Genomic DNA, 115,343 nt, shown 5'->3' with positions numbered 1-115,343 from the left:
AGCGAGGATATCACTATCTTCGGCACCCTCGACTGCCTCTAACATCGCTTGTTGTCCACCCGCTATAAGACCGATAACATCGTCCTTTTTAGTATTAAAGGTAGGTACGCATTCAGCCGCGTCTAAAACACCAAGTCTGCCACTCGTACCTGCCCCCATATAGATTAATCTGCCACCTTTTTTCATTAACTGAGTAATGAGGTCTATAATGTGTGCTAGTCGAGGAATAACTTTTTCAATTTCCTTAGGTACAAGTTGATCTTCTTCATTCATAGTGCGCAGTGCTTCTTCAGTAGTCATTTCATCAAGTTGCATCGTTCTCGGGTTACGTGCTTCGGTTGTCATCCGATTCATTATTTCATCTCCCTATGTCTCGACTGCAAAGTCAAAAGTATCATTACTACTTAAACAGTTCAGCACCTCTAAGTCTTTTTCGCTTACCATACCAACACAATTGACATGTGGATGTGAAGGAAGAGGATCTTTAATTATTTGTAGCTCACCTTCATAACGACCATTAAGACAATTGTCGATTGTTATGGAACCGACTTCACGCTTATAACAATAGGCAGGTGTAACAGTATCGTTTAAAATAGATCGTGCTTCTTGTGAACGTATAACTGATTCAGGCCCATCGTAGCGGACGGTATGCACTGCATTTATAAGCTGACGGTTCGCATTTGAATCTTGAGTAAGCGTGATAGTTAGAGTGAAATGCCGTTGATGAATAGCTTTATATAAACGTTTCGCTTCTAGTAGTTGTAATTGAATGTCTCCTACAATAACATGATTGATTTCAGTGTCAATTAAGTGCTGAGCACTAAATATCGGATGAGATTTACGATTTGCTTCGAGCGTTGGAAGTCCCTTGAATAGAGGGCCTCGTTTCTCAGTACCACTGATAAAGCCATAGATAGTAGCTTGAGGATTAAATTCTCTAATGAGTTGATTTTGTTGTTTAACAAATACGTCATTTAATCCAGTGTCTGGACGAGGATAGTAATTATGACAGTAGACTATATTCTTAAAGTTATCGATTGGTGATAGTTGATTAAGCAAATCTCTTGAAATGGTACTCGCATTCAAACAACAGTAGAAGCCTTTAGCGGTAAATTCTTTAATTAAATCTAGAGAAGTAAATTGATCTAATCTAATAACATAATTCCCATGTGGATATTCAGAAAGTAACTGGTAAAACGAATGATTCAGTTTAGAAGGGTTAACATCGATGATAAAGGTTAGTTGGTCATGTTGAAAGTGATATAATAAATCACTTAACTGTTGATAACAGGTAGTTGTGTCTTCTTCAGGAATTTGTAGAGAAGTGAAGACAGTCTTATATCCGATATCAATCATAGATTGTATATATTTATAATCAGTTTTCTCTCCTAAATAAACTGAAAAACCGGACATAATATTATCCTCCTAAACTGTAATCGATTTCATTCTACACCACCTCTCGTAACTTTACAATTTCATTTCTATAAATTTTCAATTAATATTGCTAATCATGTAAAATTTTATCGATTTGATTGTATAAAGAAATAATTTTGTTTTGAGTGTCTATAATATAAGCCGTTCTCTTACCAGCCGTTAACTCTTCTAAAGGGTAGCGTTCTAATTGAGTGAGTTGATCGCAATACTTATGATGAAATAGTGTAAAGGACGTATGGTCTGCAGCGTTTATCCTTTCTAATTCTTCTTTCACATAGCTGATAATACGCTCTTGGTATAATTGTTTTTGCTTCTCATTTTCATAGATTGCAAAGTGATACAGTTCTATATGGTGAAGTAGAGTATAAACATGTTGCTGTAGAGTGAAAAGTTCTTGAAAGTCTATCATGGTAAGAATCCTTTCTTAAAATTGTTAGCATTCCGTTTATCATGTTATAAAGAGTGAATGCTTTATGAGTCGTGGAGGGTTCGATGTGAGGTGACAAGGGGATGCGAAAATGTATAGCCTTAAAGATATAGTTTGGAGAGATTATCTTAGTCTCCCAATATTTATTGTCGCTATGACAGGAATTTTGATTTCGACATAAAGGGTTGACTACTGGGGCGGGGGGATGAGTTGAAAGAAGCTCTTATATCGGTTGTAATAGTGGCTTATGTGATTGCTAAAAAGCGTTATGATGTTTTGTTGAAATTAAAGCGTTTGATCACTTTGCTAAGAAAGACATCTATATAATTAGGATCGTGGCTGTTAATCAGCGTTATATTTTTCGTGTTTATGTTCTACTTTAAGCGCATGAAACTATAGTCAACTTGCTACTTAAGAGATATCAACATTCTTGAACTTAAAGATAACCAAGAGATTGATCATCTGTTGACAGTCAAATCATTTTCATCCTTTATCTTCATCGTAATGGTTAGACAGCACCTATTGTTGAAGAAACTTCTTTAGACATTTGAAAAGAGGATAGTGAGGTAAAAAATATAACTTTATTAGTGTGAGTATCATTTCAGCGCGTTCTTGAAACTTTCACGCTAATTGAATATGGGAAATTATCTTATTGAAGCTAGTGTGCTTGTAGTTGTGTATTTAAAAAACTGGCAGATATCTAATCATTTTTTATAGTAATACATATATTAACTAACTTTTATTATCGCTTTGTGCGATTAACTTGCATAGATGAGAATGGGGACAGGAGTAGCTGAGCTACAAATACTACCACCTTTGTTAAATATAGCGTCTGTGTTAATTACTCAGGGACGGACAGAATTTCTAAAGATGTTAGCGTATCGCTTTTTTGAATTCGAGTTAGCTTAGGGATAATAATGAAATTTATTAGAAAATCGGTATTGTCTAAAGTTCATGTTTCTTTGAGATGAGTTTGGTAATTATTAAGTGTAATGTCATGCGTTTGAATCTTCTTCTCAAAGGAATAGGAAATATCTTCAATATCTATGACAGAGATGAGGTTAGTCTTACCTGTCCCAATTTCAAATATTACAGCATTCCACACGCCTTGCTTACAAACCATTCCTATAAAGATCACGTTCTCTGTTTGTGAAGTATCTTTACGCGTTCTATACTCTATAGACATTACATTTCTCTCCATACTGTAAATTAGAATATCAGTATAAAATTGGGGCAGTAATGTTTCTGAGTAATCCTCGAATTTAATGTATTTATCTAACTTTTTTAAAGTGCTACGAAGTTTAGTATATGGTAAATTTAAACATTGCTGGATGATGGGTTTAATATCATCTTTGAATGGTAGCGACGAGTACGATTGGCTTTCGTTTAACACTAGAAATAATGCAATAAGTTGGTCTTCCGTTAAGTGAAGTGCGTAGTTATGAGGTGCTTCAGCAATTTGGTATCCACCGTGCACACCATATCTAGCGATGATTCTCACACCTTGTTTCTCAAGATCGTCTATATCACGTAGGATAGTCCTCTTAGAGACGCCGAGTTGATTTGCTAGAGTTGAGGCAGACATTTGATTATTAGATTGAATCTTTTCGATAATTTGATTTTGGCGCTCTTTTTTACTCATAATTAAACACCTCTTTTGACATTACTATTTACACTTATTATAGCATAAATCGCACAGTGGCGACATTTCAGGAGTTTAAAAAGAAAAGTCGAAAAAAATTTTAAGAAAACGCTTACATTTTTAAATTAAGTATGCTAATATAGTAATTAGTAACAAGGGGATAACGAATGAGAACACTTAGGGGTAGACTATTTATTAATAGTTAGATGTTTCTTATTCGTATGCGTTACTATTCAAACATCTTCAAAATATTTATTACTTACTTTCCTTTCTATTTTCCGGCTAGAACAATCTAGTCGGTTTTTTTATGATTATAATTAATGAAAGAGCTAAACTTAAAAAATGTTTATGATAAAATATAGCTAAATTAATAAGTCAAAAGATAATTAAAACGTCAGAGGTGAGATGATGGATGACAAATCACTTCAAGTGATAGATGAGAGAGTTCAAACATGGTTGAGAACGTTAGATGAGATGATACCTAACTTAGTTAAAGATATGCAGTTATCAACAAAACAAAACCGCTATGACTTAGTGACCAATGTCGATCGAACTATACAAAATGATTTTGAATCGTTTCTACACGAACACTGCCCTCAACATCAGTTACTAGCTGAAGAAAAATCTAATGAAGACATCAATCCTAAACGAGGACACACGTGGGTTATGGACCCTATTGATGGCACGATGAATTTGGTTAAACAGCAAGAAGATTATTGTATTATTCTAGCTTACTTTATTGATGGGCAGCCAATGCTCTCATACATATATGACTACCCGCGACAACAGCTTTATCATGCTAAACGAGGGAGTGGTGCTTATGTTAATGGCAAGAAACTACCCACACCACCCCATATCCCTCTACAAGAAGGAATTTTATCATTCGGCGCACAGTTCGTTAATGCTGAAACGTTAAATGATTTGTTTGAAGCCGCTTTTAGTTATCGTTCTATTGGCGCATGCGGATTGGACTCTATTCGAGTAATTAAGGGTCAATTTGCGGCCCATTTTAATACTAATCCAAAGCCGTGGGATATAGCAGCACAGTTCTTATTTGCTGAGGAATTAGGGTTGCGTATGACCACGTTAGACGGTGAAGAGATAGACTTCACGAAAGCAGGACCATTTATAATTAGTAACTCAGGGTGTCATCAAGAGGTGTTAGATATTCTAAATAGCAAAGGAGGTTATATTTAATAATAAAGGCGAAGAAAAGCGTTTAGAATCTGAGCAGAACTGCACGATGAGCACAAGTGTCTTCCAAAGCATAAACGCGAGTAGCAATGTTTTGATCGCGCGTTTATGAATACAGCAATTAACACAAAGAGAATCGCGAACCGTAGGAATTATAGGGATAGCTTGGTCAATAAGATCAACCGCTGTGAGAAAAAAAACTTACAAGTACGCTTTATTCCCAAGAAGATCCTACTTCAAGCGTTAAGCATCGTTAGGTTTGGCTAAGCGGTGAGTAGTTGACGTATAGAATTAAATTGAAGGTTGTTTATTAAATAGCAAAACTTAATAGTAATTAAAAAAATAAAGAGATAGGAAGTGATGTGAGTGAAACGCTCAGATTACTATGAACAGAAACCTAAGCACGGAGTACTTAGAATTGTTATGTGGGTCCTCGGCATCTTAGTAATATTTGCCGTAATCTTTATGCTTTACGTCGGGTACAAAATATTTGCAGTTGGAGGGACTATACATAGCCCTCTAGATCGTGAGAAATCATCACTTAGAAGTCATTCAGTAGACTTGGATAAAGGCGACCCATTCACGATTGCTTTATTTGGTGTCGATTCAGATGCTCAGCGTGCTGAAAAAGGCGGGGGTCAACGCTCAGATACTATCATGGTGTTATCTATTAACCCTAATAAGAGAACAACAGAAATTCTTAGCATCCCCCGAGATACGAAAGCGGAGATCGCAGGCCGTAATTCAACTGAAAAAATCAATCACGCCTATGCTTATGGTGGGCCAAATATGGCAGTAAAATCGTTAGAAAAGCTATTAGATGTACCTATAGATCACTATGCTACAATAGACATGGATGGTATGAAAGAAATGATCGATACTGTCGGAGGGATAGATGTCACGAGTAATGCGACGTTTTCATATGACGGTCAATCCTTTTCTAAAGGTGAGCAAGTACATTTAAATGGTGCTCAAGCGATGGCTTTCATGAGAAGCCGCAAAGAAGAAGGTGCCGGTGGTGACTTCGGGAGACAAGAACGTCAGCAAATTGTTATTCAAGGATTAGCGAATAAATTAACAAGTGCACGCTCACTCACACACTTCAATGCATTGATGAATCAAATTAAAAATAATGTTAAGACAGATTTATCCTTAGGAGAATTGAGCAAGGTGCGCAGTCATTATAAAGAAGCTAATGATGAAGTTAATCGACACCAATTAGAAGGTTCTGGTGGTATACAAGAGGATGGATTATACTATTTCGTTCCTAGTGATAGTTCACTCCAAGAGAACAAACAAATTATAAACTCAAATTTAGATCTATAGAACTATAAGCGAGAGTCGCTGTTTTGAGGTAGTAAGAAAATGATGAGGAGAATTTTCTTACTACCTTTTTATTTTTATGGTCGTAGAGACGTATAGCTGAGTATCATCTTGAGTGCTAAATCTGTAGATAGTAACATCATCCCTCTAGCATTGGTAGCGCTAAAAGTAATACCAGTAGTTAGCATTGAGATTGCTATTGAGTAGAGATAGGAAGGATCACATTTGAGTAGTTTGTCATGTCTAAGTTCCAAACTTTCAGCGGACTACTTCTTATATCCTCCCCTTATAGTTCAGATATAGAGGTCGGGATAAAAGCGTTTATAATTTGAGCAGAACCGGGACACGGGAGCGGTATGAAACTATTTAATAACGAGTGAATGGATTAAGAGGAAAAAGTGTACAAATACTTAACAATTATAATTTTTGAGTATAGAATAGCTTTAAGACATTCTGTTTTTGTGTGGGGCATTTAAAGCAGATGTTATGCAACGTAAGATGAGGCAAGGGCATTAATTTAGATGAGGGGTGATATCATGCAAGAACATTTAATTGTCACATTAGATGGCAAAGATTATCTTGTAGAACCTGGAACTAACTTATTAGAATTTATTAAATCTCAGAACACGTTTGTACCATCGATTTGTTATAACGAGTCTTTAGGTGCCATCCAAACATGTGATACGTGTACTGTTGAAATAGATGGGAAGATCGAGAGAGCGTGTAGTACTATAGTCGATCGACCTATGGTAGTCAATACTCAAAGCGATCGAGTTCAGTCGAGTCAAAAAGAAGCGCTCGATAGAATTTTAGAAAAGCACCAGCTCTACTGTACTGTTTGTGACTATAATAATGGCGATTGTGAAATTCACAACACGATGGATCAATGGGGGCTTGAACACCAAACATACGAATATAAAGCAAAACCTTACGAGAAGGATTATGGTCCATTTTATCGTTATGATCCGAATCAATGTATACTCTGTGGGCGCTGTGTAGAAGTATGTCAAGATGTTCAAGTTAATGAAACTTTGACTATTGATTGGGAGCGTAAAGAGCCACGAGTTATTTGGGATAATGACGTATCTATCAATGATTCTTCCTGTGTAGGTTGTGGTCAATGTGCAACCGTTTGTCCATGTAACGCTATGATGGAAGTCAATATGGAAGGTAATGCGGGTTATATGACTGACCTTGAACCAGGGTCATTAGCTGCCATGATTGATTTAACTAAGAAAGCAGAGCCGGGATATGGTCCATTATTTGCTATTTCAGATTCCGAGGCAGCTATGCGTGAGGAACGTATTAAGAAGACGAAGACGGTATGTACATATTGTGGGGTAGGTTGTTCGTTTGATGTTTGGACGAAAGGAAGAGAAGTGCTCAAAGTTCAACCGCAACATGAATCTCCTGCGAACCAAGTGTCCTCTTGTGTCAAAGGGAAGTTTGGATGGGATTACACTGATTCAGAAGAGCGTCTGACTAAACCATTGGTCCGTAAAGGTGATGAATTTGTCGAGGTAGAATGGGATGAAGCACTTAAAGTGATCAGTGAGAACTTCAAGAAGATCAAAGATGAGAAAGGACCGAGTCATTTGTCCTTTATTTCCTCTTCTAAAGCTACGAATGAAGAATCTTACCTTATGCAGAAGTTAGCGCGCCAAGCGATTGGTACGAATAACATTGACAATTGTTCACGCTATTGCCAAGCCCCTGCAACTAAGGGCTTATTCCGAACTGTGGGACACGGTGGCGACTCTGGCTCAATCTCAGATTTAGTAAAGGCGAGCATGGTGGTGCTAATTGGAACGAATACTGCTGAAGCGCATCCTGTGATAGCTTCTAAGATTAAACGTGGACAAAAATTATATAATCATACATTGAATGTATTTGATATCCGTAAACATGAAATGGCACAACGTGCTGACAACTTCTATCAACCTAAGCCAGGTACTGATTTAGCTTGGTTGTCTGCTGTAACTAAATACATCATCGACAACGATAAACATGACCAGGCGTTTATTGATGAATGGGTAGAAAACTTCGATGAGTATTACAAATCTCTAGAAACATTCACCATGGAATTTGCTGAAGAAACAACAGGCATTCCTAAAGAAGATTTAATTGATTTCGCTGAACAAGTTGTTGCTGCTGAGTCAGTTTCTATCTGCTGGGCTATGGGAGTTACGCAACAAGATATCGGTAGTGACACATCTACAGCTATTTCTAATTTATTGTTAGCAACTGGTAATTATAGACGTCCTGGTACTGGCGCATATCCTTTACGTGGACATAACAATGTTCAAGGTTGCAGTGATATGGGAAGTATGCCTGATAAATTCCCAGGTTACCAAGGTGTTGGAGATGACATCGTACGAGCTAAATTTGAACGTGAATATGGAGTTGAAATACCATCTGAGCCAGGTAGAGATAATCATCAAATGATGGAAGGTATTCATAATGACGAAATTCATGCCCTATACTTATATGGGGAAGATACAGGTATCGTAGACTCAAATATCAACTTTGTTCAAGCAGCTTTAGAAAAAGTAGATTTCTTAGTTGTCCAAGATGCGTTCTTCACATTTACAGCTACTTTTGCTAACGTGGTCTTACCAGCTAGTCCAGCACTTGAAAAAGATGGGACGTTTACGAATACAGAACGTCGTATTCAACGCCTATATAAAGGTTTAGAACCTAAGGGTGATTCGTTACCAGATTGGCAGATCATACAACGTATTGCTAAAGAACTAGGATATGATTGGGGTTACACGCACCCATCGGAAATTATGGATGAAATTGCTCGCTTAACGCCGTTATACTCTGGTGTTTCTTATAAGCGTTTGGAAGGTTACAATAGCTTGCAATGGCCAGTTGCAGAAGATGGTACGGATGAACCGATATTATATTTAAATGGCTTTAACTTTGAGAATAAAAAAGCAAAATTCTTCCCATTAACATTTGATAATTTCTTTAAACAGAGCGAAGAGTATGATTTACATGTGAATAACGGGCGTTTACTTGAGCATTTCCACGAAGGTAATATGACTTACCGCGTCAAAGGTTTAGAATACAAGATGCCGCATACATTCGTAGAGATTTCACCAGAACTTGCTGAAGATCGTGGCATACACGAAGGTGCAGAAGTTAAACTTATCTCTGATACTGGTGAAGCAACGATGATGGTTCATGTTACCGATCGTGTTAAAGGCAAGGAAATCTATATCCCACTTAATAACAACGCTATGGTACATGGTGACAATAGTGCGATAAATATGCTGACGAATAGCGACGTCGATAAAGATACGGATACTCCATCTTACAAGCGAACAAGTTGTCGCATGGAAGTTAAGACGAGAAGAGGAAAGTCTCCTTTAAACCCTACGAATTTCCGTGTTAATAAAGAGCGTCAACCTCAGTACAGTGTTCAAGTTCAGAATAAGTGGAAGCGAGAAGATTACGTCTTCCCAGGAAGTCAGGTGGATAAATAATGGCTGAGAGAATAACTAAGATCAGACGTGTAGAAAAATCAGAAGAGCAAATTAAACAAGATAACTTAGAAGAAGTTACTACTGCTATTGCTAATAACAAAGAGAGCATCCTCAAAGCAATCAACCTCGTGAGCGCGTTAGATGAAGCAAAAGTCTTAGACGCAATGAGCGGTATGATGCGAGGTAGAGGTGTTATTGCAAATAAGTTTGCTACTGAATTGAACAAAGAACAGTATAGTGGACTAATTTCTAATATGGCTTCACTCGTCTTCATGCTAGGTGAATTGAATGTTGATGACTTAAGTCGTATATTAAATAAAGTGAATAGCGGTTTACGTGTTGCAAATGCTGCTAATCCTAATCAAAAGACATCGATTACAGGTTTGGTGAAAATCTTAAGAGATGATGAGATCAATCGCGGCTTAACTTATATGCTGAACTTACTTAAAGGTATGTCTAGAGAATAAAGGATGCTGCTATTTAAATAAGAGATAATCTGAAACGAAATTAAATGATAATAAATGAGATGAGGTCAATTTAGTTTGATGAAGTCTCTGACTGGATTTAAATCTACAACGCCGGCAGTTTAGCCATGTTTGCCTAGGGATAGTGCTTCATATCATGATTCAAAGTTATATTGCAATGATGGATAGTCGATGACGGCTTCGTATAACTAAGATAGTGAAGCATCTACATTCGATATACTATTCCCCAGGAATGCATGCTGTGCCGGCGTGTATTTGTTCCCGCGCAATTCTTCACTTTTTATTGTCGTACATATAAGATGATGAAAATTATATTTCATATCTCCTTGAGAATATTACAGGGGATTAATGAAGATGTTAGAGTTATATTAGAAATGATTTACATATTTGTTATGAAAGGTTGAGATATAAAGGTTCTGTGCTCTGGGGAGGGAGCGAGACAGACATCTCATTTGAATAAAAAGATTTCTGTCCCGCTCCCAAGTAGGCGTGGCGATAGAAAGAAGCAGCTAGACAGTACGGATTAATGTCTTTACCCGTCGTTTATTGAGGAGTCTTATGGTACAATTTTAACGAATTCAAGAAATTTTAGTAGGAGTGAAAGGTAATTAGACAACAACAATTAAAAATATTGGCTATTGTCTCCAATGTTTTTTTAGTCATTGGAATTATACTACTCATTATGTTAAAGCTAGTGATGGCTATCACCATGTTTGTAGTATCTTTAGCAATCAGTTTAGTTATGTTTAATGTTTTTTTCAGAGAACGTACGGGAATGAAGTGGGCAATTAATATCTCTTTTATCTTAGTACTTGTAGCCGTGATGATTGCTTATTTCGTACTTAAGTAGGTTAAAGGGGAACAATATTCATGTTAGATTTTATAAAAAAACGGTTTGTCCTCATTGTTACCATAGTCTTATTGCTTATCTTAGGAACTCTCTTCCTTATATTTGATACATCGCTATTCGACAATCAGAAGACCCATACTTTCGGTGAAGCGTTAGAGAAACAAACTGCTAAAGGGATGCTAAATACGAAAGAAAAGGACGGACGATTCATTCATGCCTCTAAGAGAGACGTAGAAAGCAGCATGGCAGTAGATGATCGCCACCATAACCTTAAACATATGGATATTTCGGAAAAAGTTGCTTTGTCTAAAAAGGAAATAAACCATTTGTTAAAGGGTAAGGGAATACTTGAGGGCGAAGGACAGGCCTTCCTTGATGCGCAAGATAAATATGAAGTTAACGCTTTATACCTCGTTAGTCATGCACAACTTGAAACGGGGAATGGTGAATCACAATTAGCGTATGGGTTAAAAGATGGCAACAAGCGATATTATAATTTTTTCGGTATTGGCGCCTTTGATGAGAATGCGTTACATCACGGTAATAGTTATGCAAAGAAACATAATTGGACTTCTCCACGTAAAGCAATAATGGGTGGAGCTGAATTTGTACGTCATCATTATTTTGAGAATCAACAGCTCTCACTTTATGAGATGCGTTGGAATCCCCGACAACCTGGCACTCATCAATATGCCAGTGATATTAACTGGGATGACAATATAGCACGTTATATGGATAGATATTATCAAAAGCTAGGTATCAAAAAAGATCATATCGATAAAGACTACTATAAAAAATAAAGCTGTTAGTCTAAATGCCAATGAGGATGAGCTAGCTGGCTATGATAGAATATAAACGAGCGTTAAGAATTGAGGTGGTGTTAATATGAAAATAGCTGTAGTAGGTGCTGGTATCGGGGGCTTAACAGCAGCGGCACTATTAAGCGAAGAAGGACATGAAGTCAAAGTCTTTGAGAAAGAGCCGGAGATTAAAGAGCTCGGTTCCGGCATTGGAATAGGAGATAACGTACTTAGCAAATTAGGTAATCATGATTTAGCCAAAGGACTTAAAAATGCAGGCCAAGTGGTTAATCGAATGCAAATTTTAAGTGATCAAGCACAGCCACTTTCAACCGTAGAGCTTAAAAAGAATAGTGTTAATCTCACGTTAAAGCGCCAATCTTTAATTGACGTTATAGCCTCCTATGTTCCAGATTCAGATATTTATACTGGTCACAAAGTGGTTAAAATAGATAATAGCGATATGAAAGTGACAGTTCATTTTCAAGGTCAAGAATCTGAGACATTTGATTTATGTCTAGGAGCAGATGGCATCCACTCTGTGATCCGAGAGAATGTAGCCCCTAAGTGTAAAGTTAACTATCAAGGCTATACCGTCTTTAGAGGGATGGTCGAAGATGTTCAATTAGAAGAGGCACATGTGGCACGTGAATACTGGGGTGCGAAGGGCCGTGTCGGCATCGTACCTTTACTTAATAACCAAGCCTATTGGTTCATATCAATTAATGCTAAAGAAAAAGATGAGGCTTTGAGCGAATATGGGAAACCCCATTTACAAGCTCGGTTTAATCATTATCCAGATGACGTTCGTCAAATATTAGACAAACAAGGTGAAACGGGCATACTGCATCATGATATGTATGATTTAAAGCCGCTTGATTCATTTGTCTATGGACGCACAATCCTTATAGGGGACGCTGCACACGCTACTACTCCTAACATGGGCCAAGGGGCAGGACAAGCCATGGAAGATGCGATTGTTCTAGTCAATTGTTTAAGACATTATGATTTCAATGAGAGCTTGAAGCGGTTCAACCAAATAAGAGTGAAGCACACAGCTAAAGTAATCAAGCGTTCACGTAAGATTGGAAAGATTGCTCAACACACTAATCCACTAGTCATTAGAATACGTAATATGATCGCTAAGGCCTTGCCTAATTCTTACGGTACACGACAAACTAAATTTTTATATAAGAGTAAAGCCAAATAGGTTCATTTAACAATAGAGCATAATGAGCAAGGGCGAGATGACACAGGGATATAAATCCCGAAAAAATAGGGAGCGGGGCAGAAATCTAATTTGAATAAAAAGATTTCGTAGTCCCGCCCCGGCAAGGATGACTAGAAATGAAAAAAGCTTGATACAAGCGCGTTTTCAAATCAGTCCTATTTGCCAAAGAGCCAAAAAATAGCACTCAGATGATTTAATTCCTTTCATCTGAGTGCTTCTTCTATACAATAGCTTTATGCTTCGGACTGCTTAATCTCATCTCTGCGTGCGCTTAAAATATTGCAGTGTGTTATACAACAAGCTTTTCACACTATAACGAGTATCAATAAGTACTAGAAATTATGAAGTCATACACATTAGTTGTTAACTATAAATTTAGGTGTCTCACCATTCATTTTACTAATCGCATCATTTGCAACTATACGCGCCATCATGTCTCGCGCTTCATAAGTAGCATTACCAATGTGAGGTGTGATAACTACATTATCTAATGATTTCAATTCATCATTAATCTCAGGTTCAAATTCAAATACATCGAGTGCAGCGCCTTCAATTTCTTTAGCTTTCAACGCATCGACAAGTGCTTGTTCATTGACTATTGGACCGCGTGAGGCATTAATTAAATAGCTTGTAGATTTCATTTGTTGGAATTGTTCTGTATCGAAACGATGATGTAATTCAGGTTTATAAGCTGCGTTAACTGTAATGAAGTCAGAGTTTTGAACGAGCGTATCAAAGTCTACAAATTTAGCACCTATCTCTCTTTCTTTCTCCGGCTTCTGGTGGGGACCTGTGTAAAGAATATTCATATCAAAAGCTTTAGCACGTTTTGCTACCGCACCACCGATTTCACCTAGACCAACGATGCCAATTGTCTTACCTGAGACTTCTCTACCGCGGAAGAAGAGCGGAGCCCAACCGTCAAATCCCTTAGTGCGACACAGTTCATCTCCTTCAACGATTCGACGCGCTACAGCTAGGACAAGACCAAATGTTAGCTCAGCAGTTGCTGAGGTGGAAGCTTTTGGAGTATTGGTAACATCGATCCCTTTCTCACGTGCGTAATCGATATCAATATTGTTAAAGCCAGCGCCATAATTAGTTATAATTTTTAAATTGTTAGCTGAATCGATAACTTCTTTGTCTACGTTTGTAGATAATAAACTGATTAAGACGTCAGCATCTTTAACGCCTTCTTTTAAAGTGTCTTTGTCGATAATACCTTCACCATCATAAATGTCTACATTATAATTTTGTTCTTTTAACAGTTTTAAACCTTCTTCTGGAATAGCTCCTGCAATATATACTTTTACCATAAACTCACATCCTTTAGTGTTAAGTATACCGAATACAGTCGTGTGTCACAAACTATGAGCTATGAACTCGAATCTGAGTAAGAATAAAAGTTAAAGTAACTAGATGAGGATAATAATCGATATCTTCTTATAGTTGAACAAAACCAGCAGTTTGCAATTTCCTCACGTTAGCGCGATGACTGAGGAGATACAACAACGCTATCTGCTGTACAGATGAGGCCTATCTGTCGCGACGATTGAGTTGTAAAAAAGGTCTTAGGCTAGCACGATTAAAAGTGCAGGCAAATCCTTTGGACGTAGAGCAGCTTGTAAGTCTTCTATGAGTGTATACATCATGCCCTAGTCTCAGACAATATTTCTATCTTTATAATTCTTTACCCGAGGACTTTTAATCCTATTACTGAAATGAGTATTAAAATGATAAAAAATATGCGCTTGAAACTTTTAGATTCATTGTAGACGAGCATGCCAATGAGGGCTCCACCACTTGTGCCAATAGCTGTCCAGATAGCATAAGCAGTTCCCATCGGTATATCATACATTGCTAACTTTAAGATAGTGAAGCTACAAATGAAGGCTATGCCTAAAATGATAATCAAAGATTTCTTTCCGGTGCGATTGATTTCGTTTAGGATGATGACACCAATAATTTCAAATAGACCGGCGATAAAAAGATATAGCCAAGCCATTATGATTCCTCCTCTGAAGTGGTCATTTGAAGGCCGAGGATGCCAACGATCAGGATGATTAACAGGGCTATTTTAACTAAGCTTAGGCTCGCTCCATTAAATATGACATCAACTATAATTGTACCTATAGCGCCCATGCCCACAAAGATAGTGTACGTCGTTCCTACTGGAAGGTGTTTGCTCGCTGAGATGACTAGAAAGAAGCTTAGAGCGATGAGTATTAGGGTAACTATCCAAGTTGGGATGTTATGTGCGTGGTTCATACTTGTCACCCATAACACTTCGACAAGCCCAGCGACTATTACTTTCAACCACTGCATGAGATTCCTCCTTTTTATCAACTTATACATTCTCTCAAATTTAGTTGAAGTCTTCAATTGCCGCAGCTCATAAAAATAGGGGAGCGGGACAGAAATCTTTTTGTTCAAATTAGATTTCTGTCCCGCTCCCTCCCTTGTTTGGAGGTCGAGACAAAAGTGTTTCAGTCGACAATCCTGCTTTTGGAACACCGTTAGAGCTCAAAAATCTATGTCTCAACCTCATTTATGGGTCACTAAAAATTTAAAGCTTTAATATTACACGAGCTCAAATCCAGATAGCTACTCTTCATGAATTTTACATCCTGCACATATCAAAACGAGTGACTTCCTCATTAAATCGTATCGTAGATCAAGGATTTATAAGTGAATGTAGTTATAAGACTTTGCTTGACCTGCTGGTATAGTACGAGATGATTGAACAAAAGGGCCACCATTGTAATTCATTTCTGAAATATGAACTGAACCATTGCTGGTTACACTTTCAACATACGCGACGTGGCCAAATGGACCAGCAGAGGTCTGTAAGATCGAACCTGCAGTAGGTTTATGATTAACTTTATAACCTGCTTGAGAAGCGGCAGTCGCCCAGTTATTAGCGTTACCCCACGTGCCACTAATATGGCCGCCAACTCTATTGTATACATACCATGTACATTGCCCGGCGGTATATGGGTTGCTCGCTGCCTGAGTATTTTGAGTTTGTGCAGCATGCGCTTCATGGCCCTGATCTACACCTAATGCTGCTGCCCCTATTCCCAATGCAAGAGTAGTTGTAGTTAAAGCCTTCTTAAACATATAAATATCCTCCTGTAATCTATTTAATATATGTAGCGATATGTATCTCTCATCAAACCAGGTCACACAATATCAGAAAGTTAGCCAGTTGTGTGGATTATTACAACTTTGTTATCGAATTAAAAAGTTTTTGTAGCTCGTTGTAATACCATATATTAAAAAGACAGGAGGGATAAATACTTTCTATGCGTGTCTATGTAGATTGTTTGAGAACTTAGAAATAATGAAGGAAGTATTAAATTGTCACAGCCGTTGTAATATATCTAAAAATTTATTATTCAGTTTCTCTAGAGTGAACAGTGAAATTTGAGGCGTAGTTCTATGGGATAACAGGTAAAGTTAAGTAACATGAATAGCCTATCCTTGTATTATCTAAAGAGCTCGAAGCGATGACGAATGATCATTAATGGATGAGTATAGTATTTTCAGAGGGAGCGATTTTATTACTATAACTATATCGAAATTCAATCAAGTAATGTATAAATTATTGCAAAGATGAACTAACTACTTGCTCTTACGTTCAGTGAGGTTAGTTGTTAAAATACCCCTTGTATCACTTAATTCGAATTCATAGAAGAGCTTGTTTCTCTCTTAGAAAAATTTCAAATAACACCTCTGTCGTGTGCTCTAGCTCGTTACTAGTCAATAGACACCTCTATTAAAACGCCTGCGATACTACTTATCAATGATGTCATAGATACGCCATAATAGGAGGGTGTTAAAAATATTGTGGCGTTTAACTCATTGTTATTAAGGTATATAACTATAGTGTTACGCTCTTAAAGCTAAAGTTAAGAAAGAAGGGATATATATGAATATTGCAATAATAGGCTCCGGTAATGGGGCAGTAACTGCAGCATTAGACATGTATACGAAAGGTCATCAAGTAAGATTGTATTGCCGAAATCAATCAATACATAAATTTGACAAGGCTCTTAAAGATGGAGGGTTCACTTTCAATAATGAAGGTAATGAAAGCTTTGTCGAATTTACAGATATTAGTGACGATATGGAATACGTACTCGATGGGGCTGAAGTAATTCAAGTTATCATCCCTTCATCCTTTATAGAAACGTACGCCTATACGATGGCGCCGTTTATTAAAGACGAGCAACTCATATTCTTTAATATGGCGGCAGCTATGGGTTCTATTCGCTTTATGAATGTATTAGAAGATATGCATATACAAACAGAACCACGCTTTGCTGAAGCAAATACCTTAACATATGGAACCCGAGTTAACTTTGAACAAGCACGCGTAGATCTTTCACTAAATGTTCGCAAGGTTCACTTTTCAACATACGAAAAAGAATATCTCAGTGAAAGCTTCGATATTATAGAATCGCTATATCCATACATCGTTAAAGAAGAGAGTTTAATGAAGACGAATTTAGAGAATGGTAACCCAGAAGTTCATCCGGGGCCTACTTTATTGAATGTAGGTCGTATCGATTATGCTGATGAGTTCTCACTTTATGCTGAAGGGATAACTAAGCACACCGTTAGATTACTGCATGAGGTAGAATTAGAACGTTTATCTTTAGGTCGTAAGTTAGGGTTTGAACTTTCTACAGCTAAAGAGGCGCGAATTGAAAGAGGTTACCTTGAACGCCAATATGAAGATGAACCTTTGAATCGACTCTTTAACAATAGTCCAGTATTCTCTCAAATACCTGGGCCTAATAAAGTTAAAAATCGTTATTTGACTGAAGATATTGCCTACGGTTTGGTGCTTTGGTCAAGTTTAGGTCGAGAAATAGGGGTGGCTACACCGAACATTGATGCCATCATTGTGATAGCGTCGACAATACTTGAAAGGGACTTCTTTGAAGAAGGATTAACTGTAGAAGAACTTGGATTAGATAAACTTGGGTTGGATTAAATTATAAGTTAGGGGGATGCGTATGACGAGACAACCAACACTATTCGAGGCTTTATCTACTATTATAGTCATGGTCATCATAGTTATTGTAGGTTTTGTAGGATTTGGAATACCTATACAAGCTTTGCTCATCTTGTCTTCTGCGTATGCAGTATTTATAGCTAAACGCGTGGGGTTAAAGTGGCAAGATTTAGAAGAAGGGATAACGAAGAGGCTCGCTACTGCTATGCCTGCGATATTCATCATTCTATCAGTAGGTATTATAGTTGGAAGCTGGATGTTCTCAGGTACTGTACCTGCGTTAATATATTATGGACTTGAATTTCTTAATCCTAATTATTTCTTAGTTTCTGCCTTTATTATCTGCGCTATTACTTCAGTGGCGACTGGTACAGCGTGGGGATCAGCATCAACGGGCGGTATAGCTCTTATGGCAATAGCACATCAGCTAGGGATCAATGAAGGGATGACTGCAGGTGCAATTATAGCAGGAGCGGTGTTTGGAGATAAGATGTCTCCCTTATCTGATACAACTAATCTTGCGGCATTAGTAACCAAAGTGAACATATTTGCACATATCAGAGCGATGGTATGGACAACTGTGCCCGCTTCAATCATCGGTCTCATCGTATGGTTTATTGCTGGCCGCCAATTTGGTGGTAAGGCTAAAACTGGAGAAGTCAATCATATGTTAGATCAACTATCAAATATTTATAACATTAACTTCTTTACGTGGATACCAGCCATTGTCATTATCGTATGCCTGTTATGTAAATTTAATACCGTGCCGGCTATGCTTATTTCAAGTTTAAGTGCAATTATTACTGGATGGGCAAACAATGGGTTTAATGTCGTTGACGGTTTTAAAGCTACCTTTGATGGCTTTAAACAAGGTATGGTTCAAGGTAGCGGTCACGTTTCAAGTAAGGTTGCAACCCTAATTGAACAGGGCGGAATGATGAGTATGACCGAAATTATTGTAACTATATTTTGTGGTTATGCTTTTGCTGGTATAGTTGAACGTTCTGGTTGTTTAGAGGTCATATTAAACAAGATTTCTAGTAATATTAACTCAGTGGGGCAGCTCATCTTAGCCACAGTTATCGGTGGTTTGATGATGGTGCTAGCAGCCGGTGTAGCATCTGTAGTGATCATTATGGTCGGCGTGCTAATGATGGATATGTATAATAAGATGAATTTAGACCGCACGAATTTATCTCGTACTTTAGAAGATTCAGGTACAATGATTATTCCACTCATCCCGTGGGGAACTTCTGGTATTTACTATGCTAAGCAACTCGGCGTGTCATTTGACCAATTCTTCATCTGGACCGTTCCTTGTTACTTATGTGTTGTCTTTGCACTTATCTATGGATTTACTGGTATAGGTATTAAAAAAGCCAAAGATAATGAAGAGGCATCAGCCAATAATGATATTTAATTGATTTATAACAGACAGATAGCAAGTTCTAACTCATTGAATCTAATTTAGAAAGGCACATCAATGAGTTAGCGGGGGCGAAACAACATAGTCTCTATTTTATTTATGAGGTCTCTGTTTCGCTCCTCGTGAGTTGTGAGAGCTCGGACGAGTAAATAATACTGGCCATAAAATAAAATTTAATTTGTTACTGAATTGCACTAGGGGAAGTATCATAGTTTAGTCTACCTTTCTCTCGTTAGTTTAAAATACTAAAATTAATTCAAGGTCAATATTTGGGATTATATAGTTGCTCTAACAAATTAAATGGTGAAAAAATCTAAAATTTAAACCAGTAATTTTGTTTAAAGTTATAATAAGAGGATAATATAAGAGTAGACGAGATGATCGATATACATAGTAATATTTGTAGCGGTATTACTATATGCGGAGAGGAGATTATCTTTCGTCAGAATAGATAATTTTATTAAAATATCCTTCTATTATCTATGATTACAGTTTTGTATTGTTTTTTTGTAGCGATTGAACAATGCAAAGCTGTTTTTTTTATGAGATGAAAGATCAAAGGCATATGTTTAAGCGGAATGAAAATGAAATAGGGAAGAACATAGAAAAGAGGGAAGAGACAGAAATCTCAATAATTTCGATATCTCCTCCCTGAAGGGATATTTAAGATGCTGTGATAGACTTACATCTTACTTTTAAGCTACCAATGATGATTAATGAATGTAATTGTAGCTTGCTGCTTGGCTAGCTGAAATCGTACGTGAAGTAACGACACCAGCTCCGTGTCCGTAGTTCATTTCAGATACTCGGATAGAACCATTGCTATTTACGCTTTCAACATAAGCTACGTGGCCATATGCTCCAGCAGATGATTGTAAGATAGCTCCAGCTGCTGGTCTGTTATTAACTGTGTATCCTGATGCAGCGGCAGCATTAGCCCAGTTATTTGCATTACCCCAAGTAGAACCGATCTTACCTCCGACACGATCGAATACATAATACGTACATTGACCTGATGTGTAGAGGTTACGTGAAGAACCTGAAGTACGTGCTATAGAATTTGCAGAGTATGATGGAGCTGGAGTTGATGTTACGTGTACGTTGTGGCTAGAAGTAGAAGCTGTTGGTGCTGCGCCACGTCCACCTGTTGTATTGTAATTCACATAGTGCGGTTGAGCATTGTAATTATTATAACGAGATGTATTGTAGTAATTATAACGAGCTGGAGTGTAATTATTATAGTTTGAATAATTTACGTTTTGATATTGATTAGCTCGGTCTGGACTCCAGTTTCCTTTCCAAGTGTAGTGGTAATTACCTTGTGCATCAATCCAATATGTGTACTCATAAGAAGTTGGATCGTTAGGATTATATCCACTGTGATTTTCTTCGGCAGCATGTGCATCGTTATGTGCAAATGCGAAAGTAGCAATACCTGCAGTAGCGATTGTAGCTGTAGCGATTTTTTTCATTTTAAAATATCCTCCTAATATTCCAATAAGTATTGTTTATGTGAAATTAAATTGATGGCAAAGTTTCACCTACTGACTGGTGACCTTGCTAATCAATTCCGTAAATCGTAGTCCTAAATTGTTTATTTTGACGCGTTTAACTTTACCAGAAAAAATGTGTTTAGTGTGCATTGTTACAAATTTGTAATTTACCTCTAATAAAGTTGTGCATTCGTGTAATAGTAGGTGGTGTTCAAAAAAGCCCAGAGAACACTTATAGTTACTGTGGTAGGAGGCGCGTAACCCTATTCTTTTGTTACACACTTGTAACAAAAATAGTTAAACTTTATTACGCTCCATCGTTTATTTAGTATGTGATGACTATTGTTAGCAATAAATTGTTTCTAGGTAGGAAGGTATAGGGTTATTTAACTTTAAAACAGCAAACGTATTGATCGCGAGAGGTTGAGACATAAAGTTGTTGTGCTCACGAAAACCGAATAACGGCGTCCCAATAGCAGGATTGTCGACAGAAACTTCTTAGTATGATTGAGGTATTAAGCTTTGTACTGCTCAAAGTGTCATTATATTGAGGTTGCAACGAGTAGGGTAATTGTGTCTCAAACTTGGTTAGGAATTAAGAGGCACTCAAATGAAAGTCTTGTTTTCAGTCGTAGTTAGGGTCATACACCAATAAGAGATGTCCAGCATCTAAAAATATGAAATATTATTAAAATGCTAGAAAAACGGGTATAATTAACTATAGCTAGTATTTTGAAGATAATTATTAAGGAGCGTATGTAAGATGATTTTACGTTATATTACTAACTTGAAACTCGCTAAAGAGCTATTTAATGCATCTCAACCTAAGCTTAAAGGTAAGCAAGAAATGAAAGATTCATTTGAAAATGAATTCGGTCTTCCTGCTAAACTAGTGCCCGTGGTTGGCGCCGCTGAAGCATTGAGTTCAGTATTGTTTGCGGTAAGCTTTGCTAGCAAAACACTTTCACGCATCGCATCTCTTATCACTGTAGGAGTGCTCAGTGGAGCAATATTGAAGCATTTTCAAGCTGGGCATGGAAAAGAAGGGGCGAAACATGCAATGGATTTAAGTGGCTTAGCGATATTAAGCTTCTTAGATACTCTCAATTGTAAAAAGGATAAGTAAGTAGTAGCTAAATGAGTTAAATAATGTGCAATGAAGCGGGACCTAGGTTGAAGTACTCAACCTCGCTTTCATTCAACACCTTTCAAATATATATCTACACTATTTTAGTCAGCACTTATTGTTACGGTCGCTAGAGAACTTTGCTTTCTAGGCGTCAGGCTAAGTGCTGGCTTTTTTTGAACTGAGTAGAGAAAAGTATAGTATTGTCTGTATGACAGCACGCATTCATTGAGTAAAACGAAAAACTATGAAGTTATGTTAATAAATAGTAGAAATTAAATAAGAAGGTCAAATTTCTGATAAGAATAAATTTTGCGAAATTAATGAAAATATTGTTGAATTATTTGTATAAGTGTTTATAATTAACTTAAAACAACCAGACTGGACTATCAGGAGGATAACTATGATTAAAGAGGACACGTTTAAAGTTGAAGATATGATCTTACTCGCTCCGAAGCTAAAGGATTTTTATCGAGAGCTTAAAAAATCATATCAGCTGTCATATGAAGAATTAACTATTCTATACCACGTATATAAATTAAAAGAAAATACTATACCTGTGAGGAAACTAGCAGAACGTTCATCTCTGAAGCCTTATTTTTTAAGTAAAGCTATTCAAAAGCTCAAAGATAAAGGTTATTTAGATAAGAAACGAAGTTTGATCGATCAACGACAAATTTATGTAGAAATTACAGACGAGCAACGTGAGCATGTTCGTAAACTACTTCAGGATTTAAAAAAGATTATTAATTAATACTGATATATTTTTTTTAAGGATGGGTCACTAGAGTAATTGTATCAATACAGAAGAACTGACTGAACTGTAAGACTAAGGCGCTATGTCGCCGCAACCACAGTTCAGTCAGTCTTTTTTAGTGAGGTAATAAAGTTTATATTCACTTCATTATGCCATATATCTGTTGTTACTGATTTGTACTTAAATGACGTGTTGTCTTATATTCGAATTTGTGAAAAATGTATTCGATAATGATAGCGAGTAACCAATAAAAAATAGCAGCTACAGTATAAACTGGAACAAAGCGATAGCCTTCGTTAGCGATCACATGACTAACTGACATTATTTCTGTTACTTGAACCGCGAATGCTAAGGAGGTACCTTTAATCAACATTATAAATTGGTTCTCAATGTTAGGTAGGGCGTAGCCAAAAGCTTGTGGTATGATGATCCTTCTATATGTGTCCAAAGTTGATAATCCTACAGTAGTTGCTGCCTCAACCTGCGAACGATCAACCGACTGTAACCCTCCTTTCATGCTCTCTGACAGATAAGCAATAGCATGCAGCGAGAAGCCAATACAAGCAATGAAGAGCGGCGGAAACATATCAGGGTTGAAATGAGTATGGAAATGGTCATTGCTAAACATTAAACAAGTTGGTAGCCCGTAGTACAATACGAATAATTGCACGATTAAAGGCGTGCTTCGTATAAAGGAATTGTAGACGATAATCAACTGTGACAAGATGGGAATGTTGGCGAGCCGAATGATAGCGAAAAGTGTACCAACAATTAACCCGACTGCCATAGCAATGAATGAAATCAAGATGGTATTAGGTATACCTTTTAGAACTTCAACAATCGTTTTTAGTATAAAATCCATAAACTTTCCTCCTTAGACACGATAAGGCTTGTCCGCGCGTCGCTCAATGAGTGTTAATAGGCCTTGTATAGTTAACGCTATCATCCAATAGATGAGTGAGATAACCACATACACTTGTAACATACCTAGGCCATAGTTGTTGCCTATAATAAGTTGAACTTGTCCCATCATATCGATTAAGCCGATAGTAAAAGCTAACGATGTATCTTTAACTAGTTCGATAATTTGTGTCGTTAAGTTAGGCAAACTGTTTTTAAGTGCTTGTGGTAAGACGATATCTTTAAGTATCCGTGGATATGATAAACCTACAGATATGCCGGCTTCAATTTGAGAATAATCCACAGATAGATATCCCGCGCGCATAACTTCAGATAAATATCCTCCAGTATGTAATGTAAAAGCAAGGATTACGAAGAACAGACGGCTAAGATGATTGATATCTATTCCCACGAATAATAGTGCTTGCGGTAAAGCGAAATACACTAGGAAGAGTTGTAAGATTAAAGGTGTACTGCGAATAAATGAGAGGTAGATGCGTACGAACCTAGCTAATACAGGGATTTGTCTAATGCGAATTATAGCTAGAACTAACCCTAGTAATAATGCCAGTACGAGTGCCGTAATAATCATAAACAACGTTATTGGCAAGCGTGTTACGACTTGGTTAAATAATTCAACCCAGTTTGTAGTTCCCATCTATCGCACCTCCAATCTCGATTTGTCTTTATTTAAACTGTTCACGTCTTTAAATACATTAAGATCGAAATATTTTTGTGATAGTTGTTGTAATTTGCCTTCTTTTTTTAATTCTTTAGTAGCTTGGTCAATATCGTCGTGCAACTGTTGATTTGACTTATTATATACAATGTGTAAGGGTTCTCGTTTAACTATACCGCCGATCTTCGTATTAGTATGAATTTGTTCTTGGATCGCTTTATAGGTGTTCCAATTAATCAGCATAGCATCACGGCGGTTTTGACCCACCATTTTTAAATTATCTCCATTAGAAGGTTCTTGTATCTTATCTATTTGCACTTGAGGATGGTGCGTTTTATTATACTCAGATAATATTGAGAATAGGCCTCCACTTGGTGCCATGGGCGTAAGCTTTTTGCCGGGCAAGTCCTTTAAGGCGCGTATGTCGTTATTATTTTTATTCACGGCTAACATAGGAAGTGCATAGCTATATGGTTCATCTTGATATAAGAATTTTTTCTCGCGTTCGGGTGTTTTGAAAAACCAATTAATACCCATATCGAATTTGCCAGCACCTATACCTACGAGATTTGATTCTTCTTCTCCGAGCTCATATTTAAACTTATACTGTGGTAATTTCTGCTGTAATAGCTTTAAATAATCCATATCTAAACCGACAAAGCGATTGTTTTTATCTGTGTATAAATAAGGTGGGTTAACTTCAGCAGATAAAGCAACCTTTATTTCTCGGGGATGTGCTTTAGTTGCTTTGCTTTCTTCATTATGACGACTACATCCTGTTAATAAGCTAATAATGACGATAAAGGACAGGCACAAAGTTATAGACCGTTTCATCATCAATGATCAACCTCCGCATTCACGTTATTTAAGAAGCGGTTGAGACGAGGTGAGTTTGTTGTCTCGAAGATCTCCTGGGGTGTTCCTCTCAAAAGTATTTCGCCTTTATCCATGAAGAGAATTTGATCCGCTATTGCCTTAGCAAATTCAATTTCATGTGTCACAAGTACCATGGTCATTCCCTCTTCAGCAATTTGTTTAATCACTTGTAGAATGCTACCGATCGATTCCGGATCTAAAGCAGAAGTTGGCTCGTCTAGGAGCAGTACGTGAGGGTTAAGTGCAAGAGCTCTGACTATACCGACGCGCTGACTCTGACCGCCTGATAGTTGAGAAGGGTATTTGTCTTTGTGATCTATCATGTCCACTTTCTTTAAATAGTGTTGAGCAATTTCTTGCGCTTGGCTTTTTGATTTCTTTTGACCGTAAATTAAGCCTTCTGTAATGTTTTCAAGTATTGTCTTATTTTTAAAAAGATTATAGTTCTGAAATATCATGGCTGAATTGCTACGCAGCTCTTTTATATCTCTCTTAGTGTGTCGGGCTGCATCAAATGTAAAATGATTAATTGTGATCTGTCCTGATTTGGGTAGCGTTAATGCATTTAAAGTGCGCAACAGCGTTGTCTTACCGGAACCACTAGGCCCGATTATCGCTGTGACTGAACCTTTATCTTGTTCATAAGAGACATCTTTTAGCACATGATGTTGATTATAATAATGATTAAGATTTTCAACTGAGATCATAGGGCGCCTCCTCTTCTAATTAAAATAAATTTATCACAAGAATTCCTATCGGTAAAGTAGGTTTTAAAAATAGTCTCTTTTATTCAATAAAGTAGAGTGTTAAACTAGGATATAAGTTATACTATGATGAGGTGAACGACGTGCTTAATTCTGCATTAATCAATTCAGAGATACAAAAGAAATGGTTACAGAAACTCGAGGGTGTGAAAGATGAATTTCAGTCTCATGCTGATGAGAATGATCGACGCTCTCGTTTCCCTTATGAGAATGTTGAGTGGCTAATCAATGAAGGCTATACGCTACTAACTTTACCTAAAGCTTATGGGGGAGAAGGAGCTACAGTTGAAGATATGGTAGTTCTCCAAACTTATTTAGGAAGTATTGATGGAGCTACTGCACTCTCTATTGGGTGGCATCTAAGCGTGGTAGGTCAGTTATTTGAACAAGAAATGTGGGAGCAAGACATGCTTAACCGTTTTGCTCAAGCTGTCAGAGAAGGTGCGCTCATCAATCGAGCAGTAAGTGAGGCGGAGACTGGTAGTCCTACCCGTGGAGGTCGACCTGCGACTCACGTTACCGAAACAGATGATGGCTATATTATAAATGGGGTTAAAACCTTTACTTCAATGAGTAAAGGATTAACGCATTTCGTCGTGAGCGCTTATGTCGAATCGTTAGAGCAAGTAGGTTTCTTCCTCGTGAAACATGATATGCCAGGGGTTGAAATTGCAGATAATTGGAATATGATAGGGATGCGTGCGACAGAAAGTCATGATTTAGTATTAAACGACGTACATATACCTAAGGAAAATTTTGTAGAAATCAGAGGGGCGAAAGGCAAGAAGCCAAATGGGTGGATATTGCACATTCCAAGTGTATATTTAGGTATAGCTCAAGCTGCTAGAGATTACGCGGTTGATTTCGCTAAGACCTATAGCCCAAACAGCATTCAAGGAACGATAGGTGAAATTTCAACTGTTCAACAAAATATCGGTAAGATGGAATCACTACTCTTATCTGCCCGCCATTTCTTATGGAGTACAGCGCGTATGTATCATGACAGTGGAGAGCAAATACAAGTTTGGAATGAGACTTCTGCGAGTAAAGTCTTAGTGCTGAACCAAGGACTTGAAGTGGTAGATTTAGCCATGCGTATCGTAGGTGCTAAGAGTCTAGAAATGGAGCGGCCACTACAACGTTATTATCGCGATATGCGAGCAGGATTGCACAACCCTCCTATGGAAGATATGGCTTATACGAATATAGCAAAATCTGTTCTCGGTTTACTATAACGAAAACGGTTATTGATATCATTTTATTTTAGTTATCGAAATCATTTTATAGTTCATGTTTCTTATTCATGTGAAAGTAAGTGCAAGTATCAACGGCTGCTGTTACACTTGAAGCACTTGTAGAAGAGGTTGAGACTAAAGCGTTTAGGAGTTGAGAGGAACCGAACGAAGAGCCAAATGGTTGTCCAAATTTTTGTAAATCGTGCAAGTGTCTGTCGAAAATCCTGATTTTAGGACGTCGTTAAGTGGTTTCCCAGAGCAACGAAACTTTATGTCTCAACCTCTGTTCACTTTCGCAACTCCCTCAATTTAATATATAGATAAGCCAGCACTTAGTCTGATGTCTAGAGAAGAATCTCTTAGGTAAGTATGACTCAAGCGTGCTGGCTTTTACTATAGGATAAAATTTCTAAAAATTGGTATTGCTTAATTGTGTAGAACAAAATATAATTAACAATAATGATAATCATTTTCAATACAAGGAGATTACAGATGAAGAAATTACTCATACCTATTATTGTTCTGTTACTTGTCTTATCAGCATGTGGTAATAAATCTGATGAAAGCTCAAGTAAAGCAGCAACTAAATCATATAAATTAGATAGTGGTAAGAAGATAGATATTCCTAAAGATCCTAAGCGTATTGCCGTTGTAGCACCTACGTATGCAGCTGGTTTAAAATATTTAGGTGCTAATATCGTAGCTGTCAACAATTACGTTGATCAAAGTAAGGTACTTAAAGATAAATTTAAAGGGGTCACTAAAGTAGGAGAAAACGATGTTGAAAAAGTCACAAAGTCTAAACCGGATTTAATCATCGTCTATTCAACAGATAAAAATATCAAAAAGTATGAAAAAATCGCTCCAACTATTGTGATCGACTATGAAAAGCATAAGTATTTAGATCAGCAACGTGAATTAGCTAAGATAGTCGGTAAAGAAGACGAAGAGAAAAAATGGGAAAAAGAATGGACAGAGAAAACTGCTAAAGATAGTAAAGAAATAAAAGATAAAATCGGAGCAGATAAAACGGTCTCGCTCTTCGACGAATTTGATAAAAAACTTTACACGTACGGGGATAACTACGGACGTGGTAGTGAAGTGTTATACCAAGCTTTCGACTTGAACATGCCTGAGAAACAAAAAGAACTTGTGAAAAAAACGGGTTGGTCTGAAGTTAAACAAGAAAAGATCAGTGAGGTTGCTGGTGACTACATCGTGTCAACAAGTGAAGGTAAACCAGTACCAGGCTATGAAAAGACACAAATTTGGAAAAATCTTCCAGCAGTTCAAAATGATCACGTGATTAAAGTAAATGCTGAAACTTACTGGTTCAACGATCCTTATACTCTAGAACATATTAGAAAAGACTTAAAAGAAAAATTATTAAAATAATTTAATATATGGAAAATGATTCATCATAATTAAGCTGAAATGTAAGGATGAGGTTTTTGAGATGAAGAGCTAGTGTTATATTCATCATGCTCTCTTAGATAGTAGTGTATGATATCTAGAGACCTCTGAACATTTCAGCTTTTTAACGACATTAATGTAAACATTACTATATGTTATAGTTTACATTGATGCTATAATTTAAATATTAATTGCGGGAGGATAGACATATGTCGACTAAATTTTTAGTATATACAGCGTTAATGACTGCTATCATCGCTGTGCTAGGTTTCGTACCACCGATACCGCTAACATTCATTCCAGTACCGATTGTATTGCAGAACCTCGGTATCTTTTTAGCAGGTATTCTATTAGGCCGTAAGTATGGTACGTTAAGTGTAGTAGTTTTCTTGTTATTAGTAGCAGCTGGTTTACCTCTGTTATCAGGCGGTCGTGGTGGAATTGGTGTATTTGCCGGACCCTCGGTAGGATTCTTGTTAATGTATCCTGTAGTGGCTTTCTTAATTGGTGTGATAAGAGATTTATATTTGAAAAAGATCAGTTTCCTTTTCTTATTCATTACTATTCTACTTATCGGTGTGATTTTACTTGATGTAGTAGGCGCTATCGTCATGGGACTCATCATTCATATGCCTTTAAGTAAAGCGCTGTACTTATCGCTTACATTTATGCCAGGAGACATCTTAAAAGCCTTGCTTGCTGCGCTGATTGGAAGCATCTTACTTAACCATAGTCGATTCCAGCAACTACTGAGAACAAGATAAAATATTTTTAAGTAGGTAGTTATCATGGCTTCTATTACTTTAGCAGACATTTACAATGATGGAATAACGGATTATCGTGACACTTTTAAGACGGTATATTTAACTCCAGGTTCTCCTAACACCTATTATAAAAACATGTGGGTTTATCACCAAATGCCTACTGTTGCAGAGTGGGAACGAGATCAGCAATTACAACGAAGACAGCACTTATCGCAAGGTTCCGATCATCTATGTTTTTATTTTCCAGAGAATGCTATACTTGATGATCACTGGCAAGCGGTTATACGAAATAAAAAGTATCAGCTTGGCACATTAGAATTATATGCAGTTGAACCTGACCAGTTTCTAAGTGAGAATAGGTGCGACACATCTATAGAAATTACAACTGTCAACACACATAATCTCAATGATTATTTAGAGGTTTTTCGACAGTTTTCACTACCTTATGGGAAAGAGTTTACTGAAGAGAGTATTTCTGAGATAAGGGAGACATATTTGCTAGATGAGAAAGAGCGTTTAGTTGCCTACTCCAACGGCACACCTATCGGAATTTTAGACTTGATCTTTCGTGATAACACCGTAGAAATCGATGGATTTGGTGTCATTGAATCGATGCGGCGTAGAGGTATAGGTACAGCTATGCAACGCTATGTGGCTAAAGTTGCGAGAGGTAGAACTATGATATTGGTAGCTGATGGGGATGACACAGCGAAGGATATGTACTTGAAGCAAGGATATATCTACATTAGCTTTTGTTATCAAATACTTAAAGAACATATCTAATTCGCACAATATATAGAAGGGCTAGATCGAATGCATTTAATCGTCATTCGTTCCAGCCCATTTTTATTTATACTTCTCTAATTGTACGCGGTGCGGGTGGCTGTATACATTAAAGTTACCATCGCGTATAAAACCTATAGCAGTAATATTAAGATCTTTAGCTAATTGCACAGCTAAAGTAGTAGGTGCCGATTTGGACAGGATGACACCTACTCCTATCTTAGCAGCTTTAATAAGTATTTCAGAAGAGATGCGTCCGCTAAAGATTAATACTTTATCGCGCACTGAAATGTGTTGTTGAATACAATAGCCATAGAGCTTATCTAGAGCGTTATGGCGGCCAATATCTTGTCGATGTTCAAAGAACTCATTTCCATCACTAATAGCCCCGTTATGAAGCCCTCCCGTTTGTTTAAATGTCTTACTTGCACTCTGTAGATTCGCCATCATTTCAAGCACTTGATCTGGTCTTATCGTGATCTTTGACATAGAAGTCTTAGCCATAGCAGCATCATTATGAAAGTAAAATTCACGGCTTTTACCACAACACGATGCAATCATTCGTTTAGTTGAATATTCGAAGCGATCAGTTAAAGGTTGAGTTAATTCAACATGAGCGAATCCTTTACTATCATCGATATCAAGTGATTTAATCTCAGATTCCTTCATAATTGCACCTTCAGAAGCTAGAAAGCCTATGGTAAGTTCTTTGAGATGATTGGGGCTACAAATAACAGTCGCAAACTCTTCACCATTCACTATGATAGTAAGAGGGAATTCTGAGGCATAACTATCGCGCGTTTGAAAGAGCTTTCCATCCTGATAGCGAACGATTTGTTGGTCGTAAAGCACATCACGTTCCATTATATCTCTCCTCACATTACTTAGTAGTACTATATATCGTTGTTACCTGAACGTTGTCAATAGTGCAGCATTCAACGTGTATATTTACGACATTCAAGATGATAATATTATTTAAGATGGTAACACATAATTGAAAAAATTATAATTGGCGTCTTTATCACGATAAAACCGTTTGAAGTCTTTCTTTTGAAACAATGGTGCAGGTAAAGACGATCATGGGTATTAGTCAATTTCAGTTGGTAACATCAAATTAAATGACTATAGTGGGTGATGATAGAAATAGGAACTTAATCGCCTATACAAGAAATATTGTTTACACCACATAGCGCGATAAATAATTACTTAGAATTGCGGTGGAAGTTATCATTGATAGTGTTACTAGAGCATGTGATATCCATAAGGCAACTCGTTCATTTAATTTATTGGTATTGATTGATACAACGGTATAAAAGCGTCTTGTTGCTAAAAATTTAAAAGTAAAACGACAAGTTATTACGAAGTATGACATTTAGATAAAATACTCAGACGTGGTGAATAAAATTCATCTTAGCACTACTAATTTGGAATTTGTGTTCCAAAATATTTCTATGGGTAAAAGAAAGAGCAGAATAAGTAGGAAAGTTATATAGTTAGAAACATTAAATGTTACCGATAAACCAAAGCGATTGATATGAGCGGGAGCGGGACAGAAATCTAATTTGAATAAAAAGATTTCGTAGTCCCGCCCCGGCAAGGATGACTAGAATTGAAAAAAGCTTGATACAAGCGCGTTTTCAAATCAGTCATCTACTGCCGAGATGTTGAAAGAGGGAGCGGGACAGAAATCTAATTTGAATAAAAAGATTTCGTAGTCCCGCCCCGGCAAGGATGACTAGAATTGAAAAAAGCTTGATATAAGCGCATTTTCAAATCAGTCATCTACTGCCGAGATGCTGAAAGAGACTGAGACATTACATTATGTACCAGCCTCTTTCTCTCTAGTCAAAGAGCATTATGTCCCAGCCTCTTACCATGAGAAATCATCAATGTTATTTCGCAACTCTACCATATTAAATTAAAAGTGACTAAGCACTAGGGTTTGAATGTCAAAGTTGCTAAAAGAATTCTTCTTCAAGTAAACTATAGATGAAGCGAAACTATAACTTAAGTAAAGCTAAATTAAGGTGTGACGATTATGATAAATAAGCTAGAACAACAATTTGTAGAGCGCTTTAATCAATCTTCATCAGTTAAAGCATTTGCACCTGGTCGTATTAACTTAATTGGTGAGCATACAGATTATAATGGTGGATACGTGTTTCCAGCAGCAATCGAATTAGGAACTTATGGCGTGGCAAGCCTTCGACAGGATCGCGAATTACATTTTTACTCTAATAATTTTAAAGAAGATGGCGAAATTATCACGACGCTAGATTCACTTGATTATAACGGCGCGCACCAGTGGGCGAATTATGCCAAAGGTATGATCAAGTATCTGCGAGAGCAGTTTGATGATATTGATTGTGGATTTAACATTTTAATAGAAGGAAATATACCGAATGGAGCGAGTTTATCTTCATCAGCTTCTCTCGAACTACTCATCGGATGGTTGATTAAAGCATTATTTAAGCTGAACATTAACCGTTTAGAGTTAATCCACTTAGGTCAAAGAGTAGAAAATCAATATATTGGTGTTAATTCAGGTATAATGGATCAGTTTATAGTAGGTATGGGTAAAAAAGATCATGCGATATTGCTTGATACAGCTAATTTACACTATCATTACGTGCCTGCTCAATTCGGAGACTACGTCATTTCGATAATGAATACAAATAAACGTCGCTCTTTAACAGAGTCAAAATATAACGAGAGACGTTCTGAATGTGAAACTGCGCTTAAAGATTTACAAAAGGAAGCGGACATCCTGTCTTTAGGGGAACTCAGCGTAGAGCAGTTTGACAGTTTGAAGCATCACATCAAAGCGTCTCTACCAATGCGACGAGCTAGACATGCAGTAACTGAAAATCAACGAACAAAAGAGGCCTATCAAGCACTACAACAGCGGGATTTTAAATTGTTCGGTCAACTATTAAATGACTCACATCATTCTTTAAAAAATGATTATGCCGTCACTGGTGTCGAACTAGATACTCTAGCCGAGACTGCACAACAAGTTGACGGCGTACTTGGAGCACGTATGACGGGCGCAGGATTTGCTGGCTGCGCAATTGCACTTGTACATAAAGCTGCGCTTAAACAACTTGAATATGAAGTTACTAGCGTTTATAAAGCTACAATAGGGTATGAGCCTTCTTTCTATCACGTCACTGTTGGTGATGGCGTTAAAACGTTAGGGTAAGATAATTATCATTTTAGATCTATTGAGAAAGGAAGTAATACGATGTCAGTGTTAGTCTTAGGAGGCGCGGGATATATTGGCAGTCATGCTGTCGATCAACTGCTGGCTGAAGACTATGAGGTAGTAGTAGTTGATAATTTAGTTAATGGTCATCGAAGTGCTGTAGCAGATGCTGCAACATTTTATGAAGGTGATATTAGAGATAGAGCATTTTTAACGGATGTATTCAATAAAGAAGATATCGAAGGAGTCTTCCACTTTTGTGCATTCTCAATCGTAGGAGAATCAGTAGAAAAGCCTTTGCAATACTTTAATAATAATGTCTACGGTTTACAAGTACTGTTGGAGGTCATGAAAGATAATAATGTGGAGCACATCGTTTTCTCATCCACAGCTGCTGTTTATGGAGAGCCTGACGTTATACCTATTACAGAAGAGGCGCGGCAGTTGCCAACCAATCCCTATGGCGAAAGTAAACTTATAATGGAGAGAATGATTCGGTGGTGTCATCAAGCTTATAATGTTAATTATGCTGCTTTGCGGTATTTTAACGTTGCAGGAGCTAAACCAAATGGTTCTATAGGTGAAGATCATCATCCAGAAACACACCTCATTCCAATTGTCCTAGAAGTAGCTTTAGGGCAGCGAGAACAATTAACAGTATTTGGAGATGATTATGACACTAAAGATGGCTCATGTATCCGTGATTATTTACACGTTTCAGATTTAATAGATGCACATATTTTGGCTTATCAATATTTAAAAAACGGAGGCAAGTCTGGTGCGTTTAATTTAGGAAGCAGTCAAGGTTATTCTGTGTTCGAGATTCTTGAAGCGGCAAGAGAAGTAACGCAACAACCTATTCCTGCTAGTGTTGGCCCCAGACGCGAGGGGGATCCAAGTAAACTAGTGGCCTCCAGCGATAAAGCGAGAAAACTATTAGGATGGCAACCTAAACAAGATGATATTCATGAAATTATTCGAAGTGCGTGGGAATGGCATCGTGGGCATCCTGAAGGGTATTTAGATTAGTTGGAGCGTGAAATTATGTTACTTAATCAAAGCATGGTTAGTCAATTTATAAATTTAGTAGTACATTATGGAGACTATGAAGATCTAGATCGACTCTACATCCAGAATCAACTCATTCGTATATTAAGTGCGCAGGGTGTAGAAACTTCAGAGATTTCGTTAGAAATTACTGAATGGTCGCCTGTAGACTTTTCAGAGTACTGGATTAATCAGATGATTCAACATGGGTTAATTGAGAACGTTTTATATGAAAGAGAAATCATTGAAGCACAATTGTTAGATTTGATAACTCCTAGGCCTTCAACAATTAATCACCAATTTCATCATTTGCTAAGTGATAGTCCTCAAAGAGCTACTAATTACTTCTATGCACTTTCAAAGAGAAATAACTATGTGAAGGAAAAAGCGATTGCTAAAAATATTGAGTTTGAAGTGCCGACTGAGTATGGAGATATTGAGTTAACGATTAATTTATCTAAACCGGAAAAGAGCGCTAAAGATATAGCTCTAGCTAAAGAAGCTGAAAGTGTAGAATATCCAAAATGCGCTTTGTGTATAGAGAATGAAGGGTATCAAGGATCAGTCTCTCAAGCTGCACGTTCAAACCATCGTGTCATTAGATTAGATTTGGATGGTGAAACATGGGGCTTTCAATATTCACCCTATGCTTATTTTCAAGAGCATAGTATAGTGCTATCTAGAGAACATACACCGATGGATATCGGTCGTCAAACTTTTATCAATTTATTTGCTTTTATAGATCAGATTCCTCATTATTTCATAGGATCTAATGCTGATATACCGCTTGTAGGAGGTTCTATCTTATCTCATAATCATTACCAAACAGGACGTCACACATTTCCTATGGATCGAGCTAAAGAAATTAACGCATTCGAGGTGGAGGGGTATGAGGGTGTGAGTTGTTATACCTTGTACTGGCCTATGAGTGTGATTCGACTTAAATCAGATGATAAAGCTAGAATTGTCGATCTTGCGTCATACATTTTGAAGCAATGGATGAATTACAGTGATGCAGAAGTTGGTGTGAGAGCGTATAGTGACTCAGGAGAGCGCCATCATACCGTTACGCCTATAGCACGGCTGCGCGACAAGCAATACGAATTAGATCTCGTCTTGCGTGATAATCAAACTTCTGAAGCGTATCCCGATGGCATTTTCCATCCCCATCCAGATGTTCAACATATTAAAAAAGAAAATATCGGACTTATAGAAGTAATGGGAACCGCGATATTACCTGCACGCTTGAAGGAAGAAATACATATGATACAGAAGTATTTGTTAGGTGAGAAAGAACTTGAAACCAAACTTGGCGTGCACTTCGATTGGGTTAAAGAGATGGAAAGTAAATATGATTTTAATGAAGCAAATATTGACAGTATTTTACGAGAAGAGATAGGTCACAAGTTCAAACGCGTACTTGAGGATGCAGGTGTGTTTAAAAATGATCACCAAGGCCAGATGGCATTTATGCGCTTTATTAAGAGTTTATGAATGAAGACGTTCACAAGTGAGAAGAGTAATACAAGAATTAACGCTGAAGCATAACTGCTTAACATGACAGGCATATTGAAAAGGCCCTTTTTGAATGGTATAGCTTTCTCGACAATGGGTGTATACTAAAATTATCTCCGACTCAGATTTAAAATAGATCGGTATAATATATTTTTTGAAAAATATTTTCACTTAAAATTAATTTAAAGCTATAATTATTGCTTTTAATTAAGATTAAAGGGATATATAATGTGTCTTAAGGAGGGAGAATAATGAAACTTAAACACTTTATAGTTTCACTACTTGTTCTGTGTTTAGTCCTAGCAGGTTGTTCAGGGACTGGAGATAATTCAAAAGACAAATCATCTGAAGATAACAACCCAGAGTTGAAAATTTCAGCAGCGGCTAGCTTAACAGATGTAACAAAAGAGCTAGAGAAAGAATTTAAGAAAGAACATAAAGATGCGAGGATTACATTTAACTACGGTGGCTCAGGTGCTTTGAGATCTCAAATTGAGAAGGGTGCACCGAGTGATGTCTTAATGTCTGCTAACACGAGAGATGTTGATGCGTTAGCGAAAAAAGGTAAAGCGCATCATACATACAATTACGCTAAGAATAAGTTAGTGTTAATAGGAGACAAAGATAGTGACATTAAATCAGTCAAAGATTTAAAGAAGAATGACAAATTAGCGATAGGTGAAGCGAAATCTGTACCAGCTGGTAAGTACGCTGAAGAATATCTTAAGGATAAAGATCTTTATAACAAAGTTAAGCCACACTTAGTTTATGCTAAAGATGTAAGGCAAGTATTGAATTATGTGAATAAAGGCAATTCAAAACTAGGCTATGTTTATAAGACAGATTTAGCTCAAGATCAGAAAAGCGGTAACAGTAACGTTAAACAAATTAATGAAGCACAACTGAAGAAACCTATTACTTATAAGGCAGGAACGACTTCTGATAAGAAACTTGCTAAAGAATGGGTAGACTTTTTAAAAACAGATCAAGCTAAGAAAATTATGAAAAAATATAAATTCGAAGTTTAGGAGGTTTTAGCGATGCCTGACTTCACTCCATTTTGGATTTCTATAGAAGTAGCTTCAATGAGCACAGTTATAGTGACTGTGTTAGGTATTCTCGTATCAAAATGGTTATATGAGAGAAAAGGCATCTTAGCTAGAATTCTCGAAAGTATTATTGTGCTCCCTATAGTATTACCACCTACTGTTATGGGGTTTATATTACTTATCATATTTTCTCCCAAAAGTTTCGTAGGTCGTTTCTTTTCAGAGATTTTACATTTTCCGGTAGTATTCACAATGGCAGGTGCAGTAATTGCATCTGTCATTGTTAGTTTTCCGCTAATGTATCAGCACACTGTACAGGGCTTTCGAGGAGTAGATAGTAAGATGTTAAACACAGCTCGAACGATGGGCGCGAGTGAAAGGAAGATATTTTATAAGATAGTTATTCCACTATCTAAACGGTCTATATTATCTGGTGTCATGATGAGCTTTGCAAGAGCGATCGGGGAATTCGGAGCTACCTTAATGGTTGCAGGTTATATTCCTAACAAAACGAATACATTGCCATTAGAAATCTATTTCCTCGTAGAACAAGGTAAAGAAAATCAAGCTTGGTTATGGGTGCTTGTGCTAGTAGCGTTCGCTGTAGTAGTCATTAGTACGATTAATATTTTGAATAAAGATCGGTATCGGGAGGCATAGTAAATGTTAAATATCTCAATAAAGCACATAGTAAACCAAACCGATATTAAAATTGATATATACACTAAGCTGCCAAAGATTTATGCTATTAAAGGCCCTTCAGGAATAGGCAAGACGACAGTACTCAACATCATAGCGGGTTTACGTGAAGCAGATGAAGCCTATATTGAATTAGGTGAACGCGTTCTTACAGATACGAACATCAATAGACAAATTAAAATTCAAAATAGACACGTAGGCTATCTATTTCAAGACTATCAATTATTTCCGAATATGACCGTCTATCAAAATTTAACATTTATGTCTGCTATGAATGATCATATTCGCAAGTTAATGACGAAGTTGAAGATTGAACATCTTCAATCGCACTATCCCGCTACCTTATCTGGGGGAGAGGCCCAGCGTGTGGCTTTAGCACGTGCATTGACTACTAAACCCGATCTCTTATTACTGGATGAACCATTTTCAAGTTTGGATGATCAGACGAAAGAAGAAGGGATAGCGCTGTTAAGACGCGTATTTAATGAGTGGCAAATACCTATTATATTCGTGACGCATTCTAACTATGAGGCGAATGAGTTAGCGGATGATATTATTAGTTTAGGTTAATGGAGAATGGTTAGAAATTAAGACAAGTCGCAACCATACATCAATGAGGTTTAACAGTAATAAAATGATATATTTTTACATCATTTATTTGGAGCGGGAGAATGACTCTTGTAGAGCAGCTTGAATCTCTCCCGCAGCAATTGTTAGTAATTAATTATTATCAGGTATAGGGAAATAATCATAAATTTCCCCTGAAGTTAAAGCATTACTGAGAGAGCTTAACCACTTATAATAAGATTTAGAGTGTTCGATTTGATTGTAAATAATTTGCGCTTCTTCTTTGGTCTGAGCATCTACATCTGTGGCGTTAAGGATAGCTTCAATTTCATCTTCAGAACGTCGAATAGCTTCCATATTTAACTTGATCTCTCTATTCCATTTCATTGAGAAATAATTACCAAAGAAAGTGAAGAAATCTTTTTCTGCTACGAAATGTTGCTTACGACTACCACGTATAAATTGTTGTTTAACAGCATCGAATTCTTGTAACTTCTTCACTCCAGCACTCATGCTCGGTTTACTCATCTGTAGTTCATTTCTCATTTCATCTAAGGTCATTGACTGTTGACCAAACACCATAGTGCCGTACAAGTTACCCACGCTGCGATTCATACCGTAGAGATCCATCGTTTCTCCAATCGAATTAATCACATGGTCTTTAGCGTGTTCGAGCATGTGTTGATAATTTTTAGAACGTGGCATATCTACACCTCCAAATACAATTAATTATATTATAGCATGAACCACCTTCAATATATATTGCTTTTGTAAAATTGATTAAATTTGAATTAAACAAATCTAATCTTTATCTTAGATAGTTCAAGATCAAGTCAAATCGTTGTGACCGTCATACTATCAAATTATAATAGGGAGAGTAAGCTTTTAATATAGAAAGGAATTATGCTTCATGAATGAGCGTTTTTCGAGACAAGTGCTTTTTAAAGATATTGGTGAGAAAGGGCAACATTTATTATCGACTTCTCACGTGTTAATCATTGGTATGGGCGCTCTAGGCACACATGTTGCTGAAGGACTAACACGCTCAGGAGTAGGGGAATTAACGATCGTTGATAGAGATTACATTGAATTGAGTAATCTTCAACGCCAAACACTATTTACAGAAGAGGATGCGGAGGCTGTACTACCTAAGGCGGTCGCTGCTCAAAAACACTTACATGCAATAAACCAGTCAGTTCAACTTCATAGTCATATCGCTCATGTTGACCGTTACTTTTTAGAACAATGTCGTCCCTCAATCGATCTCATTATAGATGCCACGGATAACTTTGAAACACGTCTACTCATCAATGATTACGCTTATTCTAAGGGACTGCCATGGATATACGGGGGAGTTGTACAGAGTACTTACGTTGAAGCTCCTTTTCTACCTGGACAAACGCCTTGCTTTAATTGTATGATGCGCAATTTACAAGCTATTACTATGACTTGTGACACAGTGGGAGTCATTCAACCCGCTGTGACTATGACTGCTAGTTTGCAAGTAAGTGATGCTTTAAAAGTTCTCACTCAACAACCAATGTCGACCAACATGATATATGGGGATATTTGGAGTGGCTCACATCAACGTATCGGTTTTAGTAAGATGTCTCGTCATCAATGCCCTACATGTGGGAGCGCACCTACTTATCCATATCTCAATCGAAATGAGCGTCAATACGCAACCTTATGTGGCAGAGATACCGTGCAATACAATAATAATAGTATTTCCCAGGAAATGCTGGAAACCTTTCTGCAATCGAAACAGATTAATTATAAAAAGAATGATTTCATTATTCGCTTTCAATTTAAAGGCCATCGCATTGTTAGTTTCAATACTGGACGGCTGCTCATTCACAATATGTCACAGACTGAAGACGCCATATCCTTAATCAATCAGTTATTTGGGTAAATTAAATACAGAAGTTGCAATGAGGAGGTTCATAGGATGAGTCATGCACATGAGAAGTTGAACAGAACGATTGAATGTGCTGTCTTAACTGTTTCAGATACTCGCGATTACGAAACAGATAAAGGCGGGAAGCACATACTAGATTTATTAGCTACGAGCGATGTTAGAGTTAGAAAGAAGCACTATCAAATAGTTAAAGATGATGAAGTAGCTATCAGAACACAAGTTCAACAATGGGAAGATACAGATATAGATGTAATTATTACTACTGGCGGCACCGGCATAGCTAAAAAAGACGTTACAATTGAAGCAATAAAACCCTTGTTGTTCAAAGAAATAGAAGGTTTTGGTGAATTATTTAGATATTTGAGTTATGAAGAAGATATTGGCTCGAAGGCTATGCTTTCAAGAGCGGTAGCAGGCACGATAGGAAAAAGTGGTCAACAGATTGTATTTTGCTTGCCAGGTTCTACCGGGGCAGTGAGACTTGCTATGGAGAAGTTAATCAAACCAGAATTAAATCATTTAATCTCAGAAGTGGTAAAAGATAATAAGTAGTATATAACAATAGCCCAGCACGTAAATTATCTTACATGATCTGGGCTCCTTTTATAAACATCAATGAGATGAGCGATGATATTCGCCAGATTTCCCACCTGTCTTCGATTCTAGGTAAGTCTCGCCAATAATCATACCTTTATCGATGGCTTTGGTCATATCATAAATAGTTAAGGCGGTAGCTGATGCAGCAGTGAGAGCTTCCATTTCAACTCCAGTCTTCCCAGTGGTAGAAACGGTTGCTGTGATGTGAAGTATATAATGATAATGAGATGGTTTAGAAGTTGTCGTCTCCCATTCAAAATGAATGTCAATGCCAGTAAGCGGTAACGGATGGCACATAGGGATAATATTTGAGGTGTTTTTAGCTGCCATAATACCAGCTACTTGAGCGGTGTTTAATACGTTTCCCTTCGCATTAGTATGGTGAACGATCTGGTCGTATATCGCTTGGTTTACGGTGATACTTGAATGTGCTTTAGCTGTCCTTTTTGTAATGTCTTTGCTTGAGACATCGACCATTTTAGCATTGCCTTGATCATTAATATGAGTAAAGTCAGTCATTATAACCCTCCTAGATAAATATAGTATAGCATGTATAAATAAAGTTAAAGGAGCTGATGTTCATGCCAGTTGAAAAGAGAACGCCTATACCTGTGCGTGAAGCGGTAAACCGTGTAATAAAGCAAGATATTCTGTTAGGTACCACTGAAGTTGATTTAGATCAATCAACAGGATACATTTTAGCAGAGGATATCGTAGCTACTTATGAAATACCTCGTTTTGACAAGTCTCCATATGATGGTTATGCTCTACGCTCCAAAGATACACTAGAAGCAAGTGGAGAGCGTCGAATTGAATTTAAGGTTATCGACCATATTGGTGCAGGTTCTGTGTCTTCAAAGGTGGTAGGAGAGTTTGAAGCGGTTAGAATCATGACTGGTGCTCAAATACCTGAGGGTGCTGATGCCGTCGTAATGCTTGAACAAACAGTAGAAGATCAAGATACATTTACTATACGTAAGCCTTTTAAACCAGGGGATAATATAGCTAAAAAAGGTGAGGAAACTCAAACTGGCGATGTTGTACTAGAGAAAGGTCAAGTCGTCAATCCAGGTGCTATAGCTGTATTAGCCACTTATGGTTATACTAAAGTCCCCGTTTATATTAAGCCTAGCATCGGTATTATCGCTACTGGTAGTGAATTATTAGAGGTGGGAGATGACCTAGAAGAAGGTAAGATTCGTAATTCAAACGGTCCGATGTTAGCGTCATTATGTCAGAAAATGGGCATTGAGGTAGAAAGTTACCACATACAGCAAGATGATTTAGAAAGCAGTATTGAAGCGGTGAACAAGGCATTAGAAACACATCATATCGTCATAACTACTGGAGGTGTATCAGTAGGTGATTATGACTATTTGCCGGAGATATATAAAGCCATCAACGCTACTATATTATTTAATAAGATAGCTATGAGACCTGGTAGTGTCACGACGGTAGCTGTAGCTAATGGTCAGTATTTATTTGGATTGTCGGGCAATCCGTCAGCATGCTTTACTGGGTTTGAATTATATGTCAAACCTGCTGTGTATAAGATGATGGGAGCGAAGAAATACTATCCACAAATCGTTCAAGCTACTTTAATGGAGGACTTTATGAAACCGAATCCTTTCACTCGTTTCATTAGAGGAATAGCTACGTTCGACGGTCAGCAGATGACTGTCTCTCCTGCTGGATTTAATAAATCTGGCGCAGTCGTTTCGATTGCGCATAGCAATGCGATGATCATCCTTCCTAAGGGCACACGAGGTTACAAGAAAGGTTATCAAGTTAACGTTATACTTACTGAATCGCAAGCATTTGAAGAGGAATTTAATATATGATTATGCAAGTTGTTGGATATAAGGACTCTGGGAAAACGACGTTAGTTGAGTACATTGTTAAGCAAGCGAAAAAGAGAGGGCTCACTGTAGTGACGATTAAACATCATGGTCATCAGGGTGAAGATATCACTTTACAAGATCATCAGGTCGACCATATGAAACATTTTAGAGCCGGCGCAGATCAGAGTATCGTTCAAGGAACTGCTTACCAACAAACCGTTACACGTACGCGTAAACAGAATCTTTCAGATATTATCGATGAGTCTGTTACAATAGATAATCAACTCATAGTAGTAGAAGGATTTAAACAAGCAAATTATCCTAAGATTATTGTTTATAGCACGCAAGAAGAACTGAGACAGTTAAGTCAGCTTAATCAAATTATTTTTAGATTAAATAGCAATGATGCTAATCATTTAGAGGAATTTAATAAATGGCTTGATAGAGAACTAGAGGGATTAATATAGATGAAACAATTTGAAATTGTAAATGAACCGATTGACACGGAGCAATACCGTGACTTTGTAGTTACGCCTTATCAAGGGGCTGTAGTTGTTTTTACCGGACATGTGCGTGAGTGGACAAAGGGCGTCAAGACAGAGCATTTAGAGTATGAAGCATATATACCTATGGCTGAGAAGAAATTACAGCAAATCGGAGAGGAAATCAGTCGTAAATGGCCTGGTACGATTGTTTCAATAGTCCATCGTATAGGCGCTCTGCAAATTTCCGATATCGCTGTTTTAATTAGCGTGTCGTCACCTCATCGTCAAGATGCCTATCGGGCTAATGAATATGCTATCGATCGAATCAAAGAAATCGTGCCTATTTGGAAGAAAGAAATTTGGGAAGATGGTGCTGAATGGCAAGGGCACCAAAGAGGATATCATAGCGATGCTACAAGGGGTGATAAAGATTGAGAATTCTTTACTTTGCAGAACTCAAAGAGACGCTGCAGTTAGAACAGGAAGACATCGATTTAAGTTATGATTTAACAGTAGAAGATTTTAAAAGTGATCTTTTTCAACGTCATCCAGCGATCAAAGATAAAGCCTTTCAAGTGGCAGTAAACGAAGAGTTCGTTACTAATGATGACGTGATTCAACAGGGTGATACCGTAGCGCTTATCCCACCTGTGAGCGGTGGTTAAACCATGATTGCAATCATACTTGCAGGCGGACACTCTGAGCGTTTCGGGCGCCCAAAAGCTTTTGCAGAAATCCAAGGGAAGCCCTTTTATCTGAAACTCATTGAAACTCTAAATGAAACGGCTCTCTTTGACGAGATCGTTATCAGTACGAATGAGGATCTCTACGATCAATTCAATTATAAACATGTCGTGGTTGATGTAGATGACTGTAAAGACAAAGGGCCTTTAGCTGGCATTTATTCCGTCATGTGCACTTATCAAACTGATTTGTATTTTGTAGTTTCTGTCGACACGCCTATGGTGACTACAGGAGCCATTGCCTATTTATTTGAACAATATAAGGATTACCAAATTGCTACATCGGCTGATATGGTAGGATATCAGGAGCAGCAACACTGTATTCCTACATTAGCTTTTTATTCAGACTCGGTTAAAACTCAACTGCAACACGTGCTTGAGTCTAATGATTTAAGCATGCGGCATCTATACAATCAAGTTCGTAGTTATTGGGTTGACGTTTCAAATGTTCCGGTACCGTCATATTGGTATATGAATATCAACTATCCAAAAGATCTAGAGCGTTTAAATGAAATTTTGAATGTTTAATAGGGGGGCAACATTATGGTTGACCAAATCACTGATAAATTAGGGAGACCGATTCGGGATTTGAGATTATCAGTTACTGATCGCTGTAATTTCCGCTGTGATTATTGTATGCCTAAAGAAATATTTGGTGATGATTACGTCTTCCTCCCTAAGGATGAGTTGCTCACATTTGAAGAGATGGAACGTATTACTAGAGTTTATACTCTTTTAGGTGTTAAAAAAGTGCGAATTACAGGTGGGGAGCCATTGCTACGTAGAAACCTCTATCAACTCATAGCGAGATTGAATGAGATTGATGGTATAGAAGATATTGGGCTAACTACAAACGGTCTATTACTAAAAAAACACGGTCAAAAACTATATGATGCAGGACTGAGAAGAATTAATGTCAGCTTAGATGCTATTGACGATGAAGTATTCCAAGCAATTAATAACCGAGATATTAAAGCCTCGACCATTTTACAACAAATTGATTATGCTTGCTCAATAGGATTCAAAGTCAAAGTCAATGTAGTGATTCAAAAAGGGGTTAATGATGATCAAATCATACCTATGGTTCGGTATTTTAAAGAGAAAAATATCACGGTAAGATTTATCGAATTTATGGATGTAGGAAATGATAATGGTTGGGATTTCAGCAAAGTCGTTTCTAAAGACGAAATGTTAGAAGTGATTGAACAAGAATTTAATATCATGCCGGTGCGACCGAAGTATTATGGTGAAGTTGCTAAATATTATCGCCATAAAGATAATGGGGCTCTGTTCGGTCTCATCACTAGTGTTTCAGAATCATTCTGCTCTACTTGTACTAGAGCTCGTCTCTCTTCTGATGGAAAGTTCTACGGGTGTCTCTTCAGTGAAGTTGATGGTTTCGATGTGAAAGCCTTATTGAGGAATGGCGCGACTGATGAAGAATTAGAACGTCAATTTAGAGCACTGTGGCGTGTTAGAAATAATCGATATTCAGATGAACGTACCGAACAAACAGTAGTGAATCGAAAGCGGAAGAAGATAAATATGAATTATATCGGCGGTTAAGAACGACAGACTGTTGCTGACAATAATTCAATGTATTAAACGCACTTAAATCGAATAAGGGAGCGGCACAGAAATCTAATTTGAATAAAAGGATTTCGTAGTCCCGCCCCGGCAATGATGACTAGAATTGAAAAAGCTTGGTACAAGCGCATTTTTCAAATCAGTCATCTACTGCCGAGATGTTGAAGAGGCTGAGACATTATATGATGTCCCAGCCTCTTTCCCTCTATTCAAAGACCTTTATGTCCCAGCCTCTAAAAGTTTAAACCTCTTTAATAAGATTCTTTAACTTTCCGACCATGAAAGAGGTAGTAAAGCACCATTGTGATGAGGGCGACGATGGCCATCAGTCCATAAAGTGAAGCATAGGATAACGAGTTAATTAGGAAGCCGAGTAGATAGGGTCCTAAACCAATACCTAAATCGAGTCCGATGAAATAGGTGGACGTGGCTACCCCGTATTTAGCTGGTGGAGAGACTTTGATTGCTACTGCTTGCATGATTGATGATATTGTACCGTAACCAGCACCGAGGCATAGGCCTGCTACTACCATTAACCAGCTACTAGAAGTGAAGTAGAGACAAACAAATGTGAGTATTAAAAATATAAATGAAGGATAAGCAACGACGTTCTCATTACGATTATCCATTAAGCGACCTGCTAGTGGTCGGGTAAATAATGAAGAGAGCGCATAGAAGATAAAGAAATAACTAGACACTGTTACTAAATTGATTTCCTCTGCATAATCTTTGATAAACGATAAGATGGAAGAGTAAGTAAGCCCTGATAACACCATAAGTATAGCTACTGGTACAGCTTCTTTAGCCAAGTAGTTACTTAAATCAAAGCCTTTACTTTTTTCTAGGGATGAATGTTGTTCTTTAGAAGTTGTTTCAAATTGAACTTTTATAAAGAGGGAAGTGATAAGGCTAATGATGCCACAGGCCAAACAAAGTCCAAATAGGACTTCAATAGGATATATGTTTGATAAAAATAGACCGAAAAATGGACCGATTGCAGTACCAATGACTAAGCTCAATGAGAACATGCTAATACCTTCACTCTTGCGTTCAGGCGGGGTGACATAAGCTGCGATAGTACCGGTTGCGGTAGTGATGATGCCTGTTGCAATCCCGTTGATCAGTCGTGTAAACATTAAGAAGAGAAGTGACCCTTCGATAAAGTAACAAAGTTGAGTAATAATGAGAAAAATCAAACCGCAGATAAGTATTTTCTTTGGTCCAAGTTGGTTAACATATTTACCAGTAGTAAAGCGGCCGATCAAAGAGCCGATGATGAATAACCCAGTTACCAAGCCAGCTATACTTGCTGATGCGTTATAAGTAGTTGTAGTATAACTAGCAATAAGTACGATGAGTAAATACATACTTAAGTATACTAGAAAGTTAGTCAGAAAATTAATGTTAAAGCTTTTAGTCCATATGGGCGTTTTAGTTGTCTCTGTATGTCCCACGGATTATTCCTCCTCTGTTTGTACTATTTGTTCATAGATTGTCGTTAACGTGTTTAAAGTGATGTCTATTTCCTCCTGCGAAAGATTAGTAGTATCAATCAAGTGATTCTGAACCTTTGTAACTTCATCGTAAATTTGATTAAATAATTGTTTCCCTTGGTGGGATAAAGTAAGCCACTTTTGCCGGCGATCTGTACCTTGAGATATTTCTAGCAATTGTTTATCTGAAAGCACTTTAAGAATCTTTCTGGTAGTGGGTTTCTCAATTGCTCGACGAGTTGATATTTGAACGAGCGTTGTCGGTTGATGAAAGGCGATGTCTTTAAGAACTAGCCATTGTCCATTGTATAGATCGTGTGCTTCAAAGATGGGTCTACAGAGTTTAACGTACGGTCTGTATATAGCAGTTATACTGTTAAATAAACGATTTGTTTCCATATTCTCTATCCTCACATATTTAAAAATAGTTAGCTTCGCTAACTTTAATCAGCGATTTCTATTGTAAGTCTTTCTACTACTTTTTTCAATAGCTATATTTAAAAAACAGAATGATTGAGTTTGAAGAAATGAAGGTGATAATTTGTTATGATGGTATTTAACGGAAGTGAGAAGAAGTGAGGAAAAATTATGTCTCTAAAATTAGATCATATCATTCATTACGTTAAAAATATTGAACACTTTAATTTCCCTGGCGATATATTAAAGATTCATCCAGGAGGAAAACATGAAAAACTGGGTACGCATAACCGTTTAGTTTACTTAAAGAATGCTTACGTAGAATTGTTAGATATTTATAAAATAGAGCAATTGCAGAAAATAGTTAAATCCGAAGAGGGCAGAGTCTCCTTTCCATCTAAAATAGTTCAAGATGGCTTCAGTCAAGGATTTAAAACAATAGCGTTTGAAACGAATGACATCGAAAATGAAAAAGCGCGCTTGGAACAATTAGGAGTTAATGTCATAGGTCCAATATCTATGGAAAGAGAGAATAAAAAAGGTAAACGCAAAACGTGGAAATTATTATACATTGCAGAGTTTGATTATTGTGTTAAACCGCCATTTTTTATTCAATGGGATGAACCTCAACGAGAAAGGGAAGAGGCATTGAGCCCTCTTAGACAAAATCATTTCACTCTCGGCTCAATAAATATTGAAAGTAAGAATCGGCATAAAACAGTAGAGAACTGGCAAAAATGGTACAATATGGCTATTTGTCGAGATAATGAGGAGTTTACAGAACTTAAACTAGATGATGAAGTGGTTTACCGTATCTTCGATGGTGATCAATCATCGTACAAATCGATCGTTATCGAAGATGATGAGACAACTTCATCTTACTCCTTTAATATACGTGGGGCAGAATACCGCTTTATTTAGTTTAGGTACATATAAATGTAAGTGCTGTGCACAAGTATTGCTATGTGGACTAGAACCACTAGACAAGTGAGAATGCTTAAAGTAGTATTCCATCGAGACTTTGGTAATAACATAAATAGAACAGAAATAATTAGAGAAAATGCAACGAGGATTACTTTAAGACTGAAGTTATTAACTGTTAGCGTATAAGATAAAGCGTAAATAATGAAAAATAAATTAGTAATTAATATAATCATGAGTAAGATATTGCGCATAAAAACCACACTTTCAACTAGATAGTTCAATGATAACAAAACGTTTCCTCGAAGGTGAAAGGTAATACTTTTGTAAGTACAATAAGAGAACTGGTATAAAAAGGAGAATTTCAAATAAATGGAAAGAATGAATATCACAGATCAAGAACATGATGATTTCGTTAAATCTCATCCGAATGGCGATTTGCTCCAACTTACGAAATGGGGTGAAACTAAAAAGCTCACGGGTTGGTATTCGAAGCGTATAGCGGTTGGTGAAGATGGGAAAATCAAAGGCGTAGGTCAACTGTTATTTAAAAAGGTTCCTAAACTACCTTATACTTTATGTTACATTTCTCGAGGGTTTGTCACAGACTATACAAATCAAGCAGCTTTGAAAGCGCTTCGTGATGAAGCAATTCAAGTTGCTAAAGGAGAAAAATCTTATGCTATAAAGATAGACCCGGATGTAGAAGTAAGCAACGGGACTGAAGCGTTACGTCATTTAAAAACATTAGGGTTCAAACACAAAGGTTTTAAAGAAGGCTTATCTAAAGATTACATACAACCGCGAATGACGATGATTACTCCTATCGATCAATCAGATAAAGAGTTAATCCAAAGCTTTGAACGTCGCAATCGTTCTAAAGTTCGTACTTCTTTGAAGCGGGGGACTAAAGTAGAACGGTCTGGTAGAGAGGGGTTAAAGACCTTTGCTCATCTGATGAAGATCACAGGCGAAAGAGATGGTTTTCTCACTCGCGATGTGAGTTACTTTGAGAATATTTATGATGCGCTTCACCCGGATGGCGATGCTGAGTTGTTCTTAGTCAAACTTGAGCCTAAATTCGTTTCTCAAGAGTTAGCAATGTCATTAGACAAACTACATGCTGAACGTGCTAAGTTAAAAGATAAGAAGCAAGATAAGAAAACGTTAAATAAGCTTAATGATAACGAGAACAAGACAGCTAAGACAGAAGCATTGTACAATGACATGAAAGAGTTAGAGAGTACTCATCCTGAGGGTATCTATTTATCTGGAGCATTGCTTATGTTCTGTGGTAAAAAATCATATTATTTATACGGTGCTTCTTCTAACGATTATCGTGATTTCTTACCCAACCATCACATGCAATTTGCCATGATGCAGTATGCTAGAGAGCACGGCGCAACGACGTATGACTTCGGTGGGACAGATAATAATCCAGATAAACATTCCGACCACTATGGATTGTGGGCTTTCAAGAAGTCTTGGGGCACTTATTTAAGCGAGAAGATAGGTGAGTTTGACTATGTATTAAATAAGCCTTTATATCTCGCTATCGAAAATCTTAAACCGAAGTTGACAAATGCTAAGATTAAGATTTCACGTAAATTAAGAAAAAATAAGTCATAACTATGTATATATAAAGGGAGCGGGACAGAGATCGTTTTATTCAAATTAGATTTCTGTCCCGCTCCTGAATCGTGAGTGATTCTGTCGATACTCCTACTATTGGGACGCTGTTAATCGTTTACCATAGCACAGATACTTTATGTCCGACCTCATGCTCTTATATAGGAATTTACAAAGACAACTCTTAATTTTCATTTTACCTACTAGAAACATACCGACAGTAATTATAGTGTTCGATTGAAATCAACGGTGATCAACATGTTGTTTGCTCATTATCATAGCACGTATCACCAACTATCTCAGGTCGAATGTCGCTCAAAGTATGTTGGATCAAATTATGAAAAGGCGTGCGTACTTTGTTAGCGTTAAACATTGAAGACTACAGTAAGACAAATCAAGATGAGTATTTACCGCTATATGTCAGTTATGTCCAATTTTCAATCGATCCTTCTCCTCATTGATCTCTATCATTAGTATCACAATACTTCTTACTGACTCACCTTTTTTAATGTTTAAATCATTTCGCAAACAATGCATCCAGTGTTAATTAAAGAAACCCTTTTCTAATACTTATATGTTAAACAATCTTAATAAGATATATTTAATTCCGATTTCACTTATCAAATTTTTACGATTTATTTAAATCTTTTATAGTTAAGCTATTCTATAGTTTGTAAAGATATGGTAAATTTTAATTAACAATATTTAATGGAGGTTATCATAAGAATGATAAAAAAGCTTTTACAATTTTCACTCGGGAATAAATTCGCAATATTCCTGATGGTATTGCTCGTCATTCTTGGTGGGATTTACTCTGCCTCAAAGATGAAACTCGAACTTATCCCAGATATTGAAGAGCCTACGATCACAGTTCAAACTGTAGAGCAAGGGGCCACTCCTGAGACAGTTAAATCCGACATTAGTGATAAGATTGATGAGCAAGTAAGATCCATGGCTAAAGTTTCAAATGTCAGTTCACAATCGATGGCGAACGCCTCAATGGTTACTGTAAAGTACAATAGAGGTACGGACATGGATAAAGCTGAAAATGATCTTAAAAAAGAAATTGACAAGATTAAATTTAAAAAAGCCGTAGAAGAGCCCGATCTAGTTAGAAATAACGTTAATACTTTCCCTGTGGTTGCCTATTCTTTTACAGATAAAGATAATAATCTAAATAATGTAACTAAAAAGGTAAAAAATAATCTCATACCTAAATTGCAGACTGTGAGCGGTGTGCAAAATGCTCAAACTAACGGTCAAACATCTAAAGAAATAGGTATTAAATTTAATAAAAAAGCGCTACAAGAAAAAGGGCTAGATCAACAGAGTGTTCAAGATTACATAAAAGATTCGTCTGACCAATCACCACTCGGTTTGTTCCAATTTAAAGATAAAGAAAAGTCCATCGTGTTAGATGGCCATTTCCGTTCTCTAAGCGCATTAAAGAATCTCGAAATTCCACTCTCAGTAAGTAAGAATTCCGATAGTGAGGGAAGTCAAAAGCAACGTACTAAAAAGGGTGAACCTACTGTTAGGTTAACCGACATAGCTGATGTGACTGAAGGTAATGTCAGAGAGTCAATTTCGAAGACAAATGGTAAAGACGCTGTTAATGTGCAAGTGACTAAAGCTCAAGATGCAAATGCAGTGCAAGTCGCATCTAATGTACGTAAGGAAATAAACCAATTCACTAAGAAGAACCCAGGGCTAAAGGCTACTAAAGTGATGGATACAGCTAAACCTATTGAAGATTCAATTTATACAATGGTAGAAAAAGCAGCACTTGGTACAATTGTGGCTATTATTATCATCCTGTTGTTCTTAAGAAATATTCGAACTACCGCAATATCTATCGTCTCTATACCGATGTCGATTCTAATCGCTTTAATTGCTATGAAACTATGCGACATCTCGTTAAACATTTTGACGCTTGGTGCGTTAACGGTAGCTATCGGTCGTGTTATTGATGACTCAATCGTAGTCATAGAGAACATTTACCGGAGATTATCCAATTCAGCAGAAAAAGAGGCTGGAGAGTCACTGATAGTATCAGCTACGAAAGAAGTCTTTAAACCTATTATGTCGTCAACGATAGTGACGATAGTCGTATTCTTACCACTAGCATTTATCCAAGGATCAGTAGGTGAGATGTTCAGACCGTTCGCTTTAGCAATTACATTTAGTTTATTAGCATCACTACTCGTCTCTATAACGATTGTGCCTGCTTTAGGTTCGACATTGTTTAAAAGAGGTATTCGAAAGAGAAGTGTCAACAATTCATTAGGGACTTTAAGCACGAGCTATCGCAAAATATTACATTGGTCACTGAATCATAAATGGATAGTTATTATCATCAGTACCGTCATTTTATTCTTTACCATAGTCATAGGTGGAACACGTATCGGAACTAGTTTCATATCTACTGGTGAAGATAAGTATCTTGCATTAACTTATAAGCCTGAGCCAGGTGAAACCGAAAAGAGTGTGCTCGACCATGCTGAACAAGTGCAAAAATACCTTAATGGCAAAAGCAAAGTTAAAACTGTACAGTATTCAGTAGGTGGTGCTTCGCCTCAAGATCCGACTGGAAACACAAACAATTTAGCGTTAATGGTTGAATATGATAAAAACACACCTAACTTTGATGAAGAACCAGACAAAGTACTACATCATGTGGATAAATTTAAACACCCCGGTAGCTGGAATAATCAAGATTTAGGTACTGGCGGTGACAATAATACGATTAAAGTAAAGGTCCAAGGGGAAACGTTAGGTGAAATTAATGATACTGCTAAAAAAGTAGAGCATCTCATGAAGAAGAATAGTGCTTTAACTAACGTGAAATCTGATTTGACCCAAACGTACCAAGAATACCAAATCCACGTAGATCATAATAAGGCAGCAAATAAAGGTATCAAAGCGAAGCAATTAGCTTTAGCTTTAAATGAGAATGCGCCTGAGGAAACAATTACGAGCGTGAAAGAAAACGGCCATTCGATCAATGTTAAAGTAAGAAAAGATAAAGAGCGTCATTGGTCAAAAGAAAAATTAGAACAAGTTAAAATACCATCTCCAACCGGTCAAGAAGTTCAACTAAGTGATATTGCTACATTAGAAAAAGGCGAGACGCCTAATAAATTAGAAACAGAATCAGGTAACTATCAAACAACAGTGACAGGTAAAGCAATAAATAAAGATGTTGGTGGAGTTTCTAGCGACGTCTTGTCGCAAGTGAAGAAAATAGATAAGCCACGTAGCGTAAGTATAGATGTAGGAGGGGCATCTGAAGATATTGATGAAGCGATATCTCAATTGACTTTTGCTATGATAGCTGCTGTAATCATCGTTTATCTCGTTCTAGTATTGACATTCAAAGGTGCTCTAGCGCCATTCACAATCTTATTCTCTCTACCTTATACCGCTATCGGCGTGATTATAGCACTGCTGATAACTGGCGAAACGTTCTCTGTATCGACATTGATAGGTATGCTCATGTTGATAGGAATAGTCGTTACCAATGCGATTGTATTAGTTGATAGGGTAATAAATAATCAACAAGAAGGCATGGCAATGAAAGAGGCGTTAATAGAAGCAGGAGGTACCCGTATTCGTCCTATCTTGATGACAGCCTTAGCAACGATAGGCGCACTTATACCTCTCTTATTTGGTCAAGATAGCTCAATTTTAATTTCGAAAGGGTTAGCTGCAGCCGTAGTAGGCGGTCTTATTTCATCTACACTACTCACTCTTATCGTAGTGCCAGTCATTTATGAGATACTCTTTACGTTAAAAGATAAAATAGTTCGCAGAAATAAGACGAAATAGAAGTTTGAGATATAAAACCAATCACACGCAGTAGAAAATAAGAAAAGGGAGCGGGACAGAAATCTAATTAGATTTTTGTCCCGCTCCCCTCTTTTTTATAGGGTTTACGTCCTAACTCGAAACGGTAACTAGAAATTTCAAGAGGCATAAATTTGTAAATTGAGAATTCAAGAGGTTGAGCCATAAAGTTTATGTGCTCTAGACAACTGAAGAACGGCGTCTTAAAAGCAGGATTGTCGACAAAGTTTGGACCACAGTTTTGCATACCGTTCGTCTCTGCTTAAATTCTCAACGCTTATGTACCGACCTCTAGTTGAGTAGCGTTTAGCCATTATTTTTGAGCCGGTTTAATCACATTACAATACGAGGCCTCACATCATTTTAATAAATAACTAATACTAAAATGATGTATATTACGAAAATAATTAAACTTATTAAATTAAGAATATTGACCCCTTTTTTATCCTGTTTATTAAATTTAAAGTTAGTTACTTCTACATTAGCGATTAACAACACAAGTACTGCAAAGACCCACCAGTAACTAGCAGGGAAGGAAACAGTAGTTAAAGCCACTACAAATAAGAGGAGTAATCCCATTATAACTCTTAAAACTGTAGTGAAAATCGTATTCATTTTAAAGATACTAATATAACTTACGATAAGGTAAAGTATCGGTAATAGAATCAAATAAAGTTGCATTTCAGGCCATCCTTTCCATCTAGGAAGACAGTTCATTAGAATGAACGGTTCCTCGTTGTGAGAGTTGAAAATATGAACAAGAGGAGGAGACGTAATGCTTCTGTGCTACGGGAAACCGATTAACGGCCTCCAAAAAAAGTAGGATTGTCGACAGAAACGCTCACGATTCGGGAGCGGGACAGAAATCTAATTTGAATAAAAAGATTTCGTCGTCCCGCCCCGGCAAGGATGACTAGAATTGAAAAAAGCTTGATACAAGCGCATTTTCAAATCAGTCATCTACTGCCGAGATGTTGAAGAGGGAGCGGGACAGAAATCTAATTTAAATAAAAAGATTTCGTCGTCCCGCCCCGGCAAGGATGGCTAGAATTGAAAAAAGCTTGATACAAGCGCGTTTTCAAATCAGCCATCTACTGCCGAGATGCTGAAAGAGGTTGAGACATTACATTATGTCCCAGCTTCTCTCTCTTTAGTCAAAGACCTTTATGTCCCAGTTTCTCTTTGTTGGGGCCCCACCCCAACTCGCTGAGCTTGTAGAAACTGAATTACCAGTTTCTCTGTGTTGGGGCCCCTGCTCACATCCTCAACGTTTATGCCCCGACCTCCTCAATTTAACAACCTCTTTAATAAATATAAAGTATGTATATGGAAAGAAGATGATGGTGAATGACGAAGGAGAATATAACGATTATAGCTAGTAAATAGAAGTTAATCGTCATCTCAAATTAATGATCTTCGCTTCACCATCATATTCTTATTTACTGAATTAATTTATTATTCACTTTGCGCACGCATTTTAGCACGCACATTAGAAATCTTTTGTTCAATTTCGTCTAATTGTTTTATTAAAGGATCAGTTTCGAGGCCTACAGATTCGCGCTTATCTAGATCGTTTTGTAGTCGAACATAATCATATTTCAAATCTTCTAATTGAGAATTTAAATCCATAGCTGTATGCTCCTTTACTCATCATAGTATACCCACACATTTTGTTAAATTATAACATGAAATAATCTACTTCTAAAACGAGTTGAATATGTGTTAAAGTGTTCCAGTAATCTTTTAATTTTGGAAAGAAGGTATAATGTGACATTGCAATTCATAATTATTATCATTTTAATAGCTTTAGGTTATATCTTGAAACGCCTGAATTATTTTAAAGCGAATGATAGTCAGGTATTTGCTACGCTTGTGCTTAATGTCACATTACCTTCACTGGTCATTGTGAACTTGAATCATGCTAACTTGGATTTTTCGCTATCTATACTTCCAATAATGATGATTGTATATGGGGTTGTTGCTAAAGTTATAGTAGTATGGTTGTTTAGAAAGCACAATAGACATATTCGTGGGTCATTAGGTATGATGACGGCTGCATTAAATATTGGTGTCTTTGCATATCCTCTGGTTGAAGCCATCTGGCCTAACACTGGTCTCATTTATTTTGGTATGGCTGATATAGGTGGCGCTATCGTTATGTTTGGCATTTCGTACTTCGTTGGTAGTCACTTCAGTAATCATGGGCAACCTTTTAGCTTTAAATTTTTAGGTAAGAGCTTATTAAAATCAGTTCCTCTCGTCACTTACATCGTTATGTTTACTTTAAATATATGTAATTTGCACCTTCCTCACCCAATCATACAATTTTTCGATGTGTTATCTAAAGCCAACTTGCCATTATCTATGATTTTACTAGGCTTGATGCTCAACTTTAATATCGAAAAGCACTTCTTACCCTTAGCATTGAAATACATCTTATGCCACTACTCTATAGGCGCAGTTGCGGGATTACTCATTCATTTCTTTTTACCAGTGAACGACCCGATGATTAAGTCCACATTACAGGTGGCATGGTTACTTCCTGTAGGTGTAGCAATTGTACCTTATGCAATACAATTTCGTTATAAAACGTTGCCCCTCATCGGCATGGCTACTAATAGCACTATACTGATCAGTATTGTTATTTTATATATTTATCAAGCTGTGGTAGTGAATTAAACGAGGCGTATTAAGGGAGCGGGACAGAAATCTAGTTTGAATAAGAAGATTTCGTAGTCCTGCCCCGGCAAGGATGACTAGAATTGAAAAAGCCTTGATACAAGCGCAATTTCAAATCAGTCATCTACTGCCAAGATGTTGAAGGGAGCGGGACAGAAATCTAATTTGAACAAAAAAGATTTCGTAGTCCCGCCCCGGCAAGGATGACTAGAATTGAAAAAAGCTTGATACAAGCGCATTTTCAAATCAGTCATCTACTGCCAAGATGTTGAAGAGGCTGGGATTTATGTCCCAGCCTCTTTCTCTCTAATCAAAGATCTTTATGTCCCAGACCCTTTAAATGATGTTTGTATATAGCCAAGAGTTCTAGCGTTTATGTGCTTATGTGTGTAAATCTTACTTCGAAACTAATGGGGCCATACAATTGTGTAGTGAGTTATTTCTCAAGGTGAGGAACTACGAATACGAATCATATTAGCTTCCTTTTTAGATTATGTATGTTTGGCGACATACTTAAACTTTTTATATTCGTTATTCACATGGAAACCGAGCTCATTAAACCTTTGTACTAAGCGACTATTTTTACTTCTTATTTTAAAATAAATCTTTTTCAACTCATAATGGTCAAAAGCAAAGTTAAGGACGAACTTTAACAAGTCAAAAGCAATGCCCTTAAAGCGGTAATCTGAATGACTGGTGAAATATTTAATTTCTGCAATTCCACGTCTTGGATGTGTCTGGATATAGATATAGCCTTTTAACAGACCTTCAGAAACAAATATAAATAAACGGTTATTTTCATCTAGAGAGTCGACAATTTGTGAAGCACTCATCTCATTACGTTTAAATGCTTTTTCATGTAACTTTTTAAAAGCTCTAAAATAGGCTTTATGATACTCAGTAATAGTTTGATATGAGGTAGGTTCGATCGATCTAATTTCCGGATAAGCTTCTAAATAATAATCAGTAAAATGGTATGAGGCTTTTAAGTGTTTCATTTCCTTAGCAAATACTTGAGATGTAGCATCATATGAGAAATTAAAGTTAGCATCGTCAGGTTGAGCATGAAACATAGCATTGAGTAAATCATCTTGTTCTTCAATCGTTAAATGATAGCCATGACTAATTATTGGGCCGATAACTTTAAATTTATTTTCTTCATAAGTAAATGCTAGGACTAAAGCTTTAATATTATTGTCATCAATGATAGCAAACACGCCTGGAGAATGAATGGCTCGCTCAATCATCTGTTGGATATGATGATGCTCTTGTGGAAGCTTATAAAGATAAGAAGTTTTAGTGTAGTCTGCGTTTTCGATAAATTTGAGTATTTCTGTGCAATCGGTAAGTTTATGGATTGTCATAACAGTGACCCCCGTGAGTTAGTGATCGTTAGTAGCTTACTTTTCCTCTATCTTAATCTTATTATATGTAGAAACCAGTAGAGTATCAAATTGTCATGTTACAATAGATTTACTAGTTAAGAAAGGGATAAATATATGAAATCATTGATATTAGCTGAAAAACCCTCAGTAGGAAGGGATATAGCAGAAGCATTAAATATAAGAGGAAAGAAAAAAGGATACTTTGAAAATGACAAGTATATCGTAACATGGGCGCTCGGTCATTTAGTAACTAATGCTACCCCTGAACAATACGATAAGGCATGGAGAGAATGGAAACTAGAGGATTTACCGATCCTCCCTAAACATATGAAAAGCGTCGTTATTCCTAAGACAAAACATCAATTTAATACTGTTAAAACTTTAATAAAGCAGTCCAATGTCAAAGAAATTATCATTGCTACTGACGCGGGTCGAGAAGGAGAGCTGGTTGCTCGTTTGATTCTCGACAAAGTTAACAATAAAAAACCGATTAAACGTTTATGGGTGAGTTCTGTTACGAAAAAAGCTATACAGCAAGGGTTTAAAAGGTTAAAAGATGGTCGACAATTTAACTCCTTATATCAAGCTGCTCTAGCCCGAAGTGAAGCAGACTGGATAGTAGGTATTAACGCAACGCGCGCATTAACTACTAAATACGATGCGCAGCTTTCACTAGGGCGTGTTCAGACACCTACGATTCAGTTGGTTCAAGCGCGACAGAACGAGATTAACCAGTTTAAACCTCGAGCATTTTATACTTTAAAAGCCGAAATAGAAGGCCATCGGTTTGATTGCATGACCCCTAAATCGGTTGACCGTAGAGAAACATTGGAGGAACTACAGCAACAACTAAAAGGTAAAAAGGGCAAAGTCATAACTGTAAAAAGTAAAAACAAGAAATCTTACCCATTACCATTATTTAGCTTAACAGACTTGCAACAAGCAGCTTACCAACGCTATCGCTTTAGTGCGAAAGAAACACTTAATACCTTACAAAATTTATATGAGCGACATAAAGTGGTGACCTATCCGAGGTCTGATTCCAATTACTTAACGACGGATATGATTGACACCTTTCAAGAGCGTTTGAAAGCTGTCATGACTACAGAGTTAAAACCGCATGCCAAATCTTTGTTGTCTCAAAATTTTGGTAAGCAACACAAAACTGTTAATGATAGCAAGGTTTCAGATCACCATGCGATTATCCCAACTGAAGTCAGAGTCAATTTAAATCAACTATCTGAACGAGAACGAAAATTATATATGATGGTGGCTGAACGTTTTGTAGAGAACTTACTTCCGCCCGAGCAATTTAAGCAAGTTCAAGTCACTGTTGAAATTGATTCAAAGCAATTTACCTATCAAGATAAGGTGGTTCAAGAGAAGGGTTATAAACGCGTTAGAGAGGAAGAAGTAAGTACAACTAAAGATAGCTTTCGCTTTATAGAGGGACAACCCGTTCAACCTACAATCTTTGATATTAAAGAGCACTTCACTTCAGCGCCTGAATACTTCAATGAGGGGACATTATTGAAAGCAATGGAAAATCCTCAGAAGTATATTCAAGTTAAAGATAAGAAACATGCAGACACTCTCAAGAAGTCAGGAGGTATAGGTACAGTTGCTACACGTGCAGACATCATCGATAAGCTCTTTAATATGAACGCTATTACTGCTAACGATGGTAAAATAAAAGTGACGAACAAAGGGAAACAAATATTACAACTAGCGCCTAGCCAATTGACTTCACCTATTATGACTGCTGAATGGGAAGACAAGCTAACTAGAATTGAGCGCGGTGAGTATCAAGCTGGTCATTTTATGAAAGAAATGCGGAGCTTTACGAAAGCAGTTGTGTCTGAAATTAAATCGAGCGAACAAAAGTATAAGCACGATAATTTAACTTCAACAGAGTGTCCAACATGTGGAAAGTTTATGATTAAAGTTAAAACGAAAAATGGCCAAATGCTCATGTGTTCAGATCCCAGTTGCAAGACCAAGAAGAATGTTCAGAAGAAAACGAACGCTCGGTGTCCTAACTGTAAGAAAAGAATGACTTTATTCGGTCGCGGTAAATCAGCTGTGTATCGTTGCGTCTGTGGTCATAGTGAAACGCAGGCTCAAATGGATCAACGTCTTAAACACAAAAAATCTGATCGCGTATCAAAACGAGAAATGAAAAAATATATGAATAACGATGAGGAGTTAAAGAACAATCCATTCGCAGATGCTCTTAAAAATTTAAAACTTTAAGTGGTAAAACAAACGTAAGCTGAGAGGGTAATTATAAACTTACTAGTTATAAATAGGGAGTCAGAGGTAAGGACAAAAGCGTTTAGGATTTGAGCAGGGGGCCTAACAAAGAGAAACTGGTATATAAAGGTCTTTGCCTAGAGAGAAAACATACTAAGATTAGCTATGAAGAAATCTATGACGATAGATTTTTTCATAGCTATTTTTTATAGTTAAAGAGAGAAGTAGATCGTGCGGTCTCTTGGATTTTAAATCCGTAGTCAAAACCGATCAGCTTTACTCTCGCCTTTTGAAATTCGATTGGAGTATGTTGGGTTCTTGAAACCGTGTATAGGAAAGTGAAATGAGAAAGGTTAAGTAAAGTTCTTGCTTCTCAAAAACGATATAGGAGGTTTGACTTATCAATTATTTAGGCATTGATATAAGTAAGAAAAACAGTGTCATCGCTCATTATAACCATGACAAGCTCCAAAAGGAATTTACTATTCAAAATAATAAAAATGGTTATAATTATTTACTCAAGTATTTAAATAAAATGGACAATCCAACACTCATTTTTGAATCCACAGGGATTTATTCAAGGGGTATGGTTCGATTTTGCCGAGTCAATCAAATAAATTATATTAAATTAAATCCATTGGAGGCAAAATTCAAAACAAGTTCTTTAAGGTCATGGAAAACAGATCAATCTGATGCCCATAAATTAGCCCAATTAGCTCCTAACCTTCAATCCATTAAGCACCAACAAAGCTATTCTGGTATTTTCTTTGATTTACTTGAACGTGCACGATTTCATTTAGAAATGGAAAATGAACAAAATCGCTTGAAAGTAGAAATTGAGGAATCATTACATCAAACTTTCCCTCAATTAGAAAAATTATTTAAAAACCGTTACTCTCTCATAGCACTTAATATCGCTCAACAATTCCCTCATCCTGACCTCGTCTATCAACAAGATTTAGAAACGCTTATTACGAGCATACTCAACTCTACAGACAAAGGTTTATCTATTAAGAAAGCAGAAAACTATGCGAAAGAATTAGTTAAACTTGCACGTGAAAGTTATCCTCATGTAGCTAAACATTCTTTTCTAGTTCAAAAAACGAAATTACGCATTCAACAATTAAAAACTTCTATACAACAAATGAGCCAATTAGATAAAGAAATGATCCAATTGGCTAAACAACTTGATGCTTTTCAAGCGATTTATTCTATTCCAGGTATTGGAGAACTAACAGCAGCGATGATACTTGGAGAACTAGGAGATGTGACTCAATTCAAATCGAATAAACAATTAAATGCTTATGTAGGTATTGATATCAAACGATATCAATCTGGAGGAACTCAATCCAGAGATACAATTAATAAAAGAGGTAATAAAAAAGCGAGAAGATTATTATTTTGGGTCGTAATGAATATCATTCGGGGGCAGCGACACTATAACAACCATATTATAGATTATTACTATAAATTGAAAAAGCAGCCTAATGAGAAATCTCATAAGACTGCAGTAGTCGCCTGTATCAACCGACTATTAAAAACAATTCATTACCTGATAGTCAATCATAAATTATACGATTATCAAATGGCCCCTCATTAGCTAACCGTACAATCAAATATAGTTTAACACCTTATTTATAAAAATAAAATTTAAACGGTTGAGTTAAGTATGCTTATTTTATTGTAGAAGCGCTTGACTAATCGTAGGAAAGAGGCTGGGACATAATGTAATGTCTCAGCTTCTTTCAACATCTTGGCAGTAGATGACTGATTTGAAAATGCGCTTGTATCAAGCTTTTTTCAATTCTAGTCATCTTTGCCGGGGCGGGACTACGAAATCTTTTATTCAAATTAGATTTCTGTCCCGCTCCCTTCAACATCTCGGCAGTAGTTGACTGATTTGAAAACGCGCTTGTATCAAGCTTTTTTCAATTCTAATCATCTTTGTCGGGGCGGGACTACGAAATCTTTTTTATTCAAATTAGATTTTTGTCCCGCTCCCGAATCGTCAGTGTTTCTGTCGACAATCCTGTTTTTTTGGGACGCCGTTCATCGGTCCTCACATTACAGAAATTTATGTCTTAACCTCAGTCAGTAGCGAATGAGAGTTGAGCGCTCTTCCACTGTCGTGAGCTTGGTAAGACGATGAGAGTGAAGATCCTAGCTTACTGCTTCTCGACCTCAGTTATAAATGTAAATTTTGGACTATTTTATGTGAAATTCGTGTGTGCTTGTTAAACGCTATTAGAGATGCTATAAGCGCGCACGATCTTTTTGTTAGGGTGAAGTTAAAATCGAATCAGAGGTGTATTCTACATCATATTGTTTTGAATTTAAGTTCGAAAATGCGAAGAATATTAAAGCATCTCTCAGAAAGTTCGGATTTCATACGAAAAAACGGAAAATTCTTATTGTAAAATTTGTCTTTAGGTATTAGAATATTAAGGTATTTCATATTAAAAGGAGACCTTATATTGAAAAAGTACTTCGATTTCGAGAAACATAATACCAATATGAAAAAAGAGATTCTCGGTGGTTTAACGACATTTCTTAGCATGGCTTATATCTTAGCAGTTAACCCTCACATCTTAAGTCTTGAAGGTGTGAAAGGCGTAAGTGACAGCATGAGAATGGATCAAGGAGCTATATTTGTAGCTACAGCTCTAGCAGCCTTTGTGGGCTCCCTCTTTATGGGTTTAATCGCTAAATATCCTATCGCTTTGGCTCCTGGAATGGGTCTCAATGCTTTCTTTGCCTTCACAGTAGTGCTTACAATGGGGATACCTTGGCAAGTTGGATTAACTGGCGTGTTATGTTCTGGTATCTTCTTCGCAATATTAACAGTAACCGGGCTACGTGAAATAATTATTAACGCCATACCGTACCAGATGAAAATGGCTGTCTCGGCCGGTATAGGATTATTCATCACCTTTGTCGGCTTGCAAAGTTCAGGCATTATTATTAAAAATGATTCAACATTAGTAACTCTAGGTCATTTAACTGATGGCCCCGTCTTGCTAGCAATATTCGGGATTATCATTACGGTCATCCTATATGCATTAAAAGTTCCAGGGGCGATATTCATCGGAATGGTAATCACTTCTATAGTAGGTATGATAACTGGGCAAATACATACTCCTTCGAGCGTAGTAGGCTCTATTCCTAGTATTGAACCTACATTTGGAGCAGCTTTTGAAGCATTTAAAGATCCAGGTCAATTATTCTCTGTTCAATTTTTAATAGTGATATTAACGTTCCTCTTTATAGATTTCTTTGATACAGCAGGTACGTTAGTTGCGGTTGCTACTCAGGCAGGGATTATGAAAGATAATAAATTGCCTCGTGCTGGCCGCGCACTCTTCTCAGATTCTTTAGCGACGATCGTAGGTGCTATATTTGGTACGACAACAACAACATCATACATTGAATCTAGCTCAGGTGTGGCAGTAGGGGCCCGTACAGGTCTTGCAAGTATAGTTACCGGTTGTTGTTTCTTGCTTGCCATCTTCTTTAGCCCTTTAATGGCAGTAGTAACGAGCGCGGTAACTACGCCAGCCTTAGTTGTCGTAGGTGTGCTCATGGCTGCTAACTTTGCTGAAATTAACTGGAAGCAATTTGAAGTCGCCGTACCAGCATTTGTGACGATTATAATGATGCCTTTATCTTATTCTATCGCTACAGGTATAGCTTGTGGGTTTATATTTTATCCTATCACGATGCTGATTTCTAAAAAGCACAAACAAATCCATCCGATTATGTATGTGCTGATGATTTTATTCATATTATACTTTGTGTTTGTGCATGGAAATCAATAGAAGATTCGATACATGCAACATACATCTTAGTAATTAAAAGCTCTGATATTTATGTGAGAATTGAAGAAATCTCGTAGTTTTGGTTCTCTGGCCAATCAGACTAGGACATACATTCAATAGAATGGGAGCGGGACAGAAATCTAATTTGAATAAAAAGATTTCGTAGTCCCGCCCCGGCAAGGATGAATAGAATTGAAAAAGCTTGATACAAGCGCATTTTCAAATCAGTCATCTACTGCCAAGATGCTGAAAGAGACTGAGACGGCACCCTAGGAAAGCGAGCCAATAATACGGAGTATGGAATAAGAAGAAGCACTCAGATGAAATGAATTAAATCATCTGAGTGCTATTTTTTCTGGGATTTATGTCCCAGCCTCAATTATTGCTTTTTTCTGAGATTGTTATCTAAATATGATTAATATATACATAATTTTTGTTTATATATTAATCACGTTTAGATAAGCATTCGATTTTTTAATACTCCTTAAAGTGGGGGATTGTAAAAACCCCTTAAAATTGAAAATAAATATACTTAAAGATGTAGTTATTTTGAGGTGTTTTTTTAAGATTAAAGTTTGTAATTTTGAGAAGTATTTAACAAAAAATTTGAGTTGTTTTATCCTTATTGAGCACTTTCGTGCAAAAAGGGGGTGTGCATATGGCGTTCACGATATTATCACTTGTTGTAACATTTATCTAATCTATTAACGCCGGAGTAGTTGCAAACTACATCTTTGATAACTTTAAAAGATAAATGAAAAAACCCCCATTTTGCTTTGGACAGCAATGGGGGTTTAGCATATGGCGTACCATATTTCACTTGTTATTTTTAGTATATTATCTTTGGTGTGCTTTGTAAAATTCGGTATTACTGTACTTCAAAATAGCATATTATTTATTTTGTTCTGTCCTTTTGCAAGAATACGCATTTATGCCGAGAAAATTTATTGATGTTGAGAAGAACCCTTAACTAAACTTGTAGACGAATGTCGGCATATTAAGCCGACTATTCGGCAAGTTTTGGGATTGCTAAGGGTTCCGAGGCTCAACGTCAATAAAGCAATTGGAATAAATCATTAATGATGTTGGTTATTTTTAGGAATAACAAAGAACAATATTACGATTATAACTATTGCTAATATAGAGTATATGATATTGGCGGTATTAGGGATATTTACTAAATTTAATAATATTCCGCCGATCAAAAGAATTAGAACTATTAATCCTGCTAACAAAGAGGATTTTTTCATTTCTTTAACCTCCGTTATAAAAAATAATTCATTGTGGGTTTTTGAAACGAGTTGATTTTTTCAGGGATTTATGGCCCGACCTCGTTTTTAATATAGCTATAATACTCGCTTTAGAATAAGTTTGAAAGGCAGCACTTTGTTCGAAGCCTTGAGCGATAAGCTTAGGTGTGTACCACTGAAAAGTGCTGTCTAATGTTTCGAAGAGACATGTTAGTACGTGTTCCAAATGAATCTAAAGTACTAATCTTGGTCACTTTGTGCTGCATGAAGTTCAAGATTAACTTCTTAACTATAATATTAAGAACTGTTAGTGAATATATAATAAAATGCAGCAAACCTTTTCCATTTTAAGACAATTTATATCTAAATCGAAGTCCTAAATTTTGAATAGAGAAGACTCTTAACGTGCCCCTTCATTTTAGGTCTAAAACTTTTTACTTTTATCATTGTAAACCGCTTTAGCATGACGGTTTGGAACATAAACTGGAGCAGTAAATACTATAAATAAAAAGAAAATCATTAAAAAGAATAGAATCCAGTGCGTTATCAAGCCGATAAATGGAATGAAGGCGATGAATGAACCTACTACGCCGATAAGCGGAACGAGTAACATGGGCTTGATTGCATTCTGCCGATCAACAGCAAGGATCAATACTACTACAGCATAAAGAAAGGCGTTGAATATTAGAGGTTGCCATCCAGCACTAAAAATTATCGCACCACCTATAAATGGAATACCACAAACAAACTCACTAATTAGTAAGATCAGTCCTAATATAATTAAAGTTATTCTAACCCCATTAGTCATATTATTACCACCTTAAATGTTGTTCTTACTATTAATATACCACACCCCATTATTAATATTGAGCAAAGCGCACCCGCCAGAAGATTCAAGGTAAAAAAATTAGTATAAGGTGTTGAAGTAACTAGTAATTTAAAGTACAATGATGAGGTATGTGTTAGACGAAAGTTGAATAATAGATATCTGAGAGATTGATTAAATAACGTTTTTCTAGTATGATATCTAATGTTGGACTTTTAGAGGAAAGCGATGAAGCGAAAGGTTACTGACACACCCGGCCGCTTTGCCATGGCGTTGTGTGAGAGAGTTTTCGTGGAGAAGTCTATCACTTAAATGTAGACGAATAAGGAGGGTAAATTATGGCAAAACAAAAAATCAGAATCAGATTAAAAGCTTATGATCACCGTGTGATCGATCAATCTGCAGAAAAAATTGTTGAAACGGCTAAGCGCTCTGGTGCAGATGTGTCTGGACCAATCCCGTTACCAACAGAAAGATCAGTTTACACTATCATCCGTGCGGTGCATAAGTACAAAGATTCTCGTGAACAATTCGAACAACGTACTCACAAACGTTTGATCGATATTGTAAATCCTACACCAAAAACAGTAGATGCTTTGATGGGATTAAACTTACCATCAGGTGTAGACATCGAAATTAAATTATAATAGATAACAATTAGGAGGTGGACTTTCGATGACCAAAGGAATCTTAGGAAGAAAGATTGGGATGACACAAGTATTCGGAGAAAATGGTGATCTTATCCCAGTTACAGTAGTAGAAGCAGGACAAAACGTTGTACTTCAAAAGAAAACTGAAGAAGTAGATGGTTACAATGCTATCCAAGTAGGTTTTGAAGACAAACAAGGTTATAAAAAAGGAAGTAAATCAAATAAATACGCTAATAAACCAGCTGAAGGTCACGCTAAAAAAGCTGACACAGCACCTAAGCGCTTCATTCGTGAATTCAGAAACGTAAATGTTGATGAATACGAAGTAGGTCAAGAAGTCTCAGTAGATACATTTGAAACTGGCGATATCATTGACGTGACAGGCGTATCTAAAGGTAAAGGTTTCCAAGGTGCAATCAAACGACACAACCAAGGACGTGGACCTAGTTCACACGGTTCACACTTCCACAGATCACCTGGTTCAGTAGGTATGGCGTCTGACGCATCTAAAGTATTTAAAGGCCAAAAAATGCCAGGACGTATGGGTGGTAACACAGTTACAGTACAAAACTTAGAAGTAGTTCAAGTTGATACTGAAAACAGCGTTATCTTAGTAAAAGGTAATGTGCCTGGTCCGAAAAAAGGATTTGTAGAAATTACAACTTCAATTAAAAAAGGTAATAAATAATAAAAAACGAAAGGAGGAAATGCATAATGGCTAATTATGATGTAGTAAAAGTCGACGGATCTAAATCAGGTTCAGTTGAATTAAATGATGCAGTATTTGCAATAGAACCAAACAACGATGTGCTTTTCGAAGCAATTACTTTACAACGCGCTTCATTACGCCAAGGTACGCACTCTGTAAAGAATCGTTCTGAAGTAAGAGGCGGTGGCCGTAAACCATGGAGACAAAAAGGTACAGGACGTGCGCGTCAAGGTACAATTAGAGCTCCTCAATGGCGCGGTGGTGGTATTGTATTTGGACCAACACCTAGAAGCTATAGCTATAAAATGCCTAAGAAAATGCGTCGTTTAGCATTACGTTCAGCATTATCTTACAAAGTTCAAGAAAATGGTTTCACTATTGTGGATGCATTTAACTTTGATGCTCCTAAGACAAAAGAATTTAAAAATGTATTAACTACATTAGAGCAACCTAAAAAAGTACTTGTAGTAGTTGAAGGCGAAGATGTAAACGTTGAATTATCAGCTCGCAATATTCCTGGTGTTCAAGTGACAACTGCTCAAGGTTTAAATGTATTAGATATTTCTAGCGCTGACAGTATCATCATCACTGAAGCAGCTGCGAAAAAAGTTGAGGAGGTGCTCGGATAATGGAAGCAAGAGATGTTATTAAGCGCCCCGTAATCACAGAGAAATCATCTGCTGCTATGGCAGAGGATAAGTACACATTCGATGTAGCGACAACAGCTAACAAGACTCAAGTGAAAATAGCTGTAGAAGAAATCTTCGACGTAAAAGTTGATAAAGTAAACATCATCAACTACAAACCGAAGAAAAAACGCATGGGTCGTTATCAAGGTTATACTAATAAACGACGCGTAGCGATCGTTAAATTATCAGAAGGCTCAATCGATCTATTTAACTAAAACTAATTTTACCAATAAGGAGGTAAGCGACAATGGCTCTTAAAAAATATAAGCCAATAACTAATGGTCGTCGTAATATGACTACTTTAGACTTCGCTGAAATTACGAAGACTAAACCAGAAAAGTCATTATTACAGCCGCTACCGAAAAGAGCGGGACGTAACAACCAAGGTAAAATGACAGTGCGCCATCAAGGTGGCGGGCATAAACGTCAATACCGTGTTATCGATTTTAAACGTAATAAAGATGGAATCACTGCAAAGGTTGATTCAATTCAATATGATCCAAATCGCTCAGCAAATATTGCACTTTTAGTTTACGCTGACGGTGAAAAACGCTACATCTTGGCTCCTAGAAACTTACAAGTAGGACAAGAAGTAGAGAGTGGAGAAAACGCTGATATCAAGGTAGGTAACGCGTTACCACTACAATTTATCCCAGTAGGTACAGTTATCCACAACATCGAGCTTAAACCAGGTAAAGGTGGACAAATTGCTCGTTCAGCAGGAGCAAACGCTCAAGTACTTGGTAAAGAAGGTAAATACGTATTGATCAGATTAAAATCTGGTGAAGTTCGTATGATCCTTTCAACTTGCCGTGCTACTATAGGTCAAGTTGGTAACCTTCAACATGAACTTGTTAACGTAGGTAAAGCTGGTCGTTCTAGATGGAAAGGTATCCGTCCAACTGTACGTGGTTCTGTAATGAACCCTAACGATCACCCTCACGGTGGTGGTGAAGGCCGTGCTCCAATCGGTATGCCATCTCCAATGTCACCATGGGGTAAACCAACGCTTGGTAAGAAAACACGCCGCGGTAAGAAAGCATCTGATAAATTTATCGTGCGTAGACGTAAGAAGAAGAAAAAATAAATCTAACAACTTATTAGTGTGTGCGGCTTAATTGCTGCACGCCATAATAAGAAGGGAGGCGCCAAAATGGCTCGTAGTATTAAAAAAGGACCTTTTGTCGATGAACACTTAATGAAAAAAGTTGAAGCGCAAAGTGGTAATGATAAAAAACAAGTTATCAAGACTTGGTCACGTCGTTCAACAATCTTCCCGAACTTCATCGGTTACACATTTGCAGTATACGATGGTCGTAAACACGTACCAGTATACGTAGTTGAAGACATGGTAGGACATAAATTAGGTGAATTTGCACCTACACGTACATTCAAAGGTCACGCTGCAGACGATAAAAAAACAAGAAGATAATATCTAACAAGTAGAGGAGGACAATCCAATGGAAGCAAAAGCGGTTGCAAGAACTATTAGAATCGCACCTCGTAAAGTTAGACTTGTATTAGATCTAATCAGAGGGAAAAACGCTGGTGAAGCCATTGCGACTTTAAAATTAACAAATAAAGCAGCAGCACCAGTAGTTGAAAAATTATTGAATTCCGCTTTAGCAAATGCTGAGCATAACTACGATATGAACACAGACGAATTAGTAGTTAAAGAAGCATACGCTAATGAAGGACCAACGCTTAAACGTTTCCGTCCACGTGCACAAGGCCGTGCAAGTGCGATTAACAAACGTACAAGCCACATAACTGTCGTTGTAAGTGATGGTAAAGAAGAAGCGAAAGAAGCTTAATAAAATTTAAGGAGGGAACACTGTGGGTCAAAAAATTAATCCAATCGGACTTCGTGTCGGTGTTATCCGTGACTGGGAAGCAAAATGGTATGCTGAAAAAGACTTTGCTTCACTATTACATGAAGACTTAAAAATCCGTAAATTTATTGATAAAGCATTAAAAGAGGCTTCAGTATCTCACGTAGATATTGAACGTGCTGCAAACCGCATTAATATCGCTATCCATACTGGTAAGCCTGGAATGGTCATTGGTAAAGGCGGTTCTGAAATTGAGAAATTACGTAATCAAATCAATTCATTAACTAGCAAAAAAGTACACATCAACGTAGTAGAAATTAAGAAAATCGATTTAGATGCCAAATTGGTTGCAGAGAATATTGCACGTCAACTTGAAAACCGTGCTTCATTCCGTCGTGTACAAAAACAAGCGATTTCTAGAGCGTTAAAACAAGGCGCTAAAGGTATCAAGACACAAGTATCAGGTCGTTTAGGCGGCGCTGACATTGCTCGTGCAGAACAATATTCTGAAGGAACTGTTCCACTTCATACTCTACGTGCTGACATCGGTTACGCACACGCTGAAGCTGACACAACTTACGGTAAACTAGGTGTCAAAGTATGGATCTACCGTGGAGAAGTTCTTCCTACTAAGAACACTAGTGAAGGAGGAAAATAATCATGTTACTACCAAAACGTGTAAAATATCGTCGTCAACATCGTCCTAAAACGACTGGACGCTCTAAAGGCGGTAACTATGTAACATTTGGTGAGTATGGTATTCAAGCGACTACAACATCTTGGATCACTTCTCGTCAAATCGAATCTGCTCGTATTGCTATGACACGTTACATGAAACGTGGCGGGAAAGTTTGGATCAAAATCTTCCCTCATACACCTTACACTAAAAAACCATTAGAAGTACGTATGGGTGCTGGTAAAGGTTCTGTAGAAGGCTGGGTTGCAGTAGCTAAACCTGGTAGAATCTTATTCGAAGTAGCAGGCGTTAGTGAAGAGGTAGCACGTGAAGCATTACGTTTAGCTAGTCACAAACTTCCAGTTAAAACTAAGTTTGTAAAACGTGAAGAATTGGGTGGTGAAACAAATGAAAGCTAAGGAAATTAGAGACTTAACCACTTCAGAAATCGAAGAGCAAATCAAATCTTCAAAAGAAGAGCTTTTTAACCTACGCTTTCAGTTAGCTACAGGTCAATTAGAGGAAACTGCACGTATCCGCACAGTTAGAAAAACGATTGCGCGTTTAAAAACTGTTGCTCGTGAGAGAGAAATTGAACAGAATAAGGCTAATCAATAATTAAATGAAAGAGGAGGTTACAAAAGTGAGCGAAAGAAATGATCGTAAAGTTTACGTTGGTAGAGTCGTTTCTGACAAAATGGACAAAACTATCACAGTGTTAGTTGAGACTTACAAAACACACAAATTATACGGTAAACGTGTTAAATACTCTAAAAAATATAAAACACATGATGAGAATAATTCAGCTAAATTAGGGGACATCGTTAAGATACAAGAGACACGTCCTTTATCAGCTACAAAACGTTTCCGCTTAGTAGAAATTATTGAAGAATCAGTAATTATTTAATAAATAATGAGATAAGGGAGGTTAAACTATGATCCAGCAAGAGAGTCGCTTAAAGGTTGCAGACAACTCTGGTGCTCGTGAAGTATTAACTATCAAAGTTTTAGGTGGATCTGGTCGTAAGACAGCTAATATTGGCGATATTATCGTTGCAACTGTTAAAAATGCTACACCAGGTGGCGTTGTCAAAAAAGGTGACGTAGTTAAAGCTGTTATCGTACGTACTAAATCAGGTGTACGTCGTAAAGATGGTTCTTATATTAAATTTGATGAAAATGCATGTGTCATCATTCGTGACGACAAAGGCCCACGTGGTACACGTATCTTCGGACCTGTTGCTCGTGAATTACGTGAAGGCAGCTTCATGAAGATCGTTTCACTAGCTCCAGAAGTTCTTTAATTTAAATTAATAATAAACATTTACCAAGGAGGTGCCCACATGCATATCAAAAAAGGTGACAACGTAAAAGTTATCGCAGGTAAAGATAAAGGCAAAGAGGGTAAAGTCATTGAGACTCAACCTAAAAATGACCGTGTAGTTGTTGAAGGTGTCAACGTCATCAAAAAGCACCAAAAACCAACTCAATTCAATCCAGAAGGCGGAATCTTAGAAACAGAGGCAGCAATCCATGTTTCTAACGTTCAAATATTAGACCCTAAAACAAATGAACCAACTCGTGTAGGTTACAAATTTGTTGATGGAAAAAAAGTAAGAGTCGCTAAAAAATCAGGCGAAGAAATTAAATCTAATAATGAATAATGAGTGAAAGGAGGATTCACTTTGAACCGTTTAAAAGAAAAATATAACTCAGAAGTTACTGAGAATTTAGTGGAAAAGTTCGACTATAGCTCAGTAATGCAAGTACCAAAAATCGATAAAATTGTTGTGAATATGGGTGTTGGTGATGCAGTTCAAAACTCTAAAGTGTTAGATAACGCAGTAGAAGAGTTAGAAGCAATCACTGGTCAAAAACCATTAGTAACAAAAGCTAAAAAATCTGTAGCAACATTCCGTTTACGTGAAGGTATGCCGATCGGTGCTAAAGTAACACTTCGCGGTGAAAGAATGTATGAATTCTTAGATAAACTAATCGCAGTGTCATTACCACGTGTACGTGACTTCCATGGTGTTTCTAAAAAATCATTTGATGGTCGTGGTAACTACACTTTAGGTGTTAAAGAACAACTTATTTTCCCTGAGATCGACTACGATAGAGTAAGCAAAGTACGTGGAATGGATATCGTTATCGTTACTACTGCTAACACTGACGAAGAAGCTCGTGAATTATTAACTGAATTCGGTATGCCATTTCAAAAATAACTCTAAAGGAGGCTCATTAAATGGCTAAAAGTTCAATGGTAGCTAAACAAAAGAAGAAACAAAAGTTCCAAGTACGTGAATATACACGTTGTGAACGCTGTGGACGCCCACATTCTGTATATCGTAAATTCAAACTATGCCGTATATGTTTCCGTGAATTAGCTTACAAAGGTCAAATCCCTGGCGTTCGTAAAGCAAGCTGGTAATACAAACAAGTCTGAAAGGAGGCAACAATCAATGACAATGCAAGACCCAATTGCAGATATGCTCACTCGCGTGCGTAACGCTAATATGGTACGTCACGATAAATTAGAGTTACCTGCTTCAAATATTAAAAAAGAAATCGCTGAAATCTTAAAGAATGAAGGTTTCATTAAAAATGTTGAATATGTAGAAGATGATAAACAAGGTGTTATTCGTTTATTCTTAAAATATGGTCAAAATAACGAACGTGTTATCACTGGACTTAAACGTATTTCTAAACCAGGTTTACGCGTTTATGCTAAAGCAGATGAAGTACCTAAAGTTTTAAATGGTTTAGGTATTGCGTTAGTATCAACATCTGAAGGTGTTATCACAGATAAAGAAGCAAGAAAACGTAATATCGGCGGAGAAATTATCGCTTACGTTTGGTAATAATTAACAAGGAGGTGCGATAACATGAGTCGTGTTGGTAAAAAAGTAATTGAAATCCCTAACGACGTTACAGTGAGTGTTGATGGTCATACAGTTACTGTTAAAGGTCCAAAAGGTGAATTATCAAAAACATTAAACGAAAGAATGACTTATAAACAAGAAGATAATAGCTTAGAAGTAATTCGTCCTACTGATTCTAAAGAAGATAGAACAGTACACGGTACAACGCGTGCCCTAATCAACAACATGGTTATTGGGGTATCACAAGGATTTAATAAATCTTTAGAGCTTGTTGGTGTCGGTTACCGTGCGCAAATGCAAGGTGAGAATTTAGTACTTAACGTTGGTTATTCTCATCCAGTTGAAATTAAAGCTGAAGATGGCATCAGCTTCTCAGTTGAAAAGAACACAAACGTTACCGTTTCAGGTATATCTAAAGAGTTAGTGGGTGCTACTGCTTCAAACATCCGTGCAGTACGTCCTCCAGAGCCGTATAAAGGTAAAGGTATTCGTTATAAAGATGAATACGTACGCCGTAAAGAAGGTAAGACTGGTAAATAATAAATAGACTCTATAGAAAGGAGTATTGACATGATCAGCAAAATTGACAAAAATAAAGTGCGTTTAAAAAGACATGCTCGTGTTCGTACTAAATTATCTGGTACAGCTGAGAAGCCACGTTTAAACGTATATCGTTCTAACAAACACATCTACGCACAAGTGATTGATGATGTTAAAGGTGAAACTTTAGTGCAAGCGTCAACTAAAGATAAAGAACTAGCTAACGAAACTGGTTCTAAAGTCGAATTAGCTTCTAAAGTTGGCGAAACTGTTGCTAAAAGAGCTAAAGATAAAGGAATCTCAACGATTGTCTTTGACCGTGGAGGTTACTTATATCATGGACGTGTTCAAGCTTTAGCAGAAGCTGCACGTGAAAATGGATTAGAATTTTAATTTAAAGGAGGGACACTTAAATGGCTCGTAGAGATGAAGAAACTAAAGAATTTGAAGAACGCGTTGTTACGATCAATCGTGTTGCTAAAGTTGTTAAAGGTGGACGTAATTTCCGTTTCACAGCATTAGTTGTTGTTGGTGATAGAAATGGTCGCGTAGGTTTTGGTACTGGTAAATCAAAAGAGGTACCAGAAGCGATTAAGAAAGCTGTAGAGGCTGCTAAGAAAGAATTAATCGAGGTTCCTCGTGTTGAAGGTACTACTCCTCACACTATTACTGGCCGTTACGGTTCAGGTAATGTATTTATGAAACCAGCTGCTCCTGGTACAGGGGTTATCGCAGGTGGACCAGTTCGTGCCGTACTTGAACTTGCAGGTATTACAGATATCTTGAGTAAATCATTAGGTTCTAACACACCAATCAACATGGTTCGCGCTACAATTAACGGATTACAAAATCTTAAGAATGCTGAAGATGTTGCAAAATTACGTGGCAAATCAGTAGAAGAACTATACAATTAAGGAGGGAATATAAGTTATGGCTAAATTACAAATTACCCTCACTCGTAGTGTAATCGGTCGTCCTGAAACTCAACGTAAGACGGTTGAGGCTTTAGGTTTAAAGAAGACTAACTCTATAGTAGTTGTTGAAGATAATCCAGCTATCCGTGGTCAAATTGACAAAGTAAGTCATTTATTAACAGTAGAAGAAAAATAATTAAGGAGGTGCCGTAATGAAATTACATGAGTTAAAACCAGCAAAAGGTTCTCGTAAAGAACGTAACCGTGTAGGCCGTGGTGCTGCTACAGGTAATGGTAAGACTAGTGGTCGTGGACAAAAAGGACAAAAAGCACGTTCAGGCGGTAACATCAAACCAGGCTTCGAAGGTGGTCAATTACCTCTATTCCGTCGTCTACCTAAACGTGGTTTCACTAACATCAACCGCAAAGAATATGCTATTGTTAACTTAGACCAACTTAATAAATTTGAAGATGGTACTGAAGTAACTCCAGCTTTATTAGTAGAATCTGGTGTAGTGAAAAATGAGAAATCTGGTATTAAAATCTTAGGAAATGGTTCACTTGAGAAAAAATTAACAGTAAAAGCTCATAAATTCTCTGCATCTGCAGCAGAAGCTATTGATGCTAAAGGCGGAGTACACGAGGTGATTTAATGTTTCAAACACTCGTGAACTTCTTCAAAACGAAAGAAGTTCGTAGTAAAATATTTTTTACTCTCGCAATGTTAGTTATTTTCAAGATTGGTACTTACATTCCAGCACCTGGTGTAAACCCTAATGCCTTCGATCAACAACAAGGCTCTCAAGGTGTCACTGATCTCCTGAATACTTTTGGAGGCGGCGCCTTGAAGAACTTTTCAATTTTTGCGATGGGGATCATGCCTTATATCACTGCTTCCATCGTTATGCAGTTACTGCAAATGGATATTGTTCCGAAGTTTTCAGAGTGGGCAAAACAAGGTGAAGTAGGTAGGAAGAAATTAACGAATGTAACTCGTTATTTCGCTATTATACTTGCTTTCGTTCAATCTATTGGTATGGCGTTTCAGTTTAATAACTATTTAAAAGGTGCGCTGCTCATGGATCAAAGCGTTATGAGTTACCTTTTGATAGCTGTAGTTTTAACTACTGGAACTGCTTTCTTAATGTGGTTGGGTGAACAAATCACTCAATTTGGTGTTGGTAATGGTATCTCAATTATAATCTTCGCAGGTATCTTGTCTACGTTACCTTCTTCAATCAACCAATTCTATCAGCAAGCTTTTGTGGGTGCAGATGATGTTTCTATGGCTTGGTTAAAAGTAATTGGATTGATCGTTGGATTAATAGTATTAACTGTTGGTGCGATTTACGTATTACAAGCATTACGTAAAGTGCCAATTCAGTATGCGAAGAAACAATCAGCACAAAGAATAGGTTCACAAGCAACGTATTTACCTTTAAAAGTCAACTCTGCAGGGGTAATACCGGTAATCTTTGCAATGGCGTTCTTCTTATTACCAAGAACGTTAACATTGTTCTTCCCGGATGCGGATTGGGCTCAAAAGGTTTCTAATGTAGCTAATCCTTCTAATAACTACGGAATGATAGTATACATCATTCTGATAATAGCGTTTGCATATTTCTATGCATTCGTTCAAGTTAACCCTGAAAAAATGGCAGATAACCTAAAAAAACAAGGTAGTTATGTTCCAGGTATTCGTCCTGGTGAACAAACGAAAAAATATATTACGAGAGTTCTCTATCGTTTAACTTTTGTAGGTTCTATTTTCCTAGCAGTTATTGCTATTCTACCTATACTGGCTACTAAGTTTATGGGCTTACCGCAATCTATTCAGGTTGGAGGTACGAGTCTACTCATCGTCATCGGTGTTGCAATTGAAACGATGAAGAGTTTAGAAGCACAAGTTAGTCAGAAAGAATATAGAGGCTTTGGTCGTAGATAATTAGTAGGAGGGCACTTATGAATATCATATTAATGGGTTTACCTGGTGCAGGTAAGGGAACTCAAGCGAGCGAAATCGTTAAGAAATACCCAATCCCTCATATCTCTACTGGTGATATGTTCCGCAAAGCTATTCGTGAAGAAACAGATTTAGGTAAAGAAGCTAAATCTTACATGGATCGCGGTGAACTTGTCCCAGATGAGGTAACGGTCGGTATCGTTAAGGAAAGACTTTCTGAAGACGATGCTAAGAAAGGCTTCTTACTAGACGGTTTTCCTCGTACAATCGATCAAGCAGAAGCGCTAAATCAGATTATGGATGATTTAGGCAGAGAAATAGAAGCTGTCATTAATATTGAAGTTCCTGAAGAAGAATTAATGAATCGCCTAACTGGTCGCAGAATTTGTGAGAAATGTGGTACAACATACCACCTAGTGTTTAATCCTCCAAAAGTTGAAGGTGTGTGTGATCTTGATGGCGGTAAATTATATCAACGTGAAGATGACAATCCCGAAACAGTTTCAAATCGCTTGGAAGTCAATATAAAGCAATCTAAGCCAATCTTAGAATACTACGAAGATAAAAACGTGCTTAGAAATATTGATGGAGCGAAAGATATCAACGATGTAACGACTGATGTTATTAATATCTTAGATCAACTGAAGTAATACGGTGTCAAGTTTACTTCATTACGATTCAATTCAATTTCAGAGTGACGATAAACGTAAATCGGTTTATAAACTTTGTATATATTTGAATAACTCGTCTTAAGATTAACATAACCATCAAAGATCATTGACTATCATAAAGGGGGAAGAAACCTATGGCTAAACAAGATGTAATTGAACTTGAAGGTACGGTATTAGATACTTTACCAAATGCAATGTTTAAAGTAGAATTAGAAAATGGTCATGAAATTTTAGCACATGTGAGTGGTAAAATTAGAATGAATTTCATTCGTATTCTACCAGGCGATAAAGTCACTGTAGAAATGTCTCCATATGACTTATCTAAAGGTAGAATTACTTACCGTTATAAATAATCGTCACTCCATAATATAGGGAGGTATAAAAATGAAAGTAAGACCATCAGTTAAACCAATTTGCGAAAAATGCAAAGTCATTAAACGTAAAGGTAAAGTAATGGTTATTTGTAGTAACCCTAAACACAAACAAAAACAAGGATAATAAAAAGAGAGGTGTAATCGAATATGGCACGTATTGCAGGAATCGATATTCCACGTGAAAAACGAGTAGTTATTTCATTAACATACGTATACGGTATTGGTACTTCAACAGCAAACAAAATTGTAGAAGAAGCAAATGTTTCACCTGATACTCGCGTAAAAGATTTAACAGATGATGAATTAGGTCGCATCCGTGAAGTAGTTGACGGTTATAAAGTTGAAGGTGACTTACGTCGTGAGAAGAACTTAAACATCAAACGTTTAATGGAAATCTCTTCTTATCGTGGTATCCGTCATCGTCGCGGTCTACCAGTTCGTGGTCAAAAAACAAAGAACAATGCCCGTACGCGTAAAGGCCCAGTAAAAACTGTAGCTAATAAGAAAAAATAATAGGTAAAGGAGGCAGAATATAAATGGCACGTAAACAAGTATCTCGTAAACGTAAAGTCAAAAAGAATATTGAAAACGGTGTGGCACACATCCGTTCAACATTCAACAATACAATCGTAACAATTACTGATGAATTCGGTAATGCATTATCATGGTCATCAGCAGGTGCACTTGGTTTCAAAGGTTCTAAAAAATCTACTCCATTCGCAGCTCAAATGGCTTCAGAAACAGCTTCAAAATCAGCAATGGAACACGGTCTTAAAACTGTAGAAGTTACTGTTAAAGGTCCTGGACCAGGTCGTGAATCAGCTATCCGAGCATTACAATCAGCTGGATTAGAAGTTACTGCAATTCGTGACGTAACTCCAGTTCCGCATAACGGTTGTCGTCCACCAAAACGTCGTCGCGTATAATTATTATTGTTAAAGTCGCAAGGCACTGAGAGAAACAGTATTAATAAGTCGACGTAACCGAGGAGGATATTATTAAATGATAGAAATCGAAAAACCTAGAATTGAAACAATTGAAATTAGTGAAGATGCTAAATTCGGTAAGTTCGTTGTTGAACCACTTGAACGTGGCTACGGTACTACACTAGGAAACTCCTTACGTCGTATCCTACTATCTTCATTACCAGGTGCAGCCGTTAAATATATCGAGATTGAAGGCGTATTGCACGAGTTTTCAGCTATTGATAATGTTGTTGAAGATGTTTCTACTATCATTATGAATATTAAGAAACTCGCGTTAAAGATTTACTCTGAAGAAGATAAGACGCTTGAAATCGACGTGAAAGATGAAGGCGAAGTAACTGCAAGTGACATTACACATGATAGTGATGTAGAAATATTAAATCCTGATCTAAAAATTGCAACTGTATCTGAAGGTGGTCATTTAAAAATCCGCTTGGTTGCAAATAAGGGTAGAGGTTACGCACTAGCAGAACAAAACAACACTAGTGATTTACCAATTGGAGTTATACCTGTTGACTCACTTTATTCTCCTGTTGAACGTGTTAATTATACAGTTGAAAATACACGTGTGGGACAAAGCAGTGATTTCGACAAACTCACACTAGATGTTTGGACTAATGGTTCTATTACACCACAAGAGTCAGTATCATTAGCTGCTAAAATAATGACTGAACACTTGAACATCTTTGTAGGATTAACTGATGAAGCTCAAAATGCTGAAATCATGATTGAAAAAGAAGAAGATCAAAAAGAAAAAGTACTTGAAATGTCTATTGAAGAATTAGATTTATCTGTACGTTCTTATAACTGCTTGAAACGTGCAGGGATCAATACTGTTCAAGAGCTTGCTGACAAATCTGAAGCTGACATGATGAAAGTTCGTAATTTAGGTCGTAAATCACTTGAAGAAGTTAAATATAAACTCGAAGATTTAGGACTTGGATTAAGAAAAGAAGATTAATATAGAATAAAGGAGGTTAACTCATGGCTTATAGAAAATTAGGACGTAAATCAGACCAACGTAAAGCGATGCTTCGTGACTTAGCTACATCACTTATCGTAAGTGAACGTATTGAAACAACTGAAGCACGTGCTAAAGAATTACGTAAAATCGTGGAAAGATTAATCACTCTAGGTAAAAAAGGTGATTTAGCATCTCGCCGTCACGCTGCTAAAACATTACGCAACGTACAAGTACTAAATGAAGATGAAACAACTCAAACTGCACTACAAAAATTATTTGGTGAAATTGCTGAACGTTACGAAGAACGTCAAGGCGGTTACACTCGTATTCTCAAAGTAGGCCCTCGTCGTGGCGATGGTGCAGAATCTGTTATCATCGAATTAGTTTAATTTATTTCGAAAGCATATAATTTAAATACACTTACTACTATATATAAAGCAAATGAGTGCAACGATAATGTTTGCCACATACAAATATTGTCTAGCTCAGAGTGCCCCATCAAATTGAATATGACTAAAGCGTGAACTCTTGATGGGGTGCGCGCTTTTTTATATTGTACCGATGTTATAAACATACTAAAGCGCGTCAAGATAGGTGGGAGAGGGACAGAAATCTAGTTTGAATAAGAAGATTTCATAGTCCCGCCCCGGCAAGGATGACTAGAATTGAAAAAGCTTGATACAAGCGCATGTTCAAATCAGTCATCTACTGCCGAGATGTTGAAGGGAGCGGGACAGAAATCTAAATTGAATAAAAAGAATTCGTAGTCCTGCCCCGGCAAGGATGACTAGAATTGAAAAAGCTTGATACAAGCGCATGTTCAAATCAGTCATCTACTGCCAAGATGCTGAAGGGAGCGGGACAGAAATCTAATTTGACTAAAAAAGATTTCGTAGTCCCGCCCCGGCAAGGATGACTAGAATTGAAAAAAGCTTGATGCAAGCGCATTTTCAAATCAGTCATCTACTGCCAAGATGCTGAAAGAGGCTAAGACATTACATTATATCCCAGCCTCTTTCTCTCTAGTCAAAGACCTTTATCTCCCAGCCTCTTGGGAAATTAAAAGGGCTCGTCTTAACCTTAAGAGCTGTCTAACTCTAATAATTAAGAATTAGCAAGGAGTGTTAAGGTGTAAGCAGTGCACTCCTTATACATAAATTAATAAATAAAATAAGCACCACTTAAAGTAGCTAAAGTAAAATACATATACACGTTTAATCTAATCATGTACAATAATAAGCGAATGCTAACTACGGGGGTTCGCGTAATGACTTCAGACAATCATATCATTGCTTTAGAAAATGTATCATATCGATATAAAGAAGAAGGACCATTAGTTCTAGATAATGTAAGCTTTTCTATACCCAAAGGTAAATGGACTTCCATAGTTGGTCATAACGGTTCTGGTAAATCCACTTTGACTAAGTTGTTAGTCGGGATTGAAACTCAAAGTGAAGGAACGATTTACTTTAATGATACGCAAATCAACACGAGAAATCTTAATTTGTTACGTAAAAACATAGGTATCGTGTTTCAAAATCCGGAAAATCAGTTTGTCGGATCTACGGTTGAATATGATGTAGCGTTTGGGCTTGAGAATTATGCGGTTGAATATCAGACAATGCAACATATTGTTCCCGAAGTATTAAGAGATGTAGGAATGCTTGAATATCGAAATGCCGAGCCGGCTTCTCTTTCGGGTGGACAGAAACAAAGGGTAGCCATCGCAGGAGTCCTAGCTATAAATACTGAAGTCATTATCCTTGATGAAGCTATATCGATGCTAGATCCCGAGGGGCGTAAAGAAGTATTAGAGCTTATCCGCAAAATACAAAGAGAAAGACAAATTACAGTCATTTCTATTACACACGATTTAAATGAAGTAGTAGATGCCGATCACTTGATAGTGGTGGACCGAGGCAAAGTCTATGAAGAAGGTCGTCCGGAAGATGTATTAACTTACGGCAAGCCCTTAGATAGCATCGGTCTAGAATATCCCTTTGCTATGCGAATGTATAATATGGTCGGTCATGATTTAAAGTATCTAACTTATGAAGAGTTGGTGGATCAGTTATGAGTATTCAATTTAAGCAGGTCAGTTATATCTACCAACCTAAATCTCCATATGAACACAGGGCTTTAGAGAATGTTAATACCGTTTTTAAAGACGGGCAATACTACGCTATCGTTGGTCGCACAGGGTCTGGCAAATCAACGTTAATGCAACACATCAATGCATTGCTTAAACCAAGTAGCGGGGAAGTTATAGTTAATGATCAACACGTAGGTAATAAGACGAAAGACAAATATCTGCACACTGTTAGGAAATCGGTCGGTTTAGTCTTCCAATTTCCTGAAGCGCAGTTATTTGAAGACACTATTGAAAGAGAGCTTTTATTTGGCCCGCGCAACTTTAATATGGCGGAGGAGCAAGTACTCACTCGTGCCCATCAATTGTTAAGAGATTTTGGCTTTGGAGAAAATGTCATGCAACTCTCTCCTTTTCAACTCTCGGGAGGTCAAATGAGAAAGATAGCTATCATCTCAATTCTAGCTATGGATCCAGATATTATCATGCTGGATGAACCTACTGCTGGGCTTGATCCAGAGAGTAAGAAACAAGTCATGGCCATAATCAAACGTCTACAAGTTGAAGAAGGTAAGACGATTATTCTTATCACTCATGATATGAATGATGTAGCTCAATATGCAGATGAAGTTAAAGTGATGAAAAATGGAACCGTAGTGGAAACCTTGTCACCACGTCAACTGTTTAGCGATATTCAGTTGGTTAACGAATTGCATTTAGAATTACCTCATATCGTTCAATTACAGAATGATTTGGAAGCGAAATATCAAACTCGCTTTAACTATCAAGCTATGACTGAAGAAGAGTTCGCAGATCTATATCAAAGGTGGCGTTCAGATGAAAGATAAATTTATACTAGGACGTTATCTACCTATTGATAGTTTTTTTCACAGTTTAGACCCTAGGGCAAAGTTCATATTTGTATTTTTCTTTATCATTCTTATCTTTTTTGCGCATTCAGTAGGTACTTATCTCTGGATCTTTAGTCTCATTCTCTTAGCGATAAGACTAGCTCGTATCCATATCATTTATATAATAAAGGGCTTAACGCCTCTTTGGATCTTTTTAATTCTGACGTTTCTCATGCACATGTTCTTAACTAAAGGTGGAAAAGAGCTCATCCACATCGGATTTTTAACTGTCGATACGCATGGTATAGAGGAAGGTATTTATATTGCATTAAGGTTGTTATTTATCATGTGTGCTTCTACTATTCTAACGTTGGCTACTAGCCCATTAGACCTCACGCACGCTTTTGAAAGATTACTGGCGCCATTCCGGTATGTTAAAGTGCCAGTCCAACAACTTAGTTTAATGATGGCTATCGCTTTGCGCTTTATCCCTACTCTTATGGAAGAAATGGACAAGATTATTCTCGCTCAGAAATCTAGAGGGTCTGAAATGAGTTCAGGCAATCTATGGCAGCGACTAAAAGCCTTTGTTCCTATACTTATTCCTATATTTATCTCCGCCTTTCAACGAGCTGAGGACCTGGCAATCGCTATGGAAGTAAGAGGCTATGAAGTCGGTGTGGAGCGCACGAACTACCGTCATCTAAACTGGAAATTGAAAGATACGCTATTTCTGCTTTCGATTATCCCCATTAGTTTAGTATTATTATTACTAAAATATTTAGGAGTGTAGACATGCGAGTCTTAGTAGAAATCTCATACATGGGTCGAGACTATTTAGGATTTCAAATTCAGCGGAATGGAAGAACTATTCAACAACAATTTGAGAAGATACTCAAGCGTATGCACAAGCGACACGTTCGCATTCATCCTACGAGCAGAACGGATAGAGGTGTCCATGCCTACATGCAATACTTTCATTTTGATACTGAGTTGAATATCGAACCTGCTCAATGGAAATATGCTATGAATAGTGCGCTTCCTCATGACATTTACGTGAAAGAAGTTCAAGTTGTAAATGATGACTTTCATTGCCGATATGACTGCGTCGGGAAATCTTACCGTTATAAAGTTTATCAAGGTCAACACCGTGATCCCTTCCAGAGTGGATTAGCTACTTATATCCCTTATGACTTAGACATAGCAGCGATGCAACGTGCCGCTCAAGCGTTCGTGGGAACATATGATTTTACGGGGTTTTGTTCGCAAAAAACGGATGTTGAGAGTAAAGTTAGAACGTTATATGAGAGTAAGATCGTTGAAACTGCTCAAGGCTTTGATTATATCGTAACTGGTTCAGGATTTTTATATAATATGGTACGCGTACTTGTCGCTTTCTTACTTCAAGTCGGACAAGGGAAGAAGGCCCCAGAAGATGTGAGAACTTTATTAGAAGCTAAAGATCGTAACCTCATTCCTTTTACGGCACCAGCGGAGGGGCTCTATCTCGAACATGTGTATTTAACCCCTGATGCTTTAATTGAAATATTTGGCAAAGATATTAAAATTCATCGAAAAAAATCATTGCAAAATGAATGAATGACATTGACAAAATAGGTTAGAAATTATACGATTATTAACGGTATTGTTTTATATCACCCCACGATAAGCCCCGGAAACTTATTGTGTTACAAGATATAGAAGCAGGTAGAACTAACAGTAATAAATAAATGAAATCTAAGCTTTAAATCGTAACCACTATTTAATGAATGAACCATTTATTTACTAGGAGGACAATATTATGCGTCAAACATTTATGGCTAACGAATCAAATATTGAGCGCAAATGGTATGTTATTGATGCGGCAGGACAAACACTTGGTCGTCTATCTTCTGAAGTAGCAGCTATTTTACGCGGTAAAAATAAAGTGACTTACACACCACACGTTGACACAGGTGATTATGTCATCATCATCAACGCTTCACAAATTCAATTTACAGGTAGAAAAGAACAAGATAAAGTTTATTACCGTCACTCTAATCATCCAGGTGGTCTTAAATCTGTAACAGCTGGTGAATTAAGAGCCAATAACCCAGAACGTTTATTAGAAACATCTATTAAAGGTATGTTACCAAGCTCACGCTTAGGTGAAAAACAAGGTAAAAAATTATTTGTTTATGGTGGCGCTGAACATCCACACGCTGCACAACAACCAGAAAACTACGAGTTACGTGGTTAATTAGAAGGAGGAAATTACATTGGCACAAGTTGAATATAAAGGCACAGGCCGTCGTAAAAACTCAGTAGCACGTGTACGTTTAGTACCTGGCGAAGGTAACATTAAAGTGAATGACCGCGACGTACGCGATTACTTACCATTCGAATCATTAATATTAGACTTAAACCAACCATTCGATGTTACAGAAACTAAAGGCAACTACGATGTACTCGTAAATGTACATGGTGGTGGTTTCACTGGACAAGCACAAGCAATCCGTCACGGAATTGCACGTGCATTATTGGAAGCTGACCCAGAATACAGAAGTTCTTTAAAACGTGCAGGTTTATTAACTCGTGACCCACGTATGAAAGAACGTAAGAAACCAGGTCTTAAAAAAGCACGTCGTTCACCACAATTCTCAAAACGTTAATATGCTATTATATCAACACTTCCCACATTACAATGGGAAGTGTTTTTTTGGGGCCCCAACACAGAGAAACTGGTAAAACAGTTTCGACGGATAATGCGAGTTGGGGCGGCCCCAACACAGAGAAACTGAATAAACAGTTTCAACAAGCACTGCGCCCTGTGGCGGAACAATTTCTTTCAAAAAGGAGGGAGCGGGACAGAAATCTTTTTATTCAAATTAGATTTCTGTCCCGCTTCCTTTTTTACTGAGATCTATGTTCGAAATGCTAGTTTATAAATTAACGTATCTAACTTAAAGATTTGGTATAACAGATAAGTGAAATATATTTAGTGCGCTTCATCTGAGGTACTGTTCTCATCTTCATTTCGTAATGCACTCACAACTTTTAACATGTCATCGCGAAGGACAATTTCAGCGTTTTGATCGTAAGCTGTAGTATCACGATTAACAATGATGAAGTGGTCTCCATTGAAATGCGAAACTAAACCAGCAGCGGGTTGAACGATTAAAGAAGAGCCTAGAACGACGAGCGTATCTGCTCTTGATAATTTATTCAGCGCACGCGTTATCGTATCTTGATTGAGCACTTCTCCATATAGCACGATATCAGGGCGTATGCGACCTTCACAATCGTCACATGTCATCAAATGCTTCTCCATAACATATCGTTTAGAATATTGTGCTCCGCAATCAACACAATAAAAGCGATTTAGAGTACCGTGTAATTCATCAACATCAATACTTCCAGCATCAGTATGTAAACCATCAATATTCTGAGTAATGACGCCTAATGAGCGACCTTCGCTTTCTAGTTTACTTATCCACTCATGCACAAGGTTAGGTGCTTTATCTGACATAATTAATCTTCGGTGAACAAATTTCATAAATCCTTGTGGGTCATCACGAAAATATTCTGTACTAAGTAAATATTCAGGTGAGTAACCTTCCCTCGCTATTAAATCGTTTAAGCCTCCCTTAGAACGAAAATCAGGGATGCCACTAGCTACAGAGATGCCTGCTCCTGTGAAAAATAAAATATTTTTTGAGTTGTTAATAATCTCTTTCATTTTATCGATATGATGAGTCATATGATTCACCTCAGAAATCTTTTAATAGTGATTGAAATAATATATCTTAATTTCATTCCAATATTTAAAACCACGAAGTCATAGGAATCTTATATATATAACAGATAATACTGTTTAATGTATTTTGAGTTGCGACCTACTGTCAGTAGTAATACAGAGTCTGATATGTGCATTTGCGACGCCGTTAATCGGTTTTCCACTGTACAGAAGCTTTATGCCTCAACCTCTCCTCACCCATTATACAATATCTACTTCTACTACTAAAATGGATCACATTAATGAAGTGAATTTAACGAGGAAAGTGAGTAGTTCACGTAAGTTATCATAATTATGCTATAGTATGAGTAATGAGAAAGTTTTTTAATAAAAAATAACTTAAGGAAAGGAGGGACGCTGTTGAATAAATATCAAAGACTAGAAGAAATTACCCAGCTGATTAATCGAAAAGGATCAGTGACAACTAATGAAATAGTAGACAAATTGAAAGTTTCTGATATGACAGTACGTAGAGATCTGATGGAATTAGAAGAGCAAGGTGTTCTGACTAAAATTTACGGTGGAGCTAGGAGTGCAGGTATTAAACGTTTCATAGAACGATCTCATTTAGAGAAGCACACAGAAAATGTAGAAGATAAGAAATACATTGCGCATAAAGGGATAGCTCTCATTGAGGAAGGAGATAATATTTTTCTCGGCCCTGGTACTACAATGGAAATATTAGCCGAGATGATTAACAGTCCAAATTTAACAATCACTACGAATTGCCTTCCAGTCTTTAACATTTTAAATCAAAAGAACGATCCGACTATCAAAGCCTATTTGCTTGGTGGAGAGATGAGAAACATAACTAAATCATTTGTAGGCGAATTGACCAATGTCGTGTTAAATAGATTTAAATTCAACAAGATGTTTTTTAGTAGCAATGGAGTCAAAGATGGATTTGCTATGACTTCTTCTATAGCAGAAGCCTACACTCAAGAAATCGCTTTAAGGAATTCTTTAAATACATATTTATTAATTGATAGTTCTAAGATTTATAAAGAAGATTTCACTGTATTTTGCGATTTAAGAGAAATTACGCAAATCATTACCAACAGTGAAGATGAAGAAGCTTTACAAGAATTGAAAAGGTATACTAAAGTTCTAAATTAATAAATAAAATTTTTGTAGGCAAAAGAGATGTTAAGAGCGAAATGGTTTGATATTAAGTATTAAGTAAGAAGAAGCACTTCGATGAATTGAATTTAATTATCTGAATGTTATCTCTCTGGGATTTAGATCCCAGTTTTTTTATGTTAAACCTTCTCTAGTATATGTTTATTTGTGTTGATTATATGTTCGTTTATGTTTATAATATAGTTAATCAATTAAAGCGCTTACATTATTGGTTAATACGAGAAAGGTAACATATAGAAATGAAAGTATTCATTGGTTCTGATAGAGAGGGTTTAAAGTTAAAGAGTACGATTAGAGATTTCTTAGTTAACGACGGCTATGACGTATGTGATGTGACTGAGAATGAGCAGTTAGATTTTGTAGACAGTACTTTAAAGTTAGCCAAGAGATTAAAGGATGATAGCAACGCATTAGGTATCATGATTGATGCTTATGGCGCTGGAAGCTTTATGGTAGCTACTAAGGTGAAAGGACTTATATCTGCAGAAGTTTCCGATGAACGCTCAGCTTACATGACGCGAGCACATAACAATGCTCAGCTTATTACAATCGGAGCGAATCTAGTGGGAGAGGTTCTAGCGATAGAAATAGTAAAAGCATTTTTAAATGGGAGTTATGATGGCGGACGTCATCAAATTAGAGTAGATATGCTTAATAAAATGTGTTAGAGGAGATATCAGATGAAGATAGCACTAGGATGTGACCATATCGTAACAGATACTAAGATGAACGTAAGTAAGTATCTTAAAGAGCAGGGGCATGAGGTTATAGATGTAGGGACCTACGATTTTACGCGCACGCATTATCCTATCTATGGTAAAAAGGTTGGAGAAGAAATAGTAAATGGTAATGCAGATATAGGAATTTGTATTTGTGGGACCGGAGTTGGGATTACCAATGCAGCCAATAAAGTACCTGGTATTCGAGCTGCCCTCGTAAAGGACATAGTAACTGTAAAATATGCTAGAGAGCAACTGAATGCCAACGTTTTAGGTTTAGGCGGTAGAATAGTAGGCGAGTTGCTTATATACGATTTGATCGATGCGTTTATAAATACTAAATACAAACCCTTAGAACAAAATGAACAATTGATCAAGAAAATAAGCCAACTTGAAAATGAAAAGCATACGAATAATAATCACTTATTCGATGAATTGTTAGAAAAGTGGGAAAACGGATTTTATCAATCACATTAATAGAGGTGTCATCATATGAATAAACAAGAAGTACAATTACTCGGTTTCGAAATCGTAGCTTATGCCGGAGAAGCACGTTCGAAGTTTCTTGAAGCATTAAATGCTGCTAAGAACAAAGATTTTACGCTTGCAGAAACGCTGATTGAAGAAGGTAACAATTCAATTGTTAAAGCACATAATGCACAGACTGACTTGTTAGCGCAAGAAGCACAAGGAAATGACATACCTTATAGTATAACGATGATGCATGGTCAAGATCATTTAATGACAACCGTATTATTAAAAGATTTACTATCTCATATTCTAGAGTTATATCGACAAGAAGGATGATCATCATGAATAAATTAATTGCACAAATTGAAAAAGGGAAACCTTTTTTCGAAAAATTATCTAGAAATATTTATCTTAGAGCGATACGAGATGGTTTCATATCAGCCATGCCCGTTATTCTATTCTCAAGCTTATTCTTACTAATTGCTTTCGTACCAAATATCTTTGGATTTACGTGGTCTAAACAGATGGAAGGCATACTGATGAAACCTTACATCTATACCATGGGTCTTGTTGCTTTTCTAGTTGCGGGCACGACAGCTAAATCACTCACCGATTCATATAATAGAAAGTTAGACACTACGCAACAAATTAATTTCCTATCTACTATGCTTGCTTCTATGTGTGGTTTCTTATTACTAGCTGCAGAGCAAGTTAAAGATGGCGGTTATATGAATGCATTCATGGGTACTAAAGGTCTGCTCACGGCTTTCTTATCTGCATTTGTTACAGTTATTATTTATCATTTTTGTACTAAGAAGAATATAACTATTAAAATGCCGAAGGAAGTGCCGCCGAACATATCACAAGTGTTCAAAGATATCATACCGTTTTCACTCGTGATTCTTGTTCTGTATGGTCTTGACTTACTTATCCACTTAACGGTTCACACTACAGTAGCCGAAGCTATACTAAAAATATTTGAGCCGCTATTCACCGCTGCAGATGGATGGGTCGGCATCACTATTATCTTCGGTGCTTTCGCATTCTTCTGGTTTGTAGGTATCCATGGTCCTTCTATAGTTGAGCCTGCTATTGCGGCGATTACATACGCCAATATCGAAACGAACTTTAAGCTAGTTCATGCAGGTGAGCATGCTGATAAAATACTAACTTCTGGAACTCAAATGTTCATCGTTACGATGGGAGGAACTGGAGCAACGCTCGTCGTACCTTTCATGTTTATGTGGTTAGCGAAGTCTAAACGTAATAAAGCAATTGGGAGAGCATCCGTAGTACCTACTTTCTTCGGTGTCAATGAGCCTATTCTATTCGGTGCACCACTCGTATTGAATCCTATATTCTTCATTCCGTTTGTCTTTGCGCCTATAGCAAACGTTTGGATATTTAAATTTTTTGTTGATGTGTTAGGTATGAATAGTTTCAGTGTGAACTTACCTTGGACTACGCCGGGTCCACTAGGCATAGTTATGGGTACCGGCTTTGGTATATGGGCATTCATATTAGCTATAGTGCTGATATTAGTCGACATCGTGATTTATTATCCATTCTTAAAAGTCTATGATAATGAAATTCTGAAAGAAGAATTAGATAAATCTAATGATAAGAAATCAGAACAATTACAAGATAAAGTAAGACAAAACTTTGATACTGCGAAAGCTGATAAAATATTAACTCAAGATGAACCTGTTACGCGTCAGACAGAAACACCTGACACGAGTGTAGCTTCTGAAGAGCCAATCAATGTCCTTGTCTTATGTGCAGGAGGAGGCACGAGTGGATTATTAGCAAATGCTTTAAATAAATTTGCCTCTGAGTATGGTGAGAATATCACCGCTGCTGCTGGTAGCTACGGTGCTCATATGGATATCATGAAAGATTATCAGCTTGTCATATTAGCTCCTCAGGTGGCTTCTAACTATGAGGATATCAAATTTGATACAGATAGATTAGGTATCAAACTAGCTAAAACTCAAGGAGCAGAATATATAGAGTTAACACGAGATGGTGAGAAAGCACTACATTTTGTAAAAGCGCAATTTCAATAGGTAATACGGAGTGATATAAATGGTAAAAGAATTTCCACAAGGTTTCATCTTTGGTGGTGCTACAGCTGCCTACCAAGCTGAAGGTGTAACTCAATCAGAAGGAAAAGGTAGAGTAGCTTGGGACACTTACTTAGAAGAGAATTATTGGTATACAGCAGAGCCAGCGAGTGATTTCTACCACCAATATCCCATTGATTTAAAATTATGTGAAGAATTTGGGATTAACGGGATTAGAATTTCTATAGCTTGGTCGCGTATTTTCCCTGACGGCTACGGTAAAGTAAATAAAGCTGGCGTAGAGTTCTATCATCGTCTATTTAAGGAATGCCACAAGCGTCATGTAGAACCCTTCGTTACACTTCATCACTTTGATACACCAGAAGTTTTGCATAAGAATGGTGATTTTCTCAATCGTGAGAACATAGATTACTTTGTGGATTATGCTACATTTTGTTTCAAGGAATTTGAGGAAGTTAATTATTGGACTACTTTTAATGAAATCGGTCCTATTGGCGATGGTCAATATTTAGTGGGGAAATTTCCTCCTGGTATCAAATATGATTTTGAAAAGTTATTTCAATCTCATCACAATATGATGGTAGCTCACGCTAAAGCAGTAGCAGTCTTTAGAAAGCTAGGTATTTCAGGTGAGATAGGTATAGTGCATGCGCTTCCTACTAAATATCCTTTAAATAAAGATAGCGCAGCGGATGTTCGAGCTAGTGAACTCGAAGATATTATTCACAATAAATTTATACTCGATGCGACATATTTAGGTGAGTATTCAACTAAGACGTTGAATGGGGTTAATGAGATACTATCGATTAATGGTGGTAAGTTATCGATTACCGACGAAGATCTTGAAATATTACGATTTGCTAAGGATCAGAATGACTTCCTAGGTATAAACTATTATATGAGCGATTGGATGACCTCCCACGATGGAGAGAATCACATCACGCATAATAGTAAAGGTGAGAAAGGGGCTTCGTTGTATCAGTTAAAAGGAATCGGGCAAAGAGAATATAATGTTGATATACCGCGTACAGAATGGGATTGGATTATCTATCCTCAAGGTTTAGTAGATCAAATCAAACGTATACAAGTCGATTATCCAAATTATAACAAGATCTATATCACTGAAAATGGATTAGGTTTCAAGGATCATTTCGATGAGAAGAATAAGACTGTTGACGATAAAGAACGGATCGATTATATTAAAGCTCACCTAGAAGCTGTATTAGAAGCTATAGATCAAGGGGCAAATGTACAAGGTTATTTCCTATGGTCCCTAATGGATGTATTTTCATGGTCAAATGGTTATGAAAAAAGGTATGGACTATTTTATGTTGATTTTGCAACTCAGCTAAGATACCCGAAGAGCAGTGCATATTGGTTTAAAAAAGTTATCGAACAGAATCGTTTAGATTAATATCTATATATTAGTTTAATTATTATTCATTCTCGTTAAGAACTACTTCCCAATACCTAGGTTAGTGCAGTTCGCAATTAGCAACATCTTTGCCCAGTGTTCACGAAATATCACGGGTAACACTCTGACTTTAGAGGTAATTTAACAATAAAAAATATGATCGTTTTAGTGGGAGCGGGACAGAAATCTAATTTGAACAAAAAGATTTCGTAATCCCGCCCCGGCAAGGATGACTAGAATTAAAAAAAGCTTGATACAAGCGCATTTTCAAATCAGTCATCTACTGCCAAGATGCTGAAAGGGCCTGGGACATTACATTATGTTTCAGCCTCTTTCTCTCTAGTCAAAGAGTATTATGTCCCAGCCTCTTTCTCTCTAGTCAAAGAGCATTATGTCCCAGCCTTGCTTATATCATCTAGAGTACATGCTTTAAAGGATAGAAATATCTTTTCATAGCAGGATAACTTATTATATGAGGAGCGTATTAATGAAGAAATATCTATTGATACTATTAATTACAGCTTTAGTAATCACTTTAGTATCATGTAATAGTCGAGATCTTTTAAAGAAGAAACAATCCTATACTAAAGAGCAAATCGTTCCGACCTTTTACCTGCATGGTTATAAAGGGACAGTGAATTCAACTCAATTTCTCACTCATGCTGCTAACAAAGCGCACAACCATCCTATTGTTTACGCTGATGTAGATGCTAAAGGACGTGTTCATTTAAAAGGGCGTATTGACAAATATAACCCGTCTCCAATAGTAGTTATTAAACTTGAGGATAACCAAAATGGAGATTTAGATACTAATGCATTGTGGGTTAAGCACGCTATAGAAAAAGTATACGACGAGCAGAAATTTGATAAATTCAACATGGTTATGCACTCTATGGGGAACTTGTCATTTAGCTATTACATGTTAAATTACGGAAATGATAAACACCTACCACAGCTTAATAAGCAAGTTAATATTGCCGGAACCTTCAACGGTATATTAAATATAAATGATAAAGTAAATGCGAATAGTATAGATAAAAATGGTAAACCTAAGCATATGACGCGTGAATTTAAGCACATAGTACCTATGAGAGATAATTATAAGAATAAAGGTATAAAAATATTAAATATTTACGGTGATTTAGATGATGGGACAAACTCAGATGGCCGGGTTAGCAATGTATCTTCACTATCTCTTAAATATATTTTAGGCTCGGTAGTGTCTCAGTATGAAACATATAAGGTTTCCGGCGAAGAGGGAGACCATAGCGCCCTTCATGATAGTGACAAGGTAGCCAGCAAAATTAATGCGTTTTTGTGGGACGAATAACATATTAATTATTGCGACAATATTTAAATTAAATTAATTAATCCAGGGGACACTTTTCTAAAATAAGTATAACGGGTATTAAATTATTAAAAGGAGGAATACTATGCAAACTGAACAATTAATACTCGCAAATAGACCTAAAGGTATGCCTGATGAGCAGACTTTCAAATTAGAAAAAGTAGAGGTTGCTTCACTAACTGAAGGTGAAGTTAAGCTGAAATCACTATACATTTCTGTCGATCCCTATATGAGAGGACGTATGAGCGATAGTGACTCATATGTTCAACCATATGAGTTGAATAAACCGATTCAAGGTCATATTGTAGCCGAAGTGCTTGAATCTAAAGGAGACAATATTCAAAAAGGTGATATAGTCACTGGTATCTTACCATGGAAGAAAGAAATGGTGGTGCCTCAAGATGCAGTGCAAGTGGTTCCTAAGTTAGATGTACCATCTTATTTATACTTAAGCGTGCTCGGAATGCCAGGGCAAACTGCATATCATGGCTTATTAAAAATTGGACAACCTCAACCCGATGAAACTGTTGTAGTTTCTGCAGCTTCTGGAGCTGTAGGTTCAGTTGTAGGACAAATCGCAAAGATTAAAGGAGCTAAAGTCGTTGGCATAGCAGGTGGTAAGGAGAAGACTGCCTATTTAGTTAACGAGTTAGGATTTGATGCAGCGGTAGATTACAAAGCAGGCGATTTCTCTGAGCAATTAAAGAAAGCTGTCCCAAATGGTATTGATGTTTATTATGAGAATGTAGGTGGCGATATAGCTGACGAGGTCTTCAAACATCTTAATACTTTCGCACGAATTCCAGTTTGTGGTTCAATTTCAAACTATAATAATACAGAAGTAGATATAGGCCCGCGGATTCAACCCATGCTGATCAAAAATCAAGCTTTAATGAAAGGGTTTGTAGTGCATAATTATTTAGAGGATTTCCCTCGAGCAGCTAAGGAACTTGCGAGCTGGGTTCAATCAGGTCAAATTAAAACGAAGACGTCTATTGAAGAGGGATTTGAGAATTTACCAAAAGCATTTAGAAAGCTATTTACAGGGGACAACTTTGGTAAACAAGTTGTCAAAGTTGGGAGCGGAACAGAAATCTAATTTGAATAAAAAGATTTCGTAGTCCCGCCCCGGCAAGGATGACTAGAATTGAAAAAAGCTTGATACAAGCGCATTTTCAAATCAGTCATCTACTGCCAAGATGTTGAAAAGGCTGAGACATTACATTATGTCCCAGCCCCAAAGTTGCTGATAAGAGTGAATAGGAGGTCTAGTCAATGAAAGCAATAGGTGCTGATGGAGCTTTTAAACTTGAGGACGGAAATTATTTTTATGAATTTGATAAAGAAAAGCCTACACCAAAAAATAGAGAATTGCTCGTAAAGATTAAAGCGATTAGTGTCAATCCCGTCGATACTAAGATTCGCCAAACTGAGCCATCAGAAGCACCTAGAGTCTTAGGTTTCGACGCAGTTGGAATAGTGGAAGCGATGGGTGACGAGGTAGAACTTTTCAACTTAGGCGATGAAGTTTATTATTCCGGATCTCCCGAATATCCAGGGTCCAATGAGACTTTCCAACTGGTTGATGAACGCGTAGTAGCGCGTAAACCATCAAACTTAAGTTACAATGAAGCGGCGAGTCTTCCGTTAACGGCTTTAACAGCCTCTGAAACCTTATTTGATGTGTTTAAGATTTCTGATAAACCTGAAGAGAACAAGACGAAGACCTTGCTCATCATTAACGGCTCAGGCGGAGTTGGAAGTATTGCAACGCAAATTGCTAAAGGTTACGGTCTCAACGTAATTACTACTGCCTCTCGAGAAGAGACTAAAGAATGGTCTTACCAAATGGGGGCTGACCTTGTGCTGGACCATAATAATGACCTAGCTGAAGAGTTCCGTCAACATGAGTTAAATGAAGTAGATTATACTTTTTGTACTTTTAACAGTGATATGTACTATGAGACGATGATTGAATTAACTAAAGTACGAGGAACGATTGCAACGATCGTTGCCTTCAACGATAAGCAAGATTTAAATTTACTCAAATCTAAAAGTATCACATTGACTCACGAGTACATGTATTCTCGCTTAATACATCAGGCTGAGGATATCATACAACATCATCGTTATCTCACCGATGTAACTGAAAAAGTAGAGCGAGGACTTTACCAACCAACTGTCAATGAAGTGCTTGACGGTTTGTCAGCTGAAAATTTATATACAGCACATCAAAAACTAGAATCTAATCAAATGATTGGAAAACTGGTTATCAATCTAGAAAGTGAAGAAGACTAAATTGTATCATGCACAGAGCGAGTCATTAATCTCTTAGTTGCTATATTAGTAAGAGCCTACAGTAATCCCAGGAGCCATGTTGAAATGCACGCCTGGGATTATTTGTGTTGAGAAGACATTATGTAGGTAATGTATTAAGTATTAAACGTTAAATATAGTGAGTAGTAATAATTTAAAAAGCATATTAACCGTCCTAAATACGATTAGGCCGCTTGTAAGAGGGTATGAGAGTTACATCGAACCTAAGGAGTGTTATTAAATTATGAAGAGGAACAAATTGACTATTGTCTTTTGGGTTGCTTTAGCTATATGTTCAGCCTTCGTTGTTTACGGAGCTATATTACCCAAGCGACTTGAAACAACAACTCAAAAGATTACTAACTTTATAGCGGTTAACTTTGGATGGTATTACCTATTACTTGTACTCGCTATACTCGTTATCTGTGTCTATCTACTATTCTCAAGATTCTCATCTATCACGCTAGGGGAAGAAGGAGAAGACCCTGAATTCTCGCTCAAATCGTGGTTTGCTATGCTGTTTAGTGCGGGCATGGGTATCGGTTTAGTCTTTTGGACTACTGCTGAACCGATAAGTCACGCATTTAAGATGACGCCTATCCACAAGGCTGGCACACAAAGTGCGATTAACGACGCGATGCAATTCGCCTTTTTCCATTGGGGTGTACACGCTTGGGCTGTATATGGAATAGTTGCGCTGGTCTTCGCTTACTTTAACTTTCACAAAGGTTATCCAGGCTTAGTTAGTGCTACCTTAGTACCCGTATTTGGTCAACGTCTGATGAAAGGCCCTTTTGGAGGTGCTGTTGATGTCTTAGCTATTATTGCTACAGTTACTGGTGTTGCAGCAACTTTAGGTTTTGGAGCCTTACAGATTAACGAAGGCTTACATTTTCTATTCAAATTGCCATCTAACTTCGGCATGCAAGTAGTCATCATAGTTATTGCTACCGTACTCTTTACATGGTCTGCTTGGTCTGGAATTGATAAAGGGATTAAGAACTTAAGTAATATTAATATGATACTTGCTTTCGCTGTGTTAGTAGTTCTTTTTATAGTAGGACCGACACTCACTATTCTCAATACGTTTACAAATTCATTAGGTGACTATATTGCAAACTTCTTTAATATGAGTTTACGTATTCCGCAAAGCGGTGGAGAGAAATTCAAATGGATGCAAAACTGGACTATTTTCTACTGGGCATGGTGGATTTCTTGGGCGCCATTCGTCGGAATATTTATTGCCCGCGTATCTAGAGGACGTACGATCAAGGAGTTTATACTCGGCGTGCTTTTCGTGCCTGCGCTAGTTTGTTTCTTATTCTTCGCTGTATTTGGAGCGACTGCTATCTATTTACAAGAAAATCATATTGCTAATATCGCAAAGCAAGCTACAGAAACAGCTACGTTTGCAACACTTGAGCATTTCCCACTCGGTTTTGTTTTAAGTATAGTCACACTCGTCGTCATTATGATATTCTTTGTAACTTCTGCGGACTCTGCTACGTATGTCTTAGGAATGTTGAGTTCAAAAGGCGATATCAATCCAAGCTCGTTCGTAAAGGTAAGTTGGGGTGTCATTCTAGCGCTATTCGCTATAATAATGATCTACACAGGCGGTACGCAATCGATACAAAATTTATTGATCATTGCCGCGTTACCATTCTCACTCGTCATTATCTTTATGATATGGGGATTATTTAAAGCTTTAGCTGATGAAAAACCACGAACACATCAGAAGATACTCGGGGAAGATTATAAAGTCTTACACTATCGCAAATCCCAATTAGAAGACGAAGTTAGAACATCACAAGAAGAAAAGTAATAAAGATATTGTAGAAATATATTTTTACAAAAAATTTAATCTTACGTAAGGATTTCACTAAAAAAATTAATAAGAATGTTTTTAATGTTAAAATTAGGGTATTTAGACCATATCAAGAGAACATTTAAACTATCATATAGGAGGTGTCATACGAGGTGAAACGACTTAAAAATTTTATATTAGGCCTATTGATAGTAGTAATCGTCGGGTTCTTGCTCTTTATGTATATTAAGGATTCTCGAATTACTCAATATCAAGATTACTTCTACCAGTTTAATTGGTTTGAACCTTTACTTATCGGTTTATCAGCCTTTTTAATACTTATCGGTCTAATTCTTGTGTTTAGCTTGTTTAAACCTACGTATCGCAAACCTGGATTGTATAAAGATTATGAAGACGGTCATATTTACGTATCACGTCGAGCAGTTGAAAAAACAGCTTACGATACAGTTGTAAAATATGATCAAGTTAGACAGCCTAATGTAGTAGCTAAATTGTTTAACAAGAAGAACAACTCTTACATCACACTTAAGGCAGATTTCTTTGTGCCTGGTGATGTACAAGTAAAACAATTAACTGAACAAATTAGAAACGATATCAAAGAAAACGTCGAGCATTTTGCTGAAATTCCAGTTAAAAAACTAGAGGTAAATGTTAGAGATCAAAAAGCCTCAGGTCAACGCGTGTTGTAAGGGAGGGTTAATATGGCTAATAACAATAATAATCAACATGATCAAGATTCACTTCAACAAGTTATTGATTTCGTAAAAGCTTATCAGTGGCGTGTAGTTGGATTTCTCGCATTTTTAATCATAGCGATATTATTCTTAACACTCGGTTTCTGGAAGACTATTTTAATTGTATTATTATGTTTGATCGGAATAGGAATCGGGTATATAAAAGACCGTAAGCAAGACTTTATGAATTTTTTAAATCGATGGAGCTAGAGATAAAAGAAATTATTCGATAAAAATTTAAATTACTTTAAAACGAAAAGGAGAATGTGTTATGGCAGTAGATAACAACAAAGCGAAACAAGCTTATAACAATCAATCTGGAGTAAATGAAAAAGAAAGAGAACAACGCCAAGAACGTAATGAAGAACAACAAGAGCAACAATTTAACAACAAACTTACTTTCTCTGATGAAGTGGTAGAGAAAATTGCTGGTATTGCAGCTCGCGAAGTTAAAGGTATCTTAGAAATGAAAGGCGGCTTCGTAGACAATATTTCCAACTCATTCGGTAGCGGAAACAACGTTACTCAAGGCGTGAGTGTTGAAGTTGGCGAAAAACAAGCTGCGGTAGATTTACGTGTTATCTTAGAATACGGTGAATCTGCACCAAAAATCTTCAAAAAAGTTACAGATATCGTTAAAGAACAAATTAACTACATCACTGGCTTAGAAGTGGTAGAAGTTAACATGCAAGTTGATGACGTTATGACTAAAAAAGAATGGGCACAAAAAAATGAAAAAAACCAACGCAACAACAATGAAGAAAAAGGATTACAATAATTCTTAATGCATTACTTTGAGGCTGGGACATAATGTAATGTCTCAGCCTCTTCAACATCTCGGAATGACTGATTTGAAAACGCGCTTGTATCAAGCTTTTTTCAATTCTAGTCATCTTTGCCGGGGCGGGACTACGAAATCATTTTATTCAAATTAGATTTCTGTCCCGCTCCCTTTGTTTTAATGATATGTGAATTAGCACAACGTTACGTATTCCTTATTTATTGATGCTATGAAGAATTTTCCGCTAACTATATTAATTGAGCATATCCTAAATTATGCGTAAGTTGTCTCGATAATGTAGTTTATTGGTATTGATTAGAAGAGACGAAAGAGGCTGGAACATAAAGGTCTTTGACTAGAGAGAAAGAGGCTGGGACATAATGTAATGTCTCAGCCTTTTTCAGTATCTTGGCAGTAGATGACTGATTTGAAAATGCGCTTGTATCAAGCTTTTTTCAATTCTAGTCATCCTTGCCGGGGCGGGACTACGAAATCTTTTTATTCAAATTAGATTTCTGTCCCGCTCCCAACAGAGAGAAACCGATGAACGGCGTCCCAAATACAAAGTTGTCGGCAGAAACGCTCACGATGCGACAAAATTTGTAAAACAATTTTTGCTCATCATTCGGTTCTGATCAAAGCATACAAGCTTTCGTCCGACCACTAGTTTTCCGGTAGGCGATATGACAGTTGATTAGATTGCTCTCTTTGACTCATGAATCACTCAGCGGGTTCTCTACTTTTCGATAAATGTAATCATCTGCTTCGTCTATTAAACGCATGGCAGTGACACATTTATAGTCGATAGTATGTGCAAAAATAATAGATTTGATATCCTCTATGCGCTGTTGTTGTTCAGGCATAGTAGAACCAATGCGTGTTATTTGTTCGTCTATTAGTATACGTATAGTTGACCACAAGTGGTGTTCCAGGGTGGGATCTTCATCATATTTGCTTAAAGTTAATACAAGTTCACCTAAATGGTTCTGTATCGTCGAATAAAACATTTTATTAAATACGGTAGTAGGGTCTGAACAGAGTATAAGTGACTTATCATGAAAATGGTCTGTAGAATGCCCCATTACATCGAGTTGTTGAGAATCAATGCGTAATCCTTCAAAATCTCGAATAATAATTTTTTTAATTTCTCCATCCTTGTTAAATACAGCGATCGTATTTTGTAAATGAGCTTCCATTGAAATACCGTACTTAACATATAGAGATAAAGTTACCGAAAGCAGAAGACGGGCATACTTTTCAAACCATGTAATGATTGTGCTACGTTCTATTTCACTATTCTGAGACGTTTGATATTGCTTCAATAAAGATATGATGAGAGGAGTCTTATCGCCTATACTTGAAATAACTAAGCTAGAGCTGATAACTGGCAAGCTATCAGACGGAGCATCTAGTAACTGATAAACATTAGTTCGATACAACGTGCCTAATTCTTCGCTTCTTCTCGTTTGTATTTCACCTGTAAGCTGCGTATCAAAATAATGAGCTCCTGCAAATTCATCTAATATGTTAAATTTAGCAGATGAGAATAAGGAATCGTTATTCATTATATTTCGTAGCATTTCAGTCACTAATGGACCGTTAAACGTCGTTTGTTCTGACAGCGTACGTATCTCCCCTGTAATATGAACATTGACTGGTAGTTTAATATGCGGCTCTAAAGATGGTTGCATAGGCATTAGTGTTCTGAAAGATAAACCCGAGTAATACGTAGGGCTATAATTTATTAGTATATAATCTACTTCAGGAACGAGTAACTTCAGATCCTGTTCTAACGCGTATTGATACTGCCAAGGATGCATCGCCAAGACAACATAGTCATCTAATATATCCTCTCCAAAGCGATCTATGATGGAAGCTTCCAATTGGGGGAAGGAGCGCAAGATATTCGCGTTGTAAGAGTTACCAATAGTTTGCAATTTCACTTTGTCTTTACTCATCAACATGAACTTTAGGTGAATAGGCTGACTAAACTCTGAGGAGTAGCGAATAGTATCAGCTATGGACATGCCTTTGCGTAATTTAGCACCAGGGTGCAATGGATGCCCTTCAATTACACTTTGCTCTGATGTTAAAAAAGGATCTGTTGAATCTGCAATTTTTTCATACATTGATCGACTATCACGATCGGCTTTCCAGAGGCTATAGCTTAGACTTAAAGCTAAATTGGTTGTACTGTTCTCCAGATCTGACTCAAATTGATCGCTAGCTGTATTTTTATAGTCTGGATGCTCTGTAAGTATGTAAGTTAATATTTCCGCTGAATGTTTCACACGACGAAAGTGCTTTAAATGATTTATAGTGTAAAAAGGACCTTGCACTTCTATGCGGTCGAATGCATGAGTACTAGTAATATTGGCATATAGTGTGACCTTGCTTCTTTCAAAAGGTAGAGCGAGGAGCAAGTCACTTGTTAAATAAGATTTTAATTGTCTAGGGCAATCATCTAGCGGTATAATCTTGCTGTGATAATAGGTACCAACGATGTTCTCACGATATACTGAGGCTATGATCCTCTGAGTAATCTTGTCTCTAGCTACCATTATAGATTGAGTAAAATAACGTAACCAGCTAGACGATACATGTGATAAATAGTTATGCGCTTCTTGTTCAGTTGGAGTTAAAGTTAGTTCTTCGTTATCTAATTTAATTTTATTATTCATAAAGCACCTCAATGATTATTTTACAAATTTATATAATCTTTGTATAATAAAGCTTATTAGTAATTGATAATTATTATCAATTGAATTAAACTGACCTTTGCTTATCTTTTATAATAACAATATTAATTATAGAAACGGTGGAGGAAAGCACTTAATTTAGAGAATTTATAACTCGTCCACTATTAAATGAGTGCGCTTTTTTAAAAAAGATGGAAGGAGGTAGTGAACATGGAGGATATGATATGGACCCAGGGAGATTTGAGCGAGCAATATCGCATAATAAATAGTTTAATCAAAGAGCAACTCTTTCACGAATCAACATTGATAACTGAAAATAACCATTACATAAATATACAATACCGAGCACACATCTTACAAATTAGAGTGAAATATAAAGGAGCATTAGCGCGATATACCTTTTCTGGAAAGATAAAATATCGTCGAGGTCATCAAGAAACAGTGATCGACAATTGTGAAGAACTGCTCGAGGTACTGCGTACACGCTTCGATCTAAACATTGCTAAAGACTTATATGACGAGCTCATTTCGAGTCGGGATGGTTTCGTTATGACTTATCGTCAATTTGAAAGTCGTAAATCTACGATACAAGCAACAATGAAGTATGCGCGCTTACCGATGGCTTTAAACTTTATTGGCTGGTTACACCACATGCAACATACGAATAGTTTAGATACGTTAACTTATAGTGAAAGCCTTGGCTTTGAAGGTCATCCTACCCATCCATTATCTAAGACTAAGCTTTCTCTAAGTGAACAGGACATTAAAAGGTATGCTCCTGAATTTGAAAGGGTTATCCCGTTAAATATCATGCTTATACGTAAAGATGTGGCACACGCTTCTAGTATGAGAAGTGATGAGCAATTTATACTTAAATATGTTATTCCTGACTATCGTTATAAATTAAGAGCCTTTATAGAGCCTTTAAATAAAGATTTAGAGGATTACTTTGTCATATTTGTGCACCCGTGGCAATATCATAACATCATCGTGAAAAGATTTATTTCATGGATGGATCAGTGTAAATTAATTCCCACGCCGTTTACAATTGATAGTAAAGCTACTTTAGCATTTAGAACGATGTCCCTCATAGACCGTCCGTATCATGTGAAACTTCCTGTCAATATACAAATGACTAGTGCCGTGAGAACAGTAGGAGCAGCGACCACGATGGATGGTCCACGTTTGAGTTATCAATTACAAGAATTGGCGCATAGCTATCCTAACTTTCAAATAGCTAAAGAACCATACGGTATACACGCTGTTACCAAAGATGATGACGAGCGACAGCTAGCTTGTATAATTAGACAAAAACCGTCGTTTAATCAACAAGGGATAGCGCTTGTTAGTGCCAGTCTTGTTAATATTAACCCTATCGACAATCGAAATATTTTAGAAAGCTATTTAGAGTGGGTAGGAGATGGTGTATGTCAGAGAAGTGTGGAGCACTTCATTCAGACATATGCCCAACAATTAATTAGACCTCTTATCGCCTATATTCAACGCTATGGGGTAGCACTTGAAGCTCATATGCAAAATACTGTAGTTCAGTTAGGCCCGAATTATGAAATGGGATTTTTAATTAGAGATATAGGTGGGGCGCGCATTGATTTAACTTCACTTAGCAAAGTAGTGAGAGATGTTAAATTAAACAACCAGAGCTTAATAGCGCATGATATTAAAGAAGTTATTCAAAAGTTTCAACACGCAATTATTCAAAATCAGTTTGGCGAGCTCATTCATCATCTTGCTCAATATGACTATATAGATGAGAGAAAGTTGTATCGAATCGTACAAGAAACAATTGATCAAGCTATTGATGACTCACGGCCTCATGCCCAAGCTTTAAGAGCGTATTTATTTGGACAGACAATCACAGTGAAATCTCTACTACGTATGAGAATGGAACAGCGAGTGAAAAAATATAAAGTCATCGACCTCGACAATCCTATTAGAAAAGAGGTGTAATAGTTGGCTCACGTTGAAATAAATCTATCTAAAATACAATATAACGCTTTAGTAATAGGGAAGACACTGGCGCGTCATCATATCCATTTTACTCCTGTATTAAAATGTGTAGCGAGTGACTCACGAATTGTGAGTAAGCTCAATGAGATAGGTTTAACACATTTTGCAGAATCACGAATAGACAATATAAGCCGCTATGATGAAACAGAGAATTCATTTACAATGTTGCGCGCTACGAGTCAAGATGATCTTGAACTACTCGTGCAAAAGTGCACTATGAGCATACAAACTGAACTGGCTACAATTCGAGAAATTAATGAAATAGCTAGAAAGCAAGGAGTTAAACATCAAATTCTACTAATGGTTGATTGGAAAGATGGCAGAGAAGGCGTGCTGACTTACGACCTAATCAATTATGTTAGAGAAATAATAAATATGCATTATATTAACCTACAGGGCTTAGCTTTTAACTTCATGTGTTTAAGTGATATCGCACCTGATGAAAATGACGTGAAGATGATGACTGATCTGATAGAAGCGGTTGAATCAGATACTCAGTATCGTTTTCGTCTTATCTCTGGGGGTAACTCAAGCATGCTTCCTTTGTTGATGTATCGAGATTTAGAGCGCATCAATGAACTAAGAATTGGTGAAAGTCTGTTTAGAGGCATCGAAACTACGACAGAAGGTAAAATCGCTTCCTTATATCAAAACTGTATTACACTCAAAGCTGAGATAATTGAAATAAAACCACGAATAAATATTAACTCTAATGAAAAATACTTACAAGCTATACTAGATATTGGTCGTTTAGATACAACGATTGATGAGCTAGCCCCATTAAATGACGACATTACTATAGTTGGTGCAACCAGTGATCAATTAATGGTAGATTTAAAAGCACAAGATTGCTATCAACTAGGGGATGACATTCAGTTTGGTTTAGGGTACTCTGCACTGAGTCACACGATGTTTTCACATCATTTAAAGAAGGTGTATGTGGAGGATAGCGGTATAGAGGCGATCAATCAGCACTTAAACCATCGATCCTGTACTAGTCTAAATTAGAGAGCTTAACTTCTAATGATTGAGATAGAGTTATAGGGTAGCTTATCGTGAACTATGGTCCACACCTAATTACTTTAGATAGCACTTCGTAATAGCTTAATTATTACCAGGGAGCAAGATGATGAAATTCGTTTGGTTTCGGTCTTGCTCCTGTTTTTTAGTTGTAAAGCTTATAAAGTTTTCATCTTTATAAGTTGAGTAGTATATTTAATTAAGATAGCGTAAAAGTTTTAGATAAAAGATTAAATTCGCTCAATCGCCTAATTAACGCACTTTAATAACAGTATATTAAAACACTTCTTTGGTTAAAGAGGAATTATATTTAATCATTTGTTGAATAAAGTCTTCATATCGTATACAGTAAGTAAATAAGTACACAATTAAATGTAGTTAAAAGTTTTTAATTGAGTTAAAAGTTTATAGTGTCAATACTCATATTTTTAATATTATGATTAATGACTGATGGAACTCTGAATTTCACCAATAAAGTAACTCACTTATCTTTTCTACATACTTAAGGGGTGAACTTATTGAAAAGTTATAGTAAGAAACAGGTACGCAAAGGTCGTATTAAATTTATAACCATGTCAATTCTCGGCATTATATTATTCCTCGTTCCAATTAACGTGACGATGGATGGAGAGAAACAAACTTCATTACCTGTGGCGTACTTAGCTAACTGCCTTAAGGAATTAATCGGTAATGCAATGCCTCTCCTTCTCTTAACCATCATTACGGTTTCAGGTGTACTATCGGTGGTTTGTTCGACGTTTTTAAAAAGTAAACTCAAACCTGGAACGCTCATAAATGATGGGTTTAACGTTAAATGGATTTGGCTACTCCTGCGTATAATAGCAGTTATCTTTTCATGGCTAGTATATTTAAAAGTGGGTGGAGAAATAATCTATTCTGAGGACACCGGCGGGTTAGTCTTCAACAGTTTATTACCGACGTTAGTCTCTGTATTTTTCCTTGCTGCCTTATTTTTACCGTTATTGATGGAATATGGATTGCTAGAATTATTAGGGCCGATATTTCGTCCGATCATGCGTCCATTATTCACATTGCCAGGTCGATCCACCGTAGATAATTTGGCTTCATTTATTGGGGATGGTACGGTAGGAGTGCTCATCACTAGCACCCAGTATGGTAGAGGTATTTACTCTAGGAGAGAGGCTACTGTTATCTCAACTACTTTTAGTGTAGTATCTTTAACATTTGCTATAGTCATTGCTAAGACTGTACATATGCAAGCACATTTCTTTTACTTTTATTTTGCGGCAATCGTTTCATGTTTAGTTTGTGCGGTGATCTTACCCAGAATATGGCCACTAAATAAGGTTCCTGATGAGTATGCTAAGGATGTTCCTGAGAATGAACGTCACGAATCTTTACCTAAAGGAACAAATGCTCTGAAATATGGTTTTGACCAAGCAACTCGCGCTGGGATTGAAGCGCCAAACTTAGTTAATTTCTTTAAATCTGGACTGAAAACGGTTGTAGATATGTGGTTCGTAATATTACCTATCGTGATGAGTATAGGTACAATTGCGACGATTATTGCTAATTACACGCCTATATTCGAGTGGATTGGTAAACCCTTTGTACCTTACCTCGAATTGCTTCACATCCCAGAAGCTTCTCATGCTTCAGAAACGATGTTGATTGGCTTTGCCGATATGTTTCTACCATCCATTTTAATCGATGGGGCACAAAGTCAGATCACTTTATTTACTGTTGGGGTGTTAAGTATAACGCAACTCATTTATCTTTCTGAAGTTGGTGGGGTCATCCTAGGTTCTAAGATACCTGTTAGTATATTTAGATTGTTTGTTATCTTTCTAATCAGAACAATTATCTCTTTACCTATTATTTCTTTAATGGCTCATCTTTATTTCCGTTAAATGAGACAAGGAGTTTCTGTTGATATATCTTCTTCAGTAGGAGCTTGACGAATATAGCTCATTAACATTTAAAGTTGTTACTAACATGGCTTCGTCATAATTCAGCCAGCACTTTTTAGTCATGCTTGTCTGAGGATATTATCTCTAGGGTGAGCAGGCTGAGTGCTGGCTTTACTCGAACTATACAGAGGTGTTTAGTAGTTATTATAGTGTCTTACTATATATATTGTGGCAAGCACCTTAAAATTAGAATATCATGCAGTTTACTTCAGCTGCTCTAGTACATCCGCTTTCACAATTTCATTGCTGAGAACAGGAGATTCTTCAGAGTCAGGTTTAGATTTACGGTGAGCATTTTTGAATGCATCACTGTTAACCCATCCCTTGAAATCATCTTCACTTTTCCACCACGTATTGACGTATAAATCTTCATAATCATTGTCAGTTTGAACCTTCCACACTTCTATTCGAATAAATCCTTTCATTTCTTTGATTCCGTTATTTTTGGTGAACATGGGTGCCATCTTTGTAGCATAACCCGTTTTTACTTGTAGACGATTAGTTACAACAAACATATCGTATCCTCCTTTAACTAGATTAGAGTTTGATAGCTACATAAAACAGGGAGCGGGACAGAAATCTAATTTGACTAAAAAGATTTCTGTCCCGCTCCCTCCTTTAAAGTTACCATCTATTGTCTAAACAATTACTTGGTCAATTCATTATATACTTTTTGATCATTGTGTGTGTAAATAATGTATTCATGGTCGTCAGTGTCAATAATAACGCGATTTGTTTTGCCGAAAGTAGAACCAATACGTGAAACTTTGTCAGCATCTAATTTTGGCACAGCGTGAATATTTTGATCTTGAGAAATGTTAGTAATATCACTAGTAGGAATTTTAATATCAGCTACACGCCATTGAATCTTAACCTCATTATTATCTTTTTTAACTGTCATTGCCATAAATAGAACACATCCTTTATTCGTTTTATAATTCCATGTTAAAAGAATATGCAATCGGTTTCAAGCAAATCACGAGATATAACACAAAGATTTCACACTATTTAGAAATACTATCAAAACGGTATTTAAATAATGAATAAAGGTTAATTAATAGACTTTAAACGAAAGTATGTTCGTTTTTAGGTAGTGATGTGGTAAAATGAATTTATTACTCAAAGGAGTTCTCATATGACAGGTAAGACACACTTTTCATTAGGAATCCTAGTCGGAGCTTCTGTCGCTACGTATTACCAAGAGGATGTATTTGCAACGATTACGATCGTAGCTCTATCAGCTCTAAGCAGTATCTTTCCAGATATTTGTCACACTAAAAGTAAAATAGGTCGACGCTTAGTACTCTTAAGTGTTGTCTTCAGTTTATTAGTTGGCCATAGAACGCTAACGCATTCCTTATTATTTGTGATATTAATAGGGGTGTTACTCCACATTTTGAATACTCCGATCGATTTCTTTTTAGCGATTACAATTGGGCTTTGTTCACATATTTTTCTCGATATGCTAACCCCTCGAGGTGTTAAATTATTGTACCCATTACCGATAAATGTTAAATTTCCAGTGACTTTTAAAACTGGAGGAATAGTAGATTTATCTCTAGCTACTGCGCTTATGATAGGCTCATTGTACCTCTTGTTTACTTCATATTGGCAAGGGATATTTATTAATATGTTAAAATAAAATCGAATTTAAATAATTAAGTATATGACTCTAAAAGGAACGAATGGATAAGGAGAGTTTGAAAGTGGATAAGAAAGAGTTAGAGAAATATGGTCAAAGTCACTTAATTGAATTTGCAAAGCTTATGAGTTCCAATGAAAAAGAACGCTTAGAAGAAAAAGTAGATGAAATTGATCTAGAAGAGCTTAAACAATTGTACGAAGAATTGTATGTCAATCAGGAGAAGATTGAAGATGTAGCTGATGTTTCAGAGGTTCAATTTGAAGCTAAAGATCAACTTACTGGTGAAGAAATTCGTAATTATGAAGATATCGGACTAGGTGCGATAAAAGACGGTAAGTTCGCGGTTGTATTACTCGCTGGCGGACAGGGCACGCGTTTAGGCTACAGAGGGCCTAAAGGTACTTTTGAAATCGAAGGAGTGAGCTTGTTTGAATTACAAGCGCGCCAACTGATTCAACTATCAGAAGAAGTAGGTACTAAAATTCACTGGTACATTATGACTAGTGATATCAATGACAGACAAACGCGATTATATCTAGAAGATAAAGAATATTTTGGCTATGATCCAGCTTACATACATATTTTCAAACAAGAAAATATGGTAGCTTTATCAGAAGATGGCAAACTTGTATTAGACGAGCAAAATAATATTTTAGAAACACCAAACGGTAACGGTGGTGTGTTTAAATCACTTAAAGAAGCAGGTTACTTAGATCAAATGAACGAACTAGGTGTTGAATACCTATTTTTCAATAATATAGACAATGTATTAGTGAAGGTTTTAGATCCGTTATTCGCAGGGTATGCTTATCAACACAGTAAGGATGTTACAACCAAATCTATCTTACCTAAAGATGGAGAAAGTGTAGGACGATTGGTGAACGTCAATTACAAAGACACTGTGTATGAGTACTCTGAACTCGATGCAGCGGTTGCTAACCAACTCAAGAATGCTAATATAGGTATTCATGCTTTTAAATTAGTATTTATACTTAATGAAGTGGAGAGAACGCTACCGTTCCATTTAGCTGTGAAGAATCTCAAACAATTAGATGAGGACTTTGGTGTAATCGAAAGGCCGACGTTGAAATTTGAGCTCTTTTACTTCGATATATTCAGATACGCGAATAGTTTTATAACGTTACAAGTACCGAGAGAGGAAGAATTTTCTCCGCTAAAAAATAAAGAAGGAAAAGATAGTGTAGAAACTGCTACAACTGATTTAAAAAGACAAGAAATATTATAAGTGAAAAGGTGGAGAAAGTATGAAAGAAGTGAGAAAGAGCGTGCAGAAAAGTAAAGTTAGATCAACTTTTAGAGACATTATCCCCCTTTCTTTTGGGGAGGAAATAGGAAATACTGTCTCCCATGGTGCGGCCGCTTTAATTACGCTGTTGCTATTACCCTATGCTGCTGTGCTCAGTTACATTAATGGAGGGATATTACAGTCGTTTAGTGTTTCTGTATTTGTGATCAGCCTCTTTCTTATGTTTCTTTCATCTACTATCTATCATGCTATGGCTAACGATTCATCCCATAAATTTATTATGCGAATTATAGATCATAGTATGATTTACCTCGCTATATCTGGCACTTACACGCCTGTTTGTTTAGTTGTAGTAGGTGGTTGGCTAGGTTGGCTCGTAATGATCATATTATGGAGTCTGACGTTGTGGGGGATACTCTATAAATCACTAGTCAGTCATGTAAATCATAAGCTAAGTATGGTTATTTATCTCGTTATGGGTTGGATCGGAGTACTGTTGGTTCCCTTTATCATTTCGCATACCTCTATATTATTTATGCTGTTTATCTTGTTAGGTGGTTTGGCCTATACGATAGGCGCTTGGTTTTATGCTCAAAAGGAACGAGCATACTTTCATATGATTTGGCATTTATTCATCGTTATGGCTTCAGCGTTTCACTTGATAGCCATCGTATATTTTATTTAACAATGATTAGTGTTGAACAGAGGTCGGGACAAAAACGTTGAGGATTTGGGCCGGGGCCCCAACAAAGAGAAACTGATAATTCAGTTTCTACAAGCACTGCGAGTTGGGGTGGGGCCCCAACACAGAGAAACTGATAATTCAGTTTCTACAAGCACTGCGAGTTGGGGTGGGGCCCCAACAAAGAGAAACTGGGACATAAATCCCAGCCTTTTCAACATCTCGGCAGTAGATGGCTGATTTGAAAATGCGCTTGTATCAAGCTTTTTTCAATTCTAGTCATCCTTGCCGGGGCGGGACTACGAAATCTTTTTTGTTCAAATTAGATTTCTGTCCCGCTCCCTCAACATCTCGGCAGTAGATGGCTGATTTGAAAACGCGCTTGTATCAGGCTTTTTTCAATTCTAGTCATCCTTGCCGGGGCGGGACTACGAAATCTTTTTGTTCAAATTAGATTTCTGTCCCGCTCCCGAATCGTGAGCGTTTCTGTCGTCAATCCTGCTATTGGTACGCCGTTAATCGGTGGCCCAGAGCAAAGAATCTTTATGTCTCCTCATCTTCACTATGTGCTCGATTTAAATATTTATGGAGGTGTTCTATGAAACTCAAATCAATTGGAGTAGTAACAGCGCTTGTATTGATTATGTTTATGTCAGCAATAGAAACTTCAATTGTTTCTCTGGCCTTGCCGACTATTCGCAATGATTTAAATGTTAAAGATTCTATTTCATTGATATTTGCTATATATTTTATAGCTATCGTTATAGCCAATCCCATTGTAGGCGAACTGTTAGATAGGATAAGAATTATATATATTACTATAAGTGGAATTTCACTGTTTTTAGTCGGAAGTTTATTATCAGGTTTGAGTCCTGATTTCGGGTTTTTAGTTATATCGAGGTTTATTCAAGGATTAGGCGCTGGAGTTATGATGGCTTTAGGTCAAATCGTGCCTAAGCTCGCATTTGAAATTCCTTTGCGTTATAAAATTATGGGTGTGGTCGGCAGCGTTTGGGGTATCTCAAGTATTATTGGACCATTGCTTGGAGGAGCAATTCTAGAATTTGCAACTTGGCATTGGCTATTTTTTGTTAATATTCCCATCGCTCTCGTAGCTATCATATTAGTGTTCATAACCTTCCATTTCGACAACGAAGCTAACAATTCACATCACAAACTTGACGTTAAAGGACTAAGCATTTTTTACGTATTTATCTTTTTCTTACTCATAGCGTTGATGGGTCATGGTCCAGCGTATTTAACTATAATCTCTATTGCGTTGGCTATCATTACAGTAGTCATATTAGTTAAAGCAGAAAGCAACGTAGCAAGACCTTTTATACCCGTTAAAGAATTTAATTCTATGATTGGATTAGTATTTGTAACAGACTTTTTATACGCTATTATGCTGATGGGTTATAATATTTACATGCCTATATATCTGCAGGACAAACTGGGTTTAACACCGCTACAAAGTGGTTTCGTAGTATTTCCTATTTCACTAGCTTGGCTTACATTAAATTTTACATTAGATAAAATTGAAGCTAAACTCACTCGCAAAGGTTTATATTTAGCAGCTTTTACAGCGTTATTCATTTGTGGTGTGTGCATCTATGTTGGAGTACACCTACCGTTGTTTATAGCGGTCAGCTTCTTATTAGCGGGAGCGAGCTTCGGTACTATATATACTAAAGATAGTGTGATAACCCAAGAAGAAACAGATCCTAACAACATGAAGCGGATGATGTCCCTATATACCTTAACTAAAAGTTTAGGCAACTCTATTGGCTCTACTGTTATGGGGGCGATATATGCGCTCTCTATTCCGTTTATCTATTTAAGCATACAAAATATCATAATTGCTACACTCATTATTCTGTTAGCTTTAATGATTATTTGGGCGTTCTTCTTTAGAAAGTCTAATATTTTTAGATCATAATAAACTATGAAAAATAAGGTTTTTGAATTTAAGCTATAATTACTAGGTGTTAGAATAGAATAAGCAATATCTTCGAAAAATTATGGAGAGGTGGTTAACTTTGAATGAAATATATTAAATATTTATTCTCAACGTTAATCATGCTCTCTATTTTTGTAATATCAGGTGGCATTTTTTTAGCATTTCTTGGATTAGGTATGTACGGGTTAAGCCGTATTCTGATTTATTTACATTTAGCTGAATTCACTTATAATAAAAGCTTTTATGATAATTCTTTCTACTATGGTAGTTATATCGTATTAGGTTATTTCACATTATTTGTAGTTGAACAACTGATGGATTATTTTAGAAAGAAAGCTCCGGATAGTGAATATTTGCGAGGGAGTACGTTTCATTTAATATCTTTTTCGCTAACGACCATCATGTTTTACTTCGTAATTCATGTACATTACCAATACATTCATATCGATTTTTGGGTAGTTCTTGTTATCATAGGTTTTCTCTACATATGTAAAGAGATCTTTTACCCTGATAGTGAAAACCTCAATCGAAGAAAATAAATTAATGCTACTACTGTGGGTGTTAAATGCTAAAGAATGAGCTAACTTTTTTTTAATCTCGTATTTAGCATATATACTAAATACGAGTGTGATAGATTAATAACAAACTTTGTTAATATACATAGGATAAATACATTTAAGAGGGGGAAAGCAAAGTGCTAACTGAAGATAAAGTGAGTGAAATTGTCGGGGAAATTAAAGACCCTATTATAGATGTTCCTCTAACTGAAACAGATGGGATTATCAATATCTCTATTAAAGAGGAGATAGAACATGTCAGTGTTAAACTTGCAATGGCACAGCTTGGAGGGCAACCTCAGTTAGACTTACAAATGAAGGTAGTGCAAGCCTTAAAAGATAATGGGGCAAAAACAGTAGGCATTCGTTTTGAGGAATTACCACCTGAAACAGTTGAAAAGTATACTGGGAAGAAAAAGGATGAACCGCAAACTATTGAAGGGCTACTTTCAAAAGATAATCCAGTAGAATTTATAGCCATTGCATCCGGTAAAGGTGGTGTAGGTAAATCTACTGTTGCGGTAAACTTAGCAGTTTCTTTAGCAAGAGAAGGTAAAAAAGTAGGTTTAGTAGATGCTGATATTTACGGCTTCAGTGTACCAGATATGATGGGTATCGAAGGTAAGCCAGCTGTTGAAGGTAAAGAAATTGTTCCAGTTAACCGTCACGGGGTTAAAGTTATCTCAATGGCGTTTTTTGTGGAAGAAAATGCCCCGGTGATTTGGCGTGGCCCTATGCTAGGAAAGATGCTGACAAGTTTCTTTACAGAAGTTAAATGGGGTGAGCTTGACTACTTGCTTCTCGACTTACCTCCAGGCACTGGAGATGTAGCATTAGATGTGCATACGATGTTACCTTCTAGTAAAGAAATCATCGTTTCAACACCACACCCAACTGCTGCGTTTGTAGCGGCTCGCGCTGGGGCTATGGCGAAGCATACTGAACACTCGATTTTAGGTGTTATAGAAAACATGTCATATTTTGAAAGTAAAGAAACTGGAAATAAAGAGTACGTGTTTGGTAAAGGTGGGGGAGAGAAATTAGCTGACGAGTTACAATCAGAACTATTAGGCCAACTTCCGTTAGAGCAACCATCTTGGGATCCTAATGACTTTGCACCATCTATTTACCAAGCAGATGATCGCCTAGGTAAAATATATAAAAATATGGCTCAACGAATTATTGAAAAAACTTCAAGTGATTAATTACTTTATGAGGTCGTGACAAAAACGTTTAGGATTTGAGCAGGGGGCCCCAACAAAGAGAAACTGTTAAACCAGTTTCAACAAGCACAGCGAGTTGGGGCGGCCCTATAAAAGCGAAGCCGGAGGCGGGATATAAAGGTCTTTGACTAGAGAGAAAGAGGCTGGGACATAATGTAATGTCTCAGCCTCTTTCAGCATCTCGGCAGTAGATGACTGATTTGAAAACGCGCTTGTATCAAGCTTTTTTCAATTCTAGTCATCCTTGCCGGGGCGGGACTACGAAATCTTTTTATTCAAATTAGATTTCTGTCCCGCTCCCTTTTTTACTGATTACAGAATCAATGTCGGAGTAAAAAGTCATTGATAGGGAAAGTTTTATTTAATAGTAAAGATGTTTGTATAAAGTGAAATATAGAACTGAAATTAATTAACATTGGCCCTTGCAAAATAAGGAAAAAGTGTTACAATATCTTCTTGTGAGTTGAAATAAGGCGATGTTAAAAAAGTTAAATTTAATTATTGACATCAAGGTATTTCATTGATATTATATAAAAGTCGCTAAAAAGATATATAAATTATAATATTGGATTGCAAATTAGTGTAAAAATTATACTTGCAAAGTTCACTAACATAATTTATTATTGTAAAAGTAATGTTAAAAACTTTTAACTTTCTAAAGCTTATATTGACATTCTGTAAAAGTAATGATAATATAAGTTAGCGATTGAAATGAACATTGAAAACTAAATGACAATATGTCAACGTTAATTCCAATAAACACAACATGTTAGTAATAACGCAATCAATTTACGAGCTAATCAAACGCTTTTTATGGAGAGTTTGATCCTGGCTCAGGATGAACGCTGGCGGCGTGCCTAATACATGCAAGTCGAGCGAACAGACGGGGAGCTTGCTCCCCCGACGTTAGCGGCGGACGGGTGAGTAGCACGTGGGTAACCTACCTATAAGACTGGAATAACTCCGGGAAACCGGGGCTAATGCCGGATAACATGTGGGACCGCATGGTCCTACAGTGAAAGGCGGC

Annotated in this window: 126 protein-coding genes and 1 rRNA gene (1 of these 127 running past the window's edge); 98 read left to right on the top strand and 29 right to left on the bottom strand. The window is 36.9% G+C overall.

Going from position 1 to position 115,343, the window contains the following annotated elements:
• From murQ to N9R04_RS00620, 4 genes are all read right to left on the bottom strand, one after another.
• Positions 1-354, bottom strand: the 5' end (the start) of a protein-coding gene (murQ, locus tag N9R04_RS00635; protein ID WP_262853589.1) for an N-acetylmuramic acid 6-phosphate etherase. Its footprint begins 531 nt before the window's first position; only the first 354 of its 885 coding nucleotides appear in the window; its start codon is at positions 352-354; its stop codon lies beyond the left edge, outside the window.
• Between the two features lie 12 nt (positions 355-366).
• Positions 367-1,413, bottom strand: a complete 1,047-nt coding sequence (locus N9R04_RS00630) for a MupG family TIM beta-alpha barrel fold protein (protein ID WP_262853587.1) — start codon at positions 1,411-1,413, stop codon at positions 367-369.
• A 91-nt stretch (positions 1,414-1,504) separates the two neighbouring features.
• Positions 1,505-1,843 (bottom strand): hypothetical protein, encoded by a 339-nt coding sequence (locus N9R04_RS00625; protein ID WP_262853585.1) that lies wholly within the window; start codon positions 1,841-1,843, stop codon positions 1,505-1,507.
• Between the two features lie 970 nt (positions 1,844-2,813).
• On the bottom strand, positions 2,814-3,503 hold the full coding sequence (locus N9R04_RS00620; protein ID WP_262853583.1) for a helix-turn-helix transcriptional regulator: 690 nt from the start codon (positions 3,501-3,503) through the stop codon (positions 2,814-2,816).
• A 408-nt stretch (positions 3,504-3,911) separates the two neighbouring features.
• On the opposite strand from N9R04_RS00620, the gene N9R04_RS00615 reads away from it, so the two are divergent.
• The 7 genes from N9R04_RS00615 to N9R04_RS00585 all read left to right on the top strand — a co-directional run bounded on the left by N9R04_RS00615 (position 3,912) and on the right by N9R04_RS00585 (position 12,856).
• Complete coding sequence (locus N9R04_RS00615; protein WP_262853582.1) at positions 3,912-4,700, top strand: inositol monophosphatase family protein; 789 nt, start codon at positions 3,912-3,914, stop codon at positions 4,698-4,700.
• Positions 4,701-5,063: 363 nt separating this feature from the next.
• Complete coding sequence (locus N9R04_RS00610; protein ID WP_262853580.1) at positions 5,064-6,023, top strand: LCP family glycopolymer transferase; 960 nt, start codon at positions 5,064-5,066, stop codon at positions 6,021-6,023.
• Between the two features lie 533 nt (positions 6,024-6,556).
• The gene (gene fdhF, locus N9R04_RS00605) at positions 6,557-9,511 is read left to right on the top strand and encodes a formate dehydrogenase subunit alpha (protein WP_262853579.1); all 2,955 of its coding nucleotides are present in this window, start codon (positions 6,557-6,559) and stop codon (positions 9,509-9,511) included.
• Entirely contained in the window at positions 9,511-9,978 is a 468-nt protein-coding gene (locus N9R04_RS00600) for a helical membrane plugin domain-containing protein (protein WP_262853577.1), read from the top strand. The genes fdhF and N9R04_RS00600 overlap by 1 nt, the downstream gene beginning before the upstream one ends.
• 700 nt (positions 9,979-10,678) lie before the next feature.
• Positions 10,679-10,846: a hypothetical protein gene (locus N9R04_RS00595; RefSeq protein ID WP_373316330.1), complete on the top strand. Its 168-nt coding sequence runs from the start codon at positions 10,679-10,681 to the stop codon at positions 10,844-10,846.
• A gap of 20 nt (positions 10,847-10,866) precedes the next feature.
• Positions 10,867-11,646: an N-acetylglucosaminidase gene (locus tag N9R04_RS00590; protein ID WP_262853574.1), complete on the top strand. Its 780-nt coding sequence runs from the start codon at positions 10,867-10,869 to the stop codon at positions 11,644-11,646.
• Between the two features lie 85 nt (positions 11,647-11,731).
• Positions 11,732-12,856, top strand: coding sequence for an FAD-dependent monooxygenase (locus tag N9R04_RS00585; RefSeq protein ID WP_262853572.1), 1,125 nt, complete (start codon positions 11,732-11,734; stop codon positions 12,854-12,856).
• Positions 12,857-13,233: 377 nt separating this feature from the next.
• Here the strand turns inward: N9R04_RS00585 and N9R04_RS00580 are convergent, their stop codons facing one another.
• The 4 genes from N9R04_RS00580 to N9R04_RS00565 all read right to left on the bottom strand — a co-directional run bounded on the left by N9R04_RS00580 (position 13,234) and on the right by N9R04_RS00565 (position 15,997).
• A complete protein-coding gene (locus N9R04_RS00580; protein ID WP_262853570.1) occupies positions 13,234-14,193 on the bottom strand; it encodes a 2-hydroxyacid dehydrogenase family protein in 960 nt (319 codons plus the stop codon).
• A gap of 374 nt (positions 14,194-14,567) precedes the next feature.
• Positions 14,568-14,882 carry a DMT family transporter gene (locus N9R04_RS00575; RefSeq protein ID WP_262853569.1) on the bottom strand — a complete coding sequence of 105 codons (315 nt, stop codon included), beginning with the start codon at positions 14,880-14,882 and terminating at the stop codon, positions 14,568-14,570.
• Positions 14,882-15,202: a DMT family transporter gene (locus tag N9R04_RS00570; protein WP_262853567.1), complete on the bottom strand. Its 321-nt coding sequence runs from the start codon at positions 15,200-15,202 to the stop codon at positions 14,882-14,884. Before N9R04_RS00570 ends, N9R04_RS00575 begins: the two co-directional genes overlap by 1 nt.
• 357 nt (positions 15,203-15,559) lie before the next feature.
• A complete protein-coding gene (locus tag N9R04_RS00565) occupies positions 15,560-15,997 on the bottom strand; it encodes a CHAP domain-containing protein (protein WP_262853565.1) in 438 nt (145 codons plus the stop codon).
• Positions 15,998-16,808: 811 nt separating this feature from the next.
• Between N9R04_RS00565 and N9R04_RS00560 the strand changes: the two genes are divergently transcribed.
• Both N9R04_RS00560 and nhaC read left to right on the top strand, forming a co-directional pair.
• Positions 16,809-17,879 carry an NAD/NADP-dependent octopine/nopaline dehydrogenase family protein gene (locus tag N9R04_RS00560; RefSeq protein WP_262853563.1) on the top strand — a complete coding sequence of 357 codons (1,071 nt, stop codon included), beginning with the start codon at positions 16,809-16,811 and terminating at the stop codon, positions 17,877-17,879.
• Positions 17,880-17,901: 22 nt separating this feature from the next.
• Entirely contained in the window at positions 17,902-19,320 is a 1,419-nt protein-coding gene (nhaC, locus tag N9R04_RS00555) for a Na+/H+ antiporter NhaC (protein ID WP_262853561.1), read from the top strand.
• A 719-nt stretch (positions 19,321-20,039) separates the two neighbouring features.
• On the opposite strand, the gene N9R04_RS00550 is transcribed toward nhaC, so the two are convergent.
• The gene (locus tag N9R04_RS00550; RefSeq protein ID WP_262853559.1) at positions 20,040-20,798 is read right to left on the bottom strand and encodes a CHAP domain-containing protein; all 759 of its coding nucleotides are present in this window, start codon (positions 20,796-20,798) and stop codon (positions 20,040-20,042) included.
• A gap of 784 nt (positions 20,799-21,582) precedes the next feature.
• Here N9R04_RS00550 and N9R04_RS00545 point away from each other — a divergent pair.
• Positions 21,583-21,945, top strand: a complete 363-nt coding sequence (locus tag N9R04_RS00545) for a DoxX family protein (RefSeq protein WP_262853558.1) — start codon at positions 21,583-21,585, stop codon at positions 21,943-21,945.
• A gap of 403 nt (positions 21,946-22,348) precedes the next feature.
• On the top strand, positions 22,349-22,699 hold the full coding sequence (locus N9R04_RS00540) for a transcriptional regulator, SarA/Rot family (RefSeq protein WP_262853556.1): 351 nt from the start codon (positions 22,349-22,351) through the stop codon (positions 22,697-22,699).
• A gap of 169 nt (positions 22,700-22,868) precedes the next feature.
• Here N9R04_RS00540 and N9R04_RS00535 read toward each other — a convergent pair whose 3' ends face one another.
• From N9R04_RS00535 to N9R04_RS00520, 4 genes are read right to left on the bottom strand one after another with little or no spacing between them, the layout of a single operon-like run.
• On the bottom strand, positions 22,869-23,564 hold the full coding sequence (locus N9R04_RS00535) for an amino acid ABC transporter permease (RefSeq protein ID WP_262853554.1): 696 nt from the start codon (positions 23,562-23,564) through the stop codon (positions 22,869-22,871).
• A 12-nt stretch (positions 23,565-23,576) separates the two neighbouring features.
• Complete coding sequence (locus N9R04_RS00530; RefSeq protein ID WP_262853553.1) at positions 23,577-24,260, bottom strand: amino acid ABC transporter permease; 684 nt, start codon at positions 24,258-24,260, stop codon at positions 23,577-23,579.
• A complete protein-coding gene (locus N9R04_RS00525) occupies positions 24,261-25,115 on the bottom strand; it encodes an amino acid ABC transporter substrate-binding protein (RefSeq protein WP_262853708.1) in 855 nt (284 codons plus the stop codon). It abuts the gene before it with no gap.
• Between the two features lie 2 nt (positions 25,116-25,117).
• On the bottom strand, positions 25,118-25,864 hold the full coding sequence (locus N9R04_RS00520) for an amino acid ABC transporter ATP-binding protein (RefSeq protein WP_262853552.1): 747 nt from the start codon (positions 25,862-25,864) through the stop codon (positions 25,118-25,120).
• A gap of 140 nt (positions 25,865-26,004) precedes the next feature.
• On the opposite strand from N9R04_RS00520, the gene N9R04_RS00515 reads away from it, so the two are divergent.
• Positions 26,005-27,156, top strand: coding sequence for an acyl-CoA dehydrogenase family protein (locus N9R04_RS00515; protein WP_262853550.1), 1,152 nt, complete (start codon positions 26,005-26,007; stop codon positions 27,154-27,156).
• 46 nt (positions 27,157-27,202) lie between these two features.
• Here the strand turns inward: N9R04_RS00515 and N9R04_RS00510 are convergent, their stop codons facing one another.
• On the bottom strand, positions 27,203-27,364 hold the full coding sequence (locus tag N9R04_RS00510) for a hypothetical protein (RefSeq protein ID WP_262853548.1): 162 nt from the start codon (positions 27,362-27,364) through the stop codon (positions 27,203-27,205).
• Between the two features lie 284 nt (positions 27,365-27,648).
• On the opposite strand from N9R04_RS00510, the gene N9R04_RS00505 reads away from it, so the two are divergent.
• From N9R04_RS00505 to N9R04_RS00495, 3 genes are all read left to right on the top strand, one after another.
• The gene (locus N9R04_RS00505) at positions 27,649-28,551 is read left to right on the top strand and encodes an ABC transporter substrate-binding protein (protein ID WP_262853546.1); all 903 of its coding nucleotides are present in this window, start codon (positions 27,649-27,651) and stop codon (positions 28,549-28,551) included.
• A 227-nt stretch (positions 28,552-28,778) separates the two neighbouring features.
• Entirely contained in the window at positions 28,779-29,333 is a 555-nt protein-coding gene (locus N9R04_RS00500) for a biotin transporter BioY (protein ID WP_262853545.1), read from the top strand.
• Positions 29,334-29,357: 24 nt separating this feature from the next.
• Positions 29,358-30,116 carry a GNAT family N-acetyltransferase gene (locus N9R04_RS00495; protein WP_262853543.1) on the top strand — a complete coding sequence of 253 codons (759 nt, stop codon included), beginning with the start codon at positions 29,358-29,360 and terminating at the stop codon, positions 30,114-30,116.
• A gap of 63 nt (positions 30,117-30,179) precedes the next feature.
• On the opposite strand, the gene fdhD is transcribed toward N9R04_RS00495, so the two are convergent.
• Both fdhD and N9R04_RS00485 read right to left on the bottom strand, forming a co-directional pair.
• Positions 30,180-30,980 (bottom strand): formate dehydrogenase accessory sulfurtransferase FdhD, encoded by an 801-nt coding sequence (gene fdhD, locus N9R04_RS00490; RefSeq protein WP_262853542.1) that lies wholly within the window; start codon positions 30,978-30,980, stop codon positions 30,180-30,182.
• Between the two features lie 541 nt (positions 30,981-31,521).
• Positions 31,522-31,713, bottom strand: coding sequence for a hypothetical protein (locus N9R04_RS00485; protein WP_262853541.1), 192 nt, complete (start codon positions 31,711-31,713; stop codon positions 31,522-31,524).
• Positions 31,714-32,154: 441 nt separating this feature from the next.
• Between N9R04_RS00485 and N9R04_RS00480 the strand changes: the two genes are divergently transcribed.
• The 6 genes from N9R04_RS00480 to N9R04_RS00455 all read left to right on the top strand — a co-directional run bounded on the left by N9R04_RS00480 (position 32,155) and on the right by N9R04_RS00455 (position 38,201).
• Complete coding sequence (locus N9R04_RS00480; RefSeq protein WP_262853540.1) at positions 32,155-33,318, top strand: galactokinase; 1,164 nt, start codon at positions 32,155-32,157, stop codon at positions 33,316-33,318.
• 42 nt (positions 33,319-33,360) lie between these two features.
• The gene (gene galE, locus N9R04_RS00475; protein ID WP_262853538.1) at positions 33,361-34,350 is read left to right on the top strand and encodes a UDP-glucose 4-epimerase GalE; all 990 of its coding nucleotides are present in this window, start codon (positions 33,361-33,363) and stop codon (positions 34,348-34,350) included.
• 15 nt (positions 34,351-34,365) lie between these two features.
• Positions 34,366-35,862, top strand: coding sequence for a UDP-glucose--hexose-1-phosphate uridylyltransferase (gene galT, locus N9R04_RS00470; RefSeq protein WP_262853537.1), 1,497 nt, complete (start codon positions 34,366-34,368; stop codon positions 35,860-35,862).
• Positions 35,863-36,134: 272 nt separating this feature from the next.
• On the top strand, positions 36,135-36,911 hold the full coding sequence (gene modA, locus N9R04_RS00465) for a molybdate ABC transporter substrate-binding protein (RefSeq protein WP_262853535.1): 777 nt from the start codon (positions 36,135-36,137) through the stop codon (positions 36,909-36,911).
• Positions 36,912-36,923: 12 nt separating this feature from the next.
• Complete coding sequence (gene modB, locus N9R04_RS00460; RefSeq protein WP_262853533.1) at positions 36,924-37,592, top strand: molybdate ABC transporter permease subunit; 669 nt, start codon at positions 36,924-36,926, stop codon at positions 37,590-37,592.
• A gap of 3 nt (positions 37,593-37,595) precedes the next feature.
• Entirely contained in the window at positions 37,596-38,201 is a 606-nt protein-coding gene (locus N9R04_RS00455) for an ATP-binding cassette domain-containing protein (protein ID WP_262853532.1), read from the top strand.
• Between the two features lie 150 nt (positions 38,202-38,351).
• Here N9R04_RS00455 and cudC read toward each other — a convergent pair whose 3' ends face one another.
• Positions 38,352-38,903, bottom strand: coding sequence for a choline uptake/conversion transcriptional regulator CudC (gene cudC / locus N9R04_RS00450; protein WP_262853531.1), 552 nt, complete (start codon positions 38,901-38,903; stop codon positions 38,352-38,354).
• Positions 38,904-39,108: 205 nt separating this feature from the next.
• On the opposite strand from cudC, the gene N9R04_RS00445 reads away from it, so the two are divergent.
• Positions 39,109-40,110, top strand: a complete 1,002-nt coding sequence (locus N9R04_RS00445; protein WP_262853528.1) for a ThiF family adenylyltransferase — start codon at positions 39,109-39,111, stop codon at positions 40,108-40,110.
• A gap of 36 nt (positions 40,111-40,146) precedes the next feature.
• Complete coding sequence (locus N9R04_RS00440) at positions 40,147-40,668, top strand: MogA/MoaB family molybdenum cofactor biosynthesis protein (RefSeq protein WP_262853526.1); 522 nt, start codon at positions 40,147-40,149, stop codon at positions 40,666-40,668.
• Between the two features lie 60 nt (positions 40,669-40,728).
• On the opposite strand, the gene moaC is transcribed toward N9R04_RS00440, so the two are convergent.
• Entirely contained in the window at positions 40,729-41,232 is a 504-nt protein-coding gene (moaC, locus tag N9R04_RS00435; protein WP_262853525.1) for a cyclic pyranopterin monophosphate synthase MoaC, read from the bottom strand.
• A gap of 62 nt (positions 41,233-41,294) precedes the next feature.
• Between moaC and N9R04_RS00430 the strand changes: the two genes are divergently transcribed.
• Genes N9R04_RS00430 through moaA form a run of 6 tightly spaced genes read left to right on the top strand, consistent with a single transcriptional unit; the run spans position 41,295 to position 45,348 of the window.
• A complete protein-coding gene (locus N9R04_RS00430; protein WP_262853524.1) occupies positions 41,295-42,554 on the top strand; it encodes a molybdopterin molybdotransferase MoeA in 1,260 nt (419 codons plus the stop codon).
• A complete protein-coding gene (gene mobB / locus N9R04_RS00425; RefSeq protein ID WP_262853522.1) occupies positions 42,551-43,021 on the top strand; it encodes a molybdopterin-guanine dinucleotide biosynthesis protein B in 471 nt (156 codons plus the stop codon). The genes N9R04_RS00430 and mobB overlap by 4 nt, the downstream gene beginning before the upstream one ends.
• Positions 43,022-43,474, top strand: a complete 453-nt coding sequence (locus N9R04_RS00420; RefSeq protein ID WP_262853521.1) for a molybdenum cofactor biosynthesis protein MoaE — start codon at positions 43,022-43,024, stop codon at positions 43,472-43,474.
• Positions 43,471-43,704: a molybdopterin converting factor subunit 1 gene (gene moaD / locus N9R04_RS00415; protein WP_262853520.1), complete on the top strand. Its 234-nt coding sequence runs from the start codon at positions 43,471-43,473 to the stop codon at positions 43,702-43,704. Before N9R04_RS00420 ends, moaD begins: the two co-directional genes overlap by 4 nt.
• Before the next feature lie 3 nt (positions 43,705-43,707).
• A complete protein-coding gene (gene mobA / locus N9R04_RS00410) occupies positions 43,708-44,310 on the top strand; it encodes a molybdenum cofactor guanylyltransferase MobA (RefSeq protein WP_262853518.1) in 603 nt (200 codons plus the stop codon).
• A gap of 15 nt (positions 44,311-44,325) precedes the next feature.
• Positions 44,326-45,348, top strand: coding sequence for a GTP 3',8-cyclase MoaA (gene moaA, locus N9R04_RS00405; RefSeq protein WP_262853516.1), 1,023 nt, complete (start codon positions 44,326-44,328; stop codon positions 45,346-45,348).
• A gap of 272 nt (positions 45,349-45,620) precedes the next feature.
• On the opposite strand, the gene N9R04_RS00400 is transcribed toward moaA, so the two are convergent.
• Together N9R04_RS00400 and N9R04_RS00395 are read right to left on the bottom strand one after the other, a co-directional pair.
• Positions 45,621-46,823, bottom strand: coding sequence for an MFS transporter (locus tag N9R04_RS00400; RefSeq protein WP_262853515.1), 1,203 nt, complete (start codon positions 46,821-46,823; stop codon positions 45,621-45,623).
• Positions 46,824-46,826: 3 nt separating this feature from the next.
• Entirely contained in the window at positions 46,827-47,261 is a 435-nt protein-coding gene (locus tag N9R04_RS00395) for a MarR family winged helix-turn-helix transcriptional regulator (RefSeq protein ID WP_262853513.1), read from the bottom strand.
• A 189-nt stretch (positions 47,262-47,450) separates the two neighbouring features.
• Here N9R04_RS00395 and N9R04_RS00390 point away from each other — a divergent pair, with 189 nt between their 5' ends.
• The 3 genes from N9R04_RS00390 (at position 47,451) to N9R04_RS00380 (ending at position 53,657) form a co-directional block, all read left to right on the top strand.
• Complete coding sequence (locus tag N9R04_RS00390) at positions 47,451-48,200, top strand: VOC family protein (protein ID WP_262853512.1); 750 nt, start codon at positions 47,451-47,453, stop codon at positions 48,198-48,200.
• A 372-nt stretch (positions 48,201-48,572) separates the two neighbouring features.
• Positions 48,573-49,829: a lipid II:glycine glycyltransferase FemX gene (locus tag N9R04_RS00385; protein ID WP_262853511.1), complete on the top strand. Its 1,257-nt coding sequence runs from the start codon at positions 48,573-48,575 to the stop codon at positions 49,827-49,829.
• Between the two features lie 726 nt (positions 49,830-50,555).
• On the top strand, positions 50,556-53,657 hold the full coding sequence (locus N9R04_RS00380; protein ID WP_262853509.1) for an efflux RND transporter permease subunit: 3,102 nt from the start codon (positions 50,556-50,558) through the stop codon (positions 53,655-53,657).
• 381 nt (positions 53,658-54,038) lie between these two features.
• Here N9R04_RS00380 and mspA read toward each other — a convergent pair whose 3' ends face one another.
• Positions 54,039-54,356: a membrane stabilizing protein MspA gene (gene mspA, locus N9R04_RS00375; protein WP_262853507.1), complete on the bottom strand. Its 318-nt coding sequence runs from the start codon at positions 54,354-54,356 to the stop codon at positions 54,039-54,041.
• A gap of 774 nt (positions 54,357-55,130) precedes the next feature.
• A complete protein-coding gene (locus N9R04_RS00370; protein ID WP_262853506.1) occupies positions 55,131-55,304 on the bottom strand; it encodes an SE1832 family protein in 174 nt (57 codons plus the stop codon).
• Between the two features lie 138 nt (positions 55,305-55,442).
• Between N9R04_RS00370 and N9R04_RS00365 the strand changes: the two genes are divergently transcribed.
• Positions 55,443-56,354 (top strand): AEC family transporter, encoded by a 912-nt coding sequence (locus tag N9R04_RS00365; RefSeq protein ID WP_262853505.1) that lies wholly within the window; start codon positions 55,443-55,445, stop codon positions 56,352-56,354.
• A gap of 491 nt (positions 56,355-56,845) precedes the next feature.
• Here the strand turns inward: N9R04_RS00365 and N9R04_RS00360 are convergent, their stop codons facing one another.
• On the bottom strand, positions 56,846-57,718 hold the full coding sequence (locus tag N9R04_RS00360) for a GNAT family N-acetyltransferase (protein WP_262853503.1): 873 nt from the start codon (positions 57,716-57,718) through the stop codon (positions 56,846-56,848).
• A 135-nt stretch (positions 57,719-57,853) separates the two neighbouring features.
• Between N9R04_RS00360 and N9R04_RS00355 the strand changes: the two genes are divergently transcribed.
• The 3 genes from N9R04_RS00355 to N9R04_RS00345 all read left to right on the top strand — a co-directional run bounded on the left by N9R04_RS00355 (position 57,854) and on the right by N9R04_RS00345 (position 63,807).
• Positions 57,854-59,992 carry a DNA topoisomerase III gene (locus N9R04_RS00355; protein ID WP_262853500.1) on the top strand — a complete coding sequence of 713 codons (2,139 nt, stop codon included), beginning with the start codon at positions 57,854-57,856 and terminating at the stop codon, positions 59,990-59,992.
• Between the two features lie 400 nt (positions 59,993-60,392).
• The gene (locus N9R04_RS00350; protein WP_308445804.1) at positions 60,393-61,592 is read left to right on the top strand and encodes an IS110 family RNA-guided transposase; all 1,200 of its coding nucleotides are present in this window, start codon (positions 60,393-60,395) and stop codon (positions 61,590-61,592) included.
• Positions 61,593-62,466: 874 nt separating this feature from the next.
• Positions 62,467-63,807 carry an NCS2 family permease gene (locus tag N9R04_RS00345; protein WP_262853496.1) on the top strand — a complete coding sequence of 447 codons (1,341 nt, stop codon included), beginning with the start codon at positions 62,467-62,469 and terminating at the stop codon, positions 63,805-63,807.
• A 1,278-nt stretch (positions 63,808-65,085) separates the two neighbouring features.
• Here N9R04_RS00345 and N9R04_RS00340 read toward each other — a convergent pair.
• Positions 65,086-65,283: a hypothetical protein gene (locus N9R04_RS00340; RefSeq protein WP_262853493.1), complete on the bottom strand. Its 198-nt coding sequence runs from the start codon at positions 65,281-65,283 to the stop codon at positions 65,086-65,088.
• Positions 65,284-65,481: 198 nt separating this feature from the next.
• Positions 65,482-65,865, bottom strand: coding sequence for a hypothetical protein (locus N9R04_RS00335; protein ID WP_262853491.1), 384 nt, complete (start codon positions 65,863-65,865; stop codon positions 65,482-65,484).
• A 356-nt stretch (positions 65,866-66,221) separates the two neighbouring features.
• Here N9R04_RS00335 and rpsJ point away from each other — a divergent pair, with 356 nt between their 5' ends.
• The 36 genes from rpsJ (at position 66,222) to N9R04_RS00155 (ending at position 85,572) form a co-directional block, all read left to right on the top strand.
• Positions 66,222-66,530 (top strand): 30S ribosomal protein S10, encoded by a 309-nt coding sequence (gene rpsJ / locus N9R04_RS00330; RefSeq protein ID WP_002471362.1) that lies wholly within the window; start codon positions 66,222-66,224, stop codon positions 66,528-66,530.
• A gap of 28 nt (positions 66,531-66,558) precedes the next feature.
• A complete protein-coding gene (gene rplC / locus N9R04_RS00325; protein WP_262853489.1) occupies positions 66,559-67,221 on the top strand; it encodes a 50S ribosomal protein L3 in 663 nt (220 codons plus the stop codon).
• Between the two features lie 26 nt (positions 67,222-67,247).
• Positions 67,248-67,871: a 50S ribosomal protein L4 gene (gene rplD / locus N9R04_RS00320; RefSeq protein ID WP_262853488.1), complete on the top strand. Its 624-nt coding sequence runs from the start codon at positions 67,248-67,250 to the stop codon at positions 67,869-67,871.
• On the top strand, positions 67,871-68,146 hold the full coding sequence (rplW, locus tag N9R04_RS00315) for a 50S ribosomal protein L23 (protein ID WP_002471342.1): 276 nt from the start codon (positions 67,871-67,873) through the stop codon (positions 68,144-68,146). The genes rplD and rplW overlap by 1 nt, the downstream gene beginning before the upstream one ends.
• Positions 68,147-68,178: 32 nt before the next feature.
• Positions 68,179-69,018 (top strand): 50S ribosomal protein L2, encoded by an 840-nt coding sequence (gene rplB, locus N9R04_RS00310; protein WP_262853486.1) that lies wholly within the window; start codon positions 68,179-68,181, stop codon positions 69,016-69,018.
• Between the two features lie 66 nt (positions 69,019-69,084).
• Positions 69,085-69,363: a 30S ribosomal protein S19 gene (rpsS, locus tag N9R04_RS00305; protein WP_262853484.1), complete on the top strand. Its 279-nt coding sequence runs from the start codon at positions 69,085-69,087 to the stop codon at positions 69,361-69,363.
• 28 nt (positions 69,364-69,391) lie between these two features.
• Complete coding sequence (gene rplV, locus N9R04_RS00300; protein WP_262853483.1) at positions 69,392-69,745, top strand: 50S ribosomal protein L22; 354 nt, start codon at positions 69,392-69,394, stop codon at positions 69,743-69,745.
• Positions 69,746-69,767: 22 nt separating this feature from the next.
• Positions 69,768-70,421: a 30S ribosomal protein S3 gene (rpsC, locus tag N9R04_RS00295; RefSeq protein ID WP_262853481.1), complete on the top strand. Its 654-nt coding sequence runs from the start codon at positions 69,768-69,770 to the stop codon at positions 70,419-70,421.
• A gap of 2 nt (positions 70,422-70,423) precedes the next feature.
• Entirely contained in the window at positions 70,424-70,858 is a 435-nt protein-coding gene (rplP, locus tag N9R04_RS00290) for a 50S ribosomal protein L16 (RefSeq protein WP_262853480.1), read from the top strand.
• The gene (rpmC, locus tag N9R04_RS00285) at positions 70,848-71,057 is read left to right on the top strand and encodes a 50S ribosomal protein L29 (RefSeq protein ID WP_095104036.1); all 210 of its coding nucleotides are present in this window, start codon (positions 70,848-70,850) and stop codon (positions 71,055-71,057) included. The genes rplP and rpmC overlap by 11 nt, the downstream gene beginning before the upstream one ends.
• A 25-nt stretch (positions 71,058-71,082) precedes the next feature.
• Positions 71,083-71,346 carry a 30S ribosomal protein S17 gene (rpsQ, locus tag N9R04_RS00280; protein WP_262853479.1) on the top strand — a complete coding sequence of 88 codons (264 nt, stop codon included), beginning with the start codon at positions 71,083-71,085 and terminating at the stop codon, positions 71,344-71,346.
• 28 nt (positions 71,347-71,374) lie between these two features.
• Complete coding sequence (gene rplN / locus N9R04_RS00275; protein WP_262853478.1) at positions 71,375-71,743, top strand: 50S ribosomal protein L14; 369 nt, start codon at positions 71,375-71,377, stop codon at positions 71,741-71,743.
• A 39-nt stretch (positions 71,744-71,782) separates the two neighbouring features.
• Positions 71,783-72,103, top strand: a complete 321-nt coding sequence (gene rplX / locus N9R04_RS00270; protein WP_262853476.1) for a 50S ribosomal protein L24 — start codon at positions 71,783-71,785, stop codon at positions 72,101-72,103.
• 21 nt (positions 72,104-72,124) lie between these two features.
• Positions 72,125-72,664 carry a 50S ribosomal protein L5 gene (gene rplE / locus N9R04_RS00265; protein ID WP_262853475.1) on the top strand — a complete coding sequence of 180 codons (540 nt, stop codon included), beginning with the start codon at positions 72,125-72,127 and terminating at the stop codon, positions 72,662-72,664.
• A 20-nt stretch (positions 72,665-72,684) separates the two neighbouring features.
• Complete coding sequence (locus tag N9R04_RS00260; RefSeq protein ID WP_262853474.1) at positions 72,685-72,870, top strand: type Z 30S ribosomal protein S14; 186 nt, start codon at positions 72,685-72,687, stop codon at positions 72,868-72,870.
• A gap of 31 nt (positions 72,871-72,901) precedes the next feature.
• The gene (gene rpsH, locus N9R04_RS00255; RefSeq protein ID WP_262853472.1) at positions 72,902-73,300 is read left to right on the top strand and encodes a 30S ribosomal protein S8; all 399 of its coding nucleotides are present in this window, start codon (positions 72,902-72,904) and stop codon (positions 73,298-73,300) included.
• Between the two features lie 24 nt (positions 73,301-73,324).
• Positions 73,325-73,861 (top strand): 50S ribosomal protein L6, encoded by a 537-nt coding sequence (rplF, locus tag N9R04_RS00250; protein WP_262853471.1) that lies wholly within the window; start codon positions 73,325-73,327, stop codon positions 73,859-73,861.
• 30 nt (positions 73,862-73,891) lie between these two features.
• Positions 73,892-74,254 (top strand): 50S ribosomal protein L18, encoded by a 363-nt coding sequence (gene rplR / locus N9R04_RS00245; protein ID WP_262853469.1) that lies wholly within the window; start codon positions 73,892-73,894, stop codon positions 74,252-74,254.
• Positions 74,255-74,274: 20 nt separating this feature from the next.
• Positions 74,275-74,775 carry a 30S ribosomal protein S5 gene (gene rpsE, locus N9R04_RS00240; protein ID WP_262853468.1) on the top strand — a complete coding sequence of 167 codons (501 nt, stop codon included), beginning with the start codon at positions 74,275-74,277 and terminating at the stop codon, positions 74,773-74,775.
• Between the two features lie 16 nt (positions 74,776-74,791).
• Positions 74,792-74,971: a 50S ribosomal protein L30 gene (gene rpmD / locus N9R04_RS00235; protein ID WP_262853466.1), complete on the top strand. Its 180-nt coding sequence runs from the start codon at positions 74,792-74,794 to the stop codon at positions 74,969-74,971.
• Positions 74,972-74,987: 16 nt separating this feature from the next.
• The gene (gene rplO, locus N9R04_RS00230; protein WP_262853465.1) at positions 74,988-75,428 is read left to right on the top strand and encodes a 50S ribosomal protein L15; all 441 of its coding nucleotides are present in this window, start codon (positions 74,988-74,990) and stop codon (positions 75,426-75,428) included.
• Positions 75,428-76,720 carry a preprotein translocase subunit SecY gene (gene secY / locus N9R04_RS00225; protein ID WP_262853464.1) on the top strand — a complete coding sequence of 431 codons (1,293 nt, stop codon included), beginning with the start codon at positions 75,428-75,430 and terminating at the stop codon, positions 76,718-76,720. The genes rplO and secY overlap by 1 nt, the downstream gene beginning before the upstream one ends.
• A gap of 17 nt (positions 76,721-76,737) precedes the next feature.
• Positions 76,738-77,388 carry an adenylate kinase gene (locus N9R04_RS00220; protein ID WP_262853462.1) on the top strand — a complete coding sequence of 217 codons (651 nt, stop codon included), beginning with the start codon at positions 76,738-76,740 and terminating at the stop codon, positions 77,386-77,388.
• A 155-nt stretch (positions 77,389-77,543) separates the two neighbouring features.
• On the top strand, positions 77,544-77,762 hold the full coding sequence (gene infA / locus N9R04_RS00215) for a translation initiation factor IF-1 (RefSeq protein ID WP_262853461.1): 219 nt from the start codon (positions 77,544-77,546) through the stop codon (positions 77,760-77,762).
• 31 nt (positions 77,763-77,793) lie between these two features.
• A complete protein-coding gene (rpmJ, locus tag N9R04_RS00210; protein ID WP_002471372.1) occupies positions 77,794-77,907 on the top strand; it encodes a 50S ribosomal protein L36 in 114 nt (37 codons plus the stop codon).
• A gap of 23 nt (positions 77,908-77,930) precedes the next feature.
• Positions 77,931-78,296, top strand: a complete 366-nt coding sequence (gene rpsM / locus N9R04_RS00205) for a 30S ribosomal protein S13 (RefSeq protein WP_262853459.1) — start codon at positions 77,931-77,933, stop codon at positions 78,294-78,296.
• Positions 78,297-78,319: 23 nt separating this feature from the next.
• On the top strand, positions 78,320-78,709 hold the full coding sequence (rpsK, locus tag N9R04_RS00200) for a 30S ribosomal protein S11 (RefSeq protein ID WP_002471279.1): 390 nt from the start codon (positions 78,320-78,322) through the stop codon (positions 78,707-78,709).
• 76 nt (positions 78,710-78,785) lie between these two features.
• Positions 78,786-79,730 (top strand): DNA-directed RNA polymerase subunit alpha, encoded by a 945-nt coding sequence (locus tag N9R04_RS00195; protein WP_262853456.1) that lies wholly within the window; start codon positions 78,786-78,788, stop codon positions 79,728-79,730.
• A 23-nt stretch (positions 79,731-79,753) separates the two neighbouring features.
• A complete protein-coding gene (gene rplQ, locus N9R04_RS00190; protein WP_262853455.1) occupies positions 79,754-80,122 on the top strand; it encodes a 50S ribosomal protein L17 in 369 nt (122 codons plus the stop codon).
• 878 nt (positions 80,123-81,000) lie between these two features.
• Positions 81,001-81,810, top strand: a complete 810-nt coding sequence (locus tag N9R04_RS00185; protein ID WP_262853453.1) for an energy-coupling factor transporter ATPase — start codon at positions 81,001-81,003, stop codon at positions 81,808-81,810.
• Positions 81,807-82,670 (top strand): energy-coupling factor transporter ATPase, encoded by an 864-nt coding sequence (locus N9R04_RS00180; RefSeq protein ID WP_262853451.1) that lies wholly within the window; start codon positions 81,807-81,809, stop codon positions 82,668-82,670. Before N9R04_RS00185 ends, N9R04_RS00180 begins: the two co-directional genes overlap by 4 nt.
• Positions 82,660-83,466 carry an energy-coupling factor transporter transmembrane component T family protein gene (locus N9R04_RS00175; protein ID WP_262853450.1) on the top strand — a complete coding sequence of 269 codons (807 nt, stop codon included), beginning with the start codon at positions 82,660-82,662 and terminating at the stop codon, positions 83,464-83,466. Before N9R04_RS00180 ends, N9R04_RS00175 begins: the two co-directional genes overlap by 11 nt.
• 2 nt (positions 83,467-83,468) lie before the next feature.
• The gene (truA, locus tag N9R04_RS00170; RefSeq protein ID WP_262853448.1) at positions 83,469-84,272 is read left to right on the top strand and encodes a tRNA pseudouridine(38-40) synthase TruA; all 804 of its coding nucleotides are present in this window, start codon (positions 83,469-83,471) and stop codon (positions 84,270-84,272) included.
• A 202-nt stretch (positions 84,273-84,474) separates the two neighbouring features.
• Complete coding sequence (gene rplM, locus N9R04_RS00165; protein ID WP_262853447.1) at positions 84,475-84,912, top strand: 50S ribosomal protein L13; 438 nt, start codon at positions 84,475-84,477, stop codon at positions 84,910-84,912.
• Positions 84,913-84,931: 19 nt separating this feature from the next.
• Positions 84,932-85,324, top strand: coding sequence for a 30S ribosomal protein S9 (gene rpsI / locus N9R04_RS00160; RefSeq protein ID WP_262853445.1), 393 nt, complete (start codon positions 84,932-84,934; stop codon positions 85,322-85,324).
• Positions 85,325-85,371: 47 nt separating this feature from the next.
• A complete protein-coding gene (locus N9R04_RS00155) occupies positions 85,372-85,572 on the top strand; it encodes a hypothetical protein (RefSeq protein ID WP_262853443.1) in 201 nt (66 codons plus the stop codon).
• A gap of 78 nt (positions 85,573-85,650) precedes the next feature.
• Here the strand turns inward: N9R04_RS00155 and N9R04_RS00150 are convergent, their stop codons facing one another.
• The gene (locus N9R04_RS00150) at positions 85,651-86,412 is read right to left on the bottom strand and encodes an NAD-dependent protein deacylase (RefSeq protein ID WP_262853441.1); all 762 of its coding nucleotides are present in this window, start codon (positions 86,410-86,412) and stop codon (positions 85,651-85,653) included.
• A 396-nt stretch (positions 86,413-86,808) separates the two neighbouring features.
• On the opposite strand from N9R04_RS00150, the gene N9R04_RS00145 reads away from it, so the two are divergent.
• From N9R04_RS00145 to N9R04_RS00080, 14 genes are all read left to right on the top strand, one after another.
• Positions 86,809-87,564 (top strand): DeoR/GlpR family DNA-binding transcription regulator, encoded by a 756-nt coding sequence (locus N9R04_RS00145; RefSeq protein ID WP_262853439.1) that lies wholly within the window; start codon positions 86,809-86,811, stop codon positions 87,562-87,564.
• A gap of 263 nt (positions 87,565-87,827) precedes the next feature.
• Positions 87,828-88,256 (top strand): galactose-6-phosphate isomerase subunit LacA, encoded by a 429-nt coding sequence (gene lacA / locus N9R04_RS00140; RefSeq protein WP_262853438.1) that lies wholly within the window; start codon positions 87,828-87,830, stop codon positions 88,254-88,256.
• 12 nt (positions 88,257-88,268) lie between these two features.
• The gene (lacB, locus tag N9R04_RS00135; RefSeq protein ID WP_262853436.1) at positions 88,269-88,784 is read left to right on the top strand and encodes a galactose-6-phosphate isomerase subunit LacB; all 516 of its coding nucleotides are present in this window, start codon (positions 88,269-88,271) and stop codon (positions 88,782-88,784) included.
• 15 nt (positions 88,785-88,799) lie between these two features.
• Positions 88,800-89,114: a PTS lactose/cellobiose transporter subunit IIA gene (locus N9R04_RS00130; RefSeq protein ID WP_262853434.1), complete on the top strand. Its 315-nt coding sequence runs from the start codon at positions 88,800-88,802 to the stop codon at positions 89,112-89,114.
• Positions 89,115-89,116: 2 nt separating this feature from the next.
• Positions 89,117-90,844 carry a lactose-specific PTS transporter subunit EIIC gene (locus tag N9R04_RS00125; RefSeq protein ID WP_262853706.1) on the top strand — a complete coding sequence of 576 codons (1,728 nt, stop codon included), beginning with the start codon at positions 89,117-89,119 and terminating at the stop codon, positions 90,842-90,844.
• Positions 90,845-90,863: 19 nt separating this feature from the next.
• A complete protein-coding gene (gene lacG, locus N9R04_RS00120; RefSeq protein WP_262853433.1) occupies positions 90,864-92,276 on the top strand; it encodes a 6-phospho-beta-galactosidase in 1,413 nt (470 codons plus the stop codon).
• A 487-nt stretch (positions 92,277-92,763) separates the two neighbouring features.
• Complete coding sequence (locus N9R04_RS00115; RefSeq protein WP_262853432.1) at positions 92,764-93,606, top strand: alpha/beta hydrolase; 843 nt, start codon at positions 92,764-92,766, stop codon at positions 93,604-93,606.
• A gap of 103 nt (positions 93,607-93,709) precedes the next feature.
• A complete protein-coding gene (locus N9R04_RS00110; RefSeq protein WP_262853430.1) occupies positions 93,710-94,723 on the top strand; it encodes an NADP-dependent oxidoreductase in 1,014 nt (337 codons plus the stop codon).
• A 176-nt stretch (positions 94,724-94,899) separates the two neighbouring features.
• Positions 94,900-95,922: a zinc-binding alcohol dehydrogenase family protein gene (locus tag N9R04_RS00105; RefSeq protein WP_262853429.1), complete on the top strand. Its 1,023-nt coding sequence runs from the start codon at positions 94,900-94,902 to the stop codon at positions 95,920-95,922.
• Between the two features lie 262 nt (positions 95,923-96,184).
• Positions 96,185-97,765 carry a BCCT family transporter gene (locus tag N9R04_RS00100; RefSeq protein ID WP_262853428.1) on the top strand — a complete coding sequence of 527 codons (1,581 nt, stop codon included), beginning with the start codon at positions 96,185-96,187 and terminating at the stop codon, positions 97,763-97,765.
• Between the two features lie 155 nt (positions 97,766-97,920).
• Positions 97,921-98,457, top strand: a complete 537-nt coding sequence (gene amaP / locus N9R04_RS00095; protein ID WP_262853426.1) for an alkaline shock response membrane anchor protein AmaP — start codon at positions 97,921-97,923, stop codon at positions 98,455-98,457.
• 12 nt (positions 98,458-98,469) lie between these two features.
• Positions 98,470-98,712 carry a DUF2273 domain-containing protein gene (locus tag N9R04_RS00090; RefSeq protein ID WP_262853425.1) on the top strand — a complete coding sequence of 81 codons (243 nt, stop codon included), beginning with the start codon at positions 98,470-98,472 and terminating at the stop codon, positions 98,710-98,712.
• A 61-nt stretch (positions 98,713-98,773) separates the two neighbouring features.
• Positions 98,774-99,280: an Asp23/Gls24 family envelope stress response protein gene (locus N9R04_RS00085; protein WP_262853423.1), complete on the top strand. Its 507-nt coding sequence runs from the start codon at positions 98,774-98,776 to the stop codon at positions 99,278-99,280.
• Positions 99,281-99,754: 474 nt separating this feature from the next.
• Positions 99,755-99,889: a hypothetical protein gene (locus tag N9R04_RS00080; RefSeq protein ID WP_262853421.1), complete on the top strand. Its 135-nt coding sequence runs from the start codon at positions 99,755-99,757 to the stop codon at positions 99,887-99,889.
• Positions 99,890-99,996: 107 nt separating this feature from the next.
• Here N9R04_RS00080 and N9R04_RS00075 read toward each other — a convergent pair whose 3' ends face one another.
• The gene (locus N9R04_RS00075) at positions 99,997-101,964 is read right to left on the bottom strand and encodes an IucA/IucC family protein (RefSeq protein ID WP_262853419.1); all 1,968 of its coding nucleotides are present in this window, start codon (positions 101,962-101,964) and stop codon (positions 99,997-99,999) included.
• A 228-nt stretch (positions 101,965-102,192) separates the two neighbouring features.
• Here N9R04_RS00075 and N9R04_RS00070 point away from each other — a divergent pair, with 228 nt between their 5' ends.
• The 3 genes from N9R04_RS00070 to N9R04_RS00060 all read left to right on the top strand — a co-directional run bounded on the left by N9R04_RS00070 (position 102,193) and on the right by N9R04_RS00060 (position 106,922).
• Entirely contained in the window at positions 102,193-103,950 is a 1,758-nt protein-coding gene (locus N9R04_RS00070; protein WP_262853418.1) for an IucA/IucC family protein, read from the top strand.
• 3 nt (positions 103,951-103,953) lie between these two features.
• Entirely contained in the window at positions 103,954-105,018 is a 1,065-nt protein-coding gene (locus tag N9R04_RS00065) for an alanine racemase (RefSeq protein ID WP_262853416.1), read from the top strand.
• Positions 105,019-105,548: 530 nt separating this feature from the next.
• Positions 105,549-106,922 carry a YjiH family protein gene (locus tag N9R04_RS00060; RefSeq protein ID WP_262853414.1) on the top strand — a complete coding sequence of 458 codons (1,374 nt, stop codon included), beginning with the start codon at positions 105,549-105,551 and terminating at the stop codon, positions 106,920-106,922.
• 263 nt (positions 106,923-107,185) lie between these two features.
• On the opposite strand, the gene N9R04_RS00055 is transcribed toward N9R04_RS00060, so the two are convergent.
• Both N9R04_RS00055 and N9R04_RS00050 read right to left on the bottom strand, forming a co-directional pair.
• Positions 107,186-107,497, bottom strand: coding sequence for a heme oxygenase (locus N9R04_RS00055; protein ID WP_262853412.1), 312 nt, complete (start codon positions 107,495-107,497; stop codon positions 107,186-107,188).
• A gap of 131 nt (positions 107,498-107,628) precedes the next feature.
• On the bottom strand, positions 107,629-107,889 hold the full coding sequence (locus N9R04_RS00050) for a SunI/YnzG family protein (protein ID WP_262853410.1): 261 nt from the start codon (positions 107,887-107,889) through the stop codon (positions 107,629-107,631).
• A 228-nt stretch (positions 107,890-108,117) separates the two neighbouring features.
• Between N9R04_RS00050 and N9R04_RS00045 the strand changes: the two genes are divergently transcribed.
• From N9R04_RS00045 to N9R04_RS00005, 9 genes are all read left to right on the top strand, one after another.
• Complete coding sequence (locus tag N9R04_RS00045; RefSeq protein ID WP_262853409.1) at positions 108,118-108,624, top strand: metal-dependent hydrolase; 507 nt, start codon at positions 108,118-108,120, stop codon at positions 108,622-108,624.
• Between the two features lie 43 nt (positions 108,625-108,667).
• A complete protein-coding gene (locus N9R04_RS00040) occupies positions 108,668-109,873 on the top strand; it encodes a UTP--glucose-1-phosphate uridylyltransferase (protein WP_262853408.1) in 1,206 nt (401 codons plus the stop codon).
• A gap of 19 nt (positions 109,874-109,892) precedes the next feature.
• Positions 109,893-110,579, top strand: coding sequence for a PAQR family membrane homeostasis protein TrhA (gene trhA / locus N9R04_RS00035; protein WP_262853406.1), 687 nt, complete (start codon positions 109,893-109,895; stop codon positions 110,577-110,579).
• Between the two features lie 45 nt (positions 110,580-110,624).
• Positions 110,625-110,816, top strand: coding sequence for a hypothetical protein (locus tag N9R04_RS00030; RefSeq protein ID WP_262853404.1), 192 nt, complete (start codon positions 110,625-110,627; stop codon positions 110,814-110,816).
• A 236-nt stretch (positions 110,817-111,052) separates the two neighbouring features.
• A complete protein-coding gene (locus tag N9R04_RS00025) occupies positions 111,053-111,178 on the top strand; it encodes a hypothetical protein (RefSeq protein ID WP_262853402.1) in 126 nt (41 codons plus the stop codon).
• Positions 111,175-112,515, top strand: coding sequence for a multidrug efflux MFS transporter SdrM (sdrM, locus tag N9R04_RS00020; RefSeq protein WP_262853400.1), 1,341 nt, complete (start codon positions 111,175-111,177; stop codon positions 112,513-112,515). The genes N9R04_RS00025 and sdrM overlap by 4 nt, the downstream gene beginning before the upstream one ends.
• Before the next feature lie 104 nt (positions 112,516-112,619).
• Positions 112,620-113,075: a SepA family multidrug efflux transporter gene (locus N9R04_RS00015; RefSeq protein WP_262853398.1), complete on the top strand. Its 456-nt coding sequence runs from the start codon at positions 112,620-112,622 to the stop codon at positions 113,073-113,075.
• 155 nt (positions 113,076-113,230) lie between these two features.
• Positions 113,231-114,298 (top strand): iron-sulfur carrier protein/transcriptional regulator SalA, encoded by a 1,068-nt coding sequence (salA, locus tag N9R04_RS00010; RefSeq protein ID WP_262853396.1) that lies wholly within the window; start codon positions 113,231-113,233, stop codon positions 114,296-114,298.
• 828 nt (positions 114,299-115,126) lie between these two features.
• Positions 115,127-115,343 (top strand): 16S ribosomal RNA (locus N9R04_RS00005); the annotation flags it as partial.

The organism is Staphylococcus marylandisciuri, from assembly GCF_025519785.1.
Lineage (GTDB): Bacteria > Bacillota > Bacilli > Staphylococcales > Staphylococcaceae > Staphylococcus > Staphylococcus marylandisciuri.
Note: the sequence above shows the minus strand (reverse complement) of the source record. Positions and strands in the feature narration are given on the sequence as shown.

What these genes read in the sequence shown, in the direction of transcription:
- N9R04_RS00565 (WP_262853565.1), bottom strand. Translation starts at nt 15,997, where the DNA reads ATGTTTAAGAAGGCTTTAACTACAACTACTCTTGCATTGGGAATAGGG.
- rplP (WP_262853480.1), top strand. Translation starts at nt 70,424, where the DNA reads ATGTTACTACCAAAACGTGTAAAATATCGTCGTCAACATCGTCCTAAA.
- N9R04_RS00585 (WP_262853572.1), top strand. Translation starts at nt 11,732, where the DNA reads ATGAAAATAGCTGTAGTAGGTGCTGGTATCGGGGGCTTAACAGCAGCG.
- N9R04_RS00440 (WP_262853526.1), top strand. Translation starts at nt 40,147, where the DNA reads ATGAGTCATGCACATGAGAAGTTGAACAGAACGATTGAATGTGCTGTC.
- rplB (WP_262853486.1), top strand. Translation starts at nt 68,179, where the DNA reads ATGGCTCTTAAAAAATATAAGCCAATAACTAATGGTCGTCGTAATATG.
- N9R04_RS00625 (WP_262853585.1), bottom strand. Translation starts at nt 1,843, where the DNA reads ATGATAGACTTTCAAGAACTTTTCACTCTACAGCAACATGTTTATACT.
- N9R04_RS00110 (WP_262853430.1), top strand. Translation starts at nt 93,710, where the DNA reads ATGCAAACTGAACAATTAATACTCGCAAATAGACCTAAAGGTATGCCT.
- N9R04_RS00105 (WP_262853429.1), top strand. Translation starts at nt 94,900, where the DNA reads ATGAAAGCAATAGGTGCTGATGGAGCTTTTAAACTTGAGGACGGAAAT.
- N9R04_RS00360 (WP_262853503.1), bottom strand. Translation starts at nt 57,718, where the DNA reads ATGACAATCCATAAACTTACCGATTGCACAGAAATACTCAAATTTATC.
- moaC (WP_262853525.1), bottom strand. Translation starts at nt 41,232, where the DNA reads ATGACTGACTTTACTCATATTAATGATCAAGGCAATGCTAAAATGGTC.
- N9R04_RS00185 (WP_262853453.1), top strand. Translation starts at nt 81,001, where the DNA reads ATGACTTCAGACAATCATATCATTGCTTTAGAAAATGTATCATATCGA.
- rpsS (WP_262853484.1), top strand. Translation starts at nt 69,085, where the DNA reads ATGGCTCGTAGTATTAAAAAAGGACCTTTTGTCGATGAACACTTAATG.
- rpsH (WP_262853472.1), top strand. Translation starts at nt 72,902, where the DNA reads ATGACAATGCAAGACCCAATTGCAGATATGCTCACTCGCGTGCGTAAC.
- mobB (WP_262853522.1), top strand. Translation starts at nt 42,551, where the DNA reads ATGATTATGCAAGTTGTTGGATATAAGGACTCTGGGAAAACGACGTTA.
- sdrM (WP_262853400.1), top strand. Translation starts at nt 111,175, where the DNA reads ATGAAACTCAAATCAATTGGAGTAGTAACAGCGCTTGTATTGATTATG.
- rplQ (WP_262853455.1), top strand. Translation starts at nt 79,754, where the DNA reads ATGGCTTATAGAAAATTAGGACGTAAATCAGACCAACGTAAAGCGATG.
- N9R04_RS00615 (WP_262853582.1), top strand. Translation starts at nt 3,912, where the DNA reads ATGGATGACAAATCACTTCAAGTGATAGATGAGAGAGTTCAAACATGG.
- N9R04_RS00115 (WP_262853432.1), top strand. Translation starts at nt 92,764, where the DNA reads ATGAAGAAATATCTATTGATACTATTAATTACAGCTTTAGTAATCACT.
- galT (WP_262853537.1), top strand. Translation starts at nt 34,366, where the DNA reads ATGTTACTTAATCAAAGCATGGTTAGTCAATTTATAAATTTAGTAGTA.
- N9R04_RS00575 (WP_262853569.1), bottom strand. Translation starts at nt 14,882, where the DNA reads ATGGCTTGGCTATATCTTTTTATCGCCGGTCTATTTGAAATTATTGGT.
- cudC (WP_262853531.1), bottom strand. Translation starts at nt 38,903, where the DNA reads ATGCCACGTTCTAAAAATTATCAACACATGCTCGAACACGCTAAAGAC.
- N9R04_RS00335 (WP_262853491.1), bottom strand. Translation starts at nt 65,865, where the DNA reads ATGACTAATGGGGTTAGAATAACTTTAATTATATTAGGACTGATCTTA.
- galE (WP_262853538.1), top strand. Translation starts at nt 33,361, where the DNA reads ATGTCAGTGTTAGTCTTAGGAGGCGCGGGATATATTGGCAGTCATGCT.
- N9R04_RS00075 (WP_262853419.1), bottom strand. Translation starts at nt 101,964, where the DNA reads ATGAATAATAAAATTAAATTAGATAACGAAGAACTAACTTTAACTCCA.
- N9R04_RS00130 (WP_262853434.1), top strand. Translation starts at nt 88,800, where the DNA reads ATGAATAAACAAGAAGTACAATTACTCGGTTTCGAAATCGTAGCTTAT.
- rplF (WP_262853471.1), top strand. Translation starts at nt 73,325, where the DNA reads ATGAGTCGTGTTGGTAAAAAAGTAATTGAAATCCCTAACGACGTTACA.
- N9R04_RS00545 (WP_262853558.1), top strand. Translation starts at nt 21,583, where the DNA reads ATGATTTTACGTTATATTACTAACTTGAAACTCGCTAAAGAGCTATTT.
- moaA (WP_262853516.1), top strand. Translation starts at nt 44,326, where the DNA reads ATGGTTGACCAAATCACTGATAAATTAGGGAGACCGATTCGGGATTTG.
- N9R04_RS00445 (WP_262853528.1), top strand. Translation starts at nt 39,109, where the DNA reads ATGAATGAGCGTTTTTCGAGACAAGTGCTTTTTAAAGATATTGGTGAG.
- N9R04_RS00430 (WP_262853524.1), top strand. Translation starts at nt 41,295, where the DNA reads ATGCCAGTTGAAAAGAGAACGCCTATACCTGTGCGTGAAGCGGTAAAC.
- N9R04_RS00560 (WP_262853563.1), top strand. Translation starts at nt 16,809, where the DNA reads ATGAATATTGCAATAATAGGCTCCGGTAATGGGGCAGTAACTGCAGCA.
- N9R04_RS00570 (WP_262853567.1), bottom strand. Translation starts at nt 15,202, where the DNA reads ATGCAGTGGTTGAAAGTAATAGTCGCTGGGCTTGTCGAAGTGTTATGG.
- N9R04_RS00530 (WP_262853553.1), bottom strand. Translation starts at nt 24,260, where the DNA reads ATGGGAACTACAAACTGGGTTGAATTATTTAACCAAGTCGTAACACGC.
- N9R04_RS00195 (WP_262853456.1), top strand. Translation starts at nt 78,786, where the DNA reads ATGATAGAAATCGAAAAACCTAGAATTGAAACAATTGAAATTAGTGAA.
- N9R04_RS00420 (WP_262853521.1), top strand. Translation starts at nt 43,022, where the DNA reads ATGAAACAATTTGAAATTGTAAATGAACCGATTGACACGGAGCAATAC.
- mspA (WP_262853507.1), bottom strand. Translation starts at nt 54,356, where the DNA reads ATGCAACTTTATTTGATTCTATTACCGATACTTTACCTTATCGTAAGT.
- rpsE (WP_262853468.1), top strand. Translation starts at nt 74,275, where the DNA reads ATGGCTCGTAGAGATGAAGAAACTAAAGAATTTGAAGAACGCGTTGTT.
- N9R04_RS00150 (WP_262853441.1), bottom strand. Translation starts at nt 86,412, where the DNA reads ATGACTCATCATATCGATAAAATGAAAGAGATTATTAACAACTCAAAA.
- N9R04_RS00355 (WP_262853500.1), top strand. Translation starts at nt 57,854, where the DNA reads ATGAAATCATTGATATTAGCTGAAAAACCCTCAGTAGGAAGGGATATA.
- N9R04_RS00550 (WP_262853559.1), bottom strand. Translation starts at nt 20,798, where the DNA reads ATGAAAAAAATCGCTACAGCTACAATCGCTACTGCAGGTATTGCTACT.
- modB (WP_262853533.1), top strand. Translation starts at nt 36,924, where the DNA reads ATGCCTGACTTCACTCCATTTTGGATTTCTATAGAAGTAGCTTCAATG.
- truA (WP_262853448.1), top strand. Translation starts at nt 83,469, where the DNA reads ATGCGAGTCTTAGTAGAAATCTCATACATGGGTCGAGACTATTTAGGA.
- rplN (WP_262853478.1), top strand. Translation starts at nt 71,375, where the DNA reads ATGATCCAGCAAGAGAGTCGCTTAAAGGTTGCAGACAACTCTGGTGCT.
- lacG (WP_262853433.1), top strand. Translation starts at nt 90,864, where the DNA reads ATGGTAAAAGAATTTCCACAAGGTTTCATCTTTGGTGGTGCTACAGCT.
- rpsM (WP_262853459.1), top strand. Translation starts at nt 77,931, where the DNA reads ATGGCACGTATTGCAGGAATCGATATTCCACGTGAAAAACGAGTAGTT.
- infA (WP_262853461.1), top strand. Translation starts at nt 77,544, where the DNA reads ATGGCTAAACAAGATGTAATTGAACTTGAAGGTACGGTATTAGATACT.
- rpsJ (WP_002471362.1), top strand. Translation starts at nt 66,222, where the DNA reads ATGGCAAAACAAAAAATCAGAATCAGATTAAAAGCTTATGATCACCGT.
- rplV (WP_262853483.1), top strand. Translation starts at nt 69,392, where the DNA reads ATGGAAGCAAAAGCGGTTGCAAGAACTATTAGAATCGCACCTCGTAAA.
- N9R04_RS00480 (WP_262853540.1), top strand. Translation starts at nt 32,155, where the DNA reads ATGATAAATAAGCTAGAACAACAATTTGTAGAGCGCTTTAATCAATCT.
- N9R04_RS00050 (WP_262853410.1), bottom strand. Translation starts at nt 107,889, where the DNA reads ATGGCAATGACAGTTAAAAAAGATAATAATGAGGTTAAGATTCAATGG.
- N9R04_RS00090 (WP_262853425.1), top strand. Translation starts at nt 98,470, where the DNA reads ATGGCTAATAACAATAATAATCAACATGATCAAGATTCACTTCAACAA.
- trhA (WP_262853406.1), top strand. Translation starts at nt 109,893, where the DNA reads ATGAAAGAAGTGAGAAAGAGCGTGCAGAAAAGTAAAGTTAGATCAACT.
- fdhD (WP_262853542.1), bottom strand. Translation starts at nt 30,980, where the DNA reads ATGGAACGTGATGTGCTTTACGACCAACAAATCGTTCGCTATCAGGAT.
- rplC (WP_262853489.1), top strand. Translation starts at nt 66,559, where the DNA reads ATGACCAAAGGAATCTTAGGAAGAAAGATTGGGATGACACAAGTATTC.
- N9R04_RS00580 (WP_262853570.1), bottom strand. Translation starts at nt 14,193, where the DNA reads ATGGTAAAAGTATATATTGCAGGAGCTATTCCAGAAGAAGGTTTAAAA.
- N9R04_RS00540 (WP_262853556.1), top strand. Translation starts at nt 22,349, where the DNA reads ATGATTAAAGAGGACACGTTTAAAGTTGAAGATATGATCTTACTCGCT.
- N9R04_RS00055 (WP_262853412.1), bottom strand. Translation starts at nt 107,497, where the DNA reads ATGTTTGTTGTAACTAATCGTCTACAAGTAAAAACGGGTTATGCTACA.
- N9R04_RS00535 (WP_262853554.1), bottom strand. Translation starts at nt 23,564, where the DNA reads ATGGATTTTATACTAAAAACGATTGTTGAAGTTCTAAAAGGTATACCT.
- lacB (WP_262853436.1), top strand. Translation starts at nt 88,269, where the DNA reads ATGAAGATAGCACTAGGATGTGACCATATCGTAACAGATACTAAGATG.
- rplM (WP_262853447.1), top strand. Translation starts at nt 84,475, where the DNA reads ATGCGTCAAACATTTATGGCTAACGAATCAAATATTGAGCGCAAATGG.
- fdhF (WP_262853579.1), top strand. Translation starts at nt 6,557, where the DNA reads ATGCAAGAACATTTAATTGTCACATTAGATGGCAAAGATTATCTTGTA.
- modA (WP_262853535.1), top strand. Translation starts at nt 36,135, where the DNA reads ATGAAACTTAAACACTTTATAGTTTCACTACTTGTTCTGTGTTTAGTC.
- rpmD (WP_262853466.1), top strand. Translation starts at nt 74,792, where the DNA reads ATGGCTAAATTACAAATTACCCTCACTCGTAGTGTAATCGGTCGTCCT.
- N9R04_RS00370 (WP_262853506.1), bottom strand. Translation starts at nt 55,304, where the DNA reads ATGGATTTAAATTCTCAATTAGAAGATTTGAAATATGATTATGTTCGA.
- N9R04_RS00495 (WP_262853543.1), top strand. Translation starts at nt 29,358, where the DNA reads ATGGCTTCTATTACTTTAGCAGACATTTACAATGATGGAATAACGGAT.
- N9R04_RS00380 (WP_262853509.1), top strand. Translation starts at nt 50,556, where the DNA reads ATGATAAAAAAGCTTTTACAATTTTCACTCGGGAATAAATTCGCAATA.
- N9R04_RS00630 (WP_262853587.1), bottom strand. Translation starts at nt 1,413, where the DNA reads ATGTCCGGTTTTTCAGTTTATTTAGGAGAGAAAACTGATTATAAATAT.
- mobA (WP_262853518.1), top strand. Translation starts at nt 43,708, where the DNA reads ATGATTGCAATCATACTTGCAGGCGGACACTCTGAGCGTTTCGGGCGC.
- N9R04_RS00180 (WP_262853451.1), top strand. Translation starts at nt 81,807, where the DNA reads ATGAGTATTCAATTTAAGCAGGTCAGTTATATCTACCAACCTAAATCT.
- N9R04_RS00040 (WP_262853408.1), top strand. Translation starts at nt 108,668, where the DNA reads ATGGATAAGGAGAGTTTGAAAGTGGATAAGAAAGAGTTAGAGAAATAT.
- N9R04_RS00175 (WP_262853450.1), top strand. Translation starts at nt 82,660, where the DNA reads ATGAAAGATAAATTTATACTAGGACGTTATCTACCTATTGATAGTTTT.
- secY (WP_262853464.1), top strand. Translation starts at nt 75,428, where the DNA reads ATGTTTCAAACACTCGTGAACTTCTTCAAAACGAAAGAAGTTCGTAGT.
- rplW (WP_002471342.1), top strand. Translation starts at nt 67,871, where the DNA reads ATGGAAGCAAGAGATGTTATTAAGCGCCCCGTAATCACAGAGAAATCA.
- lacA (WP_262853438.1), top strand. Translation starts at nt 87,828, where the DNA reads ATGAAAGTATTCATTGGTTCTGATAGAGAGGGTTTAAAGTTAAAGAGT.
- N9R04_RS00600 (WP_262853577.1), top strand. Translation starts at nt 9,511, where the DNA reads ATGGCTGAGAGAATAACTAAGATCAGACGTGTAGAAAAATCAGAAGAG.
- N9R04_RS00620 (WP_262853583.1), bottom strand. Translation starts at nt 3,503, where the DNA reads ATGAGTAAAAAAGAGCGCCAAAATCAAATTATCGAAAAGATTCAATCT.
- N9R04_RS00100 (WP_262853428.1), top strand. Translation starts at nt 96,185, where the DNA reads ATGAAGAGGAACAAATTGACTATTGTCTTTTGGGTTGCTTTAGCTATA.
- N9R04_RS00085 (WP_262853423.1), top strand. Translation starts at nt 98,774, where the DNA reads ATGGCAGTAGATAACAACAAAGCGAAACAAGCTTATAACAATCAATCT.
- rpmC (WP_095104036.1), top strand. Translation starts at nt 70,848, where the DNA reads ATGAAAGCTAAGGAAATTAGAGACTTAACCACTTCAGAAATCGAAGAG.
- N9R04_RS00015 (WP_262853398.1), top strand. Translation starts at nt 112,620, where the DNA reads ATGAAATATATTAAATATTTATTCTCAACGTTAATCATGCTCTCTATT.
- rplO (WP_262853465.1), top strand. Translation starts at nt 74,988, where the DNA reads ATGAAATTACATGAGTTAAAACCAGCAAAAGGTTCTCGTAAAGAACGT.
- nhaC (WP_262853561.1), top strand. Translation starts at nt 17,902, where the DNA reads ATGACGAGACAACCAACACTATTCGAGGCTTTATCTACTATTATAGTC.
- N9R04_RS00595 (WP_373316330.1), top strand. Translation starts at nt 10,679, where the DNA reads ATGTTAAAGCTAGTGATGGCTATCACCATGTTTGTAGTATCTTTAGCA.
- N9R04_RS00455 (WP_262853532.1), top strand. Translation starts at nt 37,596, where the DNA reads ATGTTAAATATCTCAATAAAGCACATAGTAAACCAAACCGATATTAAA.
- N9R04_RS00395 (WP_262853513.1), bottom strand. Translation starts at nt 47,261, where the DNA reads ATGGAAACAAATCGTTTATTTAACAGTATAACTGCTATATACAGACCG.
- rpsK (WP_002471279.1), top strand. Translation starts at nt 78,320, where the DNA reads ATGGCACGTAAACAAGTATCTCGTAAACGTAAAGTCAAAAAGAATATT.
- N9R04_RS00220 (WP_262853462.1), top strand. Translation starts at nt 76,738, where the DNA reads ATGAATATCATATTAATGGGTTTACCTGGTGCAGGTAAGGGAACTCAA.
- N9R04_RS00260 (WP_262853474.1), top strand. Translation starts at nt 72,685, where the DNA reads ATGGCTAAAAGTTCAATGGTAGCTAAACAAAAGAAGAAACAAAAGTTC.
- N9R04_RS00520 (WP_262853552.1), bottom strand. Translation starts at nt 25,864, where the DNA reads ATGATCTCAGTTGAAAATCTTAATCATTATTATAATCAACATCATGTG.
- N9R04_RS00500 (WP_262853545.1), top strand. Translation starts at nt 28,779, where the DNA reads ATGTCGACTAAATTTTTAGTATATACAGCGTTAATGACTGCTATCATC.
- N9R04_RS00590 (WP_262853574.1), top strand. Translation starts at nt 10,867, where the DNA reads ATGTTAGATTTTATAAAAAAACGGTTTGTCCTCATTGTTACCATAGTC.
- N9R04_RS00390 (WP_262853512.1), top strand. Translation starts at nt 47,451, where the DNA reads ATGTCTCTAAAATTAGATCATATCATTCATTACGTTAAAAATATTGAA.
- N9R04_RS00505 (WP_262853546.1), top strand. Translation starts at nt 27,649, where the DNA reads ATGAAGAAATTACTCATACCTATTATTGTTCTGTTACTTGTCTTATCA.
- rplX (WP_262853476.1), top strand. Translation starts at nt 71,783, where the DNA reads ATGCATATCAAAAAAGGTGACAACGTAAAAGTTATCGCAGGTAAAGAT.
- rplR (WP_262853469.1), top strand. Translation starts at nt 73,892, where the DNA reads ATGATCAGCAAAATTGACAAAAATAAAGTGCGTTTAAAAAGACATGCT.
- N9R04_RS00525 (WP_262853708.1), bottom strand. Translation starts at nt 25,115, where the DNA reads ATGAAACGGTCTATAACTTTGTGCCTGTCCTTTATCGTCATTATTAGC.
- N9R04_RS00045 (WP_262853409.1), top strand. Translation starts at nt 108,118, where the DNA reads ATGACAGGTAAGACACACTTTTCATTAGGAATCCTAGTCGGAGCTTCT.
- rplD (WP_262853488.1), top strand. Translation starts at nt 67,248, where the DNA reads ATGGCTAATTATGATGTAGTAAAAGTCGACGGATCTAAATCAGGTTCA.
- N9R04_RS00070 (WP_262853418.1), top strand. Translation starts at nt 102,193, where the DNA reads ATGGAGGATATGATATGGACCCAGGGAGATTTGAGCGAGCAATATCGC.
- rpmJ (WP_002471372.1), top strand. Translation starts at nt 77,794, where the DNA reads ATGAAAGTAAGACCATCAGTTAAACCAATTTGCGAAAAATGCAAAGTC.
- N9R04_RS00385 (WP_262853511.1), top strand. Translation starts at nt 48,573, where the DNA reads ATGGAAAGAATGAATATCACAGATCAAGAACATGATGATTTCGTTAAA.